This is a genomic window from Pseudomonas sp. FYR_5, assembly GCF_043106315.1.
GTDB classification, from domain to species: Bacteria; Pseudomonadota; Gammaproteobacteria; order Pseudomonadales; family Pseudomonadaceae; genus Aquipseudomonas; species Aquipseudomonas putida_Y.
This window is the reverse complement of the sequence record NZ_JBICMK010000097.1, coordinates 169,837-275,255: the sequence shown is the minus strand read 5'-3', so window position 1 is coordinate 275,255 and position 105,419 is coordinate 169,837. Positions and strand designations below refer to the sequence as shown.

126 protein-coding genes and 8 pseudogenes (2 of these 134 only partly in view) are annotated in these 105,419 nt (G+C 59.7%); 80 read left to right on the top strand and 54 right to left on the bottom strand.

Going from position 1 to position 105,419, the window contains the following annotated elements:
• A protein-coding gene (locus ACF8RA_RS19900) for a hypothetical protein (protein WP_392519494.1) crosses the window boundary here: on the bottom strand, positions 1-114 show its 5' portion. 108 nt of this gene lie to the left of the window's left edge; only the first 114 of its 222 coding nucleotides appear in the window; it begins with the start codon at positions 112-114; its stop codon lies beyond the left edge, outside the window.
• A 58-nt stretch (positions 115-172) separates the two neighbouring features.
• Complete coding sequence (locus tag ACF8RA_RS19895; protein ID WP_269806903.1) at positions 173-307, bottom strand: hypothetical protein; 135 nt, start codon at positions 305-307, stop codon at positions 173-175.
• A gap of 531 nt (positions 308-838) precedes the next feature.
• Here ACF8RA_RS19895 and ACF8RA_RS19890 point away from each other — a divergent pair.
• Entirely contained in the window at positions 839-1,153 is a 315-nt protein-coding gene (locus tag ACF8RA_RS19890) for a DUF1654 domain-containing protein (RefSeq protein WP_392519493.1), read from the top strand.
• A 45-nt stretch (positions 1,154-1,198) separates the two neighbouring features.
• Here ACF8RA_RS19890 and bamE read toward each other — a convergent pair whose 3' ends face one another.
• From bamE to ACF8RA_RS19865, 5 genes are all read right to left on the bottom strand, one after another.
• Positions 1,199-1,507: an outer membrane protein assembly factor BamE gene (gene bamE / locus ACF8RA_RS19885; protein ID WP_392519492.1), complete on the bottom strand. Its 309-nt coding sequence runs from the start codon at positions 1,505-1,507 to the stop codon at positions 1,199-1,201.
• Between the two features lie 63 nt (positions 1,508-1,570).
• Positions 1,571-1,864: a hypothetical protein gene (locus ACF8RA_RS19880; RefSeq protein ID WP_392519491.1), complete on the bottom strand. Its 294-nt coding sequence runs from the start codon at positions 1,862-1,864 to the stop codon at positions 1,571-1,573.
• A gap of 160 nt (positions 1,865-2,024) precedes the next feature.
• The gene (locus tag ACF8RA_RS19875) at positions 2,025-2,888 is read right to left on the bottom strand and encodes a hypothetical protein (protein ID WP_020193005.1); all 864 of its coding nucleotides are present in this window, start codon (positions 2,886-2,888) and stop codon (positions 2,025-2,027) included.
• Between the two features lie 61 nt (positions 2,889-2,949).
• Positions 2,950-3,168 (bottom strand): hypothetical protein, encoded by a 219-nt coding sequence (locus tag ACF8RA_RS19870; protein ID WP_392519490.1) that lies wholly within the window; start codon positions 3,166-3,168, stop codon positions 2,950-2,952.
• A 2-nt stretch (positions 3,169-3,170) separates the two neighbouring features.
• Positions 3,171-3,992, bottom strand: coding sequence for a S24 family peptidase (locus ACF8RA_RS19865; RefSeq protein WP_392519489.1), 822 nt, complete (start codon positions 3,990-3,992; stop codon positions 3,171-3,173).
• Positions 3,993-4,082: 90 nt separating this feature from the next.
• On the opposite strand from ACF8RA_RS19865, the gene ACF8RA_RS19860 reads away from it, so the two are divergent.
• From ACF8RA_RS19860 to ACF8RA_RS19800, 13 genes are all read left to right on the top strand, one after another.
• On the top strand, positions 4,083-4,292 hold the full coding sequence (locus ACF8RA_RS19860; protein ID WP_084850611.1) for a hypothetical protein: 210 nt from the start codon (positions 4,083-4,085) through the stop codon (positions 4,290-4,292).
• A 30-nt stretch (positions 4,293-4,322) separates the two neighbouring features.
• A complete protein-coding gene (locus ACF8RA_RS19855) occupies positions 4,323-4,511 on the top strand; it encodes a hypothetical protein (RefSeq protein WP_004573832.1) in 189 nt (62 codons plus the stop codon).
• 18 nt (positions 4,512-4,529) lie between these two features.
• Positions 4,530-4,709, top strand: a complete 180-nt coding sequence (locus ACF8RA_RS19850; protein ID WP_084850610.1) for a hypothetical protein — start codon at positions 4,530-4,532, stop codon at positions 4,707-4,709.
• 92 nt (positions 4,710-4,801) lie between these two features.
• The gene (locus ACF8RA_RS19845; protein ID WP_392519488.1) at positions 4,802-5,605 is read left to right on the top strand and encodes a Rha family transcriptional regulator; all 804 of its coding nucleotides are present in this window, start codon (positions 4,802-4,804) and stop codon (positions 5,603-5,605) included.
• Entirely contained in the window at positions 5,605-6,384 is a 780-nt protein-coding gene (locus tag ACF8RA_RS19840) for a Pyocin large subunit-like protein (protein WP_392519487.1), read from the top strand. The genes ACF8RA_RS19845 and ACF8RA_RS19840 overlap by 1 nt, the downstream gene beginning before the upstream one ends.
• A complete protein-coding gene (locus ACF8RA_RS19835; RefSeq protein ID WP_392519486.1) occupies positions 6,381-7,142 on the top strand; it encodes a replication protein P in 762 nt (253 codons plus the stop codon). The genes ACF8RA_RS19840 and ACF8RA_RS19835 overlap by 4 nt, the downstream gene beginning before the upstream one ends.
• Complete coding sequence (locus tag ACF8RA_RS19830) at positions 7,142-7,351, top strand: hypothetical protein (protein WP_279839583.1); 210 nt, start codon at positions 7,142-7,144, stop codon at positions 7,349-7,351. Before ACF8RA_RS19835 ends, ACF8RA_RS19830 begins: the two co-directional genes overlap by 1 nt.
• Positions 7,351-7,752, top strand: a complete 402-nt coding sequence (locus tag ACF8RA_RS19825; RefSeq protein WP_265977914.1) for a DNA translocase FtsK — start codon at positions 7,351-7,353, stop codon at positions 7,750-7,752. The genes ACF8RA_RS19830 and ACF8RA_RS19825 overlap by 1 nt, the downstream gene beginning before the upstream one ends.
• Positions 7,749-8,219 (top strand): hypothetical protein, encoded by a 471-nt coding sequence (locus ACF8RA_RS19820; protein ID WP_392519485.1) that lies wholly within the window; start codon positions 7,749-7,751, stop codon positions 8,217-8,219. Before ACF8RA_RS19825 ends, ACF8RA_RS19820 begins: the two co-directional genes overlap by 4 nt.
• Positions 8,216-8,446, top strand: coding sequence for a hypothetical protein (locus ACF8RA_RS19815; RefSeq protein ID WP_392519484.1), 231 nt, complete (start codon positions 8,216-8,218; stop codon positions 8,444-8,446). Before ACF8RA_RS19820 ends, ACF8RA_RS19815 begins: the two co-directional genes overlap by 4 nt.
• The gene (locus tag ACF8RA_RS19810; protein WP_392519483.1) at positions 8,443-9,051 is read left to right on the top strand and encodes a recombination protein NinG; all 609 of its coding nucleotides are present in this window, start codon (positions 8,443-8,445) and stop codon (positions 9,049-9,051) included. The genes ACF8RA_RS19815 and ACF8RA_RS19810 overlap by 4 nt, the downstream gene beginning before the upstream one ends.
• Positions 9,048-9,194: a hypothetical protein gene (locus ACF8RA_RS19805; RefSeq protein WP_392519482.1), complete on the top strand. Its 147-nt coding sequence runs from the start codon at positions 9,048-9,050 to the stop codon at positions 9,192-9,194. The genes ACF8RA_RS19810 and ACF8RA_RS19805 overlap by 4 nt, the downstream gene beginning before the upstream one ends.
• A complete protein-coding gene (locus ACF8RA_RS19800) occupies positions 9,191-9,880 on the top strand; it encodes a hypothetical protein (RefSeq protein WP_392519481.1) in 690 nt (229 codons plus the stop codon). The genes ACF8RA_RS19805 and ACF8RA_RS19800 overlap by 4 nt, the downstream gene beginning before the upstream one ends.
• 492 nt (positions 9,881-10,372) lie before the next feature.
• Here ACF8RA_RS19800 and ACF8RA_RS19795 read toward each other — a convergent pair whose 3' ends face one another.
• Positions 10,373-11,311 (bottom strand): hypothetical protein, encoded by a 939-nt coding sequence (locus ACF8RA_RS19795; RefSeq protein ID WP_392519480.1) that lies wholly within the window; start codon positions 11,309-11,311, stop codon positions 10,373-10,375.
• A 153-nt stretch (positions 11,312-11,464) separates the two neighbouring features.
• Between ACF8RA_RS19795 and ACF8RA_RS19790 the strand changes: the two genes are divergently transcribed.
• Genes ACF8RA_RS19790 through ACF8RA_RS19780 form a run of 3 tightly spaced genes read left to right on the top strand, consistent with a single transcriptional unit; the run spans position 11,465 to position 12,387 of the window.
• Complete coding sequence (locus tag ACF8RA_RS19790) at positions 11,465-11,791, top strand: MFS transporter (protein ID WP_392519479.1); 327 nt, start codon at positions 11,465-11,467, stop codon at positions 11,789-11,791.
• Positions 11,788-12,099, top strand: a complete 312-nt coding sequence (locus tag ACF8RA_RS19785; protein WP_392519478.1) for a hypothetical protein — start codon at positions 11,788-11,790, stop codon at positions 12,097-12,099. Before ACF8RA_RS19790 ends, ACF8RA_RS19785 begins: the two co-directional genes overlap by 4 nt.
• Before the next feature lie 57 nt (positions 12,100-12,156).
• Positions 12,157-12,387 (top strand): hypothetical protein, encoded by a 231-nt coding sequence (locus tag ACF8RA_RS19780; protein ID WP_392519477.1) that lies wholly within the window; start codon positions 12,157-12,159, stop codon positions 12,385-12,387.
• An 86-nt stretch (positions 12,388-12,473) separates the two neighbouring features.
• On the opposite strand, the gene ACF8RA_RS19775 is transcribed toward ACF8RA_RS19780, so the two are convergent.
• Positions 12,474-12,971, bottom strand: a complete 498-nt coding sequence (locus ACF8RA_RS19775) for a hypothetical protein (protein ID WP_392519476.1) — start codon at positions 12,969-12,971, stop codon at positions 12,474-12,476.
• Here ACF8RA_RS19775 and ACF8RA_RS19770 point away from each other — a divergent pair.
• Complete coding sequence (locus tag ACF8RA_RS19770; protein ID WP_392519475.1) at positions 12,951-13,082, top strand: hypothetical protein; 132 nt, start codon at positions 12,951-12,953, stop codon at positions 13,080-13,082. The two genes, ACF8RA_RS19775 and ACF8RA_RS19770, sit on opposite strands and share 21 nt — an antisense overlap.
• A gap of 39 nt (positions 13,083-13,121) precedes the next feature.
• On the opposite strand, the gene ACF8RA_RS19765 is transcribed toward ACF8RA_RS19770, so the two are convergent.
• The gene (locus ACF8RA_RS19765; protein ID WP_392519474.1) at positions 13,122-13,385 is read right to left on the bottom strand and encodes a hypothetical protein; all 264 of its coding nucleotides are present in this window, start codon (positions 13,383-13,385) and stop codon (positions 13,122-13,124) included.
• 115 nt (positions 13,386-13,500) lie between these two features.
• Here ACF8RA_RS19765 and ACF8RA_RS19760 point away from each other — a divergent pair, with 115 nt between their 5' ends.
• Genes ACF8RA_RS19760 through ACF8RA_RS19745 form a run of 4 tightly spaced genes read left to right on the top strand, consistent with a single transcriptional unit; the run spans position 13,501 to position 17,978 of the window.
• The gene (locus ACF8RA_RS19760) at positions 13,501-14,022 is read left to right on the top strand and encodes a hypothetical protein (protein WP_392519473.1); all 522 of its coding nucleotides are present in this window, start codon (positions 13,501-13,503) and stop codon (positions 14,020-14,022) included.
• A gap of 2 nt (positions 14,023-14,024) precedes the next feature.
• Entirely contained in the window at positions 14,025-15,512 is a 1,488-nt protein-coding gene (locus tag ACF8RA_RS19755; protein WP_392519472.1) for a terminase, read from the top strand.
• 8 nt (positions 15,513-15,520) lie between these two features.
• Positions 15,521-16,945, top strand: a complete 1,425-nt coding sequence (locus tag ACF8RA_RS19750) for a DUF4055 domain-containing protein (RefSeq protein WP_392519471.1) — start codon at positions 15,521-15,523, stop codon at positions 16,943-16,945.
• A complete protein-coding gene (locus ACF8RA_RS19745; protein ID WP_392519470.1) occupies positions 16,935-17,978 on the top strand; it encodes a minor capsid protein in 1,044 nt (347 codons plus the stop codon). The genes ACF8RA_RS19750 and ACF8RA_RS19745 overlap by 11 nt, the downstream gene beginning before the upstream one ends.
• A 7-nt stretch (positions 17,979-17,985) precedes the next feature.
• Here ACF8RA_RS19745 and ACF8RA_RS19740 read toward each other — a convergent pair whose 3' ends face one another.
• The gene (locus tag ACF8RA_RS19740) at positions 17,986-18,444 is read right to left on the bottom strand and encodes a hypothetical protein (RefSeq protein WP_305846738.1); all 459 of its coding nucleotides are present in this window, start codon (positions 18,442-18,444) and stop codon (positions 17,986-17,988) included.
• 101 nt (positions 18,445-18,545) lie between these two features.
• Between ACF8RA_RS19740 and ACF8RA_RS19735 the strand changes: the two genes are divergently transcribed.
• The 13 genes from ACF8RA_RS19735 (at position 18,546) to ACF8RA_RS19675 (ending at position 28,331) form a co-directional block, all read left to right on the top strand.
• Positions 18,546-19,265 carry a hypothetical protein gene (locus ACF8RA_RS19735; RefSeq protein ID WP_392519469.1) on the top strand — a complete coding sequence of 240 codons (720 nt, stop codon included), beginning with the start codon at positions 18,546-18,548 and terminating at the stop codon, positions 19,263-19,265.
• 10 nt (positions 19,266-19,275) lie between these two features.
• On the top strand, positions 19,276-20,223 hold the full coding sequence (locus ACF8RA_RS19730) for a major capsid protein (protein ID WP_020191724.1): 948 nt from the start codon (positions 19,276-19,278) through the stop codon (positions 20,221-20,223).
• 43 nt (positions 20,224-20,266) lie between these two features.
• On the top strand, positions 20,267-20,848 hold the full coding sequence (locus ACF8RA_RS19725) for a hypothetical protein (protein ID WP_392519468.1): 582 nt from the start codon (positions 20,267-20,269) through the stop codon (positions 20,846-20,848).
• 39 nt (positions 20,849-20,887) lie between these two features.
• Positions 20,888-21,280, top strand: coding sequence for a protein singed (locus ACF8RA_RS19720; RefSeq protein ID WP_392519467.1), 393 nt, complete (start codon positions 20,888-20,890; stop codon positions 21,278-21,280).
• Between the two features lie 3 nt (positions 21,281-21,283).
• Positions 21,284-21,664: a glutamate 5-kinase gene (locus ACF8RA_RS19715; RefSeq protein ID WP_392519466.1), complete on the top strand. Its 381-nt coding sequence runs from the start codon at positions 21,284-21,286 to the stop codon at positions 21,662-21,664.
• A 2-nt stretch (positions 21,665-21,666) separates the two neighbouring features.
• Positions 21,667-22,053, top strand: coding sequence for an HK97 gp10 family phage protein (locus ACF8RA_RS19710; RefSeq protein ID WP_392519465.1), 387 nt, complete (start codon positions 21,667-21,669; stop codon positions 22,051-22,053).
• Entirely contained in the window at positions 22,050-22,457 is a 408-nt protein-coding gene (locus ACF8RA_RS19705; protein WP_392519464.1) for a phage tail terminator-like protein, read from the top strand. Before ACF8RA_RS19710 ends, ACF8RA_RS19705 begins: the two co-directional genes overlap by 4 nt.
• Positions 22,458-22,516: 59 nt before the next feature.
• Positions 22,517-23,686, top strand: coding sequence for a phage tail tube protein (locus ACF8RA_RS19700; protein WP_392519463.1), 1,170 nt, complete (start codon positions 22,517-22,519; stop codon positions 23,684-23,686).
• Positions 23,687-23,743: 57 nt separating this feature from the next.
• Positions 23,744-24,229 carry a hypothetical protein gene (locus tag ACF8RA_RS19695; RefSeq protein ID WP_392519462.1) on the top strand — a complete coding sequence of 162 codons (486 nt, stop codon included), beginning with the start codon at positions 23,744-23,746 and terminating at the stop codon, positions 24,227-24,229.
• A gap of 107 nt (positions 24,230-24,336) precedes the next feature.
• On the top strand, positions 24,337-24,585 hold the full coding sequence (locus tag ACF8RA_RS19690; RefSeq protein WP_392519461.1) for a hypothetical protein: 249 nt from the start codon (positions 24,337-24,339) through the stop codon (positions 24,583-24,585).
• Between the two features lie 47 nt (positions 24,586-24,632).
• Entirely contained in the window at positions 24,633-24,932 is a 300-nt protein-coding gene (locus ACF8RA_RS19685; RefSeq protein ID WP_265977887.1) for a hypothetical protein, read from the top strand.
• 57 nt (positions 24,933-24,989) lie between these two features.
• Positions 24,990-27,911: a phage tail tape measure protein gene (locus tag ACF8RA_RS19680; RefSeq protein WP_392519460.1), complete on the top strand. Its 2,922-nt coding sequence runs from the start codon at positions 24,990-24,992 to the stop codon at positions 27,909-27,911.
• A gap of 21 nt (positions 27,912-27,932) precedes the next feature.
• A complete protein-coding gene (locus ACF8RA_RS19675) occupies positions 27,933-28,331 on the top strand; it encodes a hypothetical protein (RefSeq protein ID WP_392519459.1) in 399 nt (132 codons plus the stop codon).
• Positions 28,332-28,346: 15 nt separating this feature from the next.
• Here ACF8RA_RS19675 and ACF8RA_RS19670 read toward each other — a convergent pair whose 3' ends face one another.
• Positions 28,347-28,553: a hypothetical protein gene (locus ACF8RA_RS19670; protein WP_392519458.1), complete on the bottom strand. Its 207-nt coding sequence runs from the start codon at positions 28,551-28,553 to the stop codon at positions 28,347-28,349.
• Between the two features lie 134 nt (positions 28,554-28,687).
• Here ACF8RA_RS19670 and ACF8RA_RS19665 point away from each other — a divergent pair, with 134 nt between their 5' ends.
• The 9 genes from ACF8RA_RS19665 to ACF8RA_RS19625 all read left to right on the top strand — a co-directional run bounded on the left by ACF8RA_RS19665 (position 28,688) and on the right by ACF8RA_RS19625 (position 37,787).
• Positions 28,688-29,158 (top strand): transposase, encoded by a 471-nt coding sequence (locus tag ACF8RA_RS19665; protein ID WP_392519457.1) that lies wholly within the window; start codon positions 28,688-28,690, stop codon positions 29,156-29,158.
• Positions 29,155-29,634: a DUF1833 family protein gene (locus tag ACF8RA_RS19660; protein ID WP_060537526.1), complete on the top strand. Its 480-nt coding sequence runs from the start codon at positions 29,155-29,157 to the stop codon at positions 29,632-29,634. Before ACF8RA_RS19665 ends, ACF8RA_RS19660 begins: the two co-directional genes overlap by 4 nt.
• A 2-nt stretch (positions 29,635-29,636) precedes the next feature.
• Positions 29,637-30,041, top strand: a complete 405-nt coding sequence (locus ACF8RA_RS19655; RefSeq protein ID WP_392519456.1) for a hypothetical protein — start codon at positions 29,637-29,639, stop codon at positions 30,039-30,041.
• Positions 30,010-33,063: a host specificity factor TipJ family phage tail protein gene (locus tag ACF8RA_RS19650; RefSeq protein ID WP_392519455.1), complete on the top strand. Its 3,054-nt coding sequence runs from the start codon at positions 30,010-30,012 to the stop codon at positions 33,061-33,063. The genes ACF8RA_RS19655 and ACF8RA_RS19650 overlap by 32 nt, the downstream gene beginning before the upstream one ends.
• A 54-nt stretch (positions 33,064-33,117) precedes the next feature.
• The gene (locus ACF8RA_RS19645; RefSeq protein ID WP_392519454.1) at positions 33,118-34,881 is read left to right on the top strand and encodes an SGNH/GDSL hydrolase family protein; all 1,764 of its coding nucleotides are present in this window, start codon (positions 33,118-33,120) and stop codon (positions 34,879-34,881) included.
• A gap of 13 nt (positions 34,882-34,894) precedes the next feature.
• A complete protein-coding gene (locus ACF8RA_RS19640; RefSeq protein WP_392519453.1) occupies positions 34,895-35,650 on the top strand; it encodes a hypothetical protein in 756 nt (251 codons plus the stop codon).
• 444 nt (positions 35,651-36,094) lie between these two features.
• Positions 36,095-36,796 (top strand): CatB-related O-acetyltransferase, encoded by a 702-nt coding sequence (locus ACF8RA_RS19635; RefSeq protein WP_392519452.1) that lies wholly within the window; start codon positions 36,095-36,097, stop codon positions 36,794-36,796.
• A gap of 62 nt (positions 36,797-36,858) precedes the next feature.
• Positions 36,859-37,290, top strand: a complete 432-nt coding sequence (locus ACF8RA_RS19630) for a lysozyme (protein ID WP_392519451.1) — start codon at positions 36,859-36,861, stop codon at positions 37,288-37,290.
• A gap of 20 nt (positions 37,291-37,310) precedes the next feature.
• Positions 37,311-37,787 carry a DUF2514 domain-containing protein gene (locus ACF8RA_RS19625; RefSeq protein ID WP_392519532.1) on the top strand — a complete coding sequence of 159 codons (477 nt, stop codon included), beginning with the start codon at positions 37,311-37,313 and terminating at the stop codon, positions 37,785-37,787.
• A 102-nt stretch (positions 37,788-37,889) separates the two neighbouring features.
• Here the strand turns inward: ACF8RA_RS19625 and ACF8RA_RS19620 are convergent, their stop codons facing one another.
• Positions 37,890-38,567, bottom strand: coding sequence for a GDSL-type esterase/lipase family protein (locus ACF8RA_RS19620; protein WP_392519450.1), 678 nt, complete (start codon positions 38,565-38,567; stop codon positions 37,890-37,892).
• Positions 38,568-38,679: 112 nt separating this feature from the next.
• Here ACF8RA_RS19620 and ACF8RA_RS19615 point away from each other — a divergent pair.
• Positions 38,680-38,892 (top strand): annotated as a pseudogene (locus ACF8RA_RS19615) (DUF2514 family protein); the annotation flags it as partial.
• 57 nt (positions 38,893-38,949) lie between these two features.
• Here ACF8RA_RS19615 and ACF8RA_RS19610 read toward each other — a convergent pair.
• Complete coding sequence (locus ACF8RA_RS19610; protein ID WP_392519449.1) at positions 38,950-40,659, bottom strand: glycosyltransferase; 1,710 nt, start codon at positions 40,657-40,659, stop codon at positions 38,950-38,952.
• 152 nt (positions 40,660-40,811) lie between these two features.
• On the opposite strand from ACF8RA_RS19610, the gene ACF8RA_RS19605 reads away from it, so the two are divergent.
• The 3 genes from ACF8RA_RS19605 to ACF8RA_RS19595 all read left to right on the top strand — a co-directional run bounded on the left by ACF8RA_RS19605 (position 40,812) and on the right by ACF8RA_RS19595 (position 41,606).
• Positions 40,812-41,036 carry a hypothetical protein gene (locus tag ACF8RA_RS19605; RefSeq protein WP_392519448.1) on the top strand — a complete coding sequence of 75 codons (225 nt, stop codon included), beginning with the start codon at positions 40,812-40,814 and terminating at the stop codon, positions 41,034-41,036.
• Positions 41,037-41,109: 73 nt separating this feature from the next.
• Positions 41,110-41,403: a hypothetical protein gene (locus tag ACF8RA_RS19600; protein WP_392519447.1), complete on the top strand. Its 294-nt coding sequence runs from the start codon at positions 41,110-41,112 to the stop codon at positions 41,401-41,403.
• On the top strand, positions 41,400-41,606 hold the full coding sequence (locus ACF8RA_RS19595; RefSeq protein ID WP_373754551.1) for a hypothetical protein: 207 nt from the start codon (positions 41,400-41,402) through the stop codon (positions 41,604-41,606). The genes ACF8RA_RS19600 and ACF8RA_RS19595 overlap by 4 nt, the downstream gene beginning before the upstream one ends.
• Before the next feature lie 285 nt (positions 41,607-41,891).
• On the opposite strand, the pseudogene ACF8RA_RS19590 reads toward ACF8RA_RS19595, so the two are convergent.
• Positions 41,892-42,299 (bottom strand): annotated as a pseudogene (locus ACF8RA_RS19590) (tyrosine-type recombinase/integrase); the annotation flags it as partial.
• Between the two features lie 311 nt (positions 42,300-42,610).
• Complete coding sequence (locus ACF8RA_RS19585) at positions 42,611-42,973, bottom strand: SH3 domain-containing protein (protein WP_209965182.1); 363 nt, start codon at positions 42,971-42,973, stop codon at positions 42,611-42,613.
• Positions 42,974-43,062: 89 nt separating this feature from the next.
• On the opposite strand from ACF8RA_RS19585, the pseudogene ACF8RA_RS19580 reads away from it, so the two are divergent.
• Positions 43,063-43,545 (top strand): annotated as a pseudogene (locus ACF8RA_RS19580) (hypothetical protein).
• A 2-nt stretch (positions 43,546-43,547) separates the two neighbouring features.
• Positions 43,548-43,697 (top strand): annotated as a pseudogene (locus tag ACF8RA_RS19575) (terminase); the annotation flags it as partial.
• Here ACF8RA_RS19575 and ACF8RA_RS19570 read toward each other — a convergent pair.
• A pseudogene (locus ACF8RA_RS19570) lies at positions 43,685-44,089 on the bottom strand (site-specific integrase); the annotation flags it as partial. The pseudogenes ACF8RA_RS19575 and ACF8RA_RS19570 overlap by 13 nt on opposite strands.
• Here ACF8RA_RS19570 and ACF8RA_RS19565 point away from each other — a divergent pair.
• Positions 44,085-44,204 (top strand): annotated as a pseudogene (locus ACF8RA_RS19565) (IS630 family transposase); the annotation flags it as partial. The pseudogenes ACF8RA_RS19570 and ACF8RA_RS19565 overlap by 5 nt on opposite strands.
• Positions 44,205-44,257: 53 nt before the next feature.
• Here the strand turns inward: ACF8RA_RS19565 and ACF8RA_RS19560 are convergent.
• From ACF8RA_RS19560 to ACF8RA_RS19540, 5 genes are all read right to left on the bottom strand, one after another.
• Entirely contained in the window at positions 44,258-45,553 is a 1,296-nt protein-coding gene (locus ACF8RA_RS19560) for an FAD-binding oxidoreductase (RefSeq protein WP_176684746.1), read from the bottom strand.
• A gap of 34 nt (positions 45,554-45,587) precedes the next feature.
• A complete protein-coding gene (locus ACF8RA_RS19555) occupies positions 45,588-46,010 on the bottom strand; it encodes a RidA family protein (RefSeq protein ID WP_176684745.1) in 423 nt (140 codons plus the stop codon).
• A 31-nt stretch (positions 46,011-46,041) separates the two neighbouring features.
• Complete coding sequence (locus ACF8RA_RS19550; protein WP_176684744.1) at positions 46,042-47,181, bottom strand: tyramine oxidase subunit B; 1,140 nt, start codon at positions 47,179-47,181, stop codon at positions 46,042-46,044.
• Between the two features lie 321 nt (positions 47,182-47,502).
• Positions 47,503-47,850 (bottom strand): hypothetical protein, encoded by a 348-nt coding sequence (locus ACF8RA_RS19545; protein WP_245355193.1) that lies wholly within the window; start codon positions 47,848-47,850, stop codon positions 47,503-47,505.
• Between the two features lie 167 nt (positions 47,851-48,017).
• On the bottom strand, positions 48,018-48,296 hold the full coding sequence (locus ACF8RA_RS19540; protein ID WP_392519446.1) for an MFS transporter: 279 nt from the start codon (positions 48,294-48,296) through the stop codon (positions 48,018-48,020).
• A 5-nt stretch (positions 48,297-48,301) separates the two neighbouring features.
• On the opposite strand from ACF8RA_RS19540, the pseudogene ACF8RA_RS19535 reads away from it, so the two are divergent.
• Positions 48,302-49,110 (top strand): annotated as a pseudogene (locus tag ACF8RA_RS19535) (reverse transcriptase domain-containing protein); the annotation flags it as partial.
• A 124-nt stretch (positions 49,111-49,234) separates the two neighbouring features.
• Here the strand turns inward: ACF8RA_RS19535 and ACF8RA_RS19530 are convergent.
• The 7 genes from ACF8RA_RS19530 to ACF8RA_RS19500 form a co-directional block, all read right to left on the bottom strand.
• Positions 49,235-50,545 (bottom strand): hypothetical protein, encoded by a 1,311-nt coding sequence (locus tag ACF8RA_RS19530; protein WP_392514387.1) that lies wholly within the window; start codon positions 50,543-50,545, stop codon positions 49,235-49,237.
• A 184-nt stretch (positions 50,546-50,729) separates the two neighbouring features.
• Positions 50,730-51,170, bottom strand: coding sequence for a heme-binding protein (locus tag ACF8RA_RS19525; RefSeq protein WP_392488291.1), 441 nt, complete (start codon positions 51,168-51,170; stop codon positions 50,730-50,732).
• Positions 51,171-51,181: 11 nt separating this feature from the next.
• On the bottom strand, positions 51,182-52,669 hold the full coding sequence (locus ACF8RA_RS19520) for an aldehyde dehydrogenase family protein (RefSeq protein WP_392488290.1): 1,488 nt from the start codon (positions 52,667-52,669) through the stop codon (positions 51,182-51,184).
• Positions 52,670-52,864: 195 nt separating this feature from the next.
• On the bottom strand, positions 52,865-53,974 hold the full coding sequence (locus tag ACF8RA_RS19515; RefSeq protein ID WP_176684740.1) for a class II histone deacetylase: 1,110 nt from the start codon (positions 53,972-53,974) through the stop codon (positions 52,865-52,867).
• Between the two features lie 17 nt (positions 53,975-53,991).
• Complete coding sequence (locus ACF8RA_RS19510) at positions 53,992-55,155, bottom strand: nitrate/nitrite transporter (protein WP_392488289.1); 1,164 nt, start codon at positions 55,153-55,155, stop codon at positions 53,992-53,994.
• Between the two features lie 19 nt (positions 55,156-55,174).
• Positions 55,175-56,059 carry a transporter gene (locus ACF8RA_RS19505; RefSeq protein WP_176684738.1) on the bottom strand — a complete coding sequence of 295 codons (885 nt, stop codon included), beginning with the start codon at positions 56,057-56,059 and terminating at the stop codon, positions 55,175-55,177.
• A 111-nt stretch (positions 56,060-56,170) separates the two neighbouring features.
• Positions 56,171-57,130 carry a helix-turn-helix transcriptional regulator gene (locus tag ACF8RA_RS19500; protein WP_176684737.1) on the bottom strand — a complete coding sequence of 320 codons (960 nt, stop codon included), beginning with the start codon at positions 57,128-57,130 and terminating at the stop codon, positions 56,171-56,173.
• A gap of 303 nt (positions 57,131-57,433) precedes the next feature.
• On the opposite strand from ACF8RA_RS19500, the gene ACF8RA_RS19495 reads away from it, so the two are divergent.
• The 3 genes from ACF8RA_RS19495 (at position 57,434) to feaR (ending at position 60,560) form a co-directional block, all read left to right on the top strand.
• The gene (locus tag ACF8RA_RS19495; RefSeq protein ID WP_176684736.1) at positions 57,434-58,930 is read left to right on the top strand and encodes an APC family permease; all 1,497 of its coding nucleotides are present in this window, start codon (positions 57,434-57,436) and stop codon (positions 58,928-58,930) included.
• 49 nt (positions 58,931-58,979) lie between these two features.
• Complete coding sequence (locus tag ACF8RA_RS19490; RefSeq protein ID WP_370844351.1) at positions 58,980-59,495, top strand: DUF3156 family protein; 516 nt, start codon at positions 58,980-58,982, stop codon at positions 59,493-59,495.
• A gap of 111 nt (positions 59,496-59,606) precedes the next feature.
• Positions 59,607-60,560 (top strand): transcriptional regulator FeaR, encoded by a 954-nt coding sequence (feaR, locus tag ACF8RA_RS19485; RefSeq protein ID WP_176684734.1) that lies wholly within the window; start codon positions 59,607-59,609, stop codon positions 60,558-60,560.
• A 66-nt stretch (positions 60,561-60,626) separates the two neighbouring features.
• Here the strand turns inward: feaR and ACF8RA_RS19480 are convergent, their stop codons facing one another.
• Together ACF8RA_RS19480 and ACF8RA_RS19475 are read right to left on the bottom strand one after the other, a co-directional pair.
• Positions 60,627-60,992 (bottom strand): cupin domain-containing protein, encoded by a 366-nt coding sequence (locus tag ACF8RA_RS19480; protein ID WP_392488286.1) that lies wholly within the window; start codon positions 60,990-60,992, stop codon positions 60,627-60,629.
• Between the two features lie 29 nt (positions 60,993-61,021).
• Complete coding sequence (locus ACF8RA_RS19475; protein ID WP_176684732.1) at positions 61,022-62,320, bottom strand: FAD-binding oxidoreductase; 1,299 nt, start codon at positions 62,318-62,320, stop codon at positions 61,022-61,024.
• A gap of 319 nt (positions 62,321-62,639) precedes the next feature.
• Between ACF8RA_RS19475 and tyrS the strand changes: the two genes are divergently transcribed.
• Complete coding sequence (gene tyrS, locus ACF8RA_RS19470; protein ID WP_392488285.1) at positions 62,640-63,869, top strand: tyrosine--tRNA ligase; 1,230 nt, start codon at positions 62,640-62,642, stop codon at positions 63,867-63,869.
• A gap of 73 nt (positions 63,870-63,942) precedes the next feature.
• On the top strand, positions 63,943-64,365 hold the full coding sequence (gene hpaR, locus ACF8RA_RS19465; RefSeq protein ID WP_176684730.1) for a homoprotocatechuate degradation operon regulator HpaR: 423 nt from the start codon (positions 63,943-63,945) through the stop codon (positions 64,363-64,365).
• A 21-nt stretch (positions 64,366-64,386) separates the two neighbouring features.
• Here hpaR (ACF8RA_RS19465) and ACF8RA_RS19460 read toward each other — a convergent pair whose 3' ends face one another.
• On the bottom strand, positions 64,387-64,980 hold the full coding sequence (locus tag ACF8RA_RS19460; protein WP_176684729.1) for a TetR/AcrR family transcriptional regulator: 594 nt from the start codon (positions 64,978-64,980) through the stop codon (positions 64,387-64,389).
• Between the two features lie 252 nt (positions 64,981-65,232).
• Here ACF8RA_RS19460 and ACF8RA_RS19455 point away from each other — a divergent pair, with 252 nt between their 5' ends.
• Positions 65,233-66,402, top strand: a complete 1,170-nt coding sequence (locus ACF8RA_RS19455; RefSeq protein ID WP_176684728.1) for a p-hydroxyphenylacetate 3-hydroxylase oxygenase component — start codon at positions 65,233-65,235, stop codon at positions 66,400-66,402.
• Between the two features lie 78 nt (positions 66,403-66,480).
• A complete protein-coding gene (locus tag ACF8RA_RS19450; RefSeq protein WP_176684727.1) occupies positions 66,481-67,422 on the top strand; it encodes a p-hydroxyphenylacetate 3-hydroxylase reductase component in 942 nt (313 codons plus the stop codon).
• A 64-nt stretch (positions 67,423-67,486) separates the two neighbouring features.
• On the opposite strand, the gene hpaI is transcribed toward ACF8RA_RS19450, so the two are convergent.
• The 8 genes from hpaI to ACF8RA_RS19410 form a co-directional block, all read right to left on the bottom strand.
• On the bottom strand, positions 67,487-68,290 hold the full coding sequence (gene hpaI, locus ACF8RA_RS19445; RefSeq protein ID WP_176684726.1) for a 4-hydroxy-2-oxoheptanedioate aldolase: 804 nt from the start codon (positions 68,288-68,290) through the stop codon (positions 67,487-67,489).
• A 9-nt stretch (positions 68,291-68,299) separates the two neighbouring features.
• Entirely contained in the window at positions 68,300-69,103 is an 804-nt protein-coding gene (gene hpaH, locus ACF8RA_RS19440) for a 2-oxo-hept-4-ene-1,7-dioate hydratase (RefSeq protein WP_176684725.1), read from the bottom strand.
• A gap of 17 nt (positions 69,104-69,120) precedes the next feature.
• Positions 69,121-70,428: an MFS transporter gene (locus ACF8RA_RS19435; protein WP_176684724.1), complete on the bottom strand. Its 1,308-nt coding sequence runs from the start codon at positions 70,426-70,428 to the stop codon at positions 69,121-69,123.
• A 43-nt stretch (positions 70,429-70,471) separates the two neighbouring features.
• Positions 70,472-70,882, bottom strand: a complete 411-nt coding sequence (locus tag ACF8RA_RS19430) for a 5-carboxymethyl-2-hydroxymuconate isomerase (RefSeq protein ID WP_392519445.1) — start codon at positions 70,880-70,882, stop codon at positions 70,472-70,474.
• Positions 70,883-70,939: 57 nt separating this feature from the next.
• Entirely contained in the window at positions 70,940-71,863 is a 924-nt protein-coding gene (hpaD, locus tag ACF8RA_RS19425) for a 3,4-dihydroxyphenylacetate 2,3-dioxygenase (RefSeq protein ID WP_176684722.1), read from the bottom strand.
• 91 nt (positions 71,864-71,954) lie between these two features.
• Positions 71,955-73,415 carry a 5-carboxymethyl-2-hydroxymuconate semialdehyde dehydrogenase gene (hpaE, locus tag ACF8RA_RS19420; protein ID WP_176684752.1) on the bottom strand — a complete coding sequence of 487 codons (1,461 nt, stop codon included), beginning with the start codon at positions 73,413-73,415 and terminating at the stop codon, positions 71,955-71,957.
• A 5-nt stretch (positions 73,416-73,420) separates the two neighbouring features.
• Positions 73,421-74,188, bottom strand: coding sequence for a fumarylacetoacetate hydrolase family protein (locus tag ACF8RA_RS19415; protein ID WP_209965201.1), 768 nt, complete (start codon positions 74,186-74,188; stop codon positions 73,421-73,423).
• On the bottom strand, positions 74,185-74,856 hold the full coding sequence (locus ACF8RA_RS19410; protein ID WP_176684720.1) for a fumarylacetoacetate hydrolase family protein: 672 nt from the start codon (positions 74,854-74,856) through the stop codon (positions 74,185-74,187). The genes ACF8RA_RS19415 and ACF8RA_RS19410 overlap by 4 nt, the downstream gene beginning before the upstream one ends.
• Positions 74,857-75,024: 168 nt before the next feature.
• On the opposite strand from ACF8RA_RS19410, the gene hpaA reads away from it, so the two are divergent.
• Both hpaA and hpaR (ACF8RA_RS19400) read left to right on the top strand, forming a co-directional pair.
• Positions 75,025-75,930 carry a 4-hydroxyphenylacetate catabolism regulatory protein HpaA gene (gene hpaA / locus ACF8RA_RS19405; protein WP_209969769.1) on the top strand — a complete coding sequence of 302 codons (906 nt, stop codon included), beginning with the start codon at positions 75,025-75,027 and terminating at the stop codon, positions 75,928-75,930.
• A 183-nt stretch (positions 75,931-76,113) separates the two neighbouring features.
• Complete coding sequence (gene hpaR / locus ACF8RA_RS19400; protein ID WP_176684719.1) at positions 76,114-76,536, top strand: homoprotocatechuate degradation operon regulator HpaR; 423 nt, start codon at positions 76,114-76,116, stop codon at positions 76,534-76,536.
• 18 nt (positions 76,537-76,554) lie between these two features.
• Here hpaR (ACF8RA_RS19400) and ACF8RA_RS19395 read toward each other — a convergent pair whose 3' ends face one another.
• Positions 76,555-77,577 (bottom strand): MsnO8 family LLM class oxidoreductase, encoded by a 1,023-nt coding sequence (locus ACF8RA_RS19395; protein ID WP_392519444.1) that lies wholly within the window; start codon positions 77,575-77,577, stop codon positions 76,555-76,557.
• Between the two features lie 102 nt (positions 77,578-77,679).
• On the opposite strand from ACF8RA_RS19395, the gene ACF8RA_RS19390 reads away from it, so the two are divergent.
• On the top strand, positions 77,680-78,882 hold the full coding sequence (locus ACF8RA_RS19390; protein WP_392488282.1) for a Bcr/CflA family multidrug efflux MFS transporter: 1,203 nt from the start codon (positions 77,680-77,682) through the stop codon (positions 78,880-78,882).
• A 9-nt stretch (positions 78,883-78,891) separates the two neighbouring features.
• On the opposite strand, the pseudogene ACF8RA_RS19385 reads toward ACF8RA_RS19390, so the two are convergent.
• Together ACF8RA_RS19385 and ACF8RA_RS19380 are read right to left on the bottom strand one after the other, a co-directional pair.
• Positions 78,892-79,113 (bottom strand): annotated as a pseudogene (locus ACF8RA_RS19385) (chemotaxis protein); the annotation flags it as partial.
• Between the two features lie 411 nt (positions 79,114-79,524).
• Positions 79,525-80,334 carry a DNA-binding transcriptional regulator gene (locus ACF8RA_RS19380; protein WP_209965210.1) on the bottom strand — a complete coding sequence of 270 codons (810 nt, stop codon included), beginning with the start codon at positions 80,332-80,334 and terminating at the stop codon, positions 79,525-79,527.
• 317 nt (positions 80,335-80,651) lie between these two features.
• On the opposite strand from ACF8RA_RS19380, the gene ACF8RA_RS19375 reads away from it, so the two are divergent.
• From ACF8RA_RS19375 to ACF8RA_RS19340, 8 genes are all read left to right on the top strand, one after another.
• Positions 80,652-82,325 carry a bifunctional 3-(3-hydroxy-phenyl)propionate/3-hydroxycinnamic acid hydroxylase gene (locus ACF8RA_RS19375; protein WP_176684715.1) on the top strand — a complete coding sequence of 558 codons (1,674 nt, stop codon included), beginning with the start codon at positions 80,652-80,654 and terminating at the stop codon, positions 82,323-82,325.
• A 1-nt stretch (position 82,326) separates the two neighbouring features.
• Positions 82,327-83,271 carry a 3-carboxyethylcatechol 2,3-dioxygenase gene (mhpB, locus tag ACF8RA_RS19370; RefSeq protein WP_392514382.1) on the top strand — a complete coding sequence of 315 codons (945 nt, stop codon included), beginning with the start codon at positions 82,327-82,329 and terminating at the stop codon, positions 83,269-83,271.
• 17 nt (positions 83,272-83,288) lie between these two features.
• On the top strand, positions 83,289-84,152 hold the full coding sequence (locus ACF8RA_RS19365) for an alpha/beta fold hydrolase (protein WP_392519443.1): 864 nt from the start codon (positions 83,289-83,291) through the stop codon (positions 84,150-84,152).
• 15 nt (positions 84,153-84,167) lie between these two features.
• A complete protein-coding gene (mhpD, locus tag ACF8RA_RS19360; protein WP_176684712.1) occupies positions 84,168-84,962 on the top strand; it encodes a 2-keto-4-pentenoate hydratase in 795 nt (264 codons plus the stop codon).
• An 11-nt stretch (positions 84,963-84,973) separates the two neighbouring features.
• Positions 84,974-85,906 (top strand): acetaldehyde dehydrogenase (acetylating), encoded by a 933-nt coding sequence (locus ACF8RA_RS19355; protein WP_209965216.1) that lies wholly within the window; start codon positions 84,974-84,976, stop codon positions 85,904-85,906.
• Positions 85,903-86,913, top strand: a complete 1,011-nt coding sequence (gene mhpE, locus ACF8RA_RS19350) for a 4-hydroxy-2-oxovalerate aldolase (protein WP_392488279.1) — start codon at positions 85,903-85,905, stop codon at positions 86,911-86,913. The genes ACF8RA_RS19355 and mhpE overlap by 4 nt, the downstream gene beginning before the upstream one ends.
• 151 nt (positions 86,914-87,064) lie before the next feature.
• On the top strand, positions 87,065-88,246 hold the full coding sequence (mhpT, locus tag ACF8RA_RS19345) for a 3-(3-hydroxy-phenyl)propionate transporter MhpT (RefSeq protein WP_176684709.1): 1,182 nt from the start codon (positions 87,065-87,067) through the stop codon (positions 88,244-88,246).
• Between the two features lie 82 nt (positions 88,247-88,328).
• Positions 88,329-89,600, top strand: coding sequence for an OprD family porin (locus ACF8RA_RS19340; RefSeq protein WP_176684708.1), 1,272 nt, complete (start codon positions 88,329-88,331; stop codon positions 89,598-89,600).
• 21 nt (positions 89,601-89,621) lie between these two features.
• Here ACF8RA_RS19340 and hcaD read toward each other — a convergent pair whose 3' ends face one another.
• From hcaD to hcaE, 5 genes are read right to left on the bottom strand one after another with little or no spacing between them, the layout of a single operon-like run.
• Complete coding sequence (hcaD, locus tag ACF8RA_RS19335; protein WP_176684707.1) at positions 89,622-90,839, bottom strand: 3-phenylpropionate/cinnamic acid dioxygenase ferredoxin--NAD(+) reductase subunit; 1,218 nt, start codon at positions 90,837-90,839, stop codon at positions 89,622-89,624.
• Entirely contained in the window at positions 90,836-91,651 is an 816-nt protein-coding gene (gene hcaB, locus ACF8RA_RS19330) for a 3-phenylpropionate-dihydrodiol/cinnamic acid-dihydrodiol dehydrogenase (protein ID WP_176684706.1), read from the bottom strand. Before hcaB ends, hcaD begins: the two co-directional genes overlap by 4 nt.
• Complete coding sequence (gene hcaC, locus ACF8RA_RS19325) at positions 91,648-91,968, bottom strand: 3-phenylpropionate/cinnamic acid dioxygenase ferredoxin subunit (RefSeq protein WP_392514380.1); 321 nt, start codon at positions 91,966-91,968, stop codon at positions 91,648-91,650. The genes hcaB and hcaC overlap by 4 nt, the downstream gene beginning before the upstream one ends.
• A 54-nt stretch (positions 91,969-92,022) precedes the next feature.
• Positions 92,023-92,583, bottom strand: a complete 561-nt coding sequence (gene hcaF, locus ACF8RA_RS19320) for a 3-phenylpropionate/cinnamic acid dioxygenase subunit beta (protein WP_209965225.1) — start codon at positions 92,581-92,583, stop codon at positions 92,023-92,025.
• Complete coding sequence (gene hcaE / locus ACF8RA_RS19315) at positions 92,580-93,935, bottom strand: 3-phenylpropionate/cinnamic acid dioxygenase subunit alpha (protein ID WP_176684703.1); 1,356 nt, start codon at positions 93,933-93,935, stop codon at positions 92,580-92,582. The genes hcaF and hcaE overlap by 4 nt, the downstream gene beginning before the upstream one ends.
• A 192-nt stretch (positions 93,936-94,127) precedes the next feature.
• Between hcaE and ACF8RA_RS19310 the strand changes: the two genes are divergently transcribed.
• A complete protein-coding gene (locus tag ACF8RA_RS19310) occupies positions 94,128-95,015 on the top strand; it encodes a LysR substrate-binding domain-containing protein (RefSeq protein WP_209965229.1) in 888 nt (295 codons plus the stop codon).
• 439 nt (positions 95,016-95,454) lie between these two features.
• Here ACF8RA_RS19310 and ACF8RA_RS19305 read toward each other — a convergent pair whose 3' ends face one another.
• Entirely contained in the window at positions 95,455-96,492 is a 1,038-nt protein-coding gene (locus ACF8RA_RS19305) for a sensor domain-containing diguanylate cyclase (RefSeq protein ID WP_176684750.1), read from the bottom strand.
• A gap of 374 nt (positions 96,493-96,866) precedes the next feature.
• On the opposite strand from ACF8RA_RS19305, the gene ACF8RA_RS19300 reads away from it, so the two are divergent.
• From ACF8RA_RS19300 to ACF8RA_RS19285, 4 genes are all read left to right on the top strand, one after another.
• On the top strand, positions 96,867-97,352 hold the full coding sequence (locus ACF8RA_RS19300) for a DUF2165 domain-containing protein (protein WP_392519442.1): 486 nt from the start codon (positions 96,867-96,869) through the stop codon (positions 97,350-97,352).
• Positions 97,353-97,397: 45 nt separating this feature from the next.
• Positions 97,398-98,114 (top strand): SDR family NAD(P)-dependent oxidoreductase, encoded by a 717-nt coding sequence (locus tag ACF8RA_RS19295; RefSeq protein ID WP_392519441.1) that lies wholly within the window; start codon positions 97,398-97,400, stop codon positions 98,112-98,114.
• Positions 98,115-98,513: 399 nt separating this feature from the next.
• On the top strand, positions 98,514-99,320 hold the full coding sequence (locus tag ACF8RA_RS19290; protein ID WP_392519440.1) for an HNH endonuclease: 807 nt from the start codon (positions 98,514-98,516) through the stop codon (positions 99,318-99,320).
• The gene (locus ACF8RA_RS19285) at positions 99,299-99,967 is read left to right on the top strand and encodes a GNAT family N-acetyltransferase (RefSeq protein WP_370844350.1); all 669 of its coding nucleotides are present in this window, start codon (positions 99,299-99,301) and stop codon (positions 99,965-99,967) included. The genes ACF8RA_RS19290 and ACF8RA_RS19285 overlap by 22 nt, the downstream gene beginning before the upstream one ends.
• Before the next feature lie 68 nt (positions 99,968-100,035).
• On the opposite strand, the gene ACF8RA_RS19280 is transcribed toward ACF8RA_RS19285, so the two are convergent.
• From ACF8RA_RS19280 to ACF8RA_RS19270, 3 genes are all read right to left on the bottom strand, one after another.
• The gene (locus ACF8RA_RS19280) at positions 100,036-100,299 is read right to left on the bottom strand and encodes a DUF3077 domain-containing protein (RefSeq protein WP_003250694.1); all 264 of its coding nucleotides are present in this window, start codon (positions 100,297-100,299) and stop codon (positions 100,036-100,038) included.
• Between the two features lie 150 nt (positions 100,300-100,449).
• Positions 100,450-100,692, bottom strand: a complete 243-nt coding sequence (locus ACF8RA_RS19275) for a hypothetical protein (RefSeq protein WP_392519439.1) — start codon at positions 100,690-100,692, stop codon at positions 100,450-100,452.
• 486 nt (positions 100,693-101,178) lie between these two features.
• A complete protein-coding gene (locus tag ACF8RA_RS19270; RefSeq protein ID WP_209969782.1) occupies positions 101,179-101,358 on the bottom strand; it encodes a hypothetical protein in 180 nt (59 codons plus the stop codon).
• Positions 101,359-101,621: 263 nt separating this feature from the next.
• Here ACF8RA_RS19270 and ACF8RA_RS19265 point away from each other — a divergent pair, with 263 nt between their 5' ends.
• Genes ACF8RA_RS19265 through ACF8RA_RS19255 form a run of 3 tightly spaced genes read left to right on the top strand, consistent with a single transcriptional unit; the run spans position 101,622 to position 103,074 of the window.
• On the top strand, positions 101,622-102,035 hold the full coding sequence (locus tag ACF8RA_RS19265; protein ID WP_176684697.1) for a thiol-disulfide oxidoreductase DCC family protein: 414 nt from the start codon (positions 101,622-101,624) through the stop codon (positions 102,033-102,035).
• On the top strand, positions 102,020-102,580 hold the full coding sequence (folE, locus tag ACF8RA_RS19260; RefSeq protein ID WP_176684696.1) for a GTP cyclohydrolase I FolE: 561 nt from the start codon (positions 102,020-102,022) through the stop codon (positions 102,578-102,580). The genes ACF8RA_RS19265 and folE overlap by 16 nt, the downstream gene beginning before the upstream one ends.
• A gap of 35 nt (positions 102,581-102,615) precedes the next feature.
• Positions 102,616-103,074: a DUF3429 domain-containing protein gene (locus ACF8RA_RS19255; RefSeq protein WP_392462251.1), complete on the top strand. Its 459-nt coding sequence runs from the start codon at positions 102,616-102,618 to the stop codon at positions 103,072-103,074.
• A gap of 118 nt (positions 103,075-103,192) precedes the next feature.
• On the opposite strand, the gene ACF8RA_RS19250 is transcribed toward ACF8RA_RS19255, so the two are convergent.
• Positions 103,193-103,507: a hypothetical protein gene (locus ACF8RA_RS19250; RefSeq protein WP_256122374.1), complete on the bottom strand. Its 315-nt coding sequence runs from the start codon at positions 103,505-103,507 to the stop codon at positions 103,193-103,195.
• A gap of 138 nt (positions 103,508-103,645) precedes the next feature.
• Positions 103,646-103,921: a Fic family protein gene (locus ACF8RA_RS19245; RefSeq protein WP_392487586.1), complete on the bottom strand. Its 276-nt coding sequence runs from the start codon at positions 103,919-103,921 to the stop codon at positions 103,646-103,648.
• 46 nt (positions 103,922-103,967) lie between these two features.
• On the opposite strand from ACF8RA_RS19245, the gene glsB reads away from it, so the two are divergent.
• Entirely contained in the window at positions 103,968-104,876 is a 909-nt protein-coding gene (gene glsB / locus ACF8RA_RS19240) for a glutaminase B (protein ID WP_014591518.1), read from the top strand.
• A gap of 66 nt (positions 104,877-104,942) precedes the next feature.
• Positions 104,943-105,419, top strand: the 5' portion of a protein-coding gene (locus ACF8RA_RS19235) for an HD domain-containing protein (RefSeq protein ID WP_392462249.1). 180 nt of this gene lie beyond the right edge of the window; 477 of the gene's 657 nt are visible here — the first part of the coding sequence; its start codon is at positions 104,943-104,945; its stop codon lies beyond the right edge, outside the window.

Here is a 105,419-nt window from a genome sequence, read left to right as displayed (position 1 = left end):
GTCGTGGGCGATGTTGAAGCTGGCGATCATTGCAATGCCGTGCTCACGGCAGATGCCGATGATGCTTTGCATCAGCGGGCTGATTTGGTCGTCGTAGATTTCTTCTTTGTTCACGTGAATGCCCTCGGGTTGATTTCCCAGCAGCCACTCATAGGAATGGCTGCGAGTGAAATCACCAGGAGCGTGGGCGGTGCATCAGCTCAAGGATCAGCGCCTTTTCGTAACCCGGAACGAGGCAGTTGCAGGTGTTGTTGATGCGGTCGTGCTTCACGGCGACGCGGGCTTTGCGGAATTGCTTGCGGTTCATGTCGTGTCACTCCAGTTGATTTCCAATGCCGGCTCGGTGAACCGGCATCAGTAAATCGTTCTGTCCCATTACCGCCGGGGTGGCGGGGCGCATTGCATGCCCGGGTCGTTCTCTCGGTTTAGGCGTTTCACCTTCGTCAGCCGTACAGGGTTCTCCCTGTCGTGGGCAGCCTTTCGGGGCTGTCTGATCGCCGGTCGCCGGTAGAGGCAATGCGGTCTGTTCACCAGTTCCAGAGCTGGCATGGGGATCGAATTTATTGCTCGCGCTGTACCGTTGCCGGGATCGATCCGCGAGGTTCCCATCAATGTGAAAGAGCGTGGCCGGTGAGGGCCTATGCAGTCCCTAGTGAGTGACTGCTTGAGGTGAATTTAGAAAGCTAAACGGATCGCGTCAAGAAATATTTTAGAAATCTAAACAGGCGAGACGAACGGGAATTCCTACAGGCCGTGCAATGTCAAGACTTCCGGCTCTGTAGGAGATCGGCTAATCTTGTGTGGACACTGTATGGATATACAGTTATTGGAGTGTCAGATGGCAAAGCCCCAGAAGCAGCAGGAGAGAGCGGTTATGTCGGGCGTGGAGCGCCTGGGTCTTCGGGTGTCATCGATGATTAACCACCCGATCGCGCAGCAACAGCGATGGGTCGTGATTCACCGCCTGGACGCCGACGGTGACCGGGAGTGGGAAGAGGTGATGGGGGTTCTCAAGGAAACTGACGGGATAGAAATGGAGTTCAACGAGGAGGATGCCTCGGTCACGCTGCGCTGGGAGGCATTCTCGGATGATGACCCGCAGGCGCAGAACCAGGATGAGTTCGTGGCGATCGAGGAGCCGGCGCCGTTCTAGCGCGCAACAAAAAGCCCGCTGTATGCGGGCTTTCGAGATAAGGCGTCATTCATCAGGGCTTGGCTTTGCGATGAAGTCCTTCGGGATGTACGGGACTTGAGTGACTACCCCATCCTTGGTCACGAAAGAAATGGATTTAGCGCCGCTGAAGGCTGTTGCATGACTGTAGACCCAGGACTGGCCGTCTTCCTTGGATACCACCATGTAGGGGTTACCCATGATCTCGTAGAGCTGGTCTTCGGTCATTCCGACTTTGACCTGGCTGGCCTGGCCAAAGGTAAATGGTGTTCCTGCGCAGCCGGCGAGGGCTACGACTACGGCAACTAGAAGGAAACGGTGGATTTTGCGAAGCATGACGACCTCCCTGTGAACTAAGCCGCCATCCTACCACTCTGGCCCTGAGCCATCACTCAATCATCACGCGCAAGCTAGTAGAGCGATGACTGCACCAACGATGGTAATCGACCCCATGTAGATCGCCCATGACAAGAAAAGGTCTTTCCCATCGTTCAGTGCGGCGGCGACATCAGCCAGGCGGCGCAGCCGTCCTTCGTCGATTCTCATGGTTAGGCCAATAGCGGCAAAGGTGCTAGCAAAGAGGAGGGGGATCGAAATCCATAGGCCGTATGGTTTGGGTATGACCGCCGCAGGAACTAGAGCGGCGTATCCGAGGAGAACACTCAGGACGAGAAACGATATGGCTGCCTTCATTCGGGTTCCTTCAGCGCGCAGGCAAAGAAAAGCCCGCACTGCTATGCGGGCTAACGTAGGGAATCGGATGAGCCTTCACTGTGCAGGGTAGGGCGTGAAAAAAGCGTGAAGGCATGAAAAAGCCCGCCGGAGCGGGCTAGGCAGAGCTTGTGAGACATCGTCAAGCCGTGTCGGAAATATACATTTTCGAGATAAGACCATTTCTGAGAAGCGCCTTAGCCTTCACGTTCAGTTTGGAGGATTTGAACCACGCCTCCATGTAGACATTTGGCTCGATCAGCGCCGCAGGATCGGTAATGTCAGCGTTAATCCTACGAGGGGAGCCATCTTCATCGGTAGACTCCTCGGTATCGTGTCCGACCAGGTGAACTTTGCAAGTTCGCTTGATCCGGTCCATCTCACTGATTACAACAACGTATATTTTTTCCGGAAGAACTTGGCTCTCGCCGTCGCACTCAAGAGAATCCTTTAGGCTCTGATCCATAGTTTGGTGTTTCTCACCGCCCATGTAGAGGTCGATTCGGGAGCAGGTATCACCTACTGGTGACACGGCCTTTTTGACAGACGGCCGGAGGCCATCAGCCAAGCGATCAATGGTATCCATCATGCGCTCGGTGACTTGCTTGCTGAAACCTAGCTGCTGCTCAAGCAGGTCTTTGAGGTGCTTCATCTCTTCCTTGTTTCCGCTGCTCCGATGGATCACGTAAGCCACTATAGCTGTAAGCGCTGCTCCCATCACCCCTTGAAACAGTCCTGCCGATGAAGCGAAATCAAGTATCGCGCTGACATTGAAGCACTTTGCTTCCGACTCTTGAGCATAGGCCCTGACGTTCAGGGCCTGCATCTGCTTTGCGTATTGGCCAGTGGAAACGAAATGACCAACAACCGCGTAAATTCTACTGAACCCGTCTAGGGATTCAGCGAGAGCCGCCATGTCGATCAGGTGGTGCTCGGCATCACGGCCTTCGTACCTAATCTCAAACGGCAGCGTGAAGTCGTGCTCAATGAATGCGTCAACCTGCATGTGAAATCCTTGTCTTTGTTTTCCTGGCTTCTGCGTTGTTCGCGGCGCGTGACCACCTTACCTAAGCTCGCTCAATCCTTCCCGCCTTCACCTCGTCCCCATACCCCACCAACCGATCGGCTAGCTCATGCAGCACGCCGACACGCTTCATCGCCTCCAGGAACTGGGCTTCCTCACCACCTTGGGCCTTGTGGAAGAACTCCAGTGCGGCGCTCTCCAAGGCGAAGGCAGCATCCTTCAGGTCCCGGCGCAACTGCTGGTTGGGCTTGGTTAGGGGCATGGCTACGCCTTCTTTGCGTTCCAGATCAGCAGCACCTTAGCGTGCACCGTAACGTCATCGATCCGCGCGGTCTGGTTCTCGTAGTGCTTGTTGTCCGAGATCAGGCGGAAGTGGTCCTCATCGAGGCGCATCAGGCGCTTGATGTACAGCTCCTGGTGCCAGGTGATGACGTAGATCCCTTCGCCAATGAACTCGCTGATCCCGCGATCGACAATGACCAGGTCCTTGTCGTTGATCGTGCCTTCCATGCTCTGGCCCCAGCCGGTGATCATCGCCAGTGCCGAGGGGGCGGTATAGGTGACGCCTTTTTCGCGCAGGATCTCCTCGCGTACCACCAGGTTGCGTACCGCCTCGTTGTAGTCGGCCGGCACCTGACCGTGGCCCATGGCTGCCCGAACGTCGTACTGGGGGATCAGGATCTCTTCCTGGGTGGGCTTCAGGCTCGAGTAGGCGGAAGGCAGATACTCCTGCCCATGGTCCGGACTGTCAGCCTCAGCCGCGGCGGCCATCATCACCTCGCGCGCTTTTTCGGAGAGGTTCTTCCCGGCCTTGGAGGCCAGCATCTGCGCAACCAACTCTGCAGTAGTCGACGCAGCACCGGCAGATGAGAACTGATCAGTAGCCTGGCCGGTGCCGTCCGACAGCCATTCGGCTGAGCATTCAAGTGCTTTCGCCAGGGCGAGCAGGTTCTTGCCCTTGGCGCCGTTCGTTCCGTTGATCCAGAAGCTCACGGTTCCCTTGGACACGCCAGTCAGTTTGACGAGGTCGGTGGAGCTGAGATTTAGCTCCTTCATGCGCGCTACGACGCGGTCTTTGAATTCCATATTAAGGATTCTAAACACTTCATTGTTTAGATAACTTGCCTTGTTCAGTTTAGAACTCTAAACTCGGTGACAGACATCGGAGAAACACCCATGACCTACGACGAAGCCCTGAAATATTTCGGCACCGGCCGCGCAATCGGAGACGCCCTGGGCGTTACCGGCAGCCGCGTTTCTCAGTGCCGTACGACAGGCGGGTTCTCCTACCCAATGCAATGCGTTTTGGAGAAAGAGTCAAGCGGGGCGCTGATCGCGAAACGCGAGGACGACCCGGCCAACTCGCTCAAGAAATCCGCCGCTTAACCATTTCCAACTGCAAGGAGCTATCCCCGCATGTACGCCAACCCCAAGCACCTGCATGACCGTGAGATCAAGGTCCGGGTCGATGAGGACACATTCAACCTGATCCAGGCATTGGCCGCGTATCACCGCACTCAGCGTGCCGTGCTGTGCCGCGAACTGCTGGAGGCGCAGTTGGCTGCGCTGGCTTCGGAGAATACCGGCGATCAAACCGCAGCCTGAAGGCCGCGAGGAGGCCCTATGCCGACCGAACAATTCGGTCTGGACCAGGGATCGATGGAGTTGCTTGAGCGAGAGGCGCGAAAGCGGGGGATTACCCCGGAAGCGCTAGCAGCCGAGCTGATTGATCGAGAGCTGGCCAGCCGAACGAAACCTCGAAACGCGAGGGGAACGGTTCTTCCGTTCCAGCGCAAGGCCTGAACAGGCCCTGATAAGCCCGAATTGCGGGCACAAAAAAGCCGGGATAGCGGCCCGGCTCTCTGCAACACAAAACTCTGAAGGGAATTATGCATATGCAGACCCAAAGTGTACAGGCCCTCAACCGGCCCGCGCCACAAAATGCGAACCACGATTTCGTGGCGCGCACGATGTCGTCGCGCGAGATCGCCAGCTTGACTGGCAAGCGTCACGCCAACGTGAAGCGCGACATTGTGGCCATGCTGGCCGAACTGAAAGCAGATGTACTCAGTTTTGAGCACATCTACTTGGACGGGCAGAATCGCGAGCAGGTCGAGTATTTGCTCGACCGTGAGCACACCGACTGTCTCCTGACCGGCTACAGCGCCGGCCTGCGCATGAAGGTAATCCGCCGCTGGCGTGAGCTGGAAGGTCAGGCCGAATCACGCCAGGCTGTGATGGCCAACGGCACCAAGGTGATTGGCGAGATCGCAATCATGGAGTGCTTCACGCGCCTGCTGAAGCCCGCTGCGTCCTGCCAAGTGCAGATGCTCGCCAAGATCGCCGAGAGCAACGGGCTCGACCCGAAGTTTCTGCCCAGCTATGCGGTGGATGCGCCGACTGACGCAGCTGGCGGAAGTTCGTTGCCGACCAAAGCGCTGACTGCCTTGCTCAAAGACAACGGTATCCGCATGTCGCCCGCGTCGTTCAACAAGGCGCTGCAGCAAGCCGGGCTGATCAAGGTGATGCAACGCAAGAACTCGAAGCAGGAGGTGGTCACCTTCTGGGCGATCACCGAGAAGGGGCTGCGCTACGGCAAGAACCTGACCAGCCCTCAATCCCCTCGTGAAACGCAGCCGCATTGGTACGTGGATCGCTTCCTTGAGCTCGCCGGCCTCGTCGGCGTAGGGCGTAAGTAATGGCCGGAGACTGGATAAAAATGCGCGTAGATCTTCAGACCCATCCGAAAGTTTTCCGCATGGTGTCCGCATTGCGTGCGGACAGGCTGCGGGTAATTGGCGGACTGCATGTCGCTTGGAGCATCTTCGACACCCATTCTGCTGACGGCGTCCTGCATGGCTACACCCCTGATGCCATGGATGCGGTGATCGGCTGGCCAGGTTTCACGCAGGCCATGATCGACGTTGAGTGGGCCGGCATCGATGAGGACGGAAGCCTTGTCATGCCTCGCTTTGACGAGCACAACGGCGCCAGTGCCAAGCGCCGAGCTAATGACAGCGAACGTAAGCGCGAGTCGCGTAAGGCGAATTCTGTCCGCAATTCGTCCGCAAGTGATGCGGACAAAACGCGGACCAGAGAAGAGAAGAGAAGAGAAGATAAAGAACAAGATCAAAAGACTTCGTCATCTGGCCATGACACTGACCTGTTCTCTCGTTTCTGGAAGTTGTTCCCGCGCAAAGTGGGCAAGGCCAACGCTGAGAAGGCTTGGGCGAAGCTTAAGGTTGACACCAACCTTTTCGACCGTATGGCTACGTCGCTGGCAGCCTGGAGCGTGTCCACCGACTGGACCAAGGACGGTGGCCAGTTCATCCCGCACCCGGCTACCTGGCTGAACGGCAAACGCTGGGATGACGAGTTGCCTCCTGCTGGAAACGTCCACCAGTTCCCACCGCGTCGTCAGGCCAACGGCCCGGATTTCAGCGACACGTCCTGGGCTGACGACTTGGGTGACCTATGAGCGCTCAACCGAAACTGCGCAGCGTCACGCAGATCATGGCCAAGGCCGGCAACCTGCCTGCCGAGGTGCATGCCCCGGCCAAGCAACTCGACCCGGACACCACCGAAGTGGTCAACGCCCTGTTCAAGGAGCTGCAGGCCATCTTCCCAGCGTGGAAGCAGGCCTGGCCGGACGATGAAGCGCTGAAGGCTGCCAAGCGCAGTTGGATCAAGTCCTTCGTGGCTGCGGGCATCAACACCCTGGAGCAGATCCGCTTCGGCATCCAGAAATGCCGGGTGCTGGGTACCGACTTCGCCCCGAGCAGCGGCAAGTTCATCAAGCTGTGCCAGCCGACGCCGGAAGAGATGGGCATTCCGCCGCTTGCGCGGGCCTTGGCAGAGGCGCTGGAGAACTTCCACCCCAGCAGGGCGGGTACACGCCAATGGACGCACGCAGCGGTGCGCCACGCGGCCCTGCAGTGCGAGGCGCAGAACCTGGGGTCGATGGAGGTCGAGCGCGCCGAGAAGGTATTCGCCCGCGCCTACGACATCACCATCCGCATGCTGGTCGCCGGCGAGCCACTGGGCGACATCGCCACCGGCATCGGCCACGACAGCCAGAAGAGCTTGATCGAGCTGGCCGACGAGTACGCAAGCCAAAGGCAGGCCCGGTTGCTGGACCTGCAGCAGATCCCATCAAGCGCCGCCGCGTGCCGTGCACACCTGCTGGCCAAGTTGAACATCAAGCGCGCCGGGCACCCGGCCGGGGAGGGGGTGTGATGCGTACCTACCTCAAAGCCGTGCTGATGATCGTGCTTTTGCCGTCGGCCGTGATCGCCGGATCGGTGATGGCCTACCTGTGGTGCGAGTTCGCGATATCGCTGGACCTGCCAAAGCCTGTTCGCTTCGGCATCTACATCACGCCGGTGGTGTTACTCGCTGCAATCCCAGTTGCCTGGGTGCTGAAAAAACTCGAGGAGAAGCACTGATGGACACCAACAAGATGCGCGAGCAGTTCGAGGCGTGGGTCCTTCGGGAATGGCCTGAGCAATCGCTGGCCCGTTTCACTACCGGCGAATACCAGGGCTTCACGGTCGAGCACTGCTGGAAGGCCTGGCAGGCATCCCGCGAGGCTTTACAGGTCTACTCAATCAGTCCGGAAGCCTCTGCGCTAATGCAGCGTATCGATGACGAGGAGCGTGGGCAGGCGCTGCGTGCTGAGGTGTTCGTCCGCGAATCGGGGCGCGCCTCGATCTCCGCCCTTCAGCGGCATTTCAAGATCGCCTATGGGTCTGCGTGCCGGCTTATGGATCGGCTGGTTGCTGACGGCGTTGTCAGCCCAATTGACTCGGATGGCCGCCGCCAGGTCCTGCCAAAGGTAACACCATGACCGAGAAGATCAGCGTCAACAGCCAGGCCAAGCTGTCGGAGGCGATCACCACGATCACCCGGATGTTCCGCGACAAGAAGTTCGTCGTGGTCAGCATGCGCCCAGGCAAGGACCGCCCCCTGGACCAGAACGCCCTGTGGTTCGCCATGTACGAGCGCATCGCCAAGAGCACCGAGATGGGTGACATCGAGGACGTGCGCCGCTACTGCAAGCTGCACCTGGGCGTGCGGATCATGCGCGCCGGCTGCGCCGAGTTCCGCACCGGCTGGGCTGAGTCGTTCATCCACCTGGATTACGACGTGAAGCTGCGCCTCATGGGGCCGTGCGCGATGTTTGGGCCAGATGGGTTCCCGGTCACGCGGTTGTTCGACCGGGCCCAGGGCTGCCAGTACACGGACCGGATCGTCGAGGAGTTCTCCGCCCGCGGCGTGCACTTCGCTGATTTGCTTGGGGAGGCTGCCGCATGAGAAGGCGTGACTGGTATGACCGTCGTATCGACAAGCGAGTGGCGCTTCAGATCGCCGAGGAGCAAGGGATTGTGGCCGACAGCACTGAGCTGAGACAGGAGCTGGTCGCCAAGCTTCAGTCGGGTGAAATGACTCTTCAGCAAGTTCAGGACGAGCTGCGCAAGGTCAAGCGCGAAGCGAAGAAAAACGGCAAGAAGACACGGTCGCAGATCTGGAGGTCGGCATGAGTCAGCTTGCCAAGGAAGTGAAGCCCAAGAAGTGCAAGGCGCCAGGTTGCGGCAAGCTCTTCAAGCCGACAATGACCACGCAGAAGGTGTGCAGCATCGCCTGTGCCAAGGCCATGGCCAAAGATCCGAAGCTGCAGAAGGTTGCGGCCAAGGCAATCACCAAGCAGGCCCGTCAGGACCTGCAGGAGCGCCGAGAGAAGCTGAAGACCCGCCGCGAGCACATGGCCGAGGCCCAGACCGCGTTCAATGCCTACATCCGCGAGCGCGACGCCGGCCTGCCGTGTATCAGCTGCGACTCGCTGCCAAGCGATCACGACCTCATCACCGGCAGCCGCTGGGACGCCGGGCATTACCGGTCGGTGGGTGCCTGCCCGGAACTGCGGTTCGAGCCGCTCAACGTCCACCGCCAGTGCGTGAAGTGCAACCGGAACCTGTCGGGTAACGCGATCGAGTATCGCATCCGGTTGGTGAAGCGCATCGGCGCCGAAGCCGTGGAGTTCCTCGAAGGGCCTCATAAGCCCCAGCGCCTGACCGTCGAAGACCTGCAGGCCATCAAGGCCCTGTACAGGCAGAAGCTCAAAGACCTGAGGAGGGCTGCAGCATGACACCAGCATGGGGATTCCTGATTTTGGCCATCCTCATGGTGGTGGTCGGCGTATCGCTGTCATGGGCGGGCGCGGTGCGCCGCAAGCGCAGTTACGAAGAATTCATTTTGAGCAAGGCCAAGCGGGCAGGGGGTAAACCATGAAGTACGAGAGCGTGTTGGCGGCAGTGGTTCGCGCCCTTGCGGCGGAGACCATGAGCGGCGTTGGCGGTGGCGACTTCGAGCCGAAGGTTCAGGCTTCGAAGCTGAAGGGCGAGATCACCGGGAAGGATGCGGCGATGCTGGTGGATTGTTGGGTGCACGCCCGTCTACACAGCAAGCTGATCCCGCGGCACTGGAATGCACTGACGGCAAGGTTCTCCACCCACAAGGCCAAGAAGGTCGAGGCCATCGGGAAGCTGGTGCCGATGATCGCCACCCAGGCGCCGAACCTGTTCCGGTACAAGGCGGTCACTGCCTGGGCCATCCCGCCGGTGAAGGGCGTGCAGGCGCAGTCGGGGCATGAGGTGGCTAGCCGGGCGGCCCGCGAGCGTGCCGAGTTCGACTCGCTGCATGCAGGCGTGGTCAAGCACCTGGAGGGCGGTGAGATGCCAGAGGACGCTGGTCAAGCGCGCCGCGAGCAGTACGTGAAGCGCTCCACGGACATGATTGTGCTGCCGGCCGAGTTCTACGACATCAACACCTGGGATGGTCAGGGCCTGAATCGGACCACGTATTGGCGCTGGAAGAAGGCCATCGAGAAGGTGCTCGATGAGATGGTGGTCGAGGCTCTGGCTGCCTCCAGCAAGATTCTGGAAGAAGAAGGCGTTTTGATGGCAACTGCCGCTTGACAACTCAGCAACGGTGCAACAAAATTCTTGCATCCTGTCATTCCTGCGCGTGTTGAGGAGTGGTCCCGAAAGCCCCGCCAGAGAAATCTGCCGGGGCTTTGTCGGCTTTGGCTTAGGAGGAATTATGTCCAGAGCACAACGCCGACACGATACGCGCCGAATCAAGGCTCGCTTCTACCTGAAGCAGCGGTCTTATGAATGCTGGGCAACCAATGAACGCAATGCAGGACTGTTTGCCAACCATGGCAAGGTCTGTTCTTGCTGGATGTGTGGAAACCCGCGTCGATTCGGAGAGCTTACGCTGCAAGAGAAGCGAGCTAGATTGCGCGAAGTTGAATGACGAGAAAGAACCCGGCCCAAAAAGCCGGGTTTTTTATTGCCCGCAGAGGGCCTCAAGAGTCCCGGCCACGCGCTCGGATTTTTGTATCCAGGGGAGACCCTAACGGGGTCACCTAGATACTGATGGCGGGAAATACCGAACCCAGCCGTTTGCTATGGGGCGGGGCTGAATTGAACTGCTATCACATGCGTACGCTCTTCGTAGGCACTAGCCTCCAGTTTTGCCGAGGCGCCTCCTCCTTTTTGATAAGCGTTGATAGAAATGTCCAGGTTCTTGTCTTCTGAGAATGAGGTGCTCTCCTTGAGCTCTATCGTGGCCTCGGTGCAGCCACCGTGTTCTCTCGCAAATAGAACCGCCTTCCAAGATGGTTCGAATGCCAGCCAAAAGAAACCACTGCGATCGAGCTTTTCAGTTGAATTCCAGCTTCGTCCATTGAGACTGAATACTCGGGTATCCAACGATCCGTTTTTTATCTCAGAATTGCTCTCGTAACCAGCGGTCCCCGAGGCGATAGGGCCAGCGTCTACCGTGGCCGCAGCTTTTTGTCTACTGGATGAGGTATTTGAGTTGTTCTTAGTGATGCTGATTCGAGTTGCTCCGAGAGATATCAAAAGCCTCATGAGCTCAGACTCTCGCTCCTCCAGCACGTATGCGTCGTAATTATCGCTTGGTATGTAGAGGTGCTGGCTGCCTCCGTCAGCTAGATCCGCTAGCGGGTGTCTACGATAAGACTTGCCTGCCATAGGATGCCCAGGTTGGAATTGGCACCCTATAGCCTTGGCTTGGGTTGGAGAGAAGGTTGCGCGCTCCACGAATGCGGCGAGAAGACGTTCTTTTTCCGCCCGCGCCGCTTTGTCTTCATCTTTGTCACCATTAAAAATGCTTGCCAGTGAAGGCATCGCAGAGATTGCCGAAAAAATAAGCGATCCCGGAAGGACGCTCATCGCTAACGGTGTCACGTCAAAGGCAGGTATAGCCGAAGGGGTGATGTTATCTCGGCCCGGCATTGTAAAATTTTGCGACGACGAGTCGAAGCCAATCGGCTTTGGTTTAGCTAGGTACTCGTCAGTGATGTAAATGGTATCCAGCATGCTGCGCTCCATGTCGGCGGCCTTGAGTATTGGGCAGGTTCAATGCTATCGGCTATCGGCTATCGGCCGTGGACCTTTAAAAAAGACGAAAGGTTCGACCATTCTTTCATAGGCCTCGCTGACTGCGGGGCTTTTTCATGCCTGGAGTAGAGCATGGAGTTTTTTCACCGCCTGCTCGATAAGCTTGACTGGGCTATTGCGGGCCTGCTTGGCGCATTGGTCGCAACGCGCTGGCACAAGGACGATCTCCTCGATCGCAGGGCCTGGATCCTCTTCCTGCTTACGGGCATGGCCTGCGCGCATTATCTGACAGGCATGGTCAGCGCCTACTTCGGCATCGTCGAGCCGCGCAGTGTGGCAGGGGTAGGTTTTCTGCTTGGCACCTTCGGCGGATCGTTGATTGCTGCCATAACCCGAGCGATCAAAGCCGCCGATCTCTGGTCTGTGATCAGGTCCAAGTTCGGAGGGCCCAGCTCATGACATTCGAATACATCAACGCCATCGCGGCTGGCCTCATCGCCATCTGGGCAACCTGGTGCGTGCTGAGCGGCAAGGTGCGCGACGGGGTAATCGGCAAGGTTCTATACGCGGTCGTCGCCATCAGCGGCTACGCCATCCTGGCCCGGTCCGAGCGCATGTTCTTCACCGCCAACACGGCTTGGGCCACGCTGATGGTTTCGCTGGCACTGGCGGGTATGCGGCACATGTTCATGCTCACCTACTGGCCACGGGTCAAACGCTGGATCTGCCAGCACTTGGACTGCGAGCGCTGCAAGCCGGCTGAGTGATCCGCGCCACAAATTCGAGATGCGCCGTTTCGTGGCGCGACCACCAGAGGATCCACCATGGACAACCAGCACAAGAAGATCACCGGCTACCGCGACCTCATCCAAAGCGAGATTGACGGGATGAACTCGATCAAGGCCCTGGAGGCTGACGCCGGCGAACTGTTCAAGCAAATCGGCCAGATCGAAGGCGTTGACCAGCGCACCCTGGCCTTGGCCAAGACCAACCTGCAGCAGGGCTTCATGTGGTTCGTGCGCTCGATCGCCAAGCCGGCTGATCCGTTTGCCTAAGAGATGATCGCTAATCGTTGCCCTTGGCGTGGGTGCAGCAAGGCAATAAAAACAGGGGCCATTTTAGCCCCCGCCCTGCAGCGATGTTACTTGCGGCGCTTATCTACTTCTTGCGCCACGCCCTTAAAGGGCGTGCCATCCGACTTCACATCCATGAAGCGGCCAGTGTTGGTGTCGCGCTTCACGTACGTGTCGTTTTGAGGGTTATAGGTCTGGGTGCGATCGCGAACCGAACCATTCCTATACCCGTCGCCTGTATTGGTAGCCATAAAGCATACCCTCCAGTTATGCCCGGCATTGGCTGCCGCCACCCCGTACACCCGCTGTACGCCAGAAATAGTTATGGGGATGGCAAAACGCCATGCAATGCCAGGATAGGCCCATTGTTTGTAACAACCTATTTCAAGTGTTGATACCCAATAGGTGGGGAGCTGCGAGGGATAGATATGCGGGTAGTTGAGTTTCAGCGCGAGAACTGGCGAGATGCTCCCAAGACCCTGCGCAAGATCGCCGAACAGCTGGATGCCGGCGAGTTGCCGGTTTGCAGTATTGGAGTCATGGCAATGCGCGACCCATCCGGCCAAGTGAATCTGTTCGCCTTCGGCCCAGTGGCAGACGACCTGCAGTCACTGGCCATGTTCAGGCTTGCGGAGCAGAAACTGATTGATGTGCTACTTGATGCCGGTGAAGGGTAGGTGTGCCGCCGGTAGGTGCGGCACATCCTCAGCAACTCTCTAGCGGGATGGGAACAACACGCACTGAGCTACGGGTTGCGATGCCTCGATGCACGCAATGCCGCGCTCGTGCAGAGGCTGATAAAGGCTGCCTGCAATGAAGCCCATGATTGCAACTATCACACAATAGAAACCTGCGCGCTCTTTAGGGGGCTCGGTACGATTTACGTAGGCGATGCCGCGGCGAACTTGACGGTAAACGAGATACAACACGACCGAAAGCACGGCAAATACGAAGCTGAAAATCCCAATTTCTGGATTCATAAACACTCTCACAGTTGTTTTCATAGGATTGTATTGCGCGATCGATTGTCACTGTCTGCAAACTGCCAATTCAAGAACATGATGTCCCAGATATGAAAAATAATTAGGAATAACCATGACTGCTAAGCAACCCGACTGGGAGGCGATCGAACGAGCCTACCGGGCCGGTTCGCTTTCGGTTCGCGCTATTGGGGAATCTCAAGGCGTAAACCACGCCACCATCCTCAAGCGAGCGAAGAAGGAAGGGTGGGCTCGCGATCTGACCGAGCAAGTCAGGATAGCGACAAAGCAGAAGGTAACCACATCGGTAACCAGCACCAGTAACCAGTCACCACCGGTTACCGACGCCGATATCATCGACGAAGCATCCAGCCAGGCTGCTTCTGTGGTTCTCGCTCACCGCACTGGCTTGGCTAACTGGCGCTCGATCGCCGACAAGCTTTCGGTGGCTCTGGCCGAGATGGATGTCAACGAAGAGAATCTGGGCGACTTCTCCCGTGCGCTGAACGCTGGCGTCGATGCCCAGCTCAAGGTCATCAAGGGCGAGCGCCAGGCGTATGGCCTGGACAGTGAGGAAGGCAACAAGACGGTCGACGAGCTCGCCGCCATGATGGATGAACTATCGAAGGATGCCTGACCATGAAGCCCGAGCACATGAAACTGCTCCGGGATCGGTTCTGGCGGCTAAACAACCTGTACTTCATCACTGACAAGCAGGGCAAGAAGGTCCGCTTCCGCATGACGCAGGAGCAGGTCGATTACTTCCAGGGGATGCACACCCGCAACATCATCCTCAAGGCCCGGCAGCTGGGCTTCACCACGCTGGTGTGTATCGTCCAACTGGATGCTGCGCTGTTTGAGGCTGCCAAGTGCGCCCTGATTGCTCACACGCTGAACGACGCCAAGCGACTGTTCAGGGAGAAGGTGAAGTACGCCTACGATCACCTGCCCAAGGAGATCAAGGCAGCCAACCCGGCGCGCAACGATGCTGCGGGAGAGCTGGTGTTCAGCAAGGGAGGGTCGCTGTACGTGTCCACTTCATTCCGGGGCGGCACACTGCGATACCTGCACGTTTCCGAATTCGGGAAGATCTGCGCCAAGTTCCCACACAAGGCGCGGGAGATCGTCACCGGTGCGTTTGAGGCCGTGGCGGCTGAGTGCTTCGTCACCATCGAGTCGACGGCAGAAGGGCGGGCGGGCTACTTCTTCGATTACTCGCAGAGCGCAGAGAAGCAGCAGCTGGCCGGTGTGCCTCTGGGCTTGCTGGACTGGAAGTTCTTCTTCTTCAGCTGGTGGCGCAACCCGCTGTACTGGCTGGACCCGGCCGGCGTGGTCATTCCCGACCGCCTGACCAAGTACTTCGACGACCTCACCGCCAAGCACGGCATCGTCACCAACCCAGGCCAGTGCGCCTGGTACAGCGCCAAGGAAAAGACCCTTGGCGACGACATGAAGCGGGAATACCCGTCGATCCCGGCCGAGGCATTCCAGCAGACGATCGAGGGCGCCTACTACGCCAAGCAGTTCACCAAGCTCTACGCTGCCCAGCGCATCGGCAAGCTTCCAGACAACAGCCACCTACCGGTGCACACGTTCTGGGACATTGGCGTGGGCGACTCAACGGCCATCTGGTTCGTCCGGATCGTCGGCGAGAAATACCACGTTGTCGATTTCTACCAGAACAGCGGCGAGGGCCTGCGGCACTACATGAAGGTGCTCAAGGATCGCGGCTACGAGTACGGCGAGCACTGGGGCCCCCACGACATCGACAACCGCGAATTTGGTAGCGACGGCAAGACCCGGCGCGAACTCGCACGAGAGGGCTACGAGATCGACGGCCAGCGCTATTCGCTGACCTTCCAGGTGGTACCGAAGCTCGGTGTGGACGAAGGCATCGAGCAGGCCCGGGAAATCCTAGCGAACTGCGCTTTCGACGAAGCCAAGTGTGAGGAAGGCATCACCGCCCTGGAGAGCTACCGCAAGGAATGGGACGACAAGCGAGGCTGCTGGAAAGACAAGCCGCTCCATGACTGGTCTTCCCACCCGGCCGACGCCTTCCGCTATTTCGCCGTGGCCAAGACCAAGCGATCCGTGGTCAAGCACGTTCCCATCTCGTTCACTTTCTGAGGCCACACATGCCTAATTTCCTCCCCCGGGCAGAGTACTCGGAGGCCTTGCCCGGCTGGCAGTTGGTCAAGCGCTGCGTGGCGGGCGCCCGCGAGGTGCGCAAGCACGATATCTACCTGCCGATGCCGGACCCGGAGAACAAGTCTCCCGAGAACCAGGCGCGGTACAAGCAGTACAAGAAGCGGGCGATGTTCTTGAACATCACTGGGCGCACGCGCACCGGCCTGCTGGGTGCCGTGTTCCGCAAGACTGCAGAGTTGGAGCTGCCCGCCGGGGTCGAGTACCTCAAAGAGAACGCCAGCGGCCACGGCACGAGCCTGGAGCAGCTTTCCAAGGATGCCGTGGGTGAATGCCTGGATGCCGGTCGTGGCGGGTTCCTCGTGGACTTCCCTGCGGTTGAGGGTGTGTCCTCCATGGCCGACATGCAGGGGCGCAGCGCGCTGATCCATCACTATGGCGCCGAGTCGATCATCGACTGGGATGAACAAGTGGTCGATGGGGTGAAGCGCCTAGTCTATGTCTGCCTGCTGGAATGCGTGTCCACGTTCAGTCCGGACAGCCTGGAGCGTACAACGAGCACCCAATACCGCGTGTTGCTGCTGGTTGATGGACGCTATGTGCAGCGTGTTTACGCCGAGGACGGCAACACCTATAGCGAGGCCGAGCCGCTCGACAAGAATGGCCGCCCCTTCGATCACATACTGTTCAGCTTCTACGGCGCCCAGAACAACGACGCCAGTGTCGATAAGTCGCCACTTGAAGACCTGGCTGACGTGAACATCCTGCACTACGGCAACAGCGCCACCGTGGAGGAGAGCGGGTTCATCAGCAGCCAGCCCACGCTGTTCATCACCACCGATATCAGCGCCGACGAGTTCGCCAAGGTGAACCCGAACGGCATGCACATCGGATCGACCCGTGGCTACAACCTCGGCAAGTCCGGTGACGCAAAGCTTGTCCAGGCAACCGAGAGCCAGCTGGCCCGCACGCTGATGAAGGACAAGGAAGAGCAGATGCTGATGATCGGCGCGCGCATCGTGCAGAAAGCGGGCGGCGCCGAGACGGCTGAGGCGGTGCGCATTCGCTACAGCTCGGACAACAGCGTACTGGGAACCATCGCAGGCAACGTATCCGAGGCCCTGAAACGGGCCATCCTCGATGCCGAGCGATTCATGATGGGCGAGCCGGACGAGGCCGGGACGGTCTTCTGGCTCAACCAATCTTTCTTCGACGAGACGATGACCGCCCAGGACATCCTGGCCCAGGTCCAGCTGTGGCAGCAGGGCCTGATTGCGAAGTCCGACCTGCGCACCAACCTGCGCCAAGGCGGCGTGCTTGAGGCCGACCGCACCGATGAGCTGATCGACGATGAGCTGGCCCGGCAGGCGCCGGTAGACGGCAACGACACCGGAGGCGGCGAGGATGAGCAGTGACGGCTACCTGTCCGACGCAGCTACTCGCCACCAGGTGCACGTCCAGCGCTACGCCGGGGGCAGCCTCAAGCGCCTGGCCAAGTTCATCACCAAGGCCATCAGCACCGCCAAATCGCGAGTATCAGAAGGATTAAGTCGTTACGGCACCCAACGGTACGAGAAGCAGATCCAAGAGCTTCAGGGCGAGCTGGCGGGCGTCTACGGCGAGATGAAGCAGCAGGCAGTGCTCGACTTGACCGAATTCGGTGGCTATGAGGCTGAGTTCAACATAACTCTGCTGGGCAAGGTCGTGAAGACGGTCGTCCAACTGAACAGGCCGAGCATCGAGCAGGTGGCTGCTGCTGCCCTGGCTGATCCTCTCGACCTGGAGGTCGGCAAAGGTCGCCAGCGCCTCAGCATTGCGGGAGCACTGGACCAGTACGGCACCAAGAAGAGCGCCGAGATCATCAGCGAGATTCGCATGGGGTCGGCGCTGGGTGAGACGTCCGGCCAGATCAGTCGTCGGCTGACGTCACTGGGCGTCCAGCAGCGCGACCAGGCTGGCGCACTGGTTCGGACAATGACCAACCACATTGCCAGCTCCGCCCGGCAGCAGGTCATGGCAGACAACGACGACATCCTGAAGGGTAAGCGCCGCGTAGCCACGCTGGATGGCAGGACTACGCCGCTATGTCGCGCTCTGGACGGAACCGTGGTGCCCATGACCGCGCCGTCGCCGCCATTCCACTGGAACTGCCGAACGACCGAGATACCGGTGCTCAAGGACGAGTTCGCCCGTGAGATCCCGAGGTCAACCAGACCGGCGGTAGGAGCCGATGGTGCCGAGCAGGTCAGCAGCAAAACCACCTACGGCGAATGGCTCGCCAAGCAGCCGGCAGCCTTCCAGGAAGATGTGCTGGGCCCCGCTCGCTACAAGCTGTTCAGCAAAGGGGAGTTGACCATCGACAGGTTCGTCGATGACGACGGCCGGACCCTAACCCTAAAGCAGCTGCGCGAGCGTGAGCCGATGGCTTTCGAGCGGGCGGGACTTTGAAGCCAGATTATACGACCAGCTCAAGGGCATTCACGGCGCGATTGAAGAAGTCATAGCGCTTCTTCGTGCGGCGGAATCGTCCAGTGGATACCAGCGCATCTACGACTTCAACGGTCGCTTGCATGGTGTTGCGGTACGAGGAGTCGGGCGCCAGAAATTCGCGGCGAATGATCGGATCGAGCGTCATTTCCTGCTCTTTGGGATATGCAGTTAGTACCTGAGCACGCTGGTTGATGGCGAGGTGGTTGATCCCATGATCTTTTAGGTATTGGACTAGATCCTCAATGATCAAGCAAGTGCCCGGCCCGCCATAGGGAAGCTTGATAGCCGTCTTGTCCTTGGTGAGCAGCGGGTGCGGATCTTCGACATCAGAGCCACCCGAAGTCAGCGCCCTGTAGTGGGCAATAGGCATAACTGCATATTCAACATCGCCGTTTTCGTTGTGAATAAATTGTACAGATTTCATGGGGTATCCTCTGGGTTTGTATATCCAATGTAATATACATTGTAAATAAAAGAAAGCATTTTTCGCAGGCAGGGCCTGCTCAACGTCTCTGGGAGACAGCAATGACCTTGAAATTCCAACTGGACAGCCTCGAAGGCGTCGAAGAATCGGTAGCAGGCCTGTATGTGGAGAAGGACGGCAAGTTCGTCCTGGGCATCGAGGGTCTGCCGCAGCAGGAAGACGTTTCCGGCCTGAAGTCGAAGGTCCAGGAACTGCTCGACGAGAAGAAAGCGGCCGACAAGGCCCGCAAGGACGCCGAAGAGCAGGCGCGCCTGGAGCGCGAAGAGGCCCTGCGCAAGTCGGGCAACGTCGAAGAGCTCGAAAAGTCCTGGTCCGAGAAGTACAACCGCCGCGAAGCTGAGCTGAGTTCGGCGCTGGAAAACGAGCGTAACACCCTGCAAGGCCAGATCCGGGATCTGACCGTAGGGCGCACCGCGACCGAGATCGCGACCACCCTGGCTGTACCAGGCAGCGCCAAGGCATTGCTTCCCCACATCGAACGCCGGCTGAGCGTTGAGCAGCGTGATGGCAAACCCACCGTCGTCGTGCTGGACGCCGCCGGCAAGCTCTCGGCGGCAACGCTGGATGAGCTGAAAGCAGAATTCACCAACGATCCGGCCTTCGGTCCGTTGATTGTTGGCAGTAAAGCATCTGGCGGCGGGGCCGGCGGTGCAAAAGGTGGCGGCGGGGCCGCGCTGAAACGTTCCGAAATGTCCTCTACCCAGAAGCGCGAGTTCATCGAAGCGCACGGGCAGAGCGCCTACCTCAAATTGCCCAAATAGGGAGTAACACATGGCGACCACCGTCAACTCGGACATGATCGTTTACAACGATCTTGCCCAAACCGCCTACCTGGAGCGCATCCAGGACGTGATCGATATCTTCAACGCCTCCTCGAATGGCGCAATCGTGCTGAACAACGAGCTTATCGAAGGTGATCTGCGCAAGCGGGCCTTCTACAAGATCGGCGGCGCGATCGGTCACCGCGACGTGAACTCCAGTGCTACCGTGACCGGCTCCAAGATCGGTGCTGGCGAGATGGTCGGCGTGAAGGTTCCGTTCAAGTACGGCCCTTACGAGACCACCGAAGAGGCCTTCAAGCGCCGCGCTCGCTCACCTGAAGAGTTCTCTGAGCTGGTTGGCCAAGACTACGCCGACGCAGTTCTGGAAGGCTACATCCAGTACGCCATGGCTGCCCTCAAGGCCTCGATCGGCGCAAACGCCAACATGGTCGCCACCGGCAGCTTTGCCACTGACGGCAAGAAGGTGCTGACCAAGGGTATGCGCAAGTTCGGTGACCGCTTCGGACGCATCGCACTGTGGACCATGGATTCGGCCACCTACTTCGACATGGTGGATCAGGCGATCAGCGAGAAGATCTACGAAGAAGCGGGCGTGGTGATCTACGGCGGCCAGCCGGGCACCATGGGCAAGCCAGTACTGGTTACCGACACCCATCCCGCCGAAACCATCTTTGGGCTGCAGTCGGGCGCAATTCGCGTAACCGAATCCCAGGCTCCGGGCTTCCGCTCCTACAACATCGACAACCAGGAAAACTTGGCGATGGGCTTCCGCGCCGAGGGCACCTTCAACCTGGATCTGCTGGGTTACAGCTGGGCCGACGCAACCGGCGGCATCAACCCGAATCTGGCCGCCGTGGGCGCTGGTGCCAACTGGGCCAAGTACGCAACCAGCGACAAGGCCACTGCTGGCGTGCTGATCGACCTGGGCACTCCGTAATCACGCATCGGGCGACTCGTAATGGGTCGCCTTGGAGATCATCATGGAACTGATCTACACCGCGCAGGCCTCCGGGTTCGAGCCGGGTAAGCGCTATCGCAATCCTCAGCACTTCGACCGGCCCGAGCCTGGCGTGAAGGCGGTCGTGATCGTAGGTGACTGGCCAAAGGTGGCCGACGCCTACGAAGATGCTGGTGCTGAAGTGACTTTTGTTGAGGCGCCGAAGCGCGTGCCCCTAGTCGAAGCCCCGGATCAAGCTGAGCTTGATCGCCTAACTGCAGAGCTTGCCTCTGTCGGGGGGATCGTCGAATCCTTCGCTGCTCAGAGCCTGGAGCGCCCAGAGGGTGAGCTTGGCGAAACAGCCGGGCGCCTGTTCCAGGTGCTGGAAGCGGTCAATGCCGGCATCGCCAGCTTGCAGCGCGAGCGCGACGGCGAAGTCCAGAAGGTAATCGACCTTGAGCAAGAGAAGGCGGACCTGCTGAAGCAGATCGAAGCTCTCAAAGCTACTGCCGCCGACCCAGAGGTCGATGCATTGAAGGCTGTTCTGGACAAGTCTGGCGTCATCTACCGCGCCAACGCCTCGAAAGAGTCGCTGCAGAAGCAGGTCGCCGAACTCGCCAAGTAACACCGGGGCTTTGTCCCCACTCATTCAAGCGGAGGCCTGATGGCTACCTACATCACCGTGGCCGACGTGGATGGCATCCTCGGGGCTGGCTGGGCAGCTGACGACCTCAAGGACGAGGCGGTGTTTGAGGCAAACGCCTACCTGACAGCGCTAAACCTGACCGGGATCTACATGGAAGCCATCCCTGACGACGTGAAAGAGGCTGGCGCCCGGCTGGCAAAGTGCGCATCGCAGGGCAAGCTGTACCAGCAGCAGACCGAAGGGGCGCTTGAGGCGAAGACCGTCAAGGCCGGTTCGGTGTCTACCAGCAAGACCTTCGGCTCGATCGACAAGACCAGCACGGCCGCACAGCCAGCGTGCGTGCAGTTGGCACTGGCCCTGCTGACGCCCTGGCGCAGCAGTCCATTCGCGTTCCGCGTGTTGAGGGGGTAGGGCATGGGGCTCCGCGACGACATTCAGGCCGATCTGGCCGAGGCCTTCGACGATGACCTGGCTGATGCCGTGTCTGGGTTCACCGGCACCTACATGGGGCCCGGCGTCTGGGACCCGGTCAACGAGACCACCACGGCCCAGCCGGTGACCTATACCGGGCGTGGCGTGTTTGACAGCTACGACAGCCGGCGCATCGACGGTCTGAATATCCTGGTTGGCGACGTGCTGCTGATCTGCTTGGCCAATGAAGTGACTTACAAGCCGGCGGTCGGCCACGAGATCGCCGCTGCCGACCTAATCACAGGCGAGCCGGTGACGTATCGCATTGTCAGCCCAGGCATTGACCCGGCCAAGGCCCACTACGAGATCCAACTGAGGAAGTGACCATGTCCAGAAGGGGCTGGAGCACACCGCCCAGCCTCTTCGCTGGCGTGGTGGAGGAGCAACTGAGCCAGCGCGTGCGAGTCATCGCCATGGCGCTCCTCAACGAAATCGTTCTGCGCTCTCCGGTTGATACGGGGCGCTTCCGTGGCAACAACATAGTCAGCGTGGGCGCGCCGGTGTACACCAGCACCGTGAGCGTCGACCCAACGGGCGCAGAAACCATACAGGCCGGCGTTCGAGCGGTCACCGGCCTGGAGCCATACACGGAGGTCTTCATCCAGAACAATCTGCCGTATGCGGGCCCGCTTGAGGATGGACATTCCCAGCAGGCGCCGGCTGGCATCTACGCGGTGTCGTTCAACGGCGTTGCCGAGGCCTACAGGACATGACCTTCGAACAGATCCGGGCCATCGTCACAGGCCGCATGACGCAGTGGGCGGGCATTCCCGCGTCCGCCGTCGATTATCCGAACAACCCGCAGGGGCCGTTCGACCCGTCCGGCAAACCCATCTGGGCCAGGCTGGCAGACGTTCCCGGTCTTGCCAGTGCGCCGGAGATCGGCATCGGCCCCTGCGTGCGCCGTACTGGAATCATCATGGTCCAGCTGTTCGTGCCCAGCAACAAGGGCACCCTGGCGATTACCAAAACCGCTGACACGCTGGTCCAGCTCTTCGAGTTCTACAGCGACCCGACCGGGCCGTTTGAGTGCCACGCTGCCTCGGCCAATACCATCGGCGACGACGGGCACGGCTGGTACCAGGTCAACGTGTCGATCCCATACCGGGCCTACTGAGCCCTCAACATCCACCGCCACATGGCGGTTTTTTTACGCCTATCGATAGGAGAAACCGCATGTCGAGCGGAGCCAAGGTCCAGCTTGCCTGGATCAAAGAGGTAACCCCAGGCTTTACGCCGGATGGCGACTGGAACGTGCTGACGCGAATCAGCAACGGCCTGATGCCTACCTTCAACTCGGAAGAGAACAACGAAATCGGCTTCACCCGCATGTCGCAGGGCACCGCCCAGACAACTGTGGACGTGGGCGGCGATATCGAAACCAAGTGGCGCTTTGGCGCACTGGACGATTTCATGGCCTCCTGCTTCGGCAAGGACTGGGCGGGCAACGTCCTGACCATGGGTGACGACCGCATCACCTTCTCGATCGCATCATACGCGACCGACATCGGCGTTTCTGCCATCGCCCGCGGCGTGCAAGTCGCCAACATGAACTTCGATTTCCCGGGCGACAACGAGGTCACGGTCACCATGACCATGGCGGCGCGCTCCTGGGACGACAAGGGCGACAACACGTCGTTCATCGTCAACGCCCAGCCAGAGGCCAGCCAGCGGCGGTTCAGCTTTAAAGACATCAGCGGCCTGCGTATCAACGGCGTACAGGTTGGCGAGGACAACGCCTGCGTCGACAGCTTCAACCTGCAGTTCGACAACAACGTGCAGACCCAGCGTTGCATCGGCAACGGCAACCCGTACCCGGGCAACATCATTGCCACCACCTTCACCCCGTCCGGCGCGATCACCATCAGCTGGTCGAAGATGGCCTACGAGCTGTGGAAGGCCCAGAAGGGCAACGACGCGATCAGCTTGGAATTCACCATCGGCAACGCTGACGGTGGATACAAGTTCCTGATCCCTGAGATGGAAGTGACCGCCGACTGGCCTGATGGCGGTTCGACCGACATCATCCAAGTCGAACTGAACTACACCGCCCGCCGTGTCGCCCCGACCCTCACCCGTCTGCCGGCGCCGATCGTTGTGGCTGCCGTGGATGTCACCCCGGCCACCCTGAGCCTGGAAGTAGGCGATACCGGTGACCTCGAAGTCGTGGTCACCCCGGCCGGTGCCAGCCAGCAGGTCACCTGGTCCAGCTCCGCCCCGACCATCGCCAGCGTGAGCGAGACCGGTCTGGTCACCGCTCTGGCAGTCGGCACCGCCACCATCACGGCCACCAGCGTCGCAGACGGCACCAAGACCGATACCTGCGCTGTCACCGTCACCGCTTAACCCTTTGCCCGGCGCGCCCTGCGGTGTGCGTCGAGCCTTTTACCGCAGAGGAATACCATGGGCATCACCATTGCAAGAAAGCCTGAGCTGGATATCAACGGCGAGCGCTGGGTGCACTTCAAGGTCGGCCCGGGTGGCCTGGCTGTGAAGTGCGATCAGGGCCCGGAGACGGCGGCGATTCTGGTCGCATCCATCGCCAACCCGATCTACAAGTCGCACCAAGCCGTGATCCGTCGGCACGTTGCCGCGCTGAATCAGCAGGCTGGCGTGGGCACTGCAGGCTTCACCATCGACTCCATCCCCGATGTTGAGCTCGAAACCGACGACGATCTGTTCATCGACCTGGCAACCAAGCACCTGATCAAGGACTGGCAGGGTATCGACGTCGAAGAGCGCCCGGGCGAGCCAGCCAAGTACACCCCGCAACTGTGCAAGGCGCTGATCGAGCAACTGCCCAGCGTCTACTTCCTGGCCCTGCGCACCGCCCTGGACATCGCCAAGCGCATCGAGGAGCAGGCCCAGGCCACTGCGGAAAAGCAGTAGCGGCATATCGCTGGGGTAGGGACTGGGCCGGTCCTGAGAACGAGAAGAAGCGCTGGAAGCATGAGCGCCTCGGCCTCAAGGCCCAGGAGCCGCCAGAGATCGACGACGTGGTTGCCGAGATCCTTGAGGCCTACGGCCACATCGGTCGGTCCCGGCAGTACGTCGGCATGATGGGAGCCCCGGCCCCGATTGCGCCGGCGGCCATTGCCGAATACCTCGACCGATACCCCTCAGTGATATGCCGCGAAGAGTTCGATGCCGCCATCTTCGCCTTGGACGACGAGTTCCGCCGGCGGTGGGACGAGCAGCAGGAAAAAGCTCAGGCAGGGTCAGAGGGCAGGCCTAAAAGCCGCTGATGGGTCCGTCGTTATGGTAGATTCTGGCCATCTTTAGGGAGGAAGCCATGAATCGAACGCTACTGATCGCCACCCTTGTCTGCCTGCCTTTGCCGGCCCTGGCTGCGAGCGGGGTCGAGAGCTGCAAAAAAATATCGGCTATGGCCGCGAAGGCAATGGAGGCCCGCCAGGATGGAGAGCTTCTGGAGGATGCCATGGCATCTGTAGGCGACCAAAGTAAATTCTCTGATGCGATGGTGCTTAAGGCCTACAAGGTTCGCGTTTTTGAGGATTCGAAGGAGCGGGCCACCGCAATATCTGAGTTCCAGAACGCCGCGTACCGAGAGTGCTACGAAGCGTATAACTGAAGTATTGATTCACAAATTGCCCGCCTTGTGCGGGTTTTTTTATGCCCGGAGAAAGGTATGGCGCAGGAATCCCGTCTGGCGGTAACGATCGACTCGCGGGGCGCAAAGCGCAATGCGGATGACCTGAGCAGCTCCCTCGAACGCATGGAGCGCGCCGGCGACTCAGCAGCATCATCGGTCGATGGTGTGAGCAGCAGCCTCGATGATCAGCGCAAAGAGCTATCTCAGCTGCTGGGTCAGATCAACCCAGCCGTAGCAGCGCTCGGCCGCCTGGACGACATGCAGGAGAAGCTGGCCAAGTTCAAGGGCAGCAAATTTCTCGACGCTGAAACTTTCGACGAGTACAACCAGCGCATCAACACCCTTCGCCAGGGTCTTGGAGAATCCGCTGAGGGCATGAATAAGGCGGGAATGTCGGCTAGGGCATACCAAGCTGCGTTACGGGGAGTGCCGGCACAGTTCACCGACATTGCCGTCAGCCTACAGGGTGGGCAGGCCCCACTGACCGTGTTCCTGCAGCAGGGCGGCCAGCTCAAGGATATGTTCGGCGGGATTGCGCCTGCCGCAAAGGCCTTGGGCGGCTACATAGTCGGCCTGGTAAATCCGTTCACTGTGGCGGCCGCGGCTGCAGGCGCATTGGCCGTGGCCTACTACAAAGGCTCTGAGCAGTCCGACGCTCTGCGCAACAGCCTGATCCTAACCGGTAACTTCTCCAAGGCATCAGAAGCGCAGCTGATCAGCTTGGCTGAGTCGGCAGACCAGGTTTCGGGCACATTTGGCCAGGCAGCAGGAGCTCTGGCGCAATTGACCGCTGCCGGCACGAACACCACCGGCAACTTGAAGCTGATCACCACGACCGCTGTCGAGATGCAGCGAGTTACCGGCAAGGCTGTCGAAGAGACAGTGGCTGAGTTCATCAAGCTCGGCAAGGATCCGGTCGCCGGTATTGTTGAGCTCGACGAGAAGTACCGGTTCTTGACCGCTTCGGTGTACGCCCAGATCAAGGCCTTGTCGGACCAGGGCAATGCAGTTGGCGCAGCTGACTTGGCAGAGCGCACATATGCTGAGGCAATGGGGCAGAGAACCTCGAAGATCCGCGAAAATCTTGGAAGCATTGAGCGTGGATGGCTAAACATCAAGGATGCCACCAACGAGGTCCTTGATGCCTTTGCAAGCATCGGCCGGAAAAGCGTCGAGAGTGAAGGCAAGGCCATCACCCAGCTGCAGCAAAAGATCGCCTATCTGCAAAGCACGCTGGACACCGCTTACGAAGACAACGATGCCCGTGATCGTATCGCCAGCCTTCAGGCTGAGCTCAAGCAGCGTCAAGGCATCCAGCAGGCCAATGCGAAAACCTTGGAGGATGAAGAGAAGCGGCGTCGCATCCAAGAGGAAGGGCGCAAGGGTCTCGATGCACTAGATAGCACCTACAAAAGCTCGATGACTCAAACCCAGCGCCTAAACAAGGAGCTGACCGACCTCGACAAGGCGCGCGCCAAGGCAGTAGCCGCGGGTGTCTTCACCGCAGCGGAAGAAGCGAAGTACGCACAGTCCAGGAAGAACATCGAGCAGGAAATCGCGGACATCAAGACCCGCGAGGCGAAGAAGAACGCGCCGAAGAACGTCAACCGAGGCGTGGCCGAGGCCGAAAACACCTTCGCTCGACTTTACGGCCAGTACGACCCTGCAGCCCAGGCCGTACGGGCACTCACCAAGGAGCAGGGCCAGCTCGACCTGGCCCTGACCAAGGGCAAGATCACGCAGGAGGAATACAGCAAGGCGCTGGCGCAGGCTTCGATCAACTATGCGGCAGCGCTCAAGGGCGCCCAGGGCCTCACGGCCGTGGAGCAGTACCGCGCACAGTTGCAGAAGCAGCTGGCCAACGAGCGCGACCAATATGCGCTTGACGCAGCCAGCATCGGAATGGGTGATCTGCAGGCCTCCCGCATGCAGCAGCGGCTCAACCTGGAGATGCAGACCAACGACCGCCTGCTGCAGCTTCAGACGGAATTGGCCAACGCCACGGACGAGAAGCAGCGGCAGGCGCTCCAAGGGCAGATCGACGCCATCAACGAGTTCCTGCCCCAGCAGCTTGCCGCGATGCAGGCCGGCTGGGCGCAGATGGATCAGGCCATGCTCAACCCTATCAACGGGTGGACGGCAGCGGTGCAGAACTTCGGCAACCAGGCGCGGGATATCGCTGGACAGACGGAGTACATCTTCTCCAGCGCGTTCAACAACATCTCCGCCGACATCACCGACGCGATCATGGATGGGCAGTTGTCGTTCAGCAACCTGGGTGACATCGCCGGTGACGTCGTGCGCGACATTCTCGCGGGCTTCGTGAAGATGGGCGTACAGATGGCGCTGAATGCGGCGCTGAATGCCACGCTTGGCACTGCTGCTGCGAGCCAGAGCATGATCCTGGCGGGCACCACGGCCACGGCCTGGGCACCGGCGGCGGCGATGGCTTCCCTTGCAACGCTGGGCGCCAACTCCGTGCCGGCGGCTGCAGCGCTGACCTCGACAACGGCCCTGGCATCCAGCTTGGCGGTGATCCCGGGTTTCGCCACCGGTGGCTACGTGTCCGGCGCCGGTACCGGAACCTCCGACAGCATCATGGCCCGCCTCAGTGACGGCGAATTCGTAGTGAACGCCGCAGCGACCAAGCGTAACCGGGCGCTGCTGGAGGCGATCAACTCGAACGAGCGGGTATCGGTGGCTGGCGGATCCGGAGCGGTTGTCGCTGCACAATCAGGTTCGCCTGGTGCAGCCGGCATTCAGCAGAACATCTACATCCAGAACCACACCACTGCGCAGGTGGAGCAACGACGCATGCCTAACGGAGACCTTGAATTTGTTATCCGGGAGGCAACCGACAGGGCCGTGCAAGAGGTTGCTGGGCAGTTCGCCTCTGGCTACGGCGACGTAGTTGACTCATACGAAGGCGCATACGGTGCTCGGCGATCGGGCGGTTAGCGAACAAATCAGGAGATTCACATGGAACAGCAAGTAGTTGCAGCAACCCAATTACCGGATTGCCGGCCGATGTCATTCATCTTGTCTACCGACTGGGTGGAGATCACCGGCGGTGAGCCAGTCGACCTGGCTGAAATTGGCCTGAGCGTTTGCTTCCAGTGCGGCCTGGCGACAATCACGCGCGATGGGGCGATTCTCCCTGCGGCTTCCGAGGTGGAGATTCAGGTTAAGCGCGATGGCGGCGAATGGGCCTCGGCATTCAAGGATGCATGGACATTGGGCTCGCTCGACACCCACGAGGACGAGATCAAGGTTCCCGGCGAAGGCATGGTTCTGATTCGCGCAAGGAAATCGGCGCAGCGAATCAACGATGTGCGCGAGGATGTCGCCTTAGTGGCCAGGCGCCGAGCATCAGCGTAACGCCTGGCCGGCCTGTCACTCAGGCTTATTGTTAGCCGGGCTCTCCTCGTTCAGATCTTGCACGTCCATCAGAATGATCTCCAGAGTTGATCCGAGCCGTCCTAATGCGGCGCACAACATTCCCTTGCTGCGCTCATCGCTTGGTGGGGTATGCGCGTACTCGTCCAGCAGAGATTTAAACAGCTGGAGCTCATTCTTAGCGACTTTGTGGCGTCCGATCATATTTCTCTCCTAATTCACCTTTTATACCCCGCCTCCCTTGCTGGGCCCTCACGCCCAGGAAGCGGAGGCGGTCGAGCATAGGTCAGATAGCTGTCACATTGCTATCTAGGCCATGCCCTTGACGAGGAATGGCAATGATTCAATACCCGGCAGAATTGCCACTTCCTCTGCAGGAGGGGTATGGCCTGAGCACGGTTGATCCGATGCGGGCCACGCCGATGATCACCGGCCGGTCTCGGTATCGACGGGTAACCAGCAATCCCCCGACCTCCGCTCAGTTCACATTCAACTTCAGCCAGGAAGAGGCTGCGCTGTTCGAGGGGTGGCATACCTGGGCTTTGAACCTTGGCGTCGAGTGGTTCGAGATGCCACTTCAGACCCCGATGGGGATGCAGGTGCACCTGGTGCACTTCAAAGGTATGTATACCGGCGGTGAACTGGCTCAGATCAAGCGCTGGCGGTTCTCTGCTCGCTTGGAGTTCAAGAAACGGCCGGTCTACACCGAGGACCAGTACCTCGGCGCCTACCTGGGCATGCCGCTCGACCAGTTCAACGCCGGCCTGCAATCCATCCTTGATAAGTGGCACACGGAGTACTTCGGATGAGCCTGATCGAAGAGTGCTACGCCTCGGGTCGTGGGGAGCTTGTCGACACGATCGAGGCTCGGAAGGAGGGCGGCACGGTCTCGCACTGCTACTGCTCGGGCTGGGAAGACCGGGTTTGCACCACCGAGGATGGCCGCACGCTTACCTTCTTGGCGATGGCCATGGACTTGGCCCTGCCGAAGAACGACAACAGCGCGTTCCAGAACCTGGTGCTGGGCCTGGACAACGTCACGGGCGAGGTCCAGGAGGTCGTGGAGGAGGCCAAAGCAGCCGACGATCGCTTCATCATCACTTTCCGGCGCTATCTGGCCGAGGACTTGACGTTCCCGCAAGAGCGGTACCGCATGACGCTGCTCAGCCGGGAGTATGAAGACGACGTGGCAAAGCTCACCGCCGGCTTTTTCGACCTGCTCAACACCAACGGTCTGCGCACCATCCTGACCACGACCCTGGCACCTGGCCTGAAGTACCTCTAACCATGATCGAGAAATTCATACGCGCCCCGTATCGCGAGGGTGCACGGGGGCCTATTGCCTTCGATTGCTGGGGCATGTGCCGGGCGATCCGTCACGACTTGTTCGGTCTGCCATGGCTCCCGTCCTTGGGGGCGGTTGGCAAAGACAAGATCCGCGAAAACACCAAGGCCTACCGCAGCCTGCGCAAGGCGATGGAGGAGTGCGCTCCGGCGCCTGGGGCAATTGCAGCAGTGCTGCGCGGAACAGCGCTTTTGCATGTCGGCACGGTGCTCCTCAGCGAGGGCCGGCTGAAGGTGCTGGACACAAATCCCGGCGGCGCATGCCTCCGGACAACCGGCGAGTTCGAAGCCGCTCACCCCAAGGTGGTCTATTACCGTGATCGAGTTCTATCCGAACAAGCTGAGTGACACGGCGCCGCTCGGCACCTGGAAGACCGACCGCCGCATGTCGATCGAGGAGTGGTTGAAGTCCCTGGCTCCGTCGTACGAGCGCCGGGAAAGCCCGCCGATCAGCATTTTGCTCAATGATGAGCTGATCGAGCAGCACCTGTGGCACAAGGTGAAGTTCAAGCCTGCCGACCTGCTGCAGATCTACCGCGAGCCGAAGGGCACAGACCCGTTTTCCATCACCTTCGCGCTGTTCAAAGGCGCCAAGGCGGTGCTGAAGTCGATCATGCCCAAGATGCCAGGGATGCCATCCAGCGCCGGTACCCAGCAGGGCGACCCCCTGACTGAAGCCAGCGCCAAGGGCAACAAAGTCAAGCTGGGTGAGCCAGTGCGCCAGATCGCCGGCCATCAGCGGGTTTATCCGTCGTATCTGACCCAGCCCCGCCGGGCGCATGTCGCCCCGCGTGACCAGCGCGTGGAAATGCTGCTGTACATCGGCGAAGGCGAGTACGAGGTACCGCTGGCCAAGGTCAAGGTTGGCGAAACCCCGCTGATCTCCCTCGGATCCGATGCAACGTTCACGATTTACCCGCCAGGTGCTGATCTGTCGGGCGACCCGGCCCACATCAACTGGTTCAACGTTCCTGAGGTAGGGGCAAGCTCCAGCGGCTCTGCCGGCCTGGAACTGACCATGGCCACCGACCTCACCAGGTCGGCCACGGCTTCGGCCTACCAGTTCGTTGGCGACACCATAAGTGTGCCGGCTGGCTCCGGCCAGTTCCCAGCCGACTGGTCGAACGGCATCATCGTCCGTGTGCTTGCGCCGTATACCTACACGGTGATTGACGGTGGAGCCGGGCGCGACATCATCCGTGGCCCGCTGGAAATGCTGAACCCAACGGCGGGCATGCTCATCGAGGTGGCTGGGGCGAATGCGGGCCTGTATGTGGTGCACAGCTACACGCCATACAGCCCAGCAGTGCCGGCCAACCCTGGAACCGCGTCGACGCTGACCGGCTCAGCCGCACCGAGCCGGTATGACTTCGACGTCACGCCGCTGAGCTTTAGCCTGGTACGTGGCGCGTCCACCTACCCGGTGACCCTGAACACGGCCACAACCGACCTCGCCGGCCTGGTGTCGGCACTGAATGCCCAGCTCATCGGCTCGCCGTTCCAGGCGCAGCAGAGCAGCGGGCTGTTGCGCTTCGTAGAGGTGACCCCATTTGCCGGTCAGGCCATCACAGCGACCGGCGCATCCACCATCCTGGGATCGTCTCCGGTCGGGGTGACTGGCACCGCAACGACCAGTGCCATTCCAGAGCAGCCAGCGGAAATGACGCTGGACTATGACGGTGGATCGTCTGTGGTGGGCCTGGCGCTTGGCCAGGGCCTTGCCACCATCGGCCCGCGCGGGCTGCGGTACCGGATAACGGCCTTCAGCACGAGCCTGCTCGAGGTTGAGCGCCTGACCTCGTCCGGAGCTACGGACGCTGATTGGCCTGGCTTCAATGTCATGCAGTCCGTGAACGGCTTGGTCACGCTGGACGCTTCGAACCTGCAGGGCGGCTACCGTGGCCCGTTCGCCTGCTGCCCGGACAACGAGAAGGTCACCGAGCTGGAATGGACCATCACCTATGCGAACGGCCTCTGCGGCATAGGGCGGGAAGGGCAAATTTATCCGATCCCCACCTATTACGCCTTCGAGTACCGTGACATGGATTTGGCCGGCGCCTGGACGGTGATTGAGGTCGCGAATTACGGTGGTTCTCTGGACGCGCAGGGCTTCACTGAGCGGGTTGCTTTGCCGTACCCGATGCGTGCCGAGGCAAGGGCCCGCAAGCTGTACAAGGATCGTGCTGGCCGGATCAACAGCGAGGCCAGAGACGATGCCACCTGGACGGACCTGCGCGGGCGGATGCAGAACTCGCCTACCAGCTACCCGGGCCTGACAGTTATGACCTGCAACATCCGTGGCGGTGACCGACTGTCTGCTCAGTCGGAGAGCGATATCAGCGCCGAGGCAACCCGCATCCTGCCGCTGATGGAGGGCGGTACCGGGCCAAGCCGCGACATCGTGCCTTGGTGCATTTACCAGCTGAAGCAGCGGGGTTACACGGACGATGACCTGGATCTGCCCGAGTGGCAGGCCTTCCACAACACTTGCGTTGCCCGCGGCGACACCTACGACGAGACGCTGGAGTCGACGATCACCGTCAAGGACATGATCAACAACGCTCTGGCGTGTGGGTTCGGCGAACTGGTGACCTTCCGGGGATTGCTGCGCCCGGTTCGAGACAGTGCCCGGGCCGCGTTCGACGTGACCTACGGCCCGAAAACGCAGACCTACTCGCCACAGAACATGACCAAGATGCTCAAGATCAGCGGCGCCATGCCGTCGATCAACGACTTCGACGGGGTGGATGTGGAGTTCTTCTCGCGCACCACTTGGGCGTGGGAAACGGTCGAGTGCCGGTGGCCAGGTGACCTCGGCACTAAGGTCGAGAAGATCAAGATGCCGGGTGTCAGCGATAAGACCAGAGCCTGGCGCATCGGCATGCGCCGGCGCGGACACCAGAAGTTCAGAACTGATGTGTACAGCTGGGAGTGCCAGATGGATGGCAGCAACAGCGGCTACCTGAGCTTCGCAGCGGTTGCGGATGATGCGCCGAAGCGGTGCCAGAGCGCGATTTTGCTGCACTTCGAGGTAACTGGCTTTGGCACGTTGCTCAGCTCTTCCGAGCCGCTGGACTTCAGCGCCGGTGGCGAGCACCGGATCGGCGTGCGCAAACTGGACGGCACCTTATCCGGGCCATGGACTGCCACGCAGGTGGATCAGTACACGGTGCGGGTAGATGCGCTCGACTTCACGCCAGAAGTGGATGGCCCGCTTGAGCCGCCACACATCCTGTTCGGTCCCGCCTCGCGCTGGGCCTACCCGGTACTGGTCACCAGTTCCGACCCAGCCAACGGCAACACGGCCATGAAGGGCATGCCCTACGACGCCCGCGTTTACACCTACGACGACCAGTTCCCGCCGGCATGACGCCGCAGCAGTTACCAAGCCCGCCCCGTGCGGGCTTTTTATTGAGGAAACAATATGACCGGCGCAGAGTCGCTGCAGCTCTTCATGGAGCTCGTAGCCAATGGCAATGAGCTATTCCTGTCTGATGAAGACTTCGTCGTTATCAACGGGGTAACCAAGCCAAGCCTGAAAAAGATCTATGCCGATTTTCTGGCCAGCACGGGGACCTTTCCAACAGTTGCGGAAGGTCTCGCCGAGACCAATGGCAGCGGGACCAACAACCGCTTTTTTACCGTGCCTGGCAATGGAGACACATTTGAAATCAGGTACCGAAATGACGCTGGAGTGGCCGTGCAGGTTGGACGCGTTTCCAGCGCTGACCTGGTCGACTCTCTGGCGGAACTGGTGAAGAACTTCGACGTATCGTCAGGAGAGGTTGAAATTGCGGTCATATCCGACCAGGAAGGCGGAGTGCACATGAGGTTGACGGATAAAAGACTTACAGCGCCATCGTTTGAGGTTTCGAGCATCCCTGGCGCAGTTGCAATAAGCGATGCAGAAGGGGCCACCCCGTTCTACTCCGATGAGAGCATGACGCTGCTCGGTCCTCTGGAAATGCGAAGTACTGACTGGGCAGGCATCTGCGTCACAGACTTGGACGGTGCAATCCTCAACGACCTGAGTACGCCTTTCAGTGGTTTTTCAGGCGATGACGATGTTGGGCCTCTTGAGGGCTCTTTGCTGTTCAGCCCGATTATTGCCACGTCTCCGGTCTCTGATACCAAGATCCATGTCGCGAGCATATTGCCGCGGCGCGAGCAGGTTGGAGAGGTCACCGCTTCGCTCGGCAGCACAACCACGAGTGCATCAGATCTCGGTCAGATTCTGCCAATAAGCCACGCAGAATATGGCGACCAGGCGGTGCTATCCCTACGCGCCACTGCCAATGAAAGTGTCCGACGCTTCATGCAGCTGACCCTCAAAAACGTTCCTGTTCAAACAGGATCGCCAGTCATCAAGGTTTTGATGATCGGCGACAGCATCACCAACTATGCCGGCGCCTATATCCTTGATCAGTACCTGCGGGATCTTGGATTTACGCCAGTGTTCATTGGAACCCTGCTGGGGGCCGGGCCAGGCGAGTCAGCGAACGGGACTGGCGGTCTTCTGGGGGAGGGGCGTCATGGCTGGCAGGCAAGGGATTACACCTATGCCATTTCTCGCAAGCAGATCGTGGAAGTGGGGCAGGAGGCTGCCTATCAGGCCATGGGCAAAGCCACCAAGGTTGGCTACAACCCGTTCTTGCGAGCAGCGACTCTTGAGGACAGTCCTGAACTTGTGCGCAATGGGTACGTCTTCGACGCAGCCTTCTACCAATCGCGGTTTGGCCTGGACACGCCGGACGTTGTTGTGAGCCTGCTCGGCACCAACGACGCGCTCAACGTTGATCCTGGTTCGATCTCCAGTGAGATCCAGGATGCTGACCGCATCATGCATACCCAGATCAAGGCGGCCTGGCCAAGTGCAAAGATACTGCGATCGGTGCCAGGGACAGCAATCGACGACACCCGGAATGCCCTGTGGAGCTCCACCTACACGCGGATGATCGCCGGCATTCAGCAGTCCGCCAAAGATATTGGATCACCTGTATCCATTGCACCTCTGTGGGCAATGGCTAATCACGAATCAGGTTACGCACTTCCAGCATCATCGCCTGGTGATGATGGATTCATCTCAGGCAACTGGTCTGACGACATTCACCCGATCGGATCGGCTCGATACGCGTACTACAGGGCAATGGCTCCGTACGTTGCTGGCCTCAAGCTCAACATCATTTGATAAGGATTTAGGAATGGGCATTCAGCTGATTTCGAAGGACACCGTTGCACCTTGGAACACCAAAGTAATCGCGCCAGTAACCCGTGGTCTTGAGGCCTGGTTCACGTTCGACACCGATGCTGTACGCTTCGGGTTCAACCGCGCGCCCAACAAGCCAAACGGCCGCATTGTTGGATCCCCCGTGGCATACGCGACCCATGGTCGCTTCAAGTCGCTCGTCAATTTCATCCAGACAGAAGCGCCAGATACTGCCGAGGTAACCATCATCGCTGTGGGGCGCTCGCCGGTTGCAATTCCAGACCCAATCCCAACCCCTGACCCTCGCCCGGTTTACGCGAGCACATTCAATGGCCCGTCCATCACCCCAGGCATCCCTGGCACATCCAGCGGAGTGACGTTGTATCTGGGAGGCGCTGCTCTGCTGGCGTCAACTGCGGCCAGAAGCAACGGCAGCGGTGGAATCACGGTTGGGCAGGTGACGACTGCAGACGACCCTACCGCCTGGGGGATCCGGGTTCTGCGAGCCTCGGACACGGAAGGAACGCTGGTTCAGAACATCACCCGCGGCTCGAAAGCGGTTGGTACCGCGATCACCCAGCGGGCGCTGACAGCTAACAAGTTCCGCATCGGCAGCTCGCTTTCTCAGTTCCCGGGTGAGATCGATATCTCTGCTATCGCGATTTACTCGGAAGCGCTCACGGACGACGAGATTGCCCTGGTTGCCAATAGCATGCGGACCCGAATGCTGCGACTGGGGGTGGCGGTATAAATTAAAGGCCGCAAGTTGGCCGCCTTTACTTAGTCCTCGAATCCTGCGTCGAGATCTTCAACTTACGCTTTGTGAATTTCTCCCTGAATAATTTCACGCAAACGGGCTTCTTGCTCTGCCGAGAAAATTTCAGGTAGAGCAATCGAGGATTCGAGCAAGTCTTTCTTAGGTTCGGTGAATTTCGAGCTCCTATGCAAATATAGTGATGATCTGAGGTAGGAATGCACCGCGTATCTACGTTTCCTTGACCCTGAAGGGGGCCCTTTGGCCCATGAGGTTAGCCAAGCTCTGTCCGTAGACCTGCGGTCATTTCCGGTCTGCGTGAAACTAGACTCTTGGTGCGCTGAGCGGTTGTGCTGAGCCGCGTTTCTGGTTAAATTTCCCGGCTTAGGCGGTGCGACACATGCCAGCGCGGCGAAAAATTACAGAAATGGAAATGGTCAAGTGAGCAAAGAATACAAGGCCGAGCTAAAAAGCAAGGGAGTTTATATCGTCAGCACCGGGACGATTGGTAAAACTGCTGTCCTTGAGTGCGAACCACCAGTGCTTATAGGCGCTGAAACTCATATGCGGGGAAAGGTAGGAGCGTACTCTTATATTAGAGGCGGGCGAATTGGCTCGTTTTTGAAGAGTGTTGGCCGGTATTGCTCGTTTGCTCCTGGTATTACAGCCGGTGATTCGAACCACGGCTCGGATTGGCTTTCCACCCATCCATTCCAATACGGTGCGGGGATGGTTTTCCAGGCCTGGACCAAAAAGAAGGATTTCCCTTTCAAGAAGCTCCGTTTGAAAAAGGCGGCGTGGAGCACCGTGGGCAATGATGTCTGGGTCGGCGCGAACGCCATGATCATGCCTGGCGTTCACATCGGAGACGGTGCGATTGTCGGCGGCGGCGCTGTGGTCACCAAAGATGTCCCCCCTTATGCGGTTGTTGCAGGCGTACCCGCCAAGATCATCAAGTACCGATTTGACGAAGAAACCATTGCAAAACTGCTTGAGCTGCAGTGGTGGCGATTTGATGCAGATTCCCTTTTGGGAATTGATTTTGAAGATGTGAACAGAGCCATTGAGCAGATCAAAGAGCGCGAGCGCGATGGTCTTCTAGAACTGATCGACAGGCCTTTTGTGAAGGTCAACGCAGTTTAAGGATTGAAAGCCATTTTTGAAGCCCGCCTTGAGCGGGTTTTTTTTCGTCTGGAGAAAACCAAATGCGGACATCGCAGCGTGGCTTGAGCCTCATCAAGTCATTCGAGGGCCTGCGCCTGCAGGCCTATCAGGATTCAATCGGCGTCTGGACCATCGGCTACGGATCGACCCGGGGCGTGAAGTCGGGAATGTCGATCACTAAGGAGCAGGCCGAGCGCATGCTACTGAACGACGTGCAGCGCTTCGAGCCAGAAGTACAGCGCCTGGTCACAGCGCCGCTGAGCCAAAACCAATGGGACGCCCTGATGAGCTTCACCTACAACTTAGGCTCGTCCAATCTCGAGTCTTCCACGCTCCGCCGGCTGCTCAATGCAGGCAACTACGCAGCAGCTGCCGAGCAGTTCCCGCGTTGGAACAAGGCTGGCGGACAGGTGCTGGCCGGCCTAGTCCGCCGTCGGGCCGCTGAGCGAGACCTGTTCCTGGGGGCGGCGTGAACGGCTGGGTGCTGTCTGGAATGTTGGCGCTGTTGTTGGTATCCCACTGGTCGGCTTACGAACACGGTCGATCAGTGGAACTAGGCCAGGCTGGCCAGCAATCAGCTAAACGGGACAGCGGCGACCGACTCGCCGAAGTGATTGGCGAGCGTGTGGCGCGCCTGGAAGAACACCGGAGCGCAGATGCGCAGCAAGAGGCGAGGGTAAAAGGGCATGAAGAAAGAAAGGTTGCTTATGCTGGCGCTGCTGACGCCGATGCTGCTGGTCAGCGGCTGCGCAGTGACGCCACCCAGTTCGCTGCCGCCGTCAGTTGCCCCAGCACGGATACCGCCGCTATCGCTCGAGGCCAGGCAGCCACCCGCGCCGCCATGGTGCTCTCCGACCTGCTCGCACGGGCTGACAAGCGAGCGGGAGAGCTGGCGAAAGCTTATGACGCTGCCCGCTCAGCAGGCCGCCAGTGCGAACGCGAGTACGACGCCCTGACGCCGCCCGGCTGATCAAGCTGCCCGGTAGGGCGGACGTCCACATCGGCTACCACCTCAGCGAGCCGCTGGGCCGTGTCGCGACCCAGGCTTGGGTCAGCGAGAAAAACCCAGTGACTACTTGCTGATCACTTTTTCCAGGTAGGGTTTTATGGCTTTCGTCCATGCCATGTAACCTTCGCCATTCAGGTGAATGCCATCGAGGGTCATTTCTTTTTTAAGGCGCCCGGACTTAGAAAGCGAATTGTTCAGATCGATGTAGTCGCAGTTTTTTGTCTTCGCACAGTATGAACCAATTGATTCGTTTATCTCGCTTATGCTTTCGTTGTCCTTGAGCATGTTTTTTCTGTTGGTGTATAGGGTTGATTGCACATAGATTGAAGAGCCTGAATTGTGAAGTTCCTCTATTATTTTCTTGTAGTTTTCTACAACTGAATCAGCTCTCGATCCGTGTTTCAGGTCGTTTATTCCGGCCATTATGAAAACCGCATTCGGCTTCATTGCCTTGATAGGGGTGAGCCTAGAAATAATTCCGTCCGTGGTATCGCCGCCGATTCCTCGATTCGCCACAGCCACCGATCCCGTAAGTTCAGCCCACTCGCCGCGAGCGGTGAGGCTATCACCAAGCATCACGACCTTTCGGTGCGCGGTGAGCTGATCGAACAGAGACGACCTCATCTTGTAAGCGGAATTCACCGCGATGTCGCGCTTTAACGGTGTCGGCGCCTCGGCGCCCTGGGCTGCGCCCGTGATCCCAGTGAATGCGACCAACAAGGCAAAAGCGAAGTGCTTCATCAATACGTCCCACTACTACTGATCGAGTCAGCAGCATAATCAACCTGCAATGGGGTGGAGATGAAATTTACAGGTCCACCACTAAATTCGGCGGCCAGGCTATCAAGGGGATGGCCACCGAGCCACCTGCGATACCATCGCTACCCAGCAGCGCCAGGCAGAAGCCGCTGCCGTCGTGGTGCTCGGGGGACTGCTTGAAGAAGCTGACCGAATGACGGGAGACCTCGCGACAGCGCTTGAGCGAAGCCGGATAGCGGGAATGACCTGTGAGGCTATAAACGACGCAATTCAGAAAAGCAAGGGGACGGTCGGTCTTCGTAGGTGATGGCTTTGCCTCGATAGCCCCGGTATGCAGTAGCCGGGACCATCGGGCGCGAGGTATTTAGCCGATCACGCGGAGGGTGAACGACTTGTGTGGAATGGTACCCTTGTGGATCTTAGGACCTTGGGCGAACTTGATAGCGTATCGCGATGAGTCTTCATCGAGTTTCATGCTCTTGATTCGATAGATACCAGGTTCCAGCTTTGAAATCTTGTCATTGAACTGCTTCGATCTATCGATTTTGATGATCTCGACATGCCGGGCTGATTCAGAGAGCTCCTCGCTTATGTCGGCGGTCGAGACGAACAGAGTGCCAGAGCTGCTGGAGTGGGAGTTCTCGATAGATCTGCTTTTCAATCTTGGCTTGGGTGCAGAACCTGTGCGCGCGAGTCCGTTGACCAGATCAATCCACTCCTTACCGACGCGTTCGGAAGAGTATTTGGTCGCAGTAATCATGGCTCCCCTCGACAGCGCTTCGAAGACTTCATCATCTTCCGCTATTTCGAGAATGCGGTCGGCTAGCTCTCTTTCGGACTCGACCAAGTAACCGTTAGAGTAGTCATCAATGATCTCTATCGGGCCGTAGTTGGTGTTGAACGAAATTACCGGCGTACCCACAGACATGGACTCGATAATGCTCAGACCGAAACCCTCAGACAGCGAGGTAGAGAGGGTGCAGCGCGCCCTAGAGTAAACGGCGTGAGGCGCTCTCGTGTAGCCGTTTAGGGAAACATTATCATCGAGATCAAGTTCAGAGATCAGCTCAGAAAGCTCATCGGCCAGAGCTCCGCGCCCCCAGATTTCCAACTGCAGGTCTGGGTTGCGCTCTACGACTATCTTGAAGGCGCGGATGGCACGGTCTAGGCGTTTGCCACCTTCAAGTCGAGACACGATTGCGAAAAGGTTTGGGTCCCTAGCAACGTCCTGTTTGATTGCAAATTCTGTCACAGAGTTCGGGATAACTACGGCATTCGAGCCATCCCCAAACTGCTGTTCGATGTCGTTTTTCTGGCTTTCGGTAAGAAGCACGAGAGCATCACAGCTGTTGGCGTTATCGATAATCGTTTGGCTGCGAGGCTTGATTGGGCTGCCGTAGGTGAATGGCTCCATGAAGTGGTTCCCATGCAGGGTAAGAACCTTGGAGGTCTTGCTGTCATGAACATTGGCCACAACGTCACTTGCCGAGGAAGCATCGGAGATGATTACCGTGTGGGCTCCATAGCTCGCGAGTTCTTGGAGCCAGGCAGTGCATGCTTCGTCCCGCGTCTTGTATTGCTTCGACCTTTCGTTATCGACAATCAGCTCAAAGGATACGGGGTTGCCTTCGGCGTCCAAGATCTCGCGGGCAAATACATCGCCGAAGCTGTTCATGTATTCGCGGATCTGAAATTCGGTCATGCCGATGAACCGGGATCTACGCTTTGGAAGGTTGGATGCCACCTTGACCGACAGCTGCTCAAGATCGGTGACTTTTGTGCCCGAGCGACGCATTACTGAGGCTTGGCAGTAGTAGTAGAAGAAGTTTAGCGCCAGGACTGGCTTAGCCAGCTGACCGCTGATGCGCAGAGACTGAACAGAGCTTTGCAGTCCTAGGTCCCAGTCGATTGACACGATGCACGACCTGAAACCGTTATCCGCCAGAATGGCAGATCGGTTGAGCGACACCCGAGTTACACCACCGGCAGAGGCAGACAATCGGTTTAGGACAGAAACCACCTGAGTGACAGCCGGTGGAGCAGCCCGTTTTCTTCCCATCAATGCGCCAAGCATCCGTACACATCCTGATCCGTTACAAACCCGGCATTATGCCAGCAACCCTTGCTAACTGCAGCTTTTTGAAGCGCTCAGGAAACTAGCTGGAAATTTCTTGTAAAAGCACCATTCTCTTCATCGACCAATCGGACTTCGTAGAGAACACTGCAATGGACAAGCGCACCTTTATAGGGATGGTTGAGGCCGGCGAGCCGCTGATTCAGCAGGCTGTCGACGCCCTGCGGGAGTATCACCAGGCCCAGGATCGCGGTGCGCCGGCGGAAGAGATCGAGCGGTTGCGCCTACTGGCCGAGTCGCTTTTCCAGCTGGTGTCCGATTACCAGCTCCGCGTCATCGCCAAGGCTAGAGGCAAGGATTTGCCACCTCTTTACTGATCCGCTGATCGGCAATTGCCCGCAACCAATCCCGCCTATACGATACTGTGTATCCATACAGTATTGGTGCCCTATGTACTTCCTCCTCGTTCGCCGCCGCGTGAATGGCGTGGCCATCCCTACGAATCAGCTTGGCAAGATCACACCCATCCGGGCCGACATCCACATCGGGGACCACCACAGTGAGCCGCTGGGCCGGGTATCTACCCAGGCTTGGGTGTTCAACCCGACGCCTGGGCCCGACATCATCCCGCGGCTGCACGATGCCAAGGTCAACGGCATGGCCCAGCTTGGCATCAACATCAATGGGGTGGAGGAGATCGATGGCGTTCTGTACGCGCAGTCCTGGTGGTGCAGGGCAGAATGATGGTTGGATTACCACAGGCCTGGGTGGCAGAACTGGACGATCAGGTGGCTCTGATCGCTGATCCGGATGGGCGAGCGGCTGTGCTCAGCGAGATGGCCTATGCCGCGCACCGACGGCAGGAAGTCGATGAGGGCGACCTGGTCGACATGCTGGAGATCGTCGAGTCGGCCAGGCTGTGGGCGCTGGATGGGGCAGCCCTATGAGTAGCTATATAAAGGAAGGGAAACGGTCGGCAGAACGCCGGTGGAGGTGCAGGAAGCCTGCGTGAGATTTGCGTGACTCTTGGCAACGCTTGAAAACACCTATGAGCAGTCGATTGCAGCGAGCGCTGAGGTTAATCCAACGTTTACAGGGGGTTATGGCCTGCTGCACGCATGGGGTGCAAGGGGTCGAGTGTTCGAATCACTCCGTCCCGACCATATATTTCAACGACTTAGCCACCTTAGGGTGGCTTTGTCGTTTTTGCATGTGGGGAGTTTTTCGGGACTTCATCCGATTTTCCTCTTCAGGATCGTCAACACCGGCCCGCGAGAGTCAGTTGTTGATACCATGTTCGCAGCCTCAATCAGCTTGCCCAGCTCAGCGCCGGAGTAGTGGCTGGTGATGCTGCCGTTCTTGTGCCCGAGCAGTGACTTCCGATCCTCTTCAGTAACGCCTGCTGCCCGCAGTCGTCGACCGAAGGTGTGCTTCAAGTCGTGAATCCTGATCGAGGCATATCCAGGGTGAGCGGGGCGAAGGTTTTCCTCCTGCCAGAGTTTCGCCGCTCTCACCCGTGCCTTCTTCCACGCCGAGTCGTTCATCCGGTGCATCGCGGTGCCGTTGTATGGGAATACCCATTCCTTGCTGATCCCGCGCTGCCTTTCAATGATCGACTTGGCCACGTTGTTCAGCACCACCTGAGTGTCGCCTTCTACCTGGTGGCCATCAGCGGGTTCGGCGCGTTCGTCACCACCCTGCAAGGCCATTGGGTAAACCCATTCGGCGTGATGCTCAGCGCTGGGTTGGTCGCATATGCCTGGGCCCGTCGCGGTCACGCCTTCAGTTGATCCGCGCCACAGAATAGACGTGCGCCGTTTCGTGGCGCGGGAGTGAGTATGAGCAGACTGATGCCACCGGACGACCTGCTCGATTCACTCTGGCTCACGCTGCACCCGGCCACTGGTGTGTGGGATTGGGTCCAAGGCGAGCACTTGCCTAGACAGGCGATCTAATTTTGAGGTTGTATATTTGCTAAAGGCACCCATCCAGTTGCGCCGTCTGAAGTCCTTGCCGCCCAAAGCCAGCCGTTCAACTGACGCTCGCCTTTCAGTATTTGCCCCTCGACAACATCCAGCTCTCTGTTGGTGAAGTCCTCCAGCATCTTTGCAGAACCATCCACTTGGCGGTCAAGGAGCTGCCCCGGCACAAAGCCGGATTGTTGGCCAGGAACAGTACAGAAATACCAGTCGGGCCAGCCTTCGGGTCCTTCATATCGTTCTCCAACCAAAATCCGATCTCCGGTTTTTAGGGTCATGGGCTCTGGAAATTCGCTGATATGTGAGTGAGTTACCACATAGCTCAATTTGGTCATCTTGGCTTCCTTGGATGGTGTGGGCTCCAACCAATACTGGCAGCACACCACTATTTCAATCCTGCCTTTAGGTCTACTTGAGACAATTTATGACAACGAAGCAACCCGACTGGGAGGTAATCGAACGAGCCTACCGGGCCGGGGCGCTTTCCATCCGTACCATCGTTGACCGCAACGGGGTGAGCGACACCGCGATCCGGAAGAAGGCCAAGGCGTTAGGCTGGGAGCGGGACCTTTCCAAGCAGGTCCGCAAAGAGGTTCGCAACAAGCTGGTTCGCGGCGAGGTTCGCGAAGATCAATGTGCGAACCTTGAGCGGGACGCCGAGATCATCGAGGAGGCGGCAGAAGAGGGCGCGAGGGTTGTTCGCAGTCACCGCCGCGACATTCGCACAGCCGCGAACCTTGAAACCTGCTGATGGATGGCTTGCTCACCAACCCTTTACCAGCTGTCCTCGGCCATGAAGAACCTGCAGGTGCTTGAGCGTACCGCATTCGGCCTGGACGACAAGGAGCAGTCGAAAGACGCCGACGAGCTATCGCAGTTGATGGATGAACTATCGAAGGATGCCTGACCATGAAGCCCGAGCACCTGAAACTGCTCCGGGATCGGTTTTGGCGGCTGAACAACCTGTACTTCATCACGGATAAGCAGGGCAACAAGGTCCGTTTCCGCAGACGCAGGAACAGATCGATTACTTCCAAGGGATGCACACACACCTCTTGCTCCCGGCAGCCCGTGTTCACCTTGAAGAGTGCCATCGTATGCAGGTGGCCAGGCAGCTCGTTGAAAAGGATCGACTGCTTTTCCCATTACATTGGGTAGGGCTTGCGGCTCGACTTCTTCTCTTCGAGCTTCCTCAGCATGAGCACACTGTCGAGCCATGGCCGGCGGTCATCGTCTCTCCACTTCCGTGCGCATAGGGTCAGCACCCGAACAGCGCGCTCAATTGCGATATTGATCGTCCGATTGCTTACGGCATTTGCAATGGTCTCATCTGGCAGAACCTTTTCTGTCTGCCGATCCCTGATAAAAGGCTCCAGCGCCTGGTCATCGATGTGCGTCAGCGGCAGGTGGCCCAGGTGCGGTTGAAGCTGCTTCATGCACAAGGCGGTCACGACTCACAACGAGCATCCGGCCAAGCCGTACAAATGGAACAAGCCGGCAGAGGCCATGATCAGCTCGGCACACATGGCAAAGCTGAGGTTGATGAAAAATAAGCTAATGAATTAAGCGCTCAGAACACTAGGTTCCTCACACTCTGCAAGAGCGGCTTTTACATCAAATTAGTTAAACCGTTCGAATCGATAGGGGCGTGGGTCAATCAACGGCGTCCGCTGCGCCACCAGGTCCGCCGCCAGTTGCCCGGCAGCTGGCGAGGTGCCAAATCCATGTCCGGAAAACCCGGTCGCCAAGGTCAACCCCGGCAAGCTCGGCACCGCGCCAATCACTGGGTTCGAATCCGGCGTCACATCAATGGTCCCCGCCCAGGCCGAAGCAATCCGCGCTTGCTCGAACACCGGCCAGGCATTTCTCAGATTGCGCAGCGCCTCATTGTTCAGCGCGGTGTTAGCCGCTGGATCCTGCACCCGCACCCGCTCGAACGGGCTGGCGTCTGTCGCCTTCCAACGCCGGGCCAACGCCAGGTCCTTGAAGAAGTACTTGCCCAGGCTGATCTTCAAAAAGTCACGCTGTGCCCGCAACTGTGGCAAGTAGCGTTTACCCAGCAGCAGATGGTCAAAGGTCAGGAAGGCATCGAGCTTGCCCCGCTGGGTAATGATGAAACCCCCATCCTTGTGTTTGCGGAACGAAAAGTCCGGCGCGCCGACGGCAATATCCGTCGGCCCCTCCATGGCCTCGGTCCGCAACACCGAACAGGTCAGCGGCAAGGTCGGCAGGTCAATCTTCAAGTTGCCAAGAAACTTGCGCGACCATAGCCCGCCCGCCAGCAGCACCTGGTCACAGCGAATCTCTCCCTGTTCGGTCACAACGCCACTGACCCGTCCCGCATGAGTCTGCAACGTGCGCACCGCGCAGTGCTCGATAATCTGCGCGCCCTTGGCCATCGCCGCGCGGGCAATGGCGCTGGCGGCCAGGGTCGGCTCGGCGCGGGCATCGGAGGCGGTGTACAGTCCGCCGGCCCAGGTGCTGCTGCCGCCCGGCACAAGACGGGCGATTTCGCCGTTGCTGAGCAAGCGCGAATCCAGCCCCAGGTGCGCTACGCTCTTCAGCCAGCGCTCGTGCATGTCCATCTGCGCGTCATTGCGCCCGATGAACATGATCCCGGCTTGCCGGTAACCCACGTCGCTGCCGACCCGCTGCGGCATCTCGGCCCACAGCCGATCGGCCGCAAGCGCCAGGGGGATGTCGTCGGCGTGGCGGTTGGTCTTGCGTACCCAGCCGAGGTTGCGCGACGACTGTTCGCCGGCGATGCGGCCCTTTTCCAGCACCACCACCGGAATGTTGCGCTCGGCGAGGGTCAGCGCGGCGGTAAGGCCGATGATGCCGCCGCCGATGATCACGACGGTAGTCGCGTCCGGGTGGCGGGGGCAGGTGAAGACGGGATCGATGGCGGGGGACATAGCGTTACTCGGCGGAGAGAAGGGTGGGTGGCGGTTATTGGCCGAGGCGGATCAGCCTGACGTCGGCGCGTGAGGCGCCGCGGTAGGCGGTGACCTCCAACTCGACCTTGTAAACAGTCGAACCCAGCGGTGGACAGGTGACGGTGGTGGCGGGGTCGATGCCGCGGAACTTGGCGCCAATTACTTCCATCACGGCCGGCACGTCTTCTGGTTGCTGGATGAACACCCGGGAGCTGATGACGTCAGCCAGGCTTGCATCGACAGCGGCGAGGGCGGTTTCGATGTTGGCGAACACCTGGTGGGTCTGTTCGATGACGTCGTCGGCGATCAACTGCGTCTGCGGGTTGCGCCCGGCGGTGTTGGAGACGTGGATCCAGTTGTCTACCGCCACCAGGCGGGAGTAGCTGGCCATGTCTTCGAACTTGGAGCCGGTCTTGAGTTTTGTGATTTGGGTCATGGAAATAGCCTTGGCGGTAGGTAAGTGGAGATCAGTTGAGAACGGGCTGTTCCCAAAGGTTGAGCTTGACGCCGATGCCTTGCGCGATAGCGTTGCGGTACACCACGGTGCCCCAGGCGACGTCCTCCACCGGCATGCCGCCGACGGACATTAGGATGATTTCTTCGTCGTTCAGGCGTCCCGGTGCTTCACCGGCGATGATCTTGCCGATGTCCTCGACCTGCTCGGCCTGCAGGGTGCCTTCGGCGATCATGTCCATGAAGCGCACGCCCACCAGCGGCACGTGGTTGTGGGCCGGCTTGGGCAGCTCTTCGAACCAGGCTTCGTAGAGGCCGGTGTTGTCAACCACCTTGCGCACGTCGGCCTGTTCCATGCCCGCGTCGATGCTGCACGGGGCGGGCATGGCGAGGAAGGCGCCGGGCTTGACCCATTCGCGCTTCACCAGCGGATACAGCGACGGGTCGCCGACTTCGCCGGAGCTGCAGTAGCTGACCAGGTCGGACCCACGGACCACCTCTTCCAGGGTCTGCACCACCTGCACATTGGTGATTTGCGGGAAGGTGGCGTTCAACCAGTTGACGAAGGCGTCTAGGTTCTTCTGGCCGCGGCCCTTGATCTTGATGGTGTCGACCTGCGGGCACACGGCCATGAAAGCCGCGACGGTGGTCTTGCCCATCACGCCCGGGCCGGCCAGGCCGATGATCTTGGCATCCTTGCGCGCCAGGTGGCGGGCGCCGACTCCGGGGATCGCACCAGTGCGGTAGGCCGACAGCAGGTTGGCCGACATGTGCGCCAGCGGCGCGCCGGTGTCGGCGTCGTTGAGGGTGAGCATCAGGATCGAGCGCGGCAGGCCTTTTTCTCGGTTGGCGATATTCGAGCCGTACCACTTGGCGCCTGCCGTCTGGAAGCTGCCACCCAGGTACGCCGGCATGGCCATCATGCGCCGGTCGGCGGTGGGCTTGGGCATGCTCGGGAACGGCGAGTGCTCGGGGAAGGTGATCATCGCGCCGTGCGAGTCACTGTTCGGACCGGCCATGCGGTAGTCGCCGTGGTAGAGCAAACCGAACATTTCTTCCATGGTGTCGACGCAGGCGGGCATGTCCGTCACGCCTGCGCGGATCATGTCCTGTTCGGAGAGGTAGATGAAATCGATGCGGGTGTCGAAGGTCATAGCGGGTCTCACTGCACGGACGGTACCTGGGGGGCCGCCGTATTTGGGTTTTATTGTTGTGTTACCCGGCTGGACCGGGCGGACAGGTGATCTCAAGGTTATGGGCAGTTTCGCTAACGACTGGTAGGTCGTCTTGTTTGTGTCTGCCAGAGCAATTGACCCCCTGTGCCAGCTCAGTCGGTTCGTCTTCAATTCAGGTCGTCAGGTGGGGGCGCGCGGCCGTTCGGTACGTATCCATTCGCTTAGGTGGTACACCACGCCAAGCAAGATAATTCCGCTGCAAATCAAGTAGCCCAAGACGTGATTGTTCATTGCACTTCCTCAATGCCCAGCCAATGAATAGCTTGCTGGCACGTCTCGTAGGCTCAAGGTGGTCAACACACAGACCAGCAGTGTGCTCACTGCTAGAAGTGCGGTCCATGCAACCGGGCCGTGATGCAGCACTACCGCAGCCAATGGAGAGGCGCTAGACGACACCGATAGCTGGATGGCGCCGAGCAAGGCGGCGGTCGAGCCCAGGGATTTTTCCTGCGATGACATTGCCAGCGACATCAGCGTCGGTTCTGCTATGCCTAATCCGAACAGAGCTAACGCCATGCCATCGGCTACACCGGGCAATCCCAGGCCTACCATTGCACCAACCAAGGTCAGCAGGGCGCCAGCAACCATGCAACGCACGCCCTAGCGTACTGAGCTTGTTCAAGCCAAGGCGGCCGATCAGTCGGCTGTCAAACATAGCGTCCAGCATCACTGACACGCCGGTGGCACCGAAAAGCAGGCCGAGGACTTGTGCGGTCATGCCAAAGTGCTCTGTACACCAGCGTTACGTCGCCTATTTAGGCGAGCAGGAAGAAAAACACGGCAGCCATCGCCAAGGCTGGGCGTAGGAGAAGTCGGTCAGCGAGGATGGTCAGGTAGGTTCGGCAAGCGCTGCTAAGGCTTAATGTTTCACGCTGGTGGTGTGGCAGGGGCTCCGGCAGGTTTAACAGACTGTTGATCCATACCATTAGTCCCATGCCGGCCAGTATGAGCATCACAGCCCGCCAGCCGAAATACGAGTCGATCATGCCGCCCAAAGCCGGCGCGAGGATCGGAGCTACACATTCAATGGTCATCAGGCGTGGAACTCGATCTGGAGAAGTTTTTCGATCGGGTCAATCACGACATCCTCATGGCCTGCATCGAACGTCGGGTCAAAGACAAGTGCGCACTCAGGCTTATCCGCCGCTACCTTGAAGCCCGGATCATGTCGGGCGCTGTCGTCAGCCCACGGCAGGAGGGGACGCCGCAAGGCGGCCCGCTTTCGCCGTTGCTGTCGAACATCCTGCTCGAGGAACTCGACCGCGAGCTGGAGCGACGGGGCCATCGCTTCGTACGTTATGCCGATGATGCGAACATCTATGTACGCAGTCCTCGGGCTGGCGAACGGGTGCTGGTCAGTGTCGAGCGCTTCCTGAGTCAACGTTTAAAACTGACGGTGAATCGGAAGAAGAGTCGAGTGGCAAGGGCTTGGAAGTGCGACTATCTGGGTTACGGAATGAGCTGGCATCAGCAGCCAAGGCTGCGGGTGGCAACGATGAGCCTAGGCCGCTTACGCGACCGGCTCAGAATGCTGCTGCGTAGTGTACGGGCTCGCAAAGTGGCGACTGTCATCGAGCGAATCAACCCCGTCCTGCGAGGCTGGGCTGGCTACTTCAAGCTCATTCAGAGCAAAGGGCCTCTTGTGGATTTGGACGGCTGGGTCAGGCGCAAACTTCGCTGCGTTATCTGGCGCCAATGGAAGCGGCCCTCCATGAGGGCGCGCACCTGATGCGTCTTGGGCTGGGTCAAGAGCGTGCCTGTAAGTCGGCCTTCAATGGCCGCGGCCCATGGTGGAACTCTGGAGCGCCACATATGAATCAGGCGCTGCCGAAGAAGCTCTGGGATTGACTCGGGCTTGTCTCGATACTGGATATGATCAACCGGCTTAGCCGCATGATCTGAACCGCCGTGTACGGAACCGTACGCACGGTGGTATGAGAGGACGGCGGGTGTGAGCCCGCCTCCTACTCGATCAGAACGGCACCGCCACGGTCAGTTGGCTGTACACATTGGTACCATTGCCGCCAAACTGGTTACCACCGTTATCCTGATCCTTGCGCGGTTTGTACAGACCTACCAGAGGGCTGATGATCAGGTGCTCGTTGACGGCCCACTCCAAGTACAGGTCGAGTTCGCGGGCATCGAGGTTCAAGCTGTCGCGGGTACGCAGCGTATCAAAATCAAAGTAGAGGGCTCCGACTGTGAGGTTTTCCAAGGGGTTGGCTTTCAGGCCAATATGATGAATGCCAGTGTTGCTGTTGAACGGACCGGCATAGTTGGCAGCAACTTCCCCTTGGAACCAGGTGCCGTAACCACTGGACAAGCCGCTGAATAGAGGATCCCATTCGGCAGAGTAGCGGGTGTAGCGGTAGGTCAACTGCGGAGCCCAAGACAAGTCTGTAAAGGTGTAACCCGCCTGCAGGTACCAAGCATTTTCTGGTCCGCCGTGTTTATCCTGCCAAGCATATTCAAAGGCGAAGCTAGCGTTTTCGACGCCAGCGCTACCTTCGCCACGCACGCTGTATACATCCATGCCTTCGCGAGCCTTCTGGAAATCGCTGGCCCACTGGTCGGTGACATCGATGCCGTGAATCCAGTTCAGGCCCAGGGTGCCCAGAGCGTGGGTGTAGTCCAGCGTACCGGCAGCAAGTTCGGTTTCGGCCTGGGCACGGTTGTCGGATTTGAGCCACAACAGGCTGCCGTGCAAACCGTCTTGGCCGCCCAGGCGCAGTATTGCAGTGCGGTCGAAAGCATGGCGCGCTGCCAGGTAGTAGGCGCCCCCCCGATCCAGAGCACCGTCGGCTACACCGTTGCCCAGGTTCGGCCCGTCGTCGTTGATCAGGAAGCCACTGCCCAGGCGGATCACCTGGCGGCCGGCGGAAACATCTACACCATCCTTACCCAGTAGCGGCACCAGGTCGCCCGAGCGCCAGCCCAAATAGGCGTCCTCGATCTTGGTGGTGCGTTCTGAGCCGTCAGTGTAGCCGGCGGCATCACCGTCACCCCACGTCGCGGAACTTACCCAGTTCAATGCTCCATACAAGGTGCCATTGCCAGCGAGGCCCTGGTCGCCACTGAGCCCATACTTGATGAAGCCCTCCCGCCAGGTTGAGCCTCCTGACGTGCCATCATAGTTCTTGCGGCTGTTGAACATACCCCAGACCGCGAGCATGTCAGCATTCAAATGGCTGTCCTCGTCGGCGTACAGTTCGTAAGCCGGCGCGACCTGGCTGGCGAGCAAGGCCGCTAGGGCCAGGCTCGACAGCGTTTGCGGTTTGACCATTGCACTTCCCTCGTTGTCAGTCGCCTTTGACAAGACGCTTTCTTGTACGTGGGCACCCGCATTGGCGGGCGCCGTCGCGGTTGGCTGCGACGGCTTATTAGTGCGTGAGGTGCAGGTCGAGGTCTTGTTTCTGGCTGCCAAGACGCTTGCACGCCTTGGCCACGCACAGATTTACAGCGTTCGATCAGGCTTGCAGAAGGGCTGCAACATGATGGGCGGCGGCCTTGGCGCAGAGTGTGTCGATGGCCTCGCTGGCACCAGACACGCCTATCGCCCCGATGACCTGTCCGGCATGGAGCAAAGGTTCACCGCCACCGAACAGGGCCATCCCTGGTTGCAGCGGTAAACCATTGCGCACCGCCTCGGAGCAGTGCTCCAAGCGTTGCCCCCAGTCAGCTGTGGCAATGCCGAAACTTGCAGCGGTAAGCGCTTTGCGCAGCGCTATGGCATGTGCAGGAAGTGGTGCACCGTCCATATGCGCAGTGTGGATCGGCAGGCCACCACCATCAACGATTGCCAGGCTGACCCTGACCTGCTGCTGAGTGGCTGTGTCGAGCGCCGCCTGTAGCGCCTGCATGGCCAGGGGGAGGGTGAGGGTGAGTTTTTCGCGTAGCCAATGCGACATGTCATGCCCCCTTAATAGCGGATCATGACCGATTTGAGCTCGGTAAAATCGTCGATGAACGCCGAACCAAACTCACGGCCGATGCCGGAAGCCTTTATGCCACCAAACGGTACAGCTGGGTCGAGGAGGGTGTGCATGTTGACCCACAGTGTGCCAGCTTGGATTTCCGGAATAAGGCGCATGGCCTTGCCCAGGTCGTTGGTCCACAGGCTGGCACTGAGTCCGTACGGCGACGCGTTCATCAATTGAAGCAGTTCTTCTTCCGTGTCATAAGGCAGGAAGGTCGCCACCGGGCCAAAAGTTTCCTGATTGAGCAAGGTATCGCTGGCGGACTTGGCAAGAATCACTGTCGGCTCGACGAAGCATCCTGGGCCATCTCCGATGCGCCCACCGTGGATGATCTGGCTACCCTCTGCGCGAGCCGTGGAGAACAGTTCTGCAAGCTTCAGCTGGTGCGGCTTGTTGGCTACCGGGCCGAACTGCGTGGTTTCGTCTAGCGGGGACCCTACCTTCAACTGGCTCAGGCGTTGGGAGAGGGCTTCGAGCAGTGGGTCGATGCGGGAGCGGTGCACATAGAAACGCTCACCGGCGGCACAAATCTGCCCCGAGTGCAGGAAGCCGGCCTCGATAATGCCGTCGACGGCTTTGTCCGGGCCAACGTCTGGCAGGAACGCCACGGCGTTCTTGCCGCCCAGTTCTAGAGTGGCACGGGTGAGCTTCGCGCCCATGGCAGCTTGGCCGACAGCAATGCCCGTAGGTACGGAGCCGGTGAACGATACCTTGTCGGTGCCCGGGTGCTCGATCAGTGCCTTGCCCACATGGCCAGCGCCAGTCAGCACGTTCAACGCACCCGCCGGTAAGCCTGCTTCAGTGGCAAGCTCGGCGATACGCAAAAGCGTCAGGGGCGTGAACTCGCTGGGCTTGATGATGATGCTGCAGCCGGTGGTCAGCGCCGAGGCCAACTTCCAGATGGCGATCATGGTCGCGAAGTTCCATGGCACGATACCGACGACCACGCCGATTGGCTCGCGCAGGGTGTAGGCGCTGTAGCGCTCACCAGCGAACGAAGGCAGAGATGGGGTGATGGTCTGGCCAGTGATCTTGGTCGCCCAGCCAGCGTAGTAACGTAGGAAGTGTGCGGCCTGCTCGACTTCGAATGCGCGCGAAATGCCGATCAGCTTGCCCGATTGCAGGGTTTCCAACTGGGCCAACTCTTCACGATTGGCTTCAAGCAGGTCGGCGAGCTTGAAGAGTACACCAGCACGTGCTGCTGGGCTGGTATGCGACCAATTGGTGAAACCCTGGCGCGCCGAGTCCACTGCACGGTCGACATCGGCTTCGTCGGCGTCGGCGATTTGAGCGATGGTTTGGCCATTGGCTGGGTTGACTACCGCTAAGCGGTTTGAGGACTCGCCGACGACAGTCTGGCCATGAATGTACAGGCCATGATCACGCGCCAGGAAGGCGGTGACTGCAGGCAGCAGGTTGATATCGCTCATGGTGCGCAAACTCCGGGCAGTGTAGAAGGGAATGCTGGAGCCTAGCGTGTTGTCCCGCTCGACATCTTGTCTGAGCCTGTCACCCGCATGACGCTGAGTGCCAGCGTCTTGGGGGGCGTCCGTTTTGGTACGCCGAGCGACGGCGACTGCCTGCGAGATACGTCGCAAACCCAGAGCTTGCGACGTATCTTTGACTCAGGCCAGTTGCAAGGCCAGTGTGTCCAGCAACTCGCGTTGAAACGCGCACGCCTGCGGATTCGGCTGTTGAGCCTGGATAAATTCCAGCATGGGGTCGATTACTCCTGTGCGAACTCCGCTGAGCGCTTCGAGTGTCGCCAGTCCGCAGAAGGGCACATAAGCTTCGGAATACCCGCCTTCATGCACCAGCACCAAACGTCCGCCACACAAACGGTCGGCAAGGTCGCGCATGCGCTGAGTCATGGCCCGGAAGGACTCGCTGTGCAGCAACATCCGCGCCAGCGGGTCAACGGCATTGGCATCGTACCCACATGCAACGACGATCAGCTCTGGCTCGAAGCGTTCGATGGCAGGGATGATCAGCTTATCCATCGCATGCAGGTAGGCATCATCACCGCTTCCCGGCAGCAGTGGGACATTGAGATTGGTGCCCCATCCATCGCCTTGACCCCGGTCGGTTTCGCCACTGTACCCCGCCGGAAAGCAGCCCTGCTGGTGCAGAGATATGGTCAGTACATCGCCACGTTGCTCGTAGATCGATTGGGTACCGTTGCCATGGTGCACATCCCAATCCAGCACTACCACTCGACCCAGCCCGTATCGGGCTTTTGCAGCTTCGATCGCTACAGGAATATTGGCAAGGAAGCAGAAGCCCATGGCTTGGTCGGCCAGGCAATGATGTCCTGGAGGTCGTGATAGAGAATAGGCATTGCTGGCTTCACCCAGAAGCACGCACTCGACGGCAGCGATGGCTAGACCAGCTGAGAGCTTGGCGATCTCGTAGCTGCCTGGACCGATGGGCGCATGAGGTCCCAGGGTGCCTCCGCCCGCATCGCTCAGTGCCTTGAACTGCTCGAGATACCGTTCCGTATGTACTCGCAGCAGGTCTTCCTCGCTAGCGGGCGCTGCGCTTCTAACGTCCAGTTGACGAGTCAGCCCGCTGACATCCATGAGATTCTTCAGACGGCGCTTGGTCTCGGGAGACTCGGCATGCCCTGCAGCAGCAGGTGGCTGCACCCAGCCCCCGACCGGGATGGTAAGTGCGTGTAGTCCAGCACTATGCCAGAGGCTCAATTCGTCGAAAAAGAATGCAGTCTTTTGAGTCATAAGATCTCCATTGAGCATTAAAGTGGGGTAGGGGTGCGGCAGGCCATGGCGAGCAGCAGGGATATCAACGTCAGGAAGGCGGCCCCAAGTAGGGTGGACTGATATCCCCCACTGTTTTGTATAAGGTGCCCAGCGACCGCCGGCCCGGTCGCCAGGCCGGCGCCGATCACCAGGTTGGAGAGATTCATCAGGCGGCCCGAAGGATCGAGTTCAGCTATGCTGGCGAGGACCATCGGAAGGACGAAGGTCCAGGTGAATTTGAAGGTCAGCGCGGCGAGCGCGAACCGTTGCGGCTCAGGCTGACCTTGCAGGAGCAACACGGCAAGGATCATCAGGCCATATCCCCCCAGTAAGGAGAGCGTCCGCGGCAGTCGGTCACCAACCCACGACGCCAAGCCTGCCCCTAGAATTCCCATTACAGTGGCTATGGCCAGAATCCGGCCGCTATCGTAGGCACTGATCGAGGCAGACTCGGCCAGTGAGCCTATGAACGTCCAGACACCGCTCAGGCTCAGATAGAAGGTGAAGATGGCTGCCATCCCAAGCAGTGCCTTGCCAGTACGAAGCTGTCGAATATTGCCAAGGGCACTTTGCAACAGGTGTCCGGGGAATGCGCATGTCATTGGCAGAAGCAAGAGCATCAGCGCTGCCAGAATCAGATAGCACGCCCCCAGTCCGTACACGGTGAACAAGCCTGGCAGGACCTGCAGGCCAATGGCGCCCAGCACCAGTTGCCCCAGCACCCACAGCGCATAGATCCGGCTGGAGTTGGGCAGTGATGCTGCGCAGCTCATGCAGAGGATCATTAGTGAGCCGCCCCCTAGAGCTGTCATGCCCCGCAGGATGATCAATGGCGCGTAGCGCTCGGCTTGAGCGGATAGCAGGTTGCCGATGATAAATAGCAAGGCCGAAACCAAGGCAGCGTGGCGCAGATTGACACGCTTGAGCCAAAAGGCTGCAGGGATCGTCGCAAGGCTCATGGCACCAAGCTCGACCATGAACAAGTTGCCGATCTGCGAGGGCGTCAATCCCCATTGACTGGCTAGCTGAGCTGCCAAGATCGGCGCAGTCATCAGGACGGATGGCACAACGGCGGCAAACAGGACAATAGCACTCAAAAGCCTCCATCGCGGGACTATGCGCAAAGGAGAGGTAGCTGGTGTTTCCATCGGCTGGGTCATTGACGGAGCTCCGAAAGGGTCAGAAGACATGGACAAGGCGTAACAGCGTCTGGCTGCCGTGGTAGCTGTTATCGCTGTCCACATCCTGGGTGAAAGCGACCAGCGCCTGATTCTGCCGATCAAGCCAATGCCCAACCTCAAGCCCCACCTGGGTCACGCGCTTATGGGTGTTGTCGATGCGTTGGCCGTTGATACGTAATTCACCACCGTCGGCGTGGATCAGCCGCAGCGCGCCGTAGGTCTTCTGGCTGAAGTCATATGAGGCGAACGCCTGTAGGCGATAGAGAGGGTCTTGTTCGAGATCGCTGCCGAAGTAGTCATCGTTCTTGCCATACACTTGGGCTTCCAGGTTCGCCTCTAGCACCCATCTGTCACCCACGCCTTGGGTATGGTTGAGGATGAAATGTCCCGCCCAGCGATTTGCTCCGGGCGATACGTCAGGGTTGTGGCTGTGGTATTCGCCCACAGGCAAGGTGATGAGGCTGAGGAGGCCGGTGTAAGTTCGGGTGGCCGGCTCATTCACTAGAAACAGCGTGCCACCGACCTGCGGATCGCCGATCCCGCTTTCCTCACTACTCTGCGAGGCGCCTGGCAAGCGAGCGTCAATGTCTACCAGTGGCACGATGAACTGTGGCGTGCACAAAGTTCCGCACACATCGGTGAAGACCAGTTGGCGCCAAGCGAAGGCGTTTACCTGGAGGTTTGCTTTGCCATTGCTATCTGCCGCCCCGTGGTACTCGCTGTTGCGAGTCATTGGCATGTAGAACACGCCTAGCGTGGTGCCAACCGGGGCGCTGAAGAAATCCCTGGCGTTAAGGTCAGCAGCCTTGCACGCGCCGCTTGTCAGACCAGTTATCAGTGTGAGCTGGAGAGCGCCGGCCAGCCAATTCGTATGCTTGTTCATTACGCATTCTCTTGTGATTATTGGATCGAACTTCCCGGCAGATTTCAGGCACGAACGTGCCTGGGCCGCTCAAGACGAGCAGCAAAAAAGGGGGCGGAGGATTAGCGATTGTCAGCCAGAGTTATTGCGCAACAGTTGCCCGATACGGGCCTTGTCCTTGACGCCGAGCTTGCTGTAGATGGAGCGAATATGGTGGCGCACGGTGTTTGGGGCTAGTCCTAGGTCACGGGCGACCTCCTTGTATGTCCTGCCTTCACCGAAGCTTGAGGCGACCTCATGCTCGCGTGGGCTGAGCGTTTCCAGCGGGTTCTGCTGCCGCCCTGCGATCAGGAAAAGGTCACCGGCATTTGAGATGCTTAGGTGTATTCGGTCGATGGCGGTTTCACCAGTCTCAATGGCAATAGGCAGACTAGGTCCGCTCCACTTTGGCCAACCTTGCAGCAGTAGCGCGATGAAGCCAGGTTCGGCGCAATGCAGCGTACCGTGGCGGTCACACACGGCTAGTGCAAGGTTCTGAGGGTTGCTCAGGGTTTCGCGGGCAGCAATCAACGTTCGGATGCGGTTGGCCGCGACAGCTGCGGACAAGTGAGGCATGAGGGTTTCCAGGAGCAGACCGTCCTGCGGACTGAACGATGCAGAGTCCGGGCTGCGATACAACGTCAGATGCTCGGAAAGCCGAGTTATCGGATCGCTCACGATGATGCACATCAGTTGGCCGATGTGGTGCTTGGCTCCGAGCCAGGTCAGGCCAGGTGTAGTGCCCATGTCGATGACCACAGCGTGGCCAGGGTGGCTGTGCACACTCTCGATGGTGACGTCGTCGTGGCTGATTGATTGCCAGTCCAGGAGATACTGAACTGGAAGCTTGAAAAGCTGCGTACTGCGTTCCACCGGCACCCCGTTGATCAAAGCGGCCAGCCCCCACCATGCCTTGTCGAACGTAATGAGTTCACTTAGACGTTCAATCATCAGGCTATGGAAGTGCTCAATGCTCTGGCTCTGTGCCAAGCGCTGGATGTCTAGCACGGTGCTACTGAAAGCACTCAGTGTTTGGGCGAGGCGATCGCTCATACGGGGAGTCTCCGGGCGATTTTTTATTATTGCTGGCAGGCACTTCGAATGTGTTCATGTCGAGTGGCTTGGTTACCAGTATTTGACCAGGCAGCCGTGGGTGCCATCCTACAGATGCGGGATAAGCGGGTCTCTGGTGAACTGGCTATCTGGCAGGCTGTAACAAGAGTTCAGGCAGGCAAAGGCAAGACTGCGGGGCACGCAGGGCGCACAGTGCATGTACATGGAGGTAGGTCGGGCCTGCATGTGGAATGGTCCGCTTACCCTCTACCAGCCAACACTGAAGCCAGGGTCTTGATCAAGATGTCATTCAACAATAAGCTCACTGAGCACCTCAACCAAGGCACAGTCGGTTTCCCTACCGCACTCGCCAGCACCGTCGGGCTGATCATGGCCAGCCCCGTAATACTCACTGCGACCATGGGCTTCGGCATCGGTGGCGGCGCGTTTGCCATTGCCATGGTCATCGCCGCATTGATGATGTTGGCGCAGTCAACCACCTTCGCCGAGGCGGCCTCGATACTGCCGACCACCGGCTCGGTTTACGACTATATCAACTGCGGCATGGGCCGCTTCTTTGCCATTACCGGCACGCTTTCAGCCTACTTGATCGTGCATGTGTTCGCTGGCACTGCCGAGACCATCCTGTCTGGGGTGATGGCGTTGGTGAATTTCGAACACCTCAACACGCTCGCTGAGTCCGCAGGCGGTTCTTGGCTGTTGGGAGTCTGTTTTGTGCTGTCGTTTGCGGTACTGAACGCGTTCGGCGTCAGCGCTTTCAGTCGCGCTGAAGTGATCCTCACCTTCGGCATGTGGACGACCCTGATGGTGTTCGGTGTGCTGGGTCTGATCGCCGCCCCTGCGGTGGAGCTGGAGGGCCCGTTTGGCGCCTCTCTGGTAGGCTCTGATGTGATGACCATCCTTTCACTGATCGGCATGGCCATGTTCATGTTTGTCGGCTGCGAGTTCGTGACGCCGCTTGCGCCCGAACTGCGTCGCTCGGCCTGGGTATTGCCACGCGCCATGGCGTTGGGCCTGTTTGGTGTGGCCAGTTGCATGTTCATCTACGGCGCGGCAATGAAGCGCCAAGTGGAAAACGTCGTACTCGATGCCGCCACCGGCGTACACTTGCTGGACACGCCCATGGCCATTCCGCGCTTTGCCGAGCAGGTGATGGGTGACATCGGCCCAGTTTGGCTGGGTATCGGCTTTTTGTTCGCCGGTGCGGCAACCATCAACACGCTGATGGCCGGGGTGCCGCGCATTCTTTACGGGATGGCGGTAGACGGAGCGTTGCCTAAGGTCTTCACCTACCTGCATCCGCGCTTCAAGACGCCATTGCTGTGCATTCTGGTGGTTGCACTGATCCCGTGCCTACATGCCTGGTACTTGGGTGGCAATCCAGACAATATTCTGCACTTGGTGCTGGCTGCCGTATGTGCTTGGAGCACGGCCTACTTGCTGGTGACCTTGTCGGTGGTGATCCTGCGTATCCGTCGCCCAGATCTGCCGCGGGCCTACCGTTCGCCGCTGTTCCCGTTGCCGCAAATCATTTCAAGTGCGGGCATCATCATCGGCATGCTGTTTATCACACCGCCTGGAATGAACCCCGCGGACGTTTACGTGCCGTTTGCCATCATGCTTGGCGGCACGGCAGCCTACGCGCTGTTCTGGTCTCTGTGTGTGCAGAAGGTCAACCCGTTCAAGCCTGCCCGGGTTGAGGATGTACTGGAAAAAGAATTCGCCGCCGAACCAGGCCACGCTCCGGAGCGTCCGCAACATGATCAGACATTTGCGTGAAAGGCTGCTGGTGCCTCAGGCGCCTTCAGGTTATAGGCCCGGTGTCACCTTGGGGCATTTGCTGCGTAATCTTGGGCCGCTGGAAATACAGCGGACGGAAGCGGGTGTCGCGCAGGTGCGTCTGCGCCCTGGGGGGGGGCAGGTCGAGGTACGTGAGGACGTAGAGGCGCACCTGCTAATGCATGTGGTGACCTGCGAGTTTCGCTTGAGCGTGCCTGCCCTGCAACAGGGCGAAGTACGGTTGGAGCTGCGCCATACCGGGGCATTTCGGCGCACCGGCATAGCTTGCGTGTTCCGGGGCGGCGAGCAGGCTTTCTTTGCCCGAATACGCGATCATTTTGACAGAGATGCGGCCTTGTTGGCGGCGCTGATGCCGCTGGACTTCAAGCGGCTGACTCTGGAGTGCAGCAAGGGCCAATGGCAACTTGCCCTGGAGCATATGGGCGGAAGCGAGGTGGTCAACCGGATGCCGGCGTTTCGTCGCTACATTCAAGTAAGTCCGCAGCAGCGTTCTCATTTGCTCGCCAGCCTGTCTAGCTTCACTGAGATTCTGCAACGCATCTGAAGCGAACTGGCATATCCTTTGCTGAGTGTACTCGACTAACTGTGACAGTTGTGCGGACATTGTTAACATGTTATCAATGGCCGCATAACAACAATTCGCGTCGAGGCCACTATGCAGACTCAACAACCCGACCATCAGGGACTTGATCGCTGGACCGCTGCCATGCAGGGCATTTGCGGCCGTTTTGAAACGGAATTGGCTGGTAATCATTCACTCTTCATTGGAGATGTCTCAGCTCATACGCGTGCTGGCTTGCCAGTCGCATCTTTGCGCACGAATGCCGGCGTCATTCGGAGGCTGGGTGATAATGCGGCCCTGGATGATGACCAGCACTGTTTTCTTGTCCTGCAGCGGTCGGGCCGCTCTACGGTTGAGCAGGGCGGTTTGACCATTCACCTGTCGCCCGGTGATCTCATGCTCATGGATTCGGTGGGGCGCTGCGAAATCAAACCAGTTGGCCTGATTGAGCATGTTTCGTTGGCGCTGTCACGCGAGCAGGTGCGTAAACAGGTTCTCGGCAGAGGGAATCTGGTAGGAAAGATCTCATCCAGCAACGCGTGTGGGCGCATGCTTCATGTGTTGATGGATCAGATGTGCAAGGATGAGAATACCGGCGAAGACTGTACCCAGGGCGCTGCGTTAGAAGCAGCATTCACCGCTCTTTTAGAGCCGGGCCTTGAGTTTGGAGAAGGAAACCTTTGCAGCGTAGACGCGCTTAACGGCGGCAATATGCGTAGTTATGTGCAGAAGGTGATTGATAAATCGTTGTCACAGCCCGGATTGACGCCTGCTGCTTTGGCTAGCGGGCTTAACATTTCAGTGCGTCACCTCTATCGTTTGTTCGAAGAGGAAGGTGACAGCGTGTGCCGGTACATTCAACGTGCCCGGCTCAAGCGCAGTGCCGAAGATCTCGCCAATCCGTTCTTCATGAGTGAGTCGATTACGTCAATCGCCTACAAGTGGGGCTTCACTGACTCTGCTCATTTCAGCCGTTCGTTCAAAAAGCAGTATGACCAATCACCAAAGGACTACCGTGCCACAGCTATGGGGACCTCCTTGCGCTAACTCACCGCAAAAACTAAACGGCGCCAGCGCTTGTAGCGCTGGTGCCGTTTTTATTACCTGCTTCCGTTACGCCACGGCAAAGTAGTGCTTGACGAACGACTCGCTCAAAATCTCCCACAGCACTGGCGTGCCCTTGGTCACGAACCAGGCATCACCGGCTTTGTAGCGAGTGACCTTACCTGTGGACTCGTCAGTCAGTTGGATTTCGCCTGTGACGATTACCGCCTGCTCGTTAAACGGGTAGACCATGCGGAATTTGCCGCGCGTGGTGCCAAAGTAAGCGCTGCTGACGGGGTCGGTGGGCGCTCCGTGGGTCATTTTGCCAAAGGCTTTGACTTCGCCTTCCAGGATTTCCGAGCCCAGATCGGCAACGGTGCCCCAGGCATCGAGTTCGGACAGTTGTATGCCTTGCTTGGCAGCAGTGAGGGTCATGGCAGTTCTCCAGTGGGTGAAAGATACGGTCAGCGGCGGCCGTTGAAATAGCCCGAAAGCTGGTGCACGGTCTTGCCGGCGGTTAGCAGCAGTGGGCGAAAGTGGTCCTTGCCGAGGATCCGTGCATGCTTGACCGAACTGATCAGGTCGTAGCGCGATGAGCCTTCGTGCATGCCCTCGGCGAGAATCTTGCAAATGATGTGGCTGGGGGTGACCCCGAAGCCGGAATAACCCTGCACGTAAAATGCGTTGGGGCGATTGCTGAGGGTGCCGATCTGCGGGAACAGGTTGGCGCTTGTGGCCATTGGACCACCCCAGGCGAGGTCGATCCGCACATCCTTGAGGTAGGGGAAGATCTTCAGCATCAAAGCGCGGTTCCAGGCCTTGAGATCCAGCGGGATGTGCTCGATGAACGGCGTGGCGGCACCGAACAGCAGGCGGTTTTCGCGGGTGACGCGGTAGTAATCGATCACCGGGCGGATATCGCTGTAGGCGCCGCGGATCGGGCTGATACGCTGTATCAGTTCTTCCGACAGTGGCTCAGTCATCATCTGGAAGGCGTAGGTGTTGATGGTGCGCGCGTGCAGCTCCGGTTCCATTTTGTTGAGGAAGCTATCGCAGGCCCACAGCAGCTTGCTGGCTCGCACCGAGCCGCGGCCGGTGCGCACCTTGATGCGCTCGCCATAGGTCACTTCCAGCGCCGGGCTATGCTCAAAGATTCGCGCACCATGGCCTATCAAAGCTTGGGCTTCGCCCAACAGCAGATTGAGCGAATGAACATGGCCGCCGCCCATGTGCAGCAGGGCGCTAGTGTAGGCGTCGCTGCCGATGATCTGCTTGACCTCAGCGCCACCCAAAAAGCGGATCTCGTCATGGGTGTTGATCGACTTGAAGTCTTTCTCCCATGCTCGCAAGGTTTTTTCCTGGCGTTTGTTGAAGCCCATGTAGCCATAGCCATGGCAGAAGTCGGCATCAATGTTGTAGCGCGCTATGCGCTCCTTGATGATGCCGGCGCCCAGTTCGCTGATCTCGAAAATCTGCTTCAGCCCTTGGTCACCGACGCTGCTTCTGATCTTTTCCAGGTCATGGCCAATGCCGGCCATGATCTGCCCCCCGTTGCGCCCGGTACCGCCAAAACCCAGGTAGCGGGCTTCGAGCACCACAACATTGGTGACACCTTTTTCCGCCAGTTCCAGTGCTGTGTTGATACCCGAGAAGCCGCCACCGATGACCACGACATCGGCGTCGATGTCGCTTTCTAGGGTGGGGAAGCTAAGGTTGTATTTTTTGGTCGCGGTGTAGTAGGTCGGGGTCTCGATGTTGATCATGACGCAGCCTGCTGAATTGGAATTGTGATAGGGCCTTTGCCGAGGCGGTGCACGTGGTGCCATTGAGCACCTAACGATAGGTAGGCGTCTTGCCTTAGCCTGCCATGGAGTTTTATCTGCCTGCCACCTGGCAGTGTAAGGGGAGGCTTGACGTCTGCCGCAGACTCCTTGATCATGGATGTCATGAACATGTTAATAAATCTACCACGTTACCGTCGTTACGCCACCTCAACCTGAGGCGGTCGTGGCTGCGTGCACGTCATCCGCCCGAGGCGGCTGGACGTGTGTCTCGCTCCTCGGGCTTCACCCAGGAGTTGTCATGAGCGACCAACATTACGATCTGATAGGTCACCTGCAAGCCAGGGGCTTCATTCACCAAAGCACGGACCTCGAAGGATTGCGCACACATTTGCAGGAAGGACCGCGCACGTTCTACTTGGGCTTTGATGCCACAGCCGACAGCCTGCATGTCGGCCACCTGCAGGGTTTGATGCTAATGCGCTGGCTGCAGAAGGCCGGGCACCGTCCGATCCTGCTGATCGGTGGCGCGACAACGCGTATCGGTGACCCAAGCTTCCGGGACGAGAGCCGACCGATACTCGATGAGGCGCAGATTCAGGCCAATATCGCCGGCATCACGCGGACTTTCGGGCGCTACCTGCATTTGGGTGAGGGCGCGGGCTTCGTGGTCGACAACGCGCAGTGGCTCGATGGTATCGGCTATCTGCAATTCCTCGACCAGGTCGGGCGGTACTTCTCGATTAATCGTCTGTTGACGTTTGACTCGGTGCGGCAACGCTTGGATCGGGAACACTCGCTGTCATTTCTAGAGTTCGGTTATACCCTGCTGCAGGCCCATGACTTTACCGAGCTGGCTCGCCTGCACGACTGCACCCTGCAACTGGGCGGTGCCGACCAGTGGGCCAACATCATCAACGGCGTCGAGCTGGCCCGGCGCCGTGATCAACGTCAGTTGTTCGGTCTGACCATGCCATTGTTGACCAATAGCGATGGCAAAAAGATGGGCAAGTCGCTCAACGGCGCAATATGGCTTGACGAGCGTCGCTTGCCGAGTTTCGACTTCTGGCAGTTCTGGCGTAATTGCGACGATCGGGACGTACCGCGCTTTCTGGCCCTGTTTACTGAACTTTCGCTGGAGCGGATCGCCGAACTCACGCGCGAGGGTGGTGCGGCCTTGAACCAAGCCAAGGCCCTGCTGGCCGATGAGGTGACTGCATTGGCGCACGGCGCTGAGGCAGCGAATGCTGCGCGAGAGGCTGCCAGCGGCGTGTACGGGGAGGGTATTGGCAATGGATTGACCACCATTACCGTGGCTCGCAGCGCGCTGCAAATCCCGAGCCTGGCTGAGGTACTTGTGCAGGCCGGCCTGCAACCGTCGCGTGGTGCGGCAAGGCGTCTGGCGCAGGGCGGTGGCTTGCGCCTGGATGGTGAGGTGGTGCAATCAGTGGACGCCGATCTACCACCTGGCCAGCAACAATGGCGTGTCAGCTTGGGTAAGAAGCGCCATTACCACCTGCTTATCGAGTAATTGATTAATGTATTAATGAGCGCGTGCTGGCATACTCGCCGGCACGCTTTTTATCGACGAGCTCGAAGCACGCATGACCACGCCACGACCCTCACTTACGCTGACGCTACTGCAGGCTCGCGAAGCCACCATGGCGTTCTTCCGCCCTGCGCTGAACGCCCACGAGCTAACCGAACAGCAATGGCGAGTCATTCGTATCCTGCGTCAGCAGGGTGAGTTGGAAAGCCATCAGTTGGCAGAGCTTGCCTGTATTCTCAAACCGAGCATGAGCGGCGTGCTCAAGCGCCTTGAGCGCGACGGTATTGTCGCACGGCGCAAGTCTTCTGAAGACCAGCGGAGGGTGTTCATCAACCTCACGGTCAAGGGACAACAGGTGTTTTTGGCCATGAGCGAGGAAATGGGCCGCAACTATGACAAGATCCTGAGTCAGTTCGGCGAGGAAAAGCTTCAGCAACTGACCCGACTGCTCGAAGAGATGAAGAGGATCAAGCCTTAAGCCGCGTGACTGGCCCTCGCCTCAGTGGTTCAGCGACAATGAGTCGTCAAGGATTTTCAATAGCGATGCCGCACGTCGTGCATAGACGGCGGGGTCGGCGTACATCAGTTCCACATGCAGGCTGTCGATGATGCCCAGATAGGCATCGGCATAGACCTCCAGGCGAGTGCTTGCCAAGTCAGCCCAGCTGTAGCGCGCATGGAGCGCTTGGCAAAAACCTTCGCGTACGCCGTCCAGATATCGCTCGAACCCTGAGGTGACAGCCACCTTGATATCGACCGGAGGCAGAAACGCTGTGCGCAGGATGAAACGCAGGTTCTGCGACTCTCGGTAGCGCTCGGCGAGGTGAAGCACAAGCCAGTGCCCAGGCGCCACAGCGCCCGCCGCCTCCTCTCGAAAAGCGCTCTCGACGAAACGGGTTTCAACTTCCAGTGCCCGCTGAAATGCTTCTAGGAACAAGGCATCCTTGTTAGCGAAGTGCGCGTAGAGCGAGGCTTTACGCATGCCTGCCAGTTGAGCGATCTCATTCAACGAGGAGGCGTCGTAACCGAATGCCGCGAAGTGGCCGACAGCGGCGTCGCAAATACGTGCCGCAGAGGGGGAAAGCGCTTTCAACGAGGTCACTCCATCAATGGCGCGGGTAGGCCACGCGCGCTTCGAGGGGATTGTGGTGGCGACTGGAGCAGGGGTCAATCGCTTCGAAGCGAAGCAGGGGGCGATACCATGGAAAGTGCAATTTTCCCCTCGTAACGTGCATTTCTCGACAACTGCCACCGCCACATACTGAACGCGTCATTGAGACTATTCGGCTGCCCGCTGCCGCACAGAGGGTTGCACGCTGGTTATCCAATAATAAAGAGACCGTTCATGAAAAAGCCAAATCCTTTGCTGGAAGACCTCAAAGCCATCCTGCCGGCCATTGCTGCCAATGCCTTTAAGGCTGAGCATGACCGCAGTGTTCCAGCAGAGAACATCGCCTTGCTGAAGAGTATCGGCATGCATCGCGCTTTTCTGCCTAAGCAGTACGGTGGCTTGGAAATTTCCTTGCCGCAGTTCGCCCAGTGCATCGCTTTGCTGGCCGGCGCGTGCGCCAGCACCGCTTGGGCTATGAGCCTGCTGTGCACCCATAGCCACCAGATGGCGATGTTCCCGGCAAAGTTGCAGCAGGATGTATGGGGCAGCAACCCGGACGCCACGGCCAGCAGCAGCATCGCGCCTTTCGGCCGCACCGAAGAGGTGGAAGGTGGTGTGACTTTCAGTGGCGAAATGGGCTGGAGCTCCGGCTGCGATCACGCCGAGTGGGCGATATTGGGCTTCCGTCGCCCTAACGCCGAAGGTTCTCAGGATTACTGCTTCGCTGTATTGCCTCGCAGCGATTATGAAATCCGTGATGACTGGTATGCGGTGGGCATGCGTGGCAGTGGTAGCAAGACGCTTATCGTACGCGACGCTTTCGTGCCCGAGCACCGCATCCAGAAGGCCAAGGACATGATGGAAGGCAAGTCCGCCGGCTTCGGTATGTACCCAGACAGCAAGATTTTCTTCGCTCCATATCGCCCTTACTTCGCAAGCGGTTTCTCTACCGTCAGCCTGGGCATTGCTGAGCGCATGCTGGAAGTGTTCCGCGAAAAAACGCGCAACCGCGTGCGTGCCTACACCGGTGCGGCGGTCGGTGCAGCCACGCCAGCCCTGATGCGCCTGGCTGAGTCCACCCACCAAGTTGCTGCCGCACGGGCGTTGCTGGAAAAGAGCTGGGACGAGATCGCGGAGTACAGCGAACGTCATGAATACCCATCGCGCGCCACCTTGGCGTTTTGGCGCACCAACCAAGGCTACGCGGTGAAAATGTGCATCCAGGCGGTCGATCGCCTGATGGAAGCAGCCGGTGGCGGCGCTTGGTTCGAGACCAACGAACTGCAGCGACTGTTCCGTGATTCGCACATGACCGGTGCACATGCCTACACCGACTATGACGTCTGTGCGCAGATCCTTGGCCGCGAACTGATGGGGCTAGAGCCTGACCCGGCGATGGTTTGATCGCCAAGCGGCTGATCCCCCACAACAACCACAACAACAAACAGTGGCAGGCCCGTTCGGCTTGCCCGGGAGTCTTGCATGTCCAATTCAACCTCTGTGACCGATTTCGATACCCGTGCCTTCCGCCGTGCCTTGGGTAATTTTGCTACTGGCGTGACCGTGGTCACCGCAGCCGGGCCGAGTGGCCGCAAAGTTGGCGTCACAGCTAACAGCTTTAACTCGGTGTCACTGGACCCTGCACTAATTCTCTGGAGCATCGACAAACGTTCCACCAGCCACGAGGTTTTCGAGGAAGCTTCACATTTTGCTGTGAACATCCTCGCGGCTGATCAGATCGACCTGTCCAACAATTTCGCGCGTCCCAAGGAAGATCGTTTCGCCGGCATTGACTACGAGGAGGGGGCCGGTGGTGCGCCGCTGTTCGCCGACTGTTCGGCGCGCTTCCAGTGTGAAAAGTTTCAGCAACTGGACGGCGGCGATCACTGGATTCTGGTCGGTAAGGTTGTGGCCTTCGATGACTTCGGTCGCTCGCCGCTGTTGTATCACCAAGGTGCTTACTCGATGGTGCTTCCGCACACCCGCATGACCCAACGGGCCGAAGGGCAGGCGCCGAGCAGTCACTTCCAGGGTCGTCTGCAGCACAACCTGTACTACCTGATGACTCAGGCCTTGCGTGCCTACCAAGCCGACTATCAGCCACGCCAATTGTGCACCGGCCTGCGCACTAGCGAAGCGCGCATGTTGATGGTGCTGGAGAACGATGCTGGACTCAGCGTGAGCGACCTGCAGCGCGAAGTGGCGATGCCCGTGCGTGAGATCGAAGAGGCCGTAGCCAACCTCAAGCGCAAGGGGTTGATCGCTGACGACGACGGCCGTGTGCGGCTGTCTGAAAAAGGGGTGGATGAAACCGAAGCGTTGTGGGGCATTGCCCAGGAGCAGCAGGATAAGGTGTTCGGGCAATTCAGTGCAGAGCAGTTGGATACCTTCAAGACCGTCCTCAAAGCCATAATCCAGATGTGAGAATGGCCTTGAACGACAACGGCGCCTATCGGGCGCCGTTGTCGTTTTCAGTGGTAGCGAAGACTTAGTAGACACCGTCGCCGGTACTGTTCACCGCAGGTATATCCTTGAACTTGCCCGCCAAGTCCCGCAGTCCGCGCATGAGCACGGTGGTATCGACGCCGACTGCGACAAAGGCTGCACCCAGTTCGATATAACGACGAGCCAACTTCTCGTCGGCGCTGAGAATGCCTGCCGCTTTGCCGGCCTTACCGATGCGCACAATGGCATCTTCGATCGCTGCCTGCACTTCAGGGTGCCCTGGATTACCACGGTGGCCCAGGGCAGCACTGAGGTCAGCAGGGCCGATGAACACGCCATCGACCCCGTCCACTGCGACGATTTCGTCCAAGTTGGCTAGGCCTTCCTTGTTCTCTATTTGCACCAGCAGACACATCTGCGCGTCCGCGTGGTCCAAGTAGCCGGCGATGCTGTTCCAGCGCGACGCCCGCGCCAATGCACTGCCCACGCCACGTACGCCGGTCGGCGGGTAGTGCACGGCTTTGACCAGTTGCCGCGCCTGCTCGGCGCTTTCGACCATCGGTACCAGAAGGGTTTGAGCACCTATATCCAGCACTTGCTTGATCAATGCGGTATCGCCGACCACTGGACGTATCACGGCCTGGCTAGGGTAGGGCGCCACTGCCTGTAACTGCGCGAGCATGCCGCGCAGGTCGTTGGGTGCATGTTCACCATCGATGAGCAGCCAGTCGAAGCCGGCATTGGCGGCCAGTTCGGCGCAATAGGCATCGGCCAGGCCGAGCCATAGGCCGATCTGAACCTGGCCGCTGCGCAGGCGTTTTTTGAAATGGTTGATAGGCATGTCCATGGTCAGTCCTCAGATGAAGCGGCAGGCGATTGAGCCAAGCATGTCGTAGTCGACGTGGAAGGTGTCTCCAGGACGAGCGGCTACAGGGCGAGTGAACGAACCACCGAGAATGATCTGGCCAGGCTGCAGGGTGACGTCGTACGGCGCCAGTTTGTTGGCCAGCCAGGCGACACCTTTGGCTGGGTGGTTGAGCACCGCGGCACTCACACCGGACTCCTCGATCACGCCATTGCGGTACAGCACTGCCGGCACCTTGCGCAGGTCTATGTCTGTGGGGCGCACTGCCCGCCCCCCCATGACCACACCAGCATTGGCGGCGTTGTCGGAGATGGTGTCGAACACCTTGCGGGTGACTTGGGTCTGCGGGTCGACTTGTTGGATACGGGCGTCGATGATCTCCAGTGCCGGGATCACCCACTCAGTGGCTTCCATTACATCGAAAACGGTGACGTTGGGGCCCTTGAGTGGTTTGCCCAAGATGAACGCCAGCTCTACCTCTACCCGTGGCACGATGAAACGATCAAAGGGGATGTCGCTTCCTTCGTCGAACAACATGTCGTCGAGCAGGGCGCCATAGTCGGGTTCGGTGATGTTCGAAGATACCTGCATGGCGCGTGAGGTCAGGCCGATCTTGTGTCCTACCAGCTTGCGGCCAGCGGCGATCTTCTTGGCTACCCAGGCGCGTTGGATGGCGTAAGCGTCTTCGATGGTAATCGCTGGCTGCTCAATGGAGAACTGGCGGATCTGCTCGCGCGAGCGCTCTGCTTGGTCGAGGCGTTCGGCGGCCTGCTGGATGAAAGCGTTATCAAGCATGGTGACAATCTCTGTGTTCAAGGGTTGACGATGGCGGCCCGGGTGCGCAGCACCAGCAGGCCACCTAGGGTGATGAAGCAGGCGAGCGCGTAGAGCGCGAGACTTGCACTTTGCGTGGTGTCGCGCACCCATCCGATGAAATAGGGCGCCGCGAACGAGGCGATGCTGCCCAGTGAACTGATCAGGGCAATACCGGCAGCCTGGGTGCGAGCATTGAGGAACGCTGGTGGTAACTGCCAGAACATCGGCAAGGCCGCGCTGGCTCCCATGCCCGCCAACACCAACCCGCCCAATACTGGCCAAGGTTGCTGCGGGGCCAGGCCGGTGATGCCGATACCGGCTGCGGCCATCAGAAGCGGCACGCACAGATGCCAGCGGCGCTCGCGCTGGCGGTCGCTGGAGCGGCCGCACGCGAGCATGAACACGCAGCCAGCCAGGTAAGGTAGGGCGCTGAGCATACCGACGCTCGCGTCGCTGCCGATGCCAGCACCATGAATAAGGCTGGGCATCCAGAAGGCCAACGTGTTGACTGCCAGCATCACAGCGCAGTACACAGCCACCAGCAGCCAGATCGCCGGGCTGGAAAAGACGCCGCCCAAGGATGTCACGGTTTTGCGCTGCTCTTCGCTGCCGAACTGGGCGCGCAATGCAGCCTTCTGCCGGTCGTCGAGCCAGTGCACCAGCTCGAAGCGTTCAGGCAGTGCAGCCAGCACCAACAAGCCCAGTAGGATCACTGGCGCGCCTTCGAGTAGGAACATCCACTGCCAGCCACGCAGACCAGCTGCGTCGTGCATGAATGACAGGATCGCCCCTGACAACGGCCCGCCAACCACCCCGGCAAGCGGCACGGCGATGGCGAACAATGCGGTGACCTGGGCTCGGCGTCCGGCGGGGTACCAACGATTGAGGTAGACCAGGATGCCCGGAAAGAAACCAGCCTCTGCGGCACCCAGAGCAAAGCGCAGCAGGTAGAAAGCGCTGCTGCTCTCGATCAGCAGCATACTGGCCGACAGCGCCCCCCATACCACCATCAGCGTGGCGATCCAGCGGCGTGGGCCGATGCGCTCGAGCATCAGATTGCTAGGCACGCCGAATAATGCATAGGCAATGAAAAACAGTCCGGCGCCCAGCCCGTAGACCGTGTCGGACAGCTGCAGGTCTTGGCTCATCTGCATCTTGGCAAAGCCGATGTTGATGCGGTCGAGGTGGGCGAACAGGTAGCAGATCAGCAGCAACGGCATCAGCCGCCAGGTGACCGCGCGGTGGGTCGCGTCGGCCAGTTCGGCCTGAGTGTGGGCCGGAGAGGCATGTTCGAGTGTGCTCATTTTTTTGTACTTGTTGTGTGATGAAGCAACGGGCGGCCTGAAATCAGGCCGGGCGATTGAACAGCGGGTGCAAGGTGCTGTGTTTGGCGTCATAGACTTGCTGAGCGCTTTCGTCGATCTGCAGGGTGATGCCAATCGGCCGCTGCAGCAGCAGTGCATCCAGACGCTGCTTTAGAACCTGCAGCAGGCTATCGCCGACCGTTTTATGTACGGCGTGGCTTCGGCCACTGCCCATGCGCAGGTTGGCGTACATGAACCCGTAGTCGCCGTTACCGTCTGCCACTGCGCAATGGGCGGCAGGGTAGGCAAGTACGCGGGTTCCACCGGTTGGGAAGACCGACTTGCCGGTTTCGTCGTGCTGTTCGAGCATGCAGTCGGCGAGGGCGCGGCACAGGCCGGGGATATCGGCATCGGCTTCCAGGTCGGGGGTGTAGAGCAGAACCAGGTGTGGCATGAGGTGCTTCCTTGTGGCGAGGGCACCAGGCCGCCAAGCGGTGGCCTGGCAAATGGGTCAGAGTCGGCTGGTGGAAACCACACCCGCCGGATTTGCTGCTTGCGCAGGCGGTATCGCCGAGCCGTCCTGAGGCGTGATCGGGAAGATAGCGTTGATCTGCCCGGTACCCGATGAACCGAAGTACGGGGTCACCACCTCAGCCCTACCGTCGTACTTCGACCAGCCGAGTACACCCAGCAGCATCGCCGTATCGTGCATGAACCCTTCACCGTGGCCTTTGGCCGCGTACTCAGGAAGCATCCCGCAGAACGCTTCCCATTCTGCGTTCTCCCACATTTTCACCACACGGTGATCCAGAGTTTCGAGGAACGGGCTCCAGACTTTGGTGGCAAAGTCTGGCGCCTGGCCGTTCTGGGCGAAGCGGTGGGAAAGCGAGCCACTGGCAAAGAACGCCACGGTGCCGTCGTAGTGGTCTTCCACTGCCTTGCGCATGGCCCAGCCGAGACGGGCGCTGTCGGCCAGGTAGTGCGATGTGCACAGCGCCGAGACCGAAATCACTTTGAAGTGCTGGTCCTGGTTCATGTAGCGCATCGGGACAAGGGTGCCATATTCAGGCCCCAAAGTAGTGGCGTGGTGGGCCATGGTCTCGATGCCGAAGCGATTGCAGGCTTCGCTCAAGATCAGGCCCAGGTCCTTGTTGCCAGGGAACTCATAGGCCATGTTGCTGATGAAGTGAGGCAGTTCGTTGGAGGTGTATACCCCCTGGAAGTGCTCGCCACACAGAATGTGGTAGTTGGCATTGACTAGCCAGTGGGTGTCGAACACGACGATGGTGTCCACACCCAGCTCACGGCAGCGGCGGCTGATCTCGTAATGCCCGTCGATCGCGGCCTGGCGAAATCCCTGGCGAGGGCCAGGGATTTCCGACAGGTACATGCTGGGCACGTGAGTGATCTTTGCCGCTAGGGCCACTTTACCCATGATCAGACTCCTTATTGTTGGAGATCCCGCGGCGCTGAGCGGATCAGGTTGTCGTCAGAACATTGGCCCGCCCGGCGCGTTGGGTTAAAAGTCACACGCCCCAGCGCGGGATGTGGTGGCTACCCATGGAAATGCAGACGTTTTTGATTTCGGCGAACACTTCGAAGCTGTACTGTCCACCTTCGCGGCCGGTGCCCGAGCCCTTCACACCACCGAACGGCTGACGGAGATCGCGCACGTTCTGGCTGTTGATGAACACCATGCCGGCTTCAATGCTGCGGGCCAGGCGATGAGCCTTGCCAATGTCCTGGGTCCAGATGTAGGAGGCCAGGCCGTACTCGGTGTCGTTGGCCAGTTGCAACGCTTCGGCTTCGTCTTTAAATGGGATAAGGCAGACTACTGGGCCAAAGATTTCTTCTTGGGCAATGCGCATTTTGTTGTTCACGTCAGCGAACACAGTAGGCTGAATGAACTGCCCCTTGGAAAGGTGTGCCGGCAGGTTTGCCGGGCGCTCTAGGCCGCCCGCGACCAGGCGCGCGCCTTCCTCCATGCCGATCTTGATGTAGCCAGTCACCTTGTCGTAGTGCGCCTGAGTGATCATCGAGCCGACTTGGGTCTTCGGATCGGTTGGGTCACCAACAATCAGGCGCTTGGCGCGGGCTGCGAACTCAGCGACGAACTGCGGGTACACGCTTTCCTGGATAAAGATGCGGCTGCCGGCAGTGCAGCGCTCACCATTGAGCGAGAAAATGGTGAACAGAGCGGCGTCCAGGGCGCGGTCCAGATCGGCGTCTTCGAAGATCACCACTGGCGACTTGCCGCCCAGTTCCATCGAGTATTTTTTCAGGCCCGCGGTCTGCATGATCTTGCGCCCGGTAGCGGTGCCACCGGTGAAGGAGATCGCGCGAACGTCCGGGTGACGCACCAGGGCGTCGCCAGCCGTGGCGCCGTAGCCCTGGATCACGTTGAGCACGCCATTCGGGATGCCGGCCTCGACCGCGAGGCGGCCCAGTTCGTTGGCAGTCAGCGGCGACAGTTCGCTCATCTTCAGTACCGCAGTGTTGCCCAGAGCCAGGCACGGCGCGGTCTTCCAGGTGGCGGTCATGAACGGCACGTTCCACGGCGACACCAGACCGCACACGCCGACCGGCTGGTACAGGGTGTAGTTGAGCATCTGGTCGTCCACCGGGTAGGTGTGGCCGTCCATGCGAGTGCAGACTTCGGCGAAGAAGTCGAAGTTATGCGAGGCACGCGGGATCAGTACGTTCTTGGTCTGGTGGATCGGCAGGCCGGTGTCGAGGGTCTCCAATTCCGCCAGCTTCGGAACGTTCTGGTCGATCAACTCACCGAGCTTGCGCATCAGGCGGGCACGTTCCTTGGCGGGGGTGTTGGCCCACTTGGGGAACGCTTCCTTTGCCGCGGCCACAGCTTGAGCCACTTCCTCGGCGCCGCCGCTGGCGACTTCGCAGATGGCTTCGCCCGTGGCAGGGTTGTAGTTGACGAAGGTGTCTTTGCTCTCGACCTCACGGCCGTTGATCCAATGTTTGATCATGCTGCTCATGCCTTGTTGTTCTTGAAGAAGTCAGCTTCGCTGACGATGCGGTTGACCAGGCGTCCGACGCCTTCCACTTCCACCACCACTTCGTCGCCCGGTACCACGTCGGCCAAGCCCTCTGGCGTGCCAGTGGCGATCATGTCGCCTGGTTGCAGGGTCATGAAGCTGGAGAAGTATTCGATCAGGTATGGAATGTCGAAGATCATGTCCGCCGTGGTGCCTTCCTGCTTCAGCTCACCGTTGATCCAGGTGCGTAGTTTCAGGTTGCTCACATCTGGCACTTCGGCTGCGTCGACGACCCACGGGCCAACGGGCGTGGTGGCGTCGCGGTTCTTCACCCGCAGGTTGGGGCGATAGTAATTTTCCAGGTAGTCGCGGATGGCGTAGTCGTTGCACACGGTGTACCCGGCCACGTACTCCAAGGCGTTCTCGCGCTTGACGTTCTTCGCCGGCTTGCCTATGACAGCAACCAGCTCACACTCGTAGTGCATGTACTCGACGTTGTCCGGGCGCCAGGTGACCTGGTTGTGTCCGGTGTAGGTGCCGGGGGACTTGATAAACGCCAGCGGCTCGGTGGGCGGAGCGAAGGCGAGCTCCTTGGCGTGGTCGGCATAGTTCAAGCCGAGGGCGAACATGCTTCCGTTTGCCGGTGGCAGCCACTCGAACTGGCTTTCATCGAGCATTCGACCGTCGGCCAGGCGAACGGTGGTGTCGGCTTCGACGGTAACAGCATGGACGCTGCCTTCATAACGGATACGCGCGTGTTTCATGCTGGCTCCCCCGGCTCTGCAACGATGGTGTTGGCCAGACGGCCAAGGCCGGTGATCTCGACTTCGACGAGGTCACCGGGATGGACGTCGACACGGCCCTCCGGGGTGCCGGTAATCAGTACATCCCCAGCGTGCAGGGTCATGAACTCGCTCAATTCTGCAATCAACTGCGGAATGCTGCGCACCAGGTTGGCGGTAGTGTTTTCCTGCATCACGACGCCGTTCACATAGAGCTTGAGGGTCAGCTGGTGCGGGTCGGTGACTGCGGAAACCGGGATCAGGTCGGGACCAATGGCGCAGAAGCCATCGCGGCACTTGGCCTTGACCGCCGGACGGTAGTAGCTGTCTTCCGGCAGGCTGTACTCGTTGACGATGGTGAAGCCGGCCACATGGGTCATCGCATCGGCGGCACTCACCCGGGTGGCGTCTTTGCCGATCACCACGCCCAGGGCTGGACCTGGTTGCAAGCGTTCACCGGCTGGGTGGATCACATTGCGACCGTGGGCATTGCGGGTGTTCGGCGTCTTGATGAAGAGCACCGGCTTGACTGGCGCCTGCTTGTACGGCGGCTTTTCGAACTCGGCCAGACGCTGCTCTAGCAGACCGTTGTAGTTCAGCGCAACGCCGAACACGGTGCCGTTCGCAACGTCATGCAACGCATGGCTCATGCTTTTCTCCTGGCAGTGGTGGAGCAGGCTGCTGCTCCGAATATCGTTAATGTGTTAATGTTATAGTTAATATGTTAACTATGGTCAAGGCTTCCCTTGTAGCTCCCGCTTGGCGGGTGCACCATGAGCCTTGGCAACTCTGGTCAAGTCATTGGCGGACAACCAGCAATGAGCAATCGGCATCCCATTCCGAACATCAACATCGGTCAGGTTTACGACCAGCGCTACAGCGAGAGCGAGGTGCATCACGACCGGCTTGGCAACCTCGCCGGATTTTTTGGACGCAACATGCCGGTGCACCGCCACGATCGCTTCTTTCAAGTGCACTACGTAAAGTCTGGCACTGTGCGGGTGTATCTGGACGACCAGCAGTTCATCGAATCGGGGCCGATGTTCTTCCTTACGCCTCCGACCGTGACTCACTCTTTCGTCACCGATCCGGACAGCGACGGGCATGTACTCACGGTACGCCAGCAGTTGGTTTGGCAATTGATCGAGGCAGATGCCAGCCTGTTGCCGGCGGGAATGCAGGTGCGGCCTGCTTGCGTGGCGCTGACCAAGGTGCCGGCGGCGGATCATGCCGAGGCGCGGCGCCTGGAAATATGGCTGGAGGCGCTCAGCGATGAGTTCGCCGGCTCTAGTCCGGGACGCGATGCGGCGTTGCAATCGCTCACGCGGCTGATCATGATCAGCTTGTTGCGGCTTTGTCCCAACTCGCGCGAGGCAACTCCGGCCCGTCATGAAGACTTGAAGATATTTCACCGCTTCAACGCTTTGATCGAGGCGCACTACCTTGAGCACTGGCCACTGGCGAGCTATGCAGCACAGATCGGGGTCACTGAAGCGCGGCTCAACGACATTTGCAGGCGAGTCGCCGATCTGCCATCCAAACGCCTGGTGCTGGAGCGGCTGATGCAGGAGGCCAGGCGCTTGCTGCTTTTCTCCGGCAGTTCGGTGAATGAAATTTGCTACCAGCTCGGCTTCAAGGATCCGGCCTATTTCAGCCGTTTCTTCAATCGGTATGCGGGCCTTACACCAGGCGAGTATCGGCAGCGGCAGGCGGAGTTGCAGTGAGGTAGCCACGTGACGATACCTGCAAGAATTGTCGTTGTTTGATAGCGATGCTCGCAGCTTGCAGGGCGGTCTTAAATGGGTTTTCCGTGGAACAGATTGCACTTTTCATAGAGTGCAGCAGTTGTCGCATTCGTCAGATTCTCCTAATCTTATCGATTGAATCAAAAGGCACAGGCTTTACTCATGACCGAGATTCGCCCTTCACTAACGCTGAGCTTGCTGCAGGCCCGTGAAGCCGCAATGGCATTTTTCCGGCCGTTGCTCAATGAGCACGATCTGACAGAACAGCAATGGCGGGTTATTCGCATCTTGCACCAACAGGGTGAGCTGGAAAGTCACCAGCTAGCACACTTGGCCTGTATCCTAAAGCCGAGCATGACCGGGGTTCTCAGCCGCTTGGAGCGGGACGGACTGGTGTGCAGACGTAAGGGCACCGAGGATCTACGTCGAGTATTCGTGACGCTGACTCACTCGGGCCGCGCGAGTTTCGAAGCCATGCGTGAAGGAATGGAAGCCAACTACCGCAGAATTCAGGCGCAATTCGGTGAAGATAAGCTCAAACAACTACTGCAACTGCTTAACGAGCTAAAACGCATTGAGCCTTGAGCTCACGCTCTGGGCTCATCAGTCAAAAGCGCAGGGCTGGTCTCCCGCCAGCAATTGATAACTGCGTAGGCGGTCTTCGAAGCGGTGGGTAACGGTGACGATGCCAATTTCATCGCATTGGAAATCTCGCGCGAATTCGCTAATCCTGCGCCGGCAGGTCTGCGCTGAGCCCACTACCATACCAGCCAAGGTTTCATCGTACTTGGCACGTTCAACTGGGCTCATCTGCCTGTAGCGTCGCTGCACCTCGGCTGGGCTGAGGAGAACCTCGCGTGGAGCCTTGCCAGCGCTAAGCTTTCGGTACACCGCAGTGCCGGCGATGTAGCGCGCTTCTTCATCCGTATTCGCGCAGATAGCCGCGACTGCTAGAAGACGGGGAGGAGGGCTGGCAAGTCCAGCACGTTGCCATGCCCATCTGTGATCGTCAAAAATTCGCGGAGTGCAGGCATTTGGGGTGATGAACTGCGCCAACGCCAAGCCCATCCCCAGTTGACCGGCCAGTTGGGAACTTCCCCCGCCAGAGCCCAGCATCCAAAGTGAAGGCATCGACTTGACCGGCAAATCGAAGGTGAGGACGTCATAGCCGTGCCCAATGGGGAAGCCGCCTCGCAGAAATGCACACAGCATGGCAGCCTGAGCAGGAAACTGATCGACATCCGGCACGCGCCCTGGCATGGCCAGCGCGTGGCTGCTCATGGTGCCGCCGCCAGGTGCGCGTCCGATGCCAAGATCCACCCGACCAGGAAAAAGTCCGCCAAGCAATGCAAAGGTCTCCGCCACTTTGTAGGGGCTGTAATGGCTCAGCATTACACCGCCGCTCCCAACGCGCATGCTGCGAGTAGCGCTGGCGATACGGGTGAGGAGGATCTCCGGCGCCGTGCCACTGAACTGGATACTGTTGTGGTGCTCTGCCAGCCAGTAGCGGTGGTACCCGAGCTGCTCGCATTCGATGGCCAGTTCCAGCGACAGCCCAGGTGCAGTGACAAGGGTCTGGTGCTGATGAACCGGTGATTGGTCTATTACAGTCAGGAGCAGGGTCACGGGCATTGCTCATCATGAGGTCATTAAATTGTTAACTATTCTGCCGTTTTGAAGGCAGAATGTTAAGAAGTTATCGAATTCATCTCACCTGACGGAGCACAGATGTTGAGTAACCCTGGTCGCCTGATCGTCCTGCTCGCAGCCCTTGTGGCGTTCGCCCCCCTATCAATCGACACGTACCTGCCGAGTCTGCCGACCATTGCGGCTGATCTGGGAGCAAGCGCCAGTAGCGTCCAGCTCACCATCGGCGCGTTTCTCGCCGGCTTGTGCATCGGAATGCTGTTTCATGGACCCTGTTCGGATCGCTTCGGACGGCGGCCGGTCCTAATTTGGGGGATGGCACTGTATCTGGGGGCAACAGTTGGTTGTATGTTCGCCGAAAATATCGAAGCACTGGTCGGATGGCGCTTTTTGCAGGCACTGGGTGGAGCTGCTGCGTCGGTGCTGGCCCGAACGATAGTGCGTGATGTTTTTTCGATCGGTCAGGCAGCACGTACGTTATCGCTCATGCACCTAGTAACAATGTTAGCGACACTCGTCGCACCCTTGGTAGGTGGGGTATTGATGCAGTTGCACAGCTGGCGGAGCATCTTTGCCGCGTTATTCGCTTTTGCCGCCGTATGCCTGCTTGCCAGCTTTCGCTATATAACCGAGACTCATCCTGCCGAGCGACGAGCTGGAACGCTCGGTATCGCCCTGGCAGGTTATTGGCAGATCGCGCGGAGTTCCCAGGCGCTCGCATACATCCTGTGCATGGGCTTGTCGTTTGGCGGTATGTTCGCCTTCATCACTGCGTCGCCGTATGTGTATATTGAGTACTTTGAAGTCTCCCCTCAAGATTACGGCTGGCTCTTCGGGCTTAACATTTTCGGAGTGATCATAGTGACGCTCATTAACGCGCGTCTGGTGACTCGTTTCGGCCCGCAGGCAATGCTTGGCGTTGGTGCAACGATCGTCAGCGTCGCTTCTATCGGGCTGGGGGTGATGTCAAGTACCGAGGCGCCTGGTTTGGCCGGAATCGTGCTGCTGGTCGTGCTGTTTGTCAGTGTCACTGGCTTGATGGGCGCCAACTGTGTGGCAAGTTTGCTGAAGCTATTCCCAGCCAACGCTGGTGCCGCAGCTGGGCTTGCGGTAGCTAGCCAATTTGCACTCGGTGCGGCATTTAGCGCATTGGTAGGGAGTTTGGCCGACGGCTCGCCCCGCCCCATGTGCTTGGTAATTGCAGCGGCAGGGGCGGGTTCGGTTTTCTGCTATCTGTGGCTCAGAGCGCGCTCAATGACAGGTGAGCAAAGCCGAACGGCATAATTACCAGGCTCAAACCTTAAACCGGCCGAGTAGTGTCTGCTGACCAACGGCAAGATGATTTAATTGCTGGCTGACGGCAGATGATTGCTCGGCTTGGTCTGACAATGCGCTTACCACCTGGTTGACTGCTTCGACATTTCGGCTGATTTCCTCAGCAACGCTGCTCTGTTGCTCAGCGGCGCAGGCGATCTGTGTATTCATGTCGGTAATGGTACAGACTGCCTGGCGAATACAGGTAGCCCACTGGCTGTGGCAGCGCGACGCGGCCGACGTTGGCATCGTTGAAGCGCGCAACCAGGCCTCCTGGACCATATCCTCGGCGAGGTAGAGTTTCAGCTTCTGACTGCGTGTCGGCACGACAATCACGCTCGCGACCACGATAAAAGGGGCAGGAAGCGTGGCACTATATCGTTGTTGAGAGGTACTGCCAAATGTGATCTAGATGCATTTGTAGAGCGACCCCGGAGGTCTACAGCCATGGCGTGCAGCTTGTGATAGCGCTCTGGATTGTAACGGAAACGGTAAGGATGTTTAGGTGAGCGTGTAAAGACTGTAACCGCTCGCCATTCTGGTATTTTCCCTGTAGATCGACGGAAATCTTGCCGATATCTGAAGCAGCATACTGGTTCCTTTTTGACATTCTTAGTTCACTTTCGGATCAACATTGAGGCCCTCCCGGATTTGCTCAGAAAAAGATTGTAGGGCTGGCAAATAACGCTGCGCAGCTTGTTCGATGCTCATGGCCTTGGCGATGTAGATCAGGCTGACACAGCCCAGTAGTCGTTGGCTGTCATGGTCGTACAGGGGCACCGCAATGGAGGCTATGTTGGCTTCCTGGTTCCAACCCATGTAGTTCTCGCCGTAACCACGATGGCGTGCCTTGCGCAGGATATTGTCCAGCGCCAGACGGTCGCGGGCCAGCTGACATTCGGGCTCGTCGCGGGTGGCCAGCAGCGCCAGGATCTGCTCACGTTCCGCCTCGCCGCAGAATGCCAGGTAGGCCAGGCCGGTTGCCGTTTGCAACACCGGTAGGCGACGTCCGACCATCGAACGGTGGAACGACAGGCGGCTGAAGCGGTGCGTCGTCTCGCGCACCACCATCTCGTCCACGTCCAGCGTGCAGATATCGGTCGGCCACACCACACGTTGCAACAGGTCGCCGAGCAACGGTGCGGCGATGGCGGAGATCCACTGTTCGTCGCGAAACCCTTCGCTCAACTCACGCACCTTGAGGGCCAGACGGAAGCTGTCGTCGGATTCGCTGCGGCGCACGTAGCCTTCGTCCTGCAAGGTCTCGAGCAGGCGCCGAACGGTCGTGCGATGCAGGCCGGTGATTTCGGCCAGGCGCGTTGGGCTGGCACCTCCGTCCAGACGGTTGAGGGCGTTGAGCAGGGCCAGGCCACGGCTCAGCCCACGTACGGTCTTGTATTCGGAGTCTCGATCAATATTCAAGAAGAATCCTTATAAAACAATGATGTGCACTTAGTGCACAACAAGGCGATTTTTCATTGTAGGGCAATCGGCATCATTTCTATACTCGCCGCAACAACTACAAATGCCCTGACAGGGGAATACAACATGCGCCATGCCTGCCTGCCGTCCCTATCCATTGCCTGCGCCTTCCTCCTTCGAAGCGTGGTGACATTCCGCTAGACCCCGTACCAGTCAAAACGCCCCTTCATCCCTCTTGCGCCTGCCTGCGCGAGGACGGTCGCGGCTTGCCTGGAATATGCCGGGGACGCCGTGGGGCAGTGTCGAGGATTACACCAATGAACAAGCCGCATCCAGATCATTTTCAGACCGACTACACCGCAGACGTAGTGATCATCGGTGCCGGCCCGGTAGGGCTGGCCATCGCCAACTATCTCGGCCAGGCTGGGGTGCAGGTGCTGCAGATCGAGAAGCTCGACCAGCTGATCGACTACCCTCGCGCCATCGGCATCGACGACGAGTCGCTGCGGACCGTGCAGGCCATTGGCCTGGTCGAGCAGGTACTGCCGCACACCACACCTTGGCACGCGATGCGCTTCCTGACGCCGAAGGGGCGCTGCTTCGCCGATATCCAGCCAACCACCGACGAATTTGGCTGGTCGCGACGCAATGCCTTCATCCAGCCACAGGTCGATGCTGTGCTACATAGGGGGCTGGCGCGTTTTGCCAATGTGCGCACGCTGTTTTCACGCGATGTGGTGGAGTTCCAGCAGGACGAGCAGGGAGTGAGCCTGCGCATGAATGGCCCGGAAGGCTGCCAGGAAAGCGTGCGTGCCCGCTACCTGGTGGCATGCGACGGTGGCAACAGCCTGATCCGCCGCACCCTGGACATTGCCTTTGAAGGCAAGACCGCCCCCAATCAGTGGATCGTCATCGACATTGCCAACGATCCGCTGGGCACCCCCAACGTCTACCTGTGCTGCGACCCGGTGCGGCCGTATGTGTCGGCGGCGCTGCCGCACGGCGTGCGCCGCTTCGAGTTCATGGTGATGCCGGGTGAGACCGAAGAACAGCTGGGCAAGCCCGAGAACATGCGCAAGCTGTTGGCCAAGGTGCTGCCGGACCCGGACCGCGTCGAGCTGATCCGCAAGCGCGTGTACACCCACAACGCCCGCCTGGCGAGCCAGTTCCGAGTCAAGCGGGTGCTGCTGGCCGGCGACGCTGCGCACATCATGCCGGTGTGGCAGGGTCAGGGCTACAACAGTGGCATGCGTGACGCCAGCAACCTGGGCTGGAAGCTGGCCCTGGTGGTCAAGGGCCTGGCTGGCGAAGCGCTGCTTGACACCTACGAGCAGGAACGCCGTGACCACGCCAAGGCGATGATCGATTTGTCGGTGCTGGCTGGCCACGTGCTGGCGCCGCCCAAGCGCTGGCAAGGTGCTTTGCGCGACGGTATTTCCTGGATGCTGAACTACCTGCCGGCGGTCAAGCGGTACTTCCTGGAAATGCGCTTCAAGCCCATGCCGCAGTACACCAAAGGCGCACTGGTGACCGAGCCGGACAACAAGAGCAAGGCCTCGCCGGTGGGGCGTATGTTCATCCAGCCCAAGGTGCTCACCGAGTCGGGTGACATCCGCCTGTTGGATGACGTGATCGGTAGCAACTTCGCCTTCATCGCCTGGGGCAACGATCCGCTATGGGGCTTGAGCAGCGCCCAGGTGCAGGCCTGGCGTGCACTGGGTGCCTGCTTCATCCAGGTGCTACCGGAAGTCCAGCTCAAGGCAGGGCTTGAAGTGCCGGACGGGGTCGTTCGCGTGGGTGATTGCACCGGCCGCCTCAAGGATTGGTTCGGCCGCTACCCGCTATCGATTGCGCTGTTGCGCCCGGACCGTTTCGTCGGTGCGGTGGCCATTCCACAGACCATCGGCCAGGCCAGCGACACGTTGCTGCGCGCATTGGCTGCCCAGCCCCAGGCTGGCCAACAGGCGCCACTGGCGTCCAAGGTGGCTTGAGATGAGCGCTTATCTGCATTGCCTGTCGCATACCCCGTTGGTGGGTTACGTCGATCCGGAGCAAGCCGTGCTGGCCGAAGTGGATGAGGTGATCGGCGCCGCCCGTGCGCGTATCGCCGCGTTCGACCCGGAACTGGTGTTCCTGTTCGCCCCGGATCACTTCAACGGCTTCTTCTATGACGTCATGCCGGCCTTCTGCATCGGCATGGGCGCCACCGCCATCGGCGACTTCCAGAGCGCCGCCGGCCCGCTCGACGTACCGCGCGACCTCGCCGATGCCTGTGCCGACGCGGTGTTGGCAGCCGGGGTGGACGCCGCCGTGTCCTACTGCATGCAGGTCGACCATGGGTTTGCCCAGCCGTTGGAGTTTCTGCTCGGTGGCCTGGCTGAAAAACCGGTGATCCCGGTATTCATCAACAGTGTCGCAGTGCCACTGCCAGGCTTCGCTCGCGCCCGTCTGCTCGGCGAGGCCATCGGCCGCTTCGCCCGGGGCACCGGCAAACGTGTGCTGTTCCTCGGCTCCGGTGGCCTGTCGCACCAGCCGCCGGTGCCGGAGCTGGCCCATGTCGATGCGCGCATGGCCGATCGCCTGATGGGCAGCGGCCGCGACCTGCCGGCCAACGAACGCCAGGCCCGGCAGGAGCGTGTGATCAGCGCCGCCGAAGGTTTCGTGCGCGATCAGCACACGTTGCATCCGCTCAACCCGACTTGGGACAACCACTTCCTCGACCTGCTGGAGCAACGCCGTTTCGGCGAGCTCGACGCCATGGCCAATGTCGAGCTGTCGGCGCTGGCCGGCAAGTCCACCCACGAGGTCAAGACCTGGGTAGCGGCCTTCGCTGCGCTCTCTGCGTTCGGCGACTACCAGGCCAGCGAGCGCTACTACCGGCCGATCCCGGAGTGGATCGCCGGCTTCGGCTCGCTCAGCGCCCATTCCCTTACCTGATGAACGGAGGATCCATCATGACCAACATCTCTCTCAGTGAAAACGCCAGCAGCCGTTTCGCCCGCATCCGTGAAGGCGATCTCGACCTGCAACTGCACTACAACGACCTCGGCGAAGGCGCCGAGACCGTGGTCATGCTGCACGGTTCCGGTCCGGGTGCCAGTGGCTGGGCCAACTTCAACCGTAACATCCAGCCGCTGCTGGCTGCCGGTTACCGCGTGGTGCTGATGGACTGCCCGGGCTGGAGCAAGAGCGACCCGATCGTCAACAGTGGCTCGCGCTCGGACCTCAACGCCACCGCACTCAAGGGCCTGCTCGACGTACTGGGCCTGGAGCGCGTGCACATTCTCGGCAACTCCATGGGCGGCCACAGCGCCGTGGCCTTCACCCTGAGCTACCCCGAGCGCGTCGGCAAACTGGTGCTGATGGGCGGAGGCACCGGTGGCTCCAGCCCGTTCGTGCCGATGCCCACCGAAGGCATCAAGTTAATCAACGGCCTGTACCGCGAGCCGACCATCGACAACCTGAAGAAGATGATGAACGTCTTCGTCTACGACCCAAGCGACCTCACCGAGGAACTGTTCCAGACCCGCCTGGACAACATGCTCAGCCGCCGCGACCACCTGGAGAACTTCGTCGCCAGCCTGGCCGCCAACCCCAAGCAGTTCCCCGACTTCAGTGCGCGCCTGGGCGAAATCAAGGCCAAGACCCTAGTGGTCTGGGGCCGCAACGACCGCTTCGTGCCGATGGATGTAGGCCTGCGCCTGATCGCCGGTATTGCCAATTCCGAACTGCACGTGTTCAACAACTGCGGCCACTGGGCGCAGTGGGAGCACGCCGACACGTTCAACCGCTTGGTGCTGGACTTCCTTCAGCACTGATTTGAGGTACATCCCATGACCATCGATTCGCAAACCCTTGAGCGCCTGGCCGCCGACCTGCGCCGCGCCCAACAGCAGGGTGAGGCCATCGCCCCGTTGCGTGATGCCATCGGCGTGGAAAACGCCGAGGCGGCCTACGCCATCCAGCGCCTGAACGTTGCCCACGCCCTGGCCGAAGGCCGCCGTCTGGTGGGGCGCAAGATCGGCCTGACCAACCCCAAGGTGCAGGCGCAACTGGGTGTCGACCAGCCGGACTTCGGCAGCCTGTTCGCCGATATGTGCTACGGCGACAACGAAAGCGTGCCGTATGCCAGCGTCATGCAGCCGAAGATCGAGGCCGAGATCGCCCTGGTGCTCGCCCACGACCTGCCCAGTGCCCAGACCACCTTCGCCGACGTGATCGCGGCAACCGGCCATGTGTTGCCTGCGTTGGAGATCGTCGGTAGCCGCGTGCAGGGCTGGAACATCCGCTTCGCCGATACCGTGGCCGACAACGCTTCCAGTGGCTGTTTCGTGCTCGGTGGCCCGGCGCGCCAACTGCATGACCTCGACCTGCGTGGCGCGGCCATGCGCATGACCCGCAACGGTGAGCTGGTGTCCAGTGGCACTGGCGCCGAGTGCCTGGGCCACCCGCTCAACGCCGCTGTGTGGCTCGCCCGTACCATGGCGCGCCTGGGCGAGCCACTGCGGGCCGGCGACATCATCCTCACCGGCGCCCTAGGGCCGATGGTGGCGGTGGCGCCGGGCGACCACTTCGAAGCCGAAATCGACGGCCTGGGCCGTGTCGGCGTGACCTTCAGCGGCGAGTGACGGAGAACAACATGAGCCACAAACGCAAAGTCGCCATCATCGGTTCCGGCAACATCGGCACCGACCTCATGATCAAGATCCTGCGCAATGCCAAGCACCTGGAAATGGCGGCGATGGTCGGCATCGACCCGGCCTCCGACGGCCTTGCCCGCGCTGCCCGCATGGGCGTGGCCACCACCCATGAAGGCGTGCAAGGCTTGACTCGCCTGCCGGTGTTCAACGACATCGATTTCGTCTTCGACGCCACCAGCGCCGGTGCCCACGTGAAGAACGACGCCTTGCTGCGCCAGCACAAGGCCGACCTGCGCATGATCGACCTGACTCCGGCGGCCATTGGCCCGTACTGCGTGCCCGTGGTCAACCTGGAGCAGCATCTGCAGGCGACCAACGTCAACATGGTCACCTGCGGCGGCCAGGCCACCATCCCCATGGTCGCGGCGGTATCGCGCGTGGCCAAGGTGCACTATGCCGAGATCGTTGCCTCGATCGCTTCGAAGTCTGCAGGCCCCGGTACCCGTGCCAACATCGACGAATTCACCGAAACCACCAGCAAGGCCATCGAAGTGATCGGCGGTGCGACCAAGGGCAAGGCGATCATCATCATGAACCCCGCCGAGCCGCCGTTGATGATGCGCGACACGGTGTACGTACTGAGCGAGGTCGCCGACCAGCAGCAGGTGGCGGCGAGCATCGAGGAAATGGCCGCTGCGGTACAGGCCTACGTACCGGGCTACCGCCTCAAGCAGCAGGTGCAGTTCGAAGAAGTGCGCGACCTCAAGCTGCCGGGGCAGGGGACCTTCACCGGGTTGAAAACCTCGGTGTTCCTCGAAGTCGAAGGCGCCGCCCATTACCTGCCGGCCTACGCCGGCAATCTCGACATCATGACCTCTGCCGCGCTGGCTACCGCCGAGCGTATGGCGCAAGCAATGGAGGCCTCGGCATGAACGGCAAGAAACTCTACATCTCCGACGTGACCCTGCGCGATGGCATGCACGCCATCCGCCACCAGTATTCGCTGGATGACGTGCGCGCCATCGCCACGGCACTGGACCGGGCCAAGGTGGACTCCATCGAGGTCGCCCATGGCGATGGTTTGCAGGGCTCCAGTTTCAACTACGGCTTCGGTGCCCACACCGACCTCGAATGGATCGAAGCAGCCGCCGACGCGGTCAGCCACGCCAAGATCGCCACGCTGCTGCTGCCAGGGATCGGCACTATCCACGACCTGAAGAACGCCTACGATGCCGGCGCCCGCATCGTGCGCGTGGCCACCCACTGCACCGAGGCGGACGTCTCGCGCCAGCATATCGAGCATGCCCGTGAGCTGGGCATGGACACCGTCGGCTTCCTGATGATGAGCCACATGCAAACGCCTGAAGGGCTGGCGCAACAGGCCAAGCTGATGGAGGGCTACGGCGCCACCTGCATCTACGTGGTGGATTCCGGCGGGGCGATGAACATGGACGACATCCGTGCGCGTTTCCGTGCGGTGAAGGCCGTGCTCGACCCGGCCACCCACACCGGCATTCATGCCCACCATAACCTCAGCCTGGGCGTTGCCAACTCCATAGCCGCGGTGGAGGAGGGCTGCGATCGCATCGACGCCAGCCTTGCCGGCATGGGCGCCGGCGCCGGCAACGCGCCGCTGGAGGTGTTCATCGCGGCCGCCGACAAGCTGGGCTGGAACCACGGCACCGACCTGTATGCGCTGATGGATGCTGCCGACGACCTGGTGCGCCCGCTGCAGGACCGCCCGGTGCGTGTCGACCGCGAAACCCTGGCGTTGGGTTATGCCGGGGTCTACTCGAGCTTCCTGCGCCATGCCGAGGTGGCCGCTGTCCGCTACGGCATCAAGGCGGTGGACATCCTCGTCGAGCTGGGCAAGCGCAGGATGGTAGGGGGTCAGGAAGACATGATCGTGGACGTGGCGCTGGATTTGCTCAAGCGCTGACCCGAGAAACAGGGCTGCTGCACGGCCCATCGCGAGGCAAGCCCGCTCCACAAGGAGGATGCAGCGCCTGTGGGAGCGGGCTTGTCCCGCGAATGGGTGCACAGCGCTCCGTTGCCAACTCAACCCAACACAAAAACAACATGGGTGATTCATGACATCTGCCAATAACCCGCCTCGCGTGGCCTTTACCATCGGCCTGTGTTTCCTCGTCGCCCTGCTCGAAGGTCTCGACCTGCAAGCTGCCGGCATCGCCGCCCCAGGCATGGCCAGTGCCTTCGGCTTGGACAAGCTGAAAATGGGCTGGGTTTTCAGTGCCGGCATCCTCGGCCTGCTGCCTGGCGCCCTGGTCGGCGGCTGGCTGGCCGACCGTTTCGGGCGCAAGCGCATCCTGATCGGCTCGGTGGCGCTGTTTGGCCTGTTCTCGCTGGCCACGGCCCATGCCTGGAGCCTGCCCAGCCTGTTGCTGGCGCGGCTGTTCACCGGTGTCGGGCTGGGCGCCGCATTGCCCAACCTGATCGCCCTGTGCAGCGAAACCGCCGGCCAGCGCCTGCGTGGCAGCGCGGTCAGCCTGATGTACTGCGGCGTGCCATTGGGCGCGGCGATGGCTGCCGGCATCGGCATCGCCGGCTACAGCGGCGAGTGGCAAACGGTGTTCCATGTCGGTGGCGCTGGGCCGCTGCTGATCCTGCCGCTGCTGGTGGCCTACCTGCCCGAATCGGGCCAGTTCCGCGCCACCGGCCAGGCCGAGGATACGCCGAGCCTGCGTCGCGAGCTGTTCGGTCAACGCGCCACCTGGCTGCTGTGGCTGAGCTACTTCTTCACCCTGATGGTGGTGTATATCCTGATCAACTGGCTGCCGAGCCTGCTGGTCGGGCAGGGCTTCAGCAGCCATGACGCCAGCTGGGTGATGTTCGCCCTGCAGATCGGCGCGGCCATCGGCACGTTGATCCTCGGCCAGGTACTCGAGCGCCTGTCGGCCGGGGTAACCGCCGCCCTGGTATACGTCGGCCTGCTCGCCGCCCTGGCGGGCCTGGGGTTGGCCAGCGTGCTGGCGACTATGCTGGTCGCCGGTTTCTTCGCCGGCTTCTTCGCCACTGGCGGGCAGGGCGTGCTGTATGCCCTGGCGCCGCACTTCTACCCGGTCCGCGTGCGCGCCACCGGCGTTGGTGCAGCGGTGGCGGTCGGGCGTCTGGGGGCCATGAGCGGCCCGCTGGTAGCCGGGCAGATGCTCGCCCTCGGCGCCGGTTCGGCCGGGGTGCTGATGGCTTCGGCACCGGGGGTGGTGATCGCCGGCCTGGCGCTGTTCCGCCTGATCGGCCGTCGCCCGGCCTGACCCCGCCCGCCGTCCAACCTTGCTTGTTCCCCTGCTGCTCACGCGGCAGGGCACCCTACAACTACAAGAAAGTGAAGTGACCATGTACAAGGCCCCAAAAACCTGCCTGGCCCTGGCCATCGGCCTGCTCTGCGCCAACCCCTCCCACGCCGCTGGCTTCGTCGATGACAGCCATGCCGAGCTGGTGCTGCGTAACTACTACTTCGATCGCAACTACGTGGGCCAGACCCCGCAAGCGGCTGCTCGCGAATGGGCCCAGGGCTTGATCCTCAACGCGAGCTCCGGTTTCACCGAGGGCCCGGTGGGCTTCGGCCTGGACGCCAAGGGCATGCTCGGGGTCAAGCTCGACTCCTCGCCCGATCGCGTCGGTACCGGCCTGCTGCCCTACGACCCGGTCACCCGAGAGCCTGCCGACGACTATTCCGAACTCGGCCTGACTGGCAAGATGCGCATCTCGCGTACCGAGCTGCAAGGCGGCACCATCAGCACCTTCCTGCCGATCGCCTTCGCCAGCCCGACCCGGCTGCTGCCGCAGACCTTCCGCGGCGCCTACCTGCGCTCCAGCGACTTCGACCGCCTGAGCCTGCATGCCGGTTGGCTCGACCGCATCAATCTGCGCGACTCCACCGACTACCAGAAGATGAGCGTCGCCGCGCCCAACGGCCGTTTCAACGGCGCAGCCACCTCCGATCGCTTCACCTTCCTCGGCGGCGACTACGCCTGGTCCGACACCTTGACCCTGCGCTACTACCACGCCGAGCTCGACCAGCTGTACCGCAAGGACTACTTCGGGTTCGTCGACGATCGCCCGCTCGGCGCGGGCCGCCTGAAGAGTGATTTGCGCCTGTTCGTCACCGGCGAGGACGGCACCGCCAAGGCCGGCCCGGTCGACAACCGCAACACCGCGCTGATGCTCACCTACGCCTGGGCCAGCCACAGCCTGGGCGTTGGCTACATGCAGCTCGAGGGCGACACTGCGATGCCCTACCTGTACGGTACCGAGCCGCTGGTGATCACCGAAGGTACGCTCAGCTCCGAGTTCATCAACCCCAAGGAGCGCAGCTGGCAGGTCAAATTCGACCAGGACTTCGCCCCATTTGGCGTGCCTGGGCTCAAGGGCATGCTGCGCTATGTGCGTGGCGACAACATTGAGCTGGCGCGCTTCGGTGGCGGCGGCCTGAGCGAGAGCGAGAAAGACGTCGAGCTGTCGTATGTCGTGCAGCAGGGCACGTTCAAGGGCGTGGCGCTGCGTTTGCGCCACGCCTGGTACCGCAACGACTTCCTGCCCGGCGCCACGCACCGGGACGACAACGAGTTGCGGGTCAATGTGGATTACACGGTCAAGCTCTGGTAGGTGCCGGTCGGACGTCCGGGGTCAGGACGCCTTTGCCAGCTGGCGAAGGGCGACGGTTGGGTCGCGCAACAGCGCCTCATCCACCTGCGCGCGCCTGGCGATCAGTTCCTTCGCCGGGCGCATGTCCTTGCCGGCGTTGACCGTGACCGCGCCGACGATGGCGCCATCGGCCAGGCCGAGCGCCACGAAGGGCCCCTGGCCCGGGGTACCGCGCAGCAACCAGTGCGGCGCCGCCATATCGCCGGCGAACTGCACGTTGTAGCCGCACTGGTCGGTCCAGAACCACGGCACCGTGGGTGGGGCAAGGTCCTGGTCGAGCATGTCGGACACTGCGGCGGCGGCTTGCAGGTTGGCATTCTCCCAGCTTTCGATGCGAGAGCGCTGGCCGTCGGCGTCAATCTGCATCACGGCATCGCCGGCGGCGTAGATACCGGTTTGCGAGGTACGGCAGCGCTCGTCGACCACGATTGCCCCTTGTTCGCAGCGCAGGCCGGCGCTGTCGGCCAGGGTGGTGTCCACGCTCACGCCGATGCCGTAGACCAATAGGTCGCCTTGCAGTTGCGTGCCATTGTCCAGGATGAGATGGATGGCATCGCCGCGTCGCTCGGCAGCCCGGACACCGGTTGCGAAGTGAAAGCGCACGCCGCGAGCCTCATGGGTCGCTTGCAGGAAAGCCCCTATCGGTTCCGGCGAATTGCGCAGCATGGCACGCCGCGCCGGGTCGACCACGGCTACCTGCAGCCCAAGTTCGCTCAGGCTGGAGGCAAGCTCCAGCCCGATCACCCCAGCGCCGACCAGCAGGGCTCGCTTGCCGGCCTGTGCCTGGGCCCGTATCTGCTGGGCATCCTCCAAGGTACGCAGCACATGGGTGCACTCGCCCAGGGCGTCCAGTGCCGGCAGACGCCGGGGTTGAGCGCCGATGGTCAGCAGCAGCTTGTCGTAGGCCAGCGTCTCGCCGTTGGCCAGGCTGACGGTGCCGGTCTGGCTGTCGATGGCGGTGGCGCGCAGGCCGAGTTTCAAGGTGATGTCCTGCTCGGCGAATTGCTCGTGCGTGTACAGGGCCAGTTTGCCTTGCTGCGGCTGCAGCAAGGCGTCCTTGGACAGCGGCGGGCGCTCGTAGGGCAGGTGCACTTCCTCGCCGACCAGCACCACGGGCCCGGCATGGCCCTGGCGCCGCAAGGCCATGGCTGCGTTGGCGCCGGCCTGGCCGGCACCGATGATCACGATGCGCGTGTTCATAGTGCCAGCCCTCCGGCGACATTACGGATGCCGCGAATGCCCAGGCCTGCGTCGGCGTTGATCATCACGCCGCTCAAGGTCTGGTTGTTCTGCCGCGAGGCCAGTAGTACGAACGGCCCGGTGAATTCGCTGGCATCGGGGAAGAACTGCAGCGGCAGGATCGCTTTGATCGTATCCGGCGAGCGCGAATCCATGATGCGGGTGTCCTGCTGGCCCAGCGCGGTGGGGCCACGCAGGTCGGTGTTCATGCCGCACGGCCCTACGCCGTTGACCCGTACCTTGGGCGCCAGCTCGAAGGCCAGCTCGCGGATCAGGCCGACCGCCGCGTGCTTGCTGGCGGTGTACAGCGGCCCGCCGCCTTCGGGGTAGAACGCCGAGTTGCTGAGGGTGAAGATCATGCTGCCGCACGACTTGACCAGTTCGGCGGCAGCGGCCTTGGCGCCCAGCAGGTAGCCCTTGACGTTGATTGCGAACAGCTCGTCGAAGCCCTGGGCGAGTTTCTCCGCATTGGTGTCGAGCAGGCGCACGCCGTGATCCCACACGCCGGCGTTGCCGACGAAGCAATCGAGTTTGCCGAAGCGCGCCACGGCGGCATCCACCGCACGCTGGTTGTCGGCGCTACTGCACACGTCGCCCTGGGTGACGACCACATCACCGGCGAAGTGTGCCTGCAAAATCGCGCATTTTTCTGGGGAGCGCTCCAGCACCGCGAGTTTCGCCCCTTCGGCCAGGAAGCGTTCCACCAGCGCCAGGCCCAGGCCCGAGCCGCCACCGGTGATCAGCACCACTTCATCCTGCAACCAGCCGCTCATGCCGCGTCCTCCAGCACCACGTGGATGATGTCGTCGACGATGCTGACCGGGTAGGTGCGCAGTGGGTCGGTGGCGGGCTGGCACAGGGCCGCACCGCTCTTGAGGCAGAACCGCGCAGCATGCAGCGGGCATTCGACGGTAGCATCGTCTTCGATGTAGCCCTCGGACATGGAGGCGTTGCCGTGGCTGCAACGATCGTCCAGGGCATAGAATTCGCCGCCGACGTTGAACACGGCGATCAGCCGGTCGGCAGCTTGCACGGTCACGGCTTCGCCATCGGCGAGCGCGTGGGTTTCACAGACGCTGAAAGTGGTCATGGTAGGGGTACCGGTATTCGGGAGAGTCTGGATGCGGGGCAGGAGCCCCGCGTTTCAGAACAGCACGCTGAGGTTGTGCGAGGTGATCACCACCTGGTCGAGGGCGATGTCGCGGTGGTAGATCTCGAAGCCGAAGCTGTTGTCGGCGCGGCGCAGGCGGTCGATGCGCATGCCGTGGTAGCTGACATTGTCCTTTTCCTTCTGCGAACGGTGCAGGAGGTAGTTGCTGCGCACCTCGAAACCCTTGCCGTCTTCGGTTGCGCGGATGCGCAGGTTGCTGACGAAGTGGCGGGTGCGGCTAGGGGGCTCTTCGGCCCAGGCCATGCCGGTTTCCAGGCGTGCGACACGGCGCTCGAGCTGGTGCCAGTTGTCGTTGAAGATCCATGTGGTGGGCGGACCGACCTTGCGCCGGCGGTCGCGGGTTTGTGCGTTGGCACCGGTGCGCATGGTGTAGCTGATGTCCTGGGCAACGACGATCAGCCAGTCGCGAAAGCGCCAGTCATCCAGCAACTCGGCCTCCTGGAAGATGAAGTCGGCGATTTCATGGTGGGTCTGGGCATCGACGATCGGTTGCGTGTTGGGCGCGAGCGGGTCGCGGATCGCGGCGTCGTTCATTTCACCAGCTCCTGTTCATAGGCTTCGGTGCGACGCTTCACTTCGTCCCAGGACGGCGACAACAGCAGGTCCACCCAATACTGGTAGAGGCCGCGTGCCGCGGTTTCGCTGAAGATGTAGTTGGTGATGCCAGGCATGTCTTCGCGCAGCTTCTCGTTGCCCAGGCCCATTTCCATGCACAGGGTGGCGTTGCGGGCACGTTTACCACGCAAGACCTTCTGGATTTCGGTCCAGTTCTCCGAATCGTCCTGCTCGAGGAACCCGGCCGGCCCGAAGGCGCGGGTTTCGCTGCGTTCGAAGGCAGCCTTGACGTCGTCCGGTGCCGCAGCGTCGGCGATGCAGAAGTTCCACACCTCCACCTGGTTCGGCCCACGCGGGTGCCACACGCGGATCGTCGCGGTGCCGTTGAGCCAGCTCAGGGTCGGGAACATGTTGTTGTGGCCGGCCAGGCGCAGTGCGCGGATTTCGCCCAGGCGCGCCTTGGCCTCGTCGAAGGTGTCACGGAAATAGCGCGATACCTCGCCGTCTACCCACACGTTGGCGTCGGGCTTTTCGGTGAAGAAGAACCCGCTGCCATGGCCGCGTTGGCCGTACTGGACGGCGTCCTTGGCGGTTTCCCAGACCGGGCGCGCCGTCTGGTCAGAGCCCAGGGCCTTTTCCGTGTTGCCGGGCGCCTGCCCCAGCACCTGCACCGCCGAGGCGTGTGAGTAGAGGGCGTGGTACTGGTCGGAGGCGAACTGTTCGGCGGGCAGTTTCCAATTGCAGTCGATGGTCCACTTCTGCACGCCGCCGATGATTTCGGTACCGCCTTCGCGGCGGTCGAGCACGCCGTCCAGGTACCAGGCGATGTCGCCCATGTAGTCTTCGAGTTCAGGTGCCTCGGCGTCCCAGTTGCCGAATACCAGGCCCTTGTATTCGCGCACGCGGGTCACCGCCTGCAGGCCCCATTGCTTCTTGCACAGCCCCTGCGGGTAGGCACGCGGCTCCTGCGGCACGTCGATCAGTTCGCCGTCGGTGCCGTAGCTCCAGCCGTGGTAGGGGCAGGTGAATGCCTTGGTGTTGCCCGAGTCGGCGTAGGACACGCGCATCGAACGATGCCGACACTGGTTGAGGAAGGCATTGATCGAGCGGTCTTTCTGACGCACGACCACGATCGGGTCTTCGCCCATGTAGGTATTGAAAAAGTCACCGGGCTTGGGGATCTGACTGACATGGCAGAGGAACAGCCAGGTGCGACCAAAGATGCGTTCGAGCTCGAGCTCATAGATCTGCGGGTCGGTATAGATAGCAGGGGTGATACGTCCGTTACGGGCGTCGACCAAAGCCTCGAATTGTTCTGGGGTGATAGCCACTCTTATTCTCCTCACCGCTTACAAGAAGGGTGTGTTTTTATTGTCGAATGAGCTGTTGGTGCCAACAGATTCGGTAAATCTAGGAGAGTGAGGGCGAATGAAGAAATACTTTCTTTGGATCTATTTATCGGTTAGACCTATAACTGGTTGACCGGCCCTGCGCCCTGTCTGAACGATTCCAAGGAAAACCAAATGGAACTGCGCCACTTGCGCTTCTTCGTCGCCGTCGCCGAAGAACTCAGCTTCACTCGCGCCGCTACTCGCCTGTTTACCTCGCAGCCGTCGTTGAGCGAGCAGATTCGCAACCTGGAGCTGGAGATCGGCTTTGCCTTGCTCACCCGTACCCGGCGCAAGGTCGAGCTGACGCCGGCCGGGGTAGTATTCTTGGATGAGGCCCGGCAGATCCTCGGGCACGTCGAGATGGCCGTGGCGCGTGCCGCCAAGGCCGCTTCCCAGCGCGAGCGCATCACCATCGGCTTCGTGCCGGCCGCCGAAGTGCGCATTTTCCCCAGCGTTTTGCCGATATTCCGGGTGTCGTTTCCCGAGGTGGATATCGTCCTGCGCAGCCTGACTTCCGAAGAGCAGGAGGTGGCGCTGGCGCGTGGTGAAATCGAGCTGGGCTTCATGCGCGGCCCGGTACGCGCCGCCAACCTGCACAGCGAAGTGGTATTGGTGGAGCAGTTTCGCGTCTACCTGCCACACGATCACCCGCTGGTGGCGGCTCCCAGCATCACGCCCAGTCAGTTGGACAACTTGCCGGCGATCAACATCGATCCGGGCTACGGGCGTTCGATCCACGATGCGCTGGCGCAGTACCTAGCTCGCCATGACGTCACATCGGGGCATGTCTACCCGTCGTCCAATCCACTGATGAGCATTAACCTGGTGGCTGCCGGGCTGGGCTATACGTTGCTGCCGGCCTATGCCGAAAACTTCATGCCCAAGGATGTTGTTTCTCGCTCATTGCCAAGCGATGCGCCAACGAGTGAACTGCTGATGGTTAGTCTACATGATATTGATGCCAACTCAGGCGCCTTGAACTATCTGAAACATATAGTTCGAGAGGCGGGGAGAAAGTGATAGAGGGAGCATTGGTTGCAGCGTACAAATCTATCGCTATGTAGTGGTCTAATAAAACCGGACACCCATTTAGGGAAACTCCGAACAAGTTGTCCATCAGCCGGAAATGGACGGATTGTGGATGCCGAAAAGCCTGATTTTCAGCCGCTGATTACTGGATAACCAAGGCACGGTCTTGGTTTTCTGCCCTCACGGGCCCACCTCTCCCGCAGCAGGCAATTATTGACCACTGCAGGAGAGGTACGCCTGTAGCGCGCAAGAGCCAGGGCAAAGCCCTGGCTTTGAGCTGATTGAGGGCTGAAAATGGTCGGGCGGCGTCAAAACGCCGCTCATTACGCGTTCAAGGCAACTTGTTCGGAGTTCCCTTAGCGAACGCCGGTTCAGATGAGACGCTCTCGTATAGGGGAATCTCGCTCCATGTTACCGAGTCTTAAAGTCCTCAGGATAACGCTGGCACATAGACAACCTGGTCACGTCCCCCGTGTTTGGCCGCATAGAGACCGCCGTCAGCGCGTTTTATTGCATCATCAACCTGCTCACCATTAGTGAGCAGGGCGCATCCGATGCTAATGGTCATCTTCCGAGGGCCGCCGGGCAACAAAAATGGCGCGCTGCCGATTGACTGACGCAAGCGCTCCGCAATCTGCGTTAATTCTTGGCTGTCTTTAACCCGTAGCAGGGCCACGAATTCCTCTCCTCCCTGGCGTACCAGCAGGTCATCTGGTCGCAGCGTAGCCCGCAGTCGGCGGGCGCACTCGCAGAGCACTTTATCGCCGGCATCGTGGCCATGCTCGTCATTGACGGATTTGAAACGGTCGAGGTCTGCGTATACGGCACCTAGCTGTAAACCTCGCTCCTCAGCCAAACGAAGTTCTCGGTTCTGAAATGCTGCCAATGCCCCGCGGTTCCATAGTTGTGTCAAAGGATCAAGCAAAGCCCTGCGCTGCCCGCGATCCATTTCAACACGCAAGGCGCGATTGACCTGAGCTAGGCTCCGCAGTTGCAAATAACCCTCGGTGAGCGTGGCTAAGTCCCGAAAATTAGCCTGTTGCGCTTCGCTGAGCTTCCGCGGCCGAGGATCGAACATGCACAGGGTGCCGATGGCTTTGCCATTTGAGGCACGTAACGGGTGGCCCGCATAGAACCGGATATAGGGTGGGTTCAGCACGAGGGGATTGTCCTCGAAGCGTGAATCGCACCTGGCGTCGGAAACCATCAAGGTATCTTCACCGAGAATCGCGTAGCCGCAAAAGGACACATTGCGCTTCGTCTCGCTTACCTCGATGCCGATCCGAGCCTTGAACCACTGCCGATCCTGATCGATTAGGCTGATCAGAACGGTCTCCACCTGGGCTAGTTCTTGGGTGAGTCGTACCAAGGTATCAAGATAATGCTCGGCCGGCGTATCGACCAAGTCCATGTCATCAAGTGTGCGCTGACGAAGTGCTTCATCAGAGGGTAGGGGACAAGCTGGCATGTCTGTTACTCCACTCCTTGGTTCGATTTTTTCCACAAACGCGGATAGAAAACTCTCAAGCATCTTGACCAATGCCGCACACGCTCGGCGCCTTCAGGCCAAGCCAGCCGGAATAGAGAGCATAGCAAACCGGTTGGCTCTATCCCGGATCCTCCAGTGGGTAATACCTGTGGCGTTGATCGACGCGGCTCGGTCGGTCGCCCAAGACCTCGACAAACTTCTCAGACCTACAGATGGCTTGAACGAACGGTTGAGGTTGTCGCCCCAGGCAGCCTTATTGGAAAACCGGTATTGACCTCGAGTTAAGTCAAGGTTTTAGAGTGGCGTCCGGACGCTCTCGCTGCTTTCGGAAACGAACTCACAAAGGACCAGGAATGGACACTCCGACTTCACTGCTGATTTTCCAGATCACCTGCTGTATTGGCTTGAGCCTGTGGCTGAGTATCAGCCTGATCAACAACCTGCATGCCTTTGCCAGCTCAGCCGGGGCGATCGGGGAGACCATGTCGATGGCGCCGCTGGCCCAACCTCCCGCAATCAGCCTCCCTCTGCTGGTGCGAGCGATGACCTCCCACGCCATCCATCGCTTGGCCTTGTCGATCATAGTGCTGACACAGGCAGCCGCCGCTCTCGCGGCCTGGGTGGGGTGCTATGAACTGCTGCTTGGCGCCGGCTTGGAGGTAGCGCGGCCCTGGTTGAACCTGGCCTTGAGCGCAGCGCTCGGGTTCCTGCTCGCGATGCTGCTGGGCGGGATATGGTTCGGCTACTGGATCCGCCAGGAAGGGTTGCAACTGACCCATCTGCTGTTGATGGTCTGGATCCTGCTGCACTTCGTCGTACTGAATGTCCGCTGGAGTTGAACGGCCCAGGAAAGCTTGGAGCATTTCAGTTAAAAGGAGCAACAGATGAAGATGATGATCGTAGGCGCTGGCAGAGGGTTGGGCCGGGCTTTGCTCGAAGGGCTCGGCAAGCCAGGGGACACGCTGATCGGCGTATCACGCAAACAGCCGTCAGACCTGGCCCTTGCCCCGGGCATCGACCTGCAGTGGGTCGATGCCGACCTTGCCAAGCCAGCGGCGGCTGTAGCACAGATCGCGGATCGGGCACCTGCCGATCTGGATGTCCTGATCTACAACGTTGGCATCTGGGAAGAACACGCCTTCAGCGAGCACTATGCATTCCTTGACGACAGCGACGAATCGATCACCAGGCTGGTCGAGGTGAATATCACAGCCACGCTGCTTTTGCTCAAGCGCCTGGTGCCCAAGTTGCTTGGTGCGCCCCGGCCGCAGTTGATCCTCACCGGTTCGACCTCAGCTCTTCGCCAGAGTGGGCGCCCGGAGGTAGCGTTCGGCGCCTCAAAGTTCGCCCTCAACGGCATGGCTGATGCGCTGCGCGAAGGTTTCAGGGATGACAACCTGGCGGTGACCGTGCTTCAACTGGGTTATCTGAATACCGACGACTTCCTGAACACGCCATTGGCGCAAGCCGCAGCACGAGGCGAGCGGCGCCAGGTACCGGTGCATGATGTGGTCACTATGGTCGACGCGCTGTTGCGCTTGTCCGGGGCTTCGTTTGTACGGGAGCTGATCTTGCCGGCTATCGGTGATGAGCGCTTCTGAGGCCAAAGCTGCCATCAGCCCTCAAGTTTAGTGGCTGTGCTGCCGTCGACACTCGCCCGGTGTCATCCCTCTTCAGGCTCGAAGCGCGCAAGAAAGAAATGGAATTCATAAACCCAACGAGAAACGCAATTTCCCCTGGGGACAGGTTTGAGCGAAACGGTCTGTAGCCGTGCCGTTTCGTCTTTTTTTGAATCGAATACGTCACTGAAACCGCATGGATTGGACGCTTATACCACTATCTTGAAAACCGTTGAGCTACGCAAAACCACCCTTGCAGAGAATTCGCTTGAGCGGTTAGGGCGACTGTGATCACGCAGGAATGTTGTCCTTTTTCCACTGCGCTGTAGGAAAATTCCTCTTTTTTGATAGGCTTCTGCCGTCAGTCGAGAGGAAAATGGAATGCCCGTCGTCATCGTTGAAAACGATACATCACAGTGGGAAGACCAGACAGGCGCTGTCTATCACTTCCCCAAGCGTTACCAAACCTTGCTCGCTCAGGGAACCGAGGTTGTTTACTACAAAGGGCGTATCAAAGATAAAGCCTTTGCCTCGGTCCGTCTTTGTGCCAATCCGCACTATTTTGGCAAGGCACGTATAGGCAAGGTCTACGCAGATAGCAGTAGTAATAAGGGTGATCTTTTTGCTTTGATTGAAAATTTCATTCCATTTGAAAGCGCTGTTCCCGCCAAAATCGACGGCGCGTACAGGGAGACTATCCCCGGCAGCCGCGCGAGTAACTACTGGCGTGACGGGGTTCGGCTCATTTCTCAGTCTGATTACGACGCTATCTTAAGCCACGCGAAGCTTTTAGATCCGCGGTTGGATACTGCTCTACCGCAGTCAGAAGACGATCCGATTACATTTGAATCGGCTAATGAAGGCAGCAAGACAAGCTACTTTGGAACCCGATACGAACGCCGGAAAGATCTTAGGATGAAGGCCATCGCTATTCACGGGCTTGACTGCAAAGCATGCGGTTTTGATTTCGAGCAGGCTTACGGCGAACATGCAAAGGGCTTCATTCACGTTCATCACGTAGTACCTATTTCGAAATTTGGTGGAGAACAGGCTGTGAATCCTGAGACAGACCTCGTAACGTTATGTGCCAACTGTCATGCGGTAGTCCACCGCAAGCGCGACATGACCCTCAGTGTCGATGAGCTGAAAGGCATGTTACGCGGACGATGGGTCATCGAACCTCAGTAGGCATACACATCCAAGCGTACCCGGGTTGTAGCCTAAATACAGCGCTCAATCCAATAATACGAATATCTTCTGACGCGCCATTAGCTCTCGCTGAAGCAATGCACAATGGAGGTGGTATGCTCGCTATTCGCCCTGTAGCAGCAACTGATTGGCAATCTTATCGGGATCTACGTCTGCGGGCCCTGCGTGACTCTCAGGAGGCTTTCGCGAGTACTCATGAGCGCGAATCAGGCCGGGACGACGATGATTGGCGAGCCCGCGTATCAGCCGTCGCTAGCTCCAGCACTGCTCAAGCTTTCTTCGCTCATTGGAATAATGAGGCGTGTGGCTTGGTGTGGTGCAAGGCATCCGACGTTGAGCTAGGCGTTGTCGAGATTTTCCAGATGTGGGTTACGCCTGATGCACGTGGGATCGGAGTTGGGAGTGCCTTGCTTGAGAGAGCTATCAAATGGGCTGAAGATCACGGTGCGGCACGTGTTCGTCTGGGTGTGACGATTGCAGATAGCCCGGCGATGAACTTGTACAAAGCGAGCGGATTTCATGCAGTTGGCGCGCCGGAGCCTTTGCGTGAAGGTTCGGCTTTGATGTCGCAATCGATGGAACTGAATCTTGGACCGCGTCCAGCGAGAAAAGAGGCAAGGAGCTAGGTCGTTGGGTCGCCTTCAAAATCGGGAGTCGCATAGGTCTTGAAGGCACCCAGTCAATGATGAGTCATTCAGCGCATCATGCCCAGTTCAGCATCATCCATCAGTGCCTTGGCCAACGCGCAAAGGTAGTGCGAAGCCCAGATCAACTGAGGTTTGTCTTCCATCAATCCATCCAGGGTCATGTCCCGTGCATAGCCCATCAGCTCCGAAGCCTGTTCACGGGCACTCTGGCAAGGTATGCCGGCTTCGATGCGGAAGAGGGGATGGGTCTGGTTTTCACCTTGGTAGAAGGTGGTTTTGCCGACGGTGAATTTGGTTTCTTCTGTGGACATTGTTCAGTTTCCCCAAGATTGCTTCAGCCTGTACGGGCCTATTCGCGGGTGAACCGCTCCTACAGGAGCACGGCAGTCTTCAAGGCTGAGGGAGTGCCTGGGAGGGGGTATCCGCAGAGAGGCCGGCCCAGGCAGTACATCAGCGACACGTCAATGCATAGTCCGAGGCTCACTGGGCATCTGCACTTGGGCTATTGCGGACTCGAGCAAAGCTCTCAAGGTCTCCAGTTCATGCATCGAGGTCATCATCAGAATCGACGCGGGTGACTTGGGCTGCAGCAGCATTGCCTGATGCACGACGGTCGTCGCGCATAACGCGTAGTCCGTAGCCTGAATCAGGGTGTCTTCCAGGGAAAGAACGTTGTGCGGTGGATCAGGTACTATTTTCAGCATAAACCCTCTCAGTGCCTTACAGGGCTGCCGCAGTACCGCTGTCAAACGGAAGGGTGGCAGCTGTTTGTGGGTTGACAGACCGGGGGCACTGAGAATCCCGGCGCACACGAAGGTGCCCCACGCACAGCTGCCATAACTGGCATTGCACATGCTCTCAGTGAACCACGGTCTGTCAAAACCGTGCCGCCAATGGGTAGCGACAGGCCGAGACTAGGGCTGACTATTTCCATGTGCAACGAAAATCAGGCGCGAGGAGTATCTTTGGGAAATGGCCTACAAGGAAGGGGTTATTTCTGATTTTTCGACCCGCTCCCGTTCCTCAAAAACCTAAACAGGAAACAGGCGGGCAAAAGAAAGCCCGCCGAGGCGGGCAAAGTACTATCACGTAGGGATAGCTTCATCCTGCCCAAGCCACTGTGAAAATTGGGTGAAAGAAAAGTCCCCATAACGTGATCACCCACTGACGTTAGCAATGCCTCGCGCCCTTTAAAGCTGGGCTTTCTGCCGCTGGTGGCGCTGAAAGCGGGTAACCGCGATCTGGACGATAGCTGCCACGAGGCACAGCAGGCCGACTTTCCAGCTGCCCTCCAGGCCGTAATGCTCGGCGATCTTCCCAGTGATGATGACGCTAACGAAGATAGCGAAAGGCAGAATCAGTTTGTTCATCAGGTCTTCCAGCAGGCTGCAAAGGGCTCGAGTGAATACGCAGTTCACCCAGCGGAATGCCGCGATCTTAGCAAATCCGATTCCGGCTTTGTGGTAAGGCCTGCATGTGCAGCCCCCGGGCGAGCAGTACTCGCGGCAGGCATTGTTTGTATCAAAATGCCGGTCCGCCTGGCTGCCGTCGCCGAAAGCTGTCACGCCCATTGCGAATTTCCGTGTTTCAGCTAACTTGTACAAAAAACCTGTACAAGAATGAGGCTTTGTACATGTATTGCCAGTGGCCCTTCACGCTGTACTTTGACGGCGCCTGCCCCTTGTGCGCTCGGGAGATCGCCTTCCTGCGCAGGAAATCGACCGGGGGAAAGCTCATCCTGGTTGACATCAGTGCTGATGATTTCGATGCAGGGGCGTTGGGCTTGGCAGTCGAGCAACTGAGGTCGTGCCTGCATGGAAGGTTCGCGAGCGGGCACTGGGTTACAGGCTTGGATGCCACCTTGTGGAGTTGGCGTGCTGCGGATGTGGGCCTGTGGGTCGCGCCACTGGCCTGGCGTCCGCTACGTCCCCTGTTTTCGGTTCTTTACAGGCTGTTCTGTCGATTGAGGCCACACTTGGCCTGGCTACCACATCCCGATGGCGGGCACCGTTGTAGCGGTGAGGAGTCCAAATGTCACATTCGTTAGCCGAGCACTTTCATGAAATCCTCGTCGGCATTGGTGAGAACCCGCAGCGCGAAGGGCTTCTGGACACACCCCGGCGTGCGGCAAAAGCGATGCAGTACTTGTGCAACGGGTATGCCCAGGATCTTCACGAGGTCGTAAACGGTGCTCTGTTCGAGAGTGAAAACGATGAAATGATTGTGGTGCGTGACATTGAGCTCTACTCATTGTGCGAACACCACATGCTGCCGTTCATTGGCAAGGCTCATGTCGCGTACCTGCCAACAGGGCGCGTGTTAGGGCTTTCCAAGGTTGCACGCGTGGTGGATATGTTCGCCCGTCGTTTACAGATACAGGAAAACCTCACGCGGCAAATTGCGTATGCCGTGCAGGAAGTCACGGATGCCGCAGGGGTAGCGGTCGTGATCGAAGCCAAGCATATGTGCATGATGATGCGCGGTATAGAGAAGCAGAACTCGGTGATGATTTCATCCGTGATGTTAGGTGCATTTCGCGACGCACCCTCGACGCGACACGAATTCCTGAACCTCATTGGACGACACAATTGACACCCGGTCCTGAACCGTCGCGAAGGGGCGCCCAGATGAATACCGATGCTACTGCGATATCTCCAAGCCGCTTCGCTGTCCTGGGTTACGGCGGTCTGCTGCCGTTTATTGGTTTGACGCTGCTCATCCTTTTTTGGGCTGAGTATCGAGCGTTTTTCTCGATGATGCTGGTTGGCTATGGCGCGGTGATATTGAGCTTCGTCGGTGCCCTGCACTGGGGGTTTGCCATGACGTTGCAGGGTTTGCCCGCGAAGCAGCGTCAAGAGCGACTGGTGTGGAGCGTTATACCGGCCCTGATCGGTTGGGTTGGCACGTTGCTGCCTGTGCCATTGGGATGTCTGGTGTTGACCTTTGGTTTTATCGGCCATCTTTGGCAGGATCGCAAACTGGCGCAAGCGATGCCTGGGTGGTATCTGCCGATGCGCGTGCATCTCACAGCTGTCGCGAGCCTCTGTTTGCTGCTCAGTGCGCTCGCCGTATTCATTGTTTTTTGAAACCCCAATCCACGCTTCGATCCGTTCTACCCTGCCAGGGTGAGCGCTACGGATAACCCAGTCGCGGGGCTGCGCGGCTTGCTTTTCGTTCCATGAATAGACGCTCTCCCACTCAACACTATGCATCCGTCTGTGTCTCTGCTCCCTGATGCGCTTGAGCGGCTGAGCGCTGGGCGGCAAGCACTTGTTGCGCGGTCAGCTCGATGTAGTCGAACACCGCCTCGGGGACCCTGTACAGGTACTGCTTACGCCGATTGTTTGACACGCTCCCGCCATTGCTCAGGCACATCATGACCAAGTTTGCGAGGTCGCTGCCGCGAACATCGAATCGCTCATCAACGGCCCTGTAGACGGCGTCATAGTTTTCCAGAAAGGCCGTCTCATCGCGCAGCTCGACCTCCAGCGCAGGTGAATACAACGCACTGCGTGGCATCCCAGAATCGGCAGATCGCGTCAGCTCCGATGAACTCAAATGTAAACTGCTCGTGATCGATCCATTGCACTTGCCAGTATTCTCGCACGGGCCCGGAATATCCCTGAAGTGTCTCCAGATACAGGCGTTCTTCGCGTTTCATGGCAACCGAAACAGGAAGCAACAGGCCGTTTTCAAGCGCCCGTTCCCATCCATGAACGGGTGGAGGAACACGAACCCGAATGAAATGATGCTTGCCGCCATCACGGCCGACAGATTGCCTTGTGGATTATCATCGGTGCGGCGCGTGGCCGGCCCTCGCAGCTTTTTACAGCTGCCTTCAAGGCCATAACGCACGGCGATCTTCCTGGCGATGATGACGCTGACGGTGATTTGTTTCTGAATGTGTGATCTCTCCCGCTCAATTTTCGTCAAGAAGACTGCCCCTCGCCGTCGTCTGGGGATTGATACAGGGCCTTCCATGCAAACGCTGTTGAACGAGATTCTCGAAGAAGTACGTCCCTTGATCGGCAAGGGCAAAGTCGCTGACTACATTCCCGCGCTGGCTGACGTGCCGGCGAACCAGTTGGGCATCGCTGTCTATGGCAACGATGGCAGTTACCACTGCGCAGGCGATGCGCAGGTGCCATTCTCGGTGCAGAGCATTTCCAAGGTGTTCAGCCTGGTTCAGGCCATTGGCCATTCGGGTGAAGCCATTTGGGAGCGGTTGGGGCATGAGCCTTCGGGGCAGCCGTTCAACTCATTGGTGCAGCTGGAGTTCGAGCGTGGGCGGCCGCGTAACCCGTTCATCAATGCCGGGGCATTGGTGATCTGCGATATCAATCAGTCGCGCTTCGCGGCCCCCACGTTGTCGATGCGCGATTTTGTCCGACGGCTTTCAGGCAACCCTCACATCTCGATCAATACCCGGGTCGCTGATTCGGAATATCAGTTCCGCGCGCGCAACGCTGCCATGGCGTACCTGATGCAGTCATTTGGCAATTTCCATAACGAGGTCGAGACGGTGCTGCGCAGTTACTTCAGTTACTGCGCACTGCAAATGAACTGCCTGGACCTGGCGCGGGCCTTCTGCTTCCTGGCCAATGATGGGTTCTGCAAGCACAGCGGTGAGCAGATCCTGACACGGCGCCAGACCCAACAAGTGAACTCGATCATGGCCACCAGCGGGCTGTATGACGAGGCGGGGAATTTCGCCTTCAGGGTGGGTTTGCCTGGCAAGAGTGGCGTGGGTGGCGGTATCGTGGCGATCGTGCCGGGTCAATTCACCGTATGCGTGTGGTCGCCAGAGCTGAATGCGGCGGGCAACTCCCTGGCCGGGATGGCGGCGCTTGAGCTGCTGAGTTCACGAATCGGATGGTCGGTGTTCTGATCTGCGAACTCAGGGGGCATCAGGCGTCGCCCTGGCGAGGCACACCGGAAATGGAACCTATCGAAGATGACCCGCGAAGCGTTTGCCCCTTATCAGTCTCTTGCCACTGACTTGCTGAAGTATCTGCCGTCCGACCAGAGTGATGGCTCCCACGACTTGGCCCATATTCATCGCGTGTGGGTCAATGCGCAGCGGATCCAGCGGGTAGAGGGTGGCGACCTTGAAATCTTGCTTGCGGCGACGGTGCTGCACGACTGTGTGGCAGTGGAAAAGCATTCGCCGTTACGTGGGCAGGCCTCGACGTTGTCGGCGAACAAGGCTGCATCAGCCCTTGCAGAGATGGGCTGGCCGAGTGGGCGTGTTGAGCAGGTAGTGCATGCGATCAAAACCCACAGTTACTCGGCGGGGTTCGAACCGCTGACACGTGAGGCCTGCATCCTTCAGGACAGTGACCGGCTTGACGCCATAGGCGCGGTGGGTATTGCCCGGTGTTTTTACGTCTCCGGGCGAATGGGGTCGGCGCTCTATGACTTCGAGAATCCT

What these genes read in the sequence shown, in the direction of transcription:
- ACF8RA_RS19785 (WP_392519478.1), top strand. Translation starts at nt 11,788, where the DNA reads ATGACATTCGAATACATCAACGCCATCGCGGCTGGCCTCATCGCCATC.
- ACF8RA_RS19675 (WP_392519459.1), top strand. Translation starts at nt 27,933, where the DNA reads ATGGAACAGCAAGTAGTTGCAGCAACCCAATTACCGGATTGCCGGCCG.
- mhpD (WP_176684712.1), top strand. Translation starts at nt 84,168, where the DNA reads ATGACCATCGATTCGCAAACCCTTGAGCGCCTGGCCGCCGACCTGCGC.
- hpaD (WP_176684722.1), bottom strand. Translation starts at nt 71,863, where the DNA reads ATGGGTAAAGTGGCCCTAGCGGCAAAGATCACTCACGTGCCCAGCATG.
- ACF8RA_RS19430 (WP_392519445.1), bottom strand. Translation starts at nt 70,882, where the DNA reads ATGCCACACCTGGTTCTGCTCTACACCCCCGACCTGGAAGCCGATGCC.
- tyrS (WP_392488285.1), top strand. Translation starts at nt 62,640, where the DNA reads ATGAGCGACCAACATTACGATCTGATAGGTCACCTGCAAGCCAGGGGC.
- hcaB (WP_176684706.1), bottom strand. Translation starts at nt 91,651, where the DNA reads ATGAGCGGCTGGTTGCAGGATGAAGTGGTGCTGATCACCGGTGGCGGC.
- ACF8RA_RS19780 (WP_392519477.1), top strand. Translation starts at nt 12,157, where the DNA reads ATGGACAACCAGCACAAGAAGATCACCGGCTACCGCGACCTCATCCAA.
- ACF8RA_RS19730 (WP_020191724.1), top strand. Translation starts at nt 19,276, where the DNA reads ATGGCGACCACCGTCAACTCGGACATGATCGTTTACAACGATCTTGCC.
- ACF8RA_RS19840 (WP_392519487.1), top strand. Translation starts at nt 5,605, where the DNA reads ATGGCCGGAGACTGGATAAAAATGCGCGTAGATCTTCAGACCCATCCG.
- ACF8RA_RS19825 (WP_265977914.1), top strand. Translation starts at nt 7,351, where the DNA reads ATGGACACCAACAAGATGCGCGAGCAGTTCGAGGCGTGGGTCCTTCGG.
- ACF8RA_RS19845 (WP_392519488.1), top strand. Translation starts at nt 4,802, where the DNA reads ATGCAGACCCAAAGTGTACAGGCCCTCAACCGGCCCGCGCCACAAAAT.
- ACF8RA_RS19305 (WP_176684750.1), bottom strand. Translation starts at nt 96,492, where the DNA reads ATGCCAGCTTGTCCCCTACCCTCTGATGAAGCACTTCGTCAGCGCACA.
- ACF8RA_RS19300 (WP_392519442.1), top strand. Translation starts at nt 96,867, where the DNA reads ATGGACACTCCGACTTCACTGCTGATTTTCCAGATCACCTGCTGTATT.
- ACF8RA_RS19290 (WP_392519440.1), top strand. Translation starts at nt 98,514, where the DNA reads ATGCCCGTCGTCATCGTTGAAAACGATACATCACAGTGGGAAGACCAG.
- hcaC (WP_392514380.1), bottom strand. Translation starts at nt 91,968, where the DNA reads ATGACCACTTTCAGCGTCTGTGAAACCCACGCGCTCGCCGATGGCGAA.
- ACF8RA_RS19450 (WP_176684727.1), top strand. Translation starts at nt 66,481, where the DNA reads ATGTCCAATTCAACCTCTGTGACCGATTTCGATACCCGTGCCTTCCGC.
- ACF8RA_RS19800 (WP_392519481.1), top strand. Translation starts at nt 9,191, where the DNA reads ATGAAGTACGAGAGCGTGTTGGCGGCAGTGGTTCGCGCCCTTGCGGCG.
- ACF8RA_RS19705 (WP_392519464.1), top strand. Translation starts at nt 22,050, where the DNA reads ATGACCTTCGAACAGATCCGGGCCATCGTCACAGGCCGCATGACGCAG.
- ACF8RA_RS19725 (WP_392519468.1), top strand. Translation starts at nt 20,267, where the DNA reads ATGGAACTGATCTACACCGCGCAGGCCTCCGGGTTCGAGCCGGGTAAG.
- ACF8RA_RS19710 (WP_392519465.1), top strand. Translation starts at nt 21,667, where the DNA reads ATGTCCAGAAGGGGCTGGAGCACACCGCCCAGCCTCTTCGCTGGCGTG.
- ACF8RA_RS19275 (WP_392519439.1), bottom strand. Translation starts at nt 100,692, where the DNA reads ATGCTGAAAATAGTACCTGATCCACCGCACAACGTTCTTTCCCTGGAA.
- ACF8RA_RS19605 (WP_392519448.1), top strand. Translation starts at nt 40,812, where the DNA reads ATGGACAAGCGCACCTTTATAGGGATGGTTGAGGCCGGCGAGCCGCTG.
- feaR (WP_176684734.1), top strand. Translation starts at nt 59,607, where the DNA reads ATGCAGACTCAACAACCCGACCATCAGGGACTTGATCGCTGGACCGCT.
- ACF8RA_RS19795 (WP_392519480.1), bottom strand. Translation starts at nt 11,311, where the DNA reads ATGCTGGATACCATTTACATCACTGACGAGTACCTAGCTAAACCAAAG.
- ACF8RA_RS19295 (WP_392519441.1), top strand. Translation starts at nt 97,398, where the DNA reads ATGAAGATGATGATCGTAGGCGCTGGCAGAGGGTTGGGCCGGGCTTTG.
- ACF8RA_RS19625 (WP_392519532.1), top strand. Translation starts at nt 37,311, where the DNA reads ATGTTGGCGCTGTTGTTGGTATCCCACTGGTCGGCTTACGAACACGGT.
- ACF8RA_RS19340 (WP_176684708.1), top strand. Translation starts at nt 88,329, where the DNA reads ATGTACAAGGCCCCAAAAACCTGCCTGGCCCTGGCCATCGGCCTGCTC.
- ACF8RA_RS19555 (WP_176684745.1), bottom strand. Translation starts at nt 46,010, where the DNA reads ATGACCCAAATCACAAAACTCAAGACCGGCTCCAAGTTCGAAGACATG.
- ACF8RA_RS19495 (WP_176684736.1), top strand. Translation starts at nt 57,434, where the DNA reads ATGTCATTCAACAATAAGCTCACTGAGCACCTCAACCAAGGCACAGTC.
- ACF8RA_RS19810 (WP_392519483.1), top strand. Translation starts at nt 8,443, where the DNA reads ATGAGTCAGCTTGCCAAGGAAGTGAAGCCCAAGAAGTGCAAGGCGCCA.
- ACF8RA_RS19770 (WP_392519475.1), top strand. Translation starts at nt 12,951, where the DNA reads ATGCGCGACCCATCCGGCCAAGTGAATCTGTTCGCCTTCGGCCCAGTG.
- ACF8RA_RS19620 (WP_392519450.1), bottom strand. Translation starts at nt 38,567, where the DNA reads ATGAAGCACTTCGCTTTTGCCTTGTTGGTCGCATTCACTGGGATCACG.
- hpaE (WP_176684752.1), bottom strand. Translation starts at nt 73,415, where the DNA reads ATGATCAAACATTGGATCAACGGCCGTGAGGTCGAGAGCAAAGACACC.
- ACF8RA_RS19735 (WP_392519469.1), top strand. Translation starts at nt 18,546, where the DNA reads ATGACCTTGAAATTCCAACTGGACAGCCTCGAAGGCGTCGAAGAATCG.
- ACF8RA_RS19815 (WP_392519484.1), top strand. Translation starts at nt 8,216, where the DNA reads ATGAGAAGGCGTGACTGGTATGACCGTCGTATCGACAAGCGAGTGGCG.
- ACF8RA_RS19790 (WP_392519479.1), top strand. Translation starts at nt 11,465, where the DNA reads ATGGAGTTTTTTCACCGCCTGCTCGATAAGCTTGACTGGGCTATTGCG.
- ACF8RA_RS19720 (WP_392519467.1), top strand. Translation starts at nt 20,888, where the DNA reads ATGGCTACCTACATCACCGTGGCCGACGTGGATGGCATCCTCGGGGCT.
- ACF8RA_RS19660 (WP_060537526.1), top strand. Translation starts at nt 29,155, where the DNA reads ATGAGCCTGATCGAAGAGTGCTACGCCTCGGGTCGTGGGGAGCTTGTC.
- ACF8RA_RS19410 (WP_176684720.1), bottom strand. Translation starts at nt 74,856, where the DNA reads ATGAGCCATGCGTTGCATGACGTTGCGAACGGCACCGTGTTCGGCGTT.
- ACF8RA_RS19740 (WP_305846738.1), bottom strand. Translation starts at nt 18,444, where the DNA reads ATGAAATCTGTACAATTTATTCACAACGAAAACGGCGATGTTGAATAT.
- ACF8RA_RS19760 (WP_392519473.1), top strand. Translation starts at nt 13,501, where the DNA reads ATGACTGCTAAGCAACCCGACTGGGAGGCGATCGAACGAGCCTACCGG.
- ACF8RA_RS19880 (WP_392519491.1), bottom strand. Translation starts at nt 1,864, where the DNA reads ATGAAGGCAGCCATATCGTTTCTCGTCCTGAGTGTTCTCCTCGGATAC.
- ACF8RA_RS19700 (WP_392519463.1), top strand. Translation starts at nt 22,517, where the DNA reads ATGTCGAGCGGAGCCAAGGTCCAGCTTGCCTGGATCAAAGAGGTAACC.
- ACF8RA_RS19695 (WP_392519462.1), top strand. Translation starts at nt 23,744, where the DNA reads ATGGGCATCACCATTGCAAGAAAGCCTGAGCTGGATATCAACGGCGAG.
- ACF8RA_RS19610 (WP_392519449.1), bottom strand. Translation starts at nt 40,659, where the DNA reads ATGCTTGGCGCATTGATGGGAAGAAAACGGGCTGCTCCACCGGCTGTC.
- ACF8RA_RS19265 (WP_176684697.1), top strand. Translation starts at nt 101,622, where the DNA reads ATGTATTGCCAGTGGCCCTTCACGCTGTACTTTGACGGCGCCTGCCCC.
- ACF8RA_RS19475 (WP_176684732.1), bottom strand. Translation starts at nt 62,320, where the DNA reads ATGATCAACATCGAGACCCCGACCTACTACACCGCGACCAAAAAATAC.
- ACF8RA_RS19310 (WP_209965229.1), top strand. Translation starts at nt 94,128, where the DNA reads ATGGAACTGCGCCACTTGCGCTTCTTCGTCGCCGTCGCCGAAGAACTC.
- hcaD (WP_176684707.1), bottom strand. Translation starts at nt 90,839, where the DNA reads ATGAACACGCGCATCGTGATCATCGGTGCCGGCCAGGCCGGCGCCAAC.
- hpaI (WP_176684726.1), bottom strand. Translation starts at nt 68,290, where the DNA reads ATGGACATGCCTATCAACCATTTCAAAAAACGCCTGCGCAGCGGCCAG.
- ACF8RA_RS19715 (WP_392519466.1), top strand. Translation starts at nt 21,284, where the DNA reads ATGGGGCTCCGCGACGACATTCAGGCCGATCTGGCCGAGGCCTTCGAC.
- ACF8RA_RS19375 (WP_176684715.1), top strand. Translation starts at nt 80,652, where the DNA reads ATGAACAAGCCGCATCCAGATCATTTTCAGACCGACTACACCGCAGAC.
- ACF8RA_RS19750 (WP_392519471.1), top strand. Translation starts at nt 15,521, where the DNA reads ATGCCTAATTTCCTCCCCCGGGCAGAGTACTCGGAGGCCTTGCCCGGC.
- ACF8RA_RS19550 (WP_176684744.1), bottom strand. Translation starts at nt 47,181, where the DNA reads ATGACCTTCGACACCCGCATCGATTTCATCTACCTCTCCGAACAGGAC.
- bamE (WP_392519492.1), bottom strand. Translation starts at nt 1,507, where the DNA reads ATGCTTCGCAAAATCCACCGTTTCCTTCTAGTTGCCGTAGTCGTAGCC.
- ACF8RA_RS19540 (WP_392519446.1), bottom strand. Translation starts at nt 48,296, where the DNA reads ATGACCATTGAATGTGTAGCTCCGATCCTCGCGCCGGCTTTGGGCGGC.
- ACF8RA_RS19255 (WP_392462251.1), top strand. Translation starts at nt 102,616, where the DNA reads ATGAATACCGATGCTACTGCGATATCTCCAAGCCGCTTCGCTGTCCTG.
- ACF8RA_RS19285 (WP_370844350.1), top strand. Translation starts at nt 99,299, where the DNA reads ATGGGTCATCGAACCTCAGTAGGCATACACATCCAAGCGTACCCGGGT.
- ACF8RA_RS19860 (WP_084850611.1), top strand. Translation starts at nt 4,083, where the DNA reads ATGACCTACGACGAAGCCCTGAAATATTTCGGCACCGGCCGCGCAATC.
- ACF8RA_RS19890 (WP_392519493.1), top strand. Translation starts at nt 839, where the DNA reads ATGGCAAAGCCCCAGAAGCAGCAGGAGAGAGCGGTTATGTCGGGCGTG.
- ACF8RA_RS19680 (WP_392519460.1), top strand. Translation starts at nt 24,990, where the DNA reads ATGGCGCAGGAATCCCGTCTGGCGGTAACGATCGACTCGCGGGGCGCA.
- hcaF (WP_209965225.1), bottom strand. Translation starts at nt 92,583, where the DNA reads ATGAACGACGCCGCGATCCGCGACCCGCTCGCGCCCAACACGCAACCG.
- mhpB (WP_392514382.1), top strand. Translation starts at nt 82,327, where the DNA reads ATGAGCGCTTATCTGCATTGCCTGTCGCATACCCCGTTGGTGGGTTAC.
- ACF8RA_RS19830 (WP_279839583.1), top strand. Translation starts at nt 7,142, where the DNA reads ATGCGTACCTACCTCAAAGCCGTGCTGATGATCGTGCTTTTGCCGTCG.
- ACF8RA_RS19455 (WP_176684728.1), top strand. Translation starts at nt 65,233, where the DNA reads ATGAAAAAGCCAAATCCTTTGCTGGAAGACCTCAAAGCCATCCTGCCG.
- ACF8RA_RS19600 (WP_392519447.1), top strand. Translation starts at nt 41,110, where the DNA reads ATGTACTTCCTCCTCGTTCGCCGCCGCGTGAATGGCGTGGCCATCCCT.
- ACF8RA_RS19520 (WP_392488290.1), bottom strand. Translation starts at nt 52,669, where the DNA reads ATGAGCGATATCAACCTGCTGCCTGCAGTCACCGCCTTCCTGGCGCGT.
- ACF8RA_RS19640 (WP_392519453.1), top strand. Translation starts at nt 34,895, where the DNA reads ATGGGCATTCAGCTGATTTCGAAGGACACCGTTGCACCTTGGAACACC.
- ACF8RA_RS19515 (WP_176684740.1), bottom strand. Translation starts at nt 53,974, where the DNA reads ATGACTCAAAAGACTGCATTCTTTTTCGACGAATTGAGCCTCTGGCAT.
- ACF8RA_RS19280 (WP_003250694.1), bottom strand. Translation starts at nt 100,299, where the DNA reads ATGTCCACAGAAGAAACCAAATTCACCGTCGGCAAAACCACCTTCTAC.
- ACF8RA_RS19820 (WP_392519485.1), top strand. Translation starts at nt 7,749, where the DNA reads ATGACCGAGAAGATCAGCGTCAACAGCCAGGCCAAGCTGTCGGAGGCG.
- ACF8RA_RS19525 (WP_392488291.1), bottom strand. Translation starts at nt 51,170, where the DNA reads ATGTCGCATTGGCTACGCGAAAAACTCACCCTCACCCTCCCCCTGGCC.
- hpaA (WP_209969769.1), top strand. Translation starts at nt 75,025, where the DNA reads ATGAGCAATCGGCATCCCATTCCGAACATCAACATCGGTCAGGTTTAC.
- mhpT (WP_176684709.1), top strand. Translation starts at nt 87,065, where the DNA reads ATGACATCTGCCAATAACCCGCCTCGCGTGGCCTTTACCATCGGCCTG.
- ACF8RA_RS19480 (WP_392488286.1), bottom strand. Translation starts at nt 60,992, where the DNA reads ATGACCCTCACTGCTGCCAAGCAAGGCATACAACTGTCCGAACTCGAT.
- ACF8RA_RS19390 (WP_392488282.1), top strand. Translation starts at nt 77,680, where the DNA reads ATGTTGAGTAACCCTGGTCGCCTGATCGTCCTGCTCGCAGCCCTTGTG.
- ACF8RA_RS19435 (WP_176684724.1), bottom strand. Translation starts at nt 70,428, where the DNA reads ATGAGCACACTCGAACATGCCTCTCCGGCCCACACTCAGGCCGAACTG.
- ACF8RA_RS19895 (WP_269806903.1), bottom strand. Translation starts at nt 307, where the DNA reads ATGAACCGCAAGCAATTCCGCAAAGCCCGCGTCGCCGTGAAGCACGAC.
- ACF8RA_RS19875 (WP_020193005.1), bottom strand. Translation starts at nt 2,888, where the DNA reads ATGCAGGTTGACGCATTCATTGAGCACGACTTCACGCTGCCGTTTGAG.
- folE (WP_176684696.1), top strand. Translation starts at nt 102,020, where the DNA reads ATGTCACATTCGTTAGCCGAGCACTTTCATGAAATCCTCGTCGGCATT.
- ACF8RA_RS19670 (WP_392519458.1), bottom strand. Translation starts at nt 28,553, where the DNA reads ATGATCGGACGCCACAAAGTCGCTAAGAATGAGCTCCAGCTGTTTAAA.
- ACF8RA_RS19270 (WP_209969782.1), bottom strand. Translation starts at nt 101,358, where the DNA reads ATGAACAAACTGATTCTGCCTTTCGCTATCTTCGTTAGCGTCATCATC.
- ACF8RA_RS19755 (WP_392519472.1), top strand. Translation starts at nt 14,025, where the DNA reads ATGAAGCCCGAGCACATGAAACTGCTCCGGGATCGGTTCTGGCGGCTA.
- ACF8RA_RS19365 (WP_392519443.1), top strand. Translation starts at nt 83,289, where the DNA reads ATGACCAACATCTCTCTCAGTGAAAACGCCAGCAGCCGTTTCGCCCGC.
- ACF8RA_RS19855 (WP_004573832.1), top strand. Translation starts at nt 4,323, where the DNA reads ATGTACGCCAACCCCAAGCACCTGCATGACCGTGAGATCAAGGTCCGG.
- ACF8RA_RS19595 (WP_373754551.1), top strand. Translation starts at nt 41,400, where the DNA reads ATGATGGTTGGATTACCACAGGCCTGGGTGGCAGAACTGGACGATCAG.
- ACF8RA_RS19665 (WP_392519457.1), top strand. Translation starts at nt 28,688, where the DNA reads ATGATTCAATACCCGGCAGAATTGCCACTTCCTCTGCAGGAGGGGTAT.
- ACF8RA_RS19865 (WP_392519489.1), bottom strand. Translation starts at nt 3,992, where the DNA reads ATGGAATTCAAAGACCGCGTCGTAGCGCGCATGAAGGAGCTAAATCTC.
- hpaR (WP_176684719.1), top strand. Translation starts at nt 76,114, where the DNA reads ATGACCGAGATTCGCCCTTCACTAACGCTGAGCTTGCTGCAGGCCCGT.
- ACF8RA_RS19630 (WP_392519451.1), top strand. Translation starts at nt 36,859, where the DNA reads ATGCGGACATCGCAGCGTGGCTTGAGCCTCATCAAGTCATTCGAGGGC.
- ACF8RA_RS19500 (WP_176684737.1), bottom strand. Translation starts at nt 57,130, where the DNA reads ATGAGCGATCGCCTCGCCCAAACACTGAGTGCTTTCAGTAGCACCGTG.
- ACF8RA_RS19530 (WP_392514387.1), bottom strand. Translation starts at nt 50,545, where the DNA reads ATGGTCAAACCGCAAACGCTGTCGAGCCTGGCCCTAGCGGCCTTGCTC.
- hpaR (WP_176684730.1), top strand. Translation starts at nt 63,943, where the DNA reads ATGACCACGCCACGACCCTCACTTACGCTGACGCTACTGCAGGCTCGC.
- ACF8RA_RS19655 (WP_392519456.1), top strand. Translation starts at nt 29,637, where the DNA reads ATGATCGAGAAATTCATACGCGCCCCGTATCGCGAGGGTGCACGGGGG.
- mhpE (WP_392488279.1), top strand. Translation starts at nt 85,903, where the DNA reads ATGAACGGCAAGAAACTCTACATCTCCGACGTGACCCTGCGCGATGGC.
- ACF8RA_RS19645 (WP_392519454.1), top strand. Translation starts at nt 33,118, where the DNA reads ATGACCGGCGCAGAGTCGCTGCAGCTCTTCATGGAGCTCGTAGCCAAT.
- hpaH (WP_176684725.1), bottom strand. Translation starts at nt 69,103, where the DNA reads ATGCTTGATAACGCTTTCATCCAGCAGGCCGCCGAACGCCTCGACCAA.
- ACF8RA_RS19870 (WP_392519490.1), bottom strand. Translation starts at nt 3,168, where the DNA reads ATGCCCCTAACCAAGCCCAACCAGCAGTTGCGCCGGGACCTGAAGGAT.
- ACF8RA_RS19585 (WP_209965182.1), bottom strand. Translation starts at nt 42,973, where the DNA reads ATGACCAAATTGAGCTATGTGGTAACTCACTCACATATCAGCGAATTT.
- ACF8RA_RS19415 (WP_209965201.1), bottom strand. Translation starts at nt 74,188, where the DNA reads ATGAAACACGCGCGTATCCGTTATGAAGGCAGCGTCCATGCTGTTACC.
- ACF8RA_RS19505 (WP_176684738.1), bottom strand. Translation starts at nt 56,059, where the DNA reads ATGAACAAGCATACGAATTGGCTGGCCGGCGCTCTCCAGCTCACACTG.
- ACF8RA_RS19805 (WP_392519482.1), top strand. Translation starts at nt 9,048, where the DNA reads ATGACACCAGCATGGGGATTCCTGATTTTGGCCATCCTCATGGTGGTG.
- ACF8RA_RS19850 (WP_084850610.1), top strand. Translation starts at nt 4,530, where the DNA reads ATGCCGACCGAACAATTCGGTCTGGACCAGGGATCGATGGAGTTGCTT.
- ACF8RA_RS19560 (WP_176684746.1), bottom strand. Translation starts at nt 45,553, where the DNA reads ATGTCCCCCGCCATCGATCCCGTCTTCACCTGCCCCCGCCACCCGGAC.
- glsB (WP_014591518.1), top strand. Translation starts at nt 103,968, where the DNA reads ATGCAAACGCTGTTGAACGAGATTCTCGAAGAAGTACGTCCCTTGATC.
- ACF8RA_RS19355 (WP_209965216.1), top strand. Translation starts at nt 84,974, where the DNA reads ATGAGCCACAAACGCAAAGTCGCCATCATCGGTTCCGGCAACATCGGC.
- ACF8RA_RS19765 (WP_392519474.1), bottom strand. Translation starts at nt 13,385, where the DNA reads ATGAATCCAGAAATTGGGATTTTCAGCTTCGTATTTGCCGTGCTTTCG.
- ACF8RA_RS19545 (WP_245355193.1), bottom strand. Translation starts at nt 47,850, where the DNA reads ATGGTTGCTGGCGCCCTGCTGACCTTGGTTGGTGCAATGGTAGGCCTG.
- ACF8RA_RS19835 (WP_392519486.1), top strand. Translation starts at nt 6,381, where the DNA reads ATGAGCGCTCAACCGAAACTGCGCAGCGTCACGCAGATCATGGCCAAG.
- ACF8RA_RS19745 (WP_392519470.1), top strand. Translation starts at nt 16,935, where the DNA reads ATGAGCAGTGACGGCTACCTGTCCGACGCAGCTACTCGCCACCAGGTG.
- ACF8RA_RS19685 (WP_265977887.1), top strand. Translation starts at nt 24,633, where the DNA reads ATGAATCGAACGCTACTGATCGCCACCCTTGTCTGCCTGCCTTTGCCG.
- ACF8RA_RS19250 (WP_256122374.1), bottom strand. Translation starts at nt 103,507, where the DNA reads ATGCCACGCAGTGCGTTGTATTCACCTGCGCTGGAGGTCGAGCTGCGC.
- ACF8RA_RS19510 (WP_392488289.1), bottom strand. Translation starts at nt 55,155, where the DNA reads ATGACCCAGCCGATGGAAACACCAGCTACCTCTCCTTTGCGCATAGTC.